A 112871-nucleotide genomic window follows, 5' to 3' on the forward strand; every position below is an offset into this window, starting at 1 on the left:
GCACCATCTGGGTGGACGTCGACGGCTGCGAGAGCACCCCGGACTGCGCCGCGATCATCACCACCGTGGTCAAGAACATCCCGGAGGCCGTCAAGGAGGCGGTGGTGAAGGCCGCCGGTGGCGAGAAGCTGCAGGCCAACCCGGGCTTCGTCGGCACCCTGGCCAACACCGGTGTCTCGATCGCCCCGTACCACGACTTCGACGGCAAGGTTCCGGCCGAGCTGAAGACCGAGGTCGACAAGATCAAGGCGGACATCGCCGCCGGCACCATCACCGTCACCTCGAAGGCCCAGCCGACCAAGTGACAACCGCCCGGCCCCTCCGGTGAGATCATCGCAGGAGCGGCGGGGTACAGGTACGACCGATCCGGCCGCTCCGGCCCGCGGGTGACCACCCGTGGGGCCGGAGCGGCCGATCGCGCGCCACGGTGACCGGCCTGGTCCGGCCCGGTCGACCGGCAGCTACGCTGCACCATCGCTCGCACTCCAGGAGGTTGCGCTGAGACTCGAACTGCGCGGCATCACCAAGCGGTTCGGTGATCTGGTCGCCAACGATCACATCGACCTGACGGTGGAGCCTGGAGAGATCCACGCCCTGCTCGGCGAGAACGGCGCGGGCAAGTCGACCCTGATGAACGTGCTCTACGGGCTCTACCAGCCCGACGAGGGCGAGATCCTGGTCGACGGCACGCCGCTGAAGCTGAAGGGCCCGTCCGATGCCATCGCGGCCGGGATCGGCATGGTGCACCAGCACTTCATGCTGGTGCCGGTCTTCACCGTGGCCGAGAACATCATGCTCGGCGCCGAGCAGGTCCGGGGCGGCATCGCCGGTTTCCTGGACCGGCGGCGGGCCCGGCGCGAGGTCACCGAGGTGTCCGAGCGCTACAACCTGCGGGTCGACCCGAATGCGGTGATCGAGGATCTGCCGGTCGGCATCCAGCAGCGTGTGGAGATCGTCAAGGCGCTCACCCGCGACGTCGACCTGCTCATCCTGGACGAGCCGACCGCGGTGCTCACCCCGCAGGAGACCGAGGACCTGCTGACGGTCATGCGGTCGCTGAAGGCGGCCGGCAAGTCGATCGTCTTCATCACCCACAAGCTGGGCGAGGTCAAGGCCATCGCCGACCGGATCACGGTGATCCGGCGCGGAAAGACCGTCGGCACGGCCTCGCCGGAGACGAGCCGGGACGAGCTGGCCGCGCTGATGGTCGGCCGCAGCGTGCGGCTGACCGTCGACAAGTCGCCGGCCGCACCGGGCGAGCCGGTGCTGGAGGTGGCCGGGCTGGTCGTTGACGACGACCGGCAGGTCCGGGCGGTCGACGGCGTGGACCTGACCGTCCGCGCGGGCGAGGTGCTCGGCGTGGCGGGCGTGCAGGGCAACGGCCAGACGGAGCTGATCGAGGCGATCATGGGCCTGCGCCCGGTGCTCGCCGGCACGGTCAGCCTGGGCGGCGACCGGATCGACGGCTGGACGACCAAGAAGGTGCTCCGCGCCGGCGTCGGTTACGTGCCCGAGGACCGCAGCGTGGACGGCCTGGTCAAGGAGTTCAGCGTCGCCGAGAACCTGGTGCTGGACATCTACGACCGGCCGCCGTTCGGTGCCGGGCTCGCCCTCAAGCCGGACGCCATCGCGTCGTCGGCGCGGGAGCGGATCGAGCAGTTCGACGTCCGTACCTCATCGGCGGACGCGGCGGTGGGCACCCTGTCCGGCGGCAACCAGCAGAAGGTGATCGTGGCGCGGGAGCTGTCCCGGCCGCTGAAGCTCTTCATCGCCGCCCAACCCACCCGTGGCGTGGACGTCGGGTCGATCGAGTTCATCCACAGCCAGATCATCCACGAGCGGGACATCGGCACCGCCGTCATGGTGGTGTCCAGCGAGCTTGACGAGGTGGTCGGGCTGGCCGACCGGATCGCGGTGATGTACCGCGGACGGATCATCGGCATCGTCGGCCCGCACACCCCGCGTGAGGAGATCGGTCTGTTGATGGCCGGCATCCACCCGGACGCGGCCGGCACGGCCGACGGGGGTCCGGCGCGCGCCGACGGCCCCGCGAGCGAGGACGAGGCATGACCACCAACCCCAATCCGCAGTCGGGCTCTCCGGACAAGGAGCCGGCGAGCGAGGCGCAGGCGGCGCAGAACGCGCTCGGCAACACCGAGCGGGCCGGCACGACCACGACGGAGAAGACGCCGGAGCCGAAGCCGTCCCTGGGCCGGCTCTTCCTGGACAACCTCTGGGCGGCCAACACCTTCACGGTGACCCTGTTGTCGCTGGTGCTGGCGATCGTCGTCGGCGCGGTGTTGATGATCGTCTCTGACCCGGACGTGCTGCACACCTACACCTACATCACCGCCCGTCCGGCCGACGCGCTCAACTCGAGTTGGACGCTGGTGAGCGAGGCGTACGCGAACCTGTTCAAGGGCTCGATCTTCGACCCCGAGGCGTTCTCCGGCTGGGTGAACGGCAGCAACGGTTGGCAGGCCGTGCTCGCGCCGATCTCCGAGACGCTGACGTACGCCGCGCCGCTGGTCTTCACCGGCCTGGCGGTGGCGCTGGCCTTCCGTGGCGGCCTGTTCAACATCGGCGCGCAGGGTCAGGCCACCATCGGCGTGATCCTGGCCGCGCTGGCCGGCTTCCTGCTGCCGCTGCCGCCCGGCCTGCACCTGCTGGTGGCGGTGCTGGCCGGCGCGCTGGGCGGGGCGATCTGGGGCTTCATCCCGGGCATCCTCAAGGCCCGCGCCGGGGCGCACGAGGTGATCAACACGATCATGCTCAACTACGTCGCCACGTACTTCCTGACCTGGCTCATCGTGCAGAACGGCGTGCAGGACCCGACCCGGACCGACGCGATCAGCAAGGCGGTGGACACCTCCGCCCAGCTGCCGCGCCTGCTCGGCGACAACCTGCGGGTGCACGCCGGCATCCTGCTCGCCGTGCTGGCCACCTGGGCGGTCGCCTGGTTGCTCAACCGGTCGACGCTCGGCTTCGAGCTGCGCGCGGTCGGCGCCAACCCGGACGCCGCGCGGACGGCCGGCATCAGCGTCACCCGGACGTACATCCTGATCATGGTCTTCTCCGGGGTCCTGGCCGGTCTCGGCGGCTCGAACATGGTGCTCGGTTCGACCGCCAGCGCGCTGACGCCGCTGGTGGTGGCGCAGATCGGCTTCGACGGCATCCTGGTGGCGCTGCTCGGCCGGGTGAAGCCGTGGGGGGTGTTGCTCGCCGCGCTGCTGTTCGGTGCGCTCCAGGCCGGCGGCAACCGGATGCAGTCGTACTCCGGCATCTCGCTGGAGCTGGTGACCGTGCTCCAGGCACTGATCGTCATCTTCATCGCCGCACCCGCCCTGGTAAAGGCGATCTTCCAGCTCCGGGCCGCACGGGCCGCCCGGTTGCAGACGAGCCTGGCGAAGGGCTGGTAACGCATGTCCACCATGGCTGTCCCCGACGTCGCGGTCGGCGTCGACGAGGGTTTCTGGACCCGTACCCGCAAGGTCGGCCTCACGCTGACGGCGCTCGGTCTGCTGGCGGCGGTGCTGTTCGGGGCGCTCGCCACCGACCAGGAGGCCCGGTTCACGTTGAGCGACGACGCGGCCGGTGCCGCGCTGGAGATCAACGGCACGATCGGCGCGATCCTGTTCGGGATCATCGCGATCGCCGCCGGCGCGGCCCTGCTCGCCGGCGTGCCGAAGCGCTGGTTCCTGCCGGTGCTCGGCGTCGGGCTGGTCGCCTTCGTGCTCTCCTTCCTCTGCTGGCAGGTCTCCGCCGCGCCCGCCGGGCAGAACTTCATGCCGCTGGTCAACATCATCCGGGGCACGTTCATCCTGGCCCTGCCGCTGATCTTCGGTGCGCTCGCCGGCGTGCTCTGCGAACGGTCCGGCGTGGTCAACGTGGCCATCGAGGGGCAGTTGCTGATGGGCGCGTTCAGCGGCGCGCTGTTCGGCAGCATCTCCGGCAGCGTCTGGGTGGGTCTGGTCGCCGCCGCCATCGGTGGCGCGTTCATCTCGCTGCTGCTGGCCGTCTTCGCCATCCGCTACCTGGTGGACCAGGTCGTCATGGGTATCGTGCTGAACCTGCTCGCGGTCGGCGTCACCGGCTTCCTCTACGAGCGGCTGATGCAGACCGACGCGGAGAAGTACAACAGCGCGCCGCGCTTCAGCAACTGGGAGATCCCCCTGCTCAAGGACATCCCGGTGCTCGGGCCGGCGCTGTTCCGCGGCAACATCTTCCTCTACGTCGGCCTGCTGCTGGTGCTGGTGATCCACATCGGGCTCTTCCGTACCCGGTGGGGGCTGCGGACCCGGTCGGTGGGCGAGCACCCGATCGCCGCCGACACGCTGGGCGTCAAGGTGCTCCGGTTGCGCTACCGCAACGTGCTGCTGGCCGGTGTGGTCGCCGGTATCGGTGGCGCGTCGTACACGCTGGCGCTCTACTCGTTCACCAAGAACATGATCGGCGGCAAGGGCTTCATCGCGCTGGCCGCGCTGATCTTCGGTCGGTGGAACCCGACCGGGGCGCTGCTCGCCGCGCTCTTCTTCGGCTTCGCCGACCAGCTCGCCACCTATCTCGGTGCCATCAACAGTGTGATCCCGAGCCAGTTCCTGGCCATGCTGCCCTACCTGGCGACGATCCTGGCGGTCGCCGGCCTGGTCGGCCGGGTCCGGGCACCCGCCGCCGACGGCAAGCCGTACATCAAGGGCTGACCCCCACCCACCCCTCTGGTGATCAAGAGGTTTGCGTCAGGATCGACGACTTTCCTGACGCAAACCTCTTGATCACCGCGCCAGGGCGGCGGGGTGGGCGGGGTTGCCGCCCTGCCTGCTTTTGACCTGGGCTGCTTCGGCAGAATGATGGGATGACCGACATTGACTGGGCGCGGTTGCGGGCCGCCGCCACCGAGGCGATGCGGCACGCGTACGCGCCGTACTCGACGTTCCCCGTCGGCGCGGCCGCGCTTGTCGACGACGGCCGCGTGGTGGTCGGCTGCAACGTGGAGAACGCCGCGTACGGGGTGACGCTCTGCGCCGAGTGCGGGGTCGTCTCCAGCCTGCACGCCACCGGTGGCGGGCGCCTCGTCGCGCTCTCCTGCGTCGACGCGACCGGTGAGCCGCTGATGCCGTGCGGCCGGTGCCGGCAGCTGCTCTGGGAGAACGGCGGGCCGGAGTGCCTGATCGAGACGAAGACCCGCCCGCTGCGGATGGCGGAACTGCTGCCGCACGCCTTCGGCGTGGAGGACCTGGAGGCGGTGACCGGCGAGACCCCGGTGCCGGTGGTCCCGGAGCGGCTGGCCGCCTGGCGTGGACGCGGCACCGTCTTCGTGCACCCGGACCTCTCGGACGGGCAGCAGGTCTGGACGGCGTACTGGGAGCGCTCGGCGGGAGACGACGCGAGCGCCGAGACCGGCGTGCTGGAGGAAGCCCCGAGCTGGGACGATCCGGCCGAGGCGATCACCTGGGGAATGGCCCGCACGCCCCGCGTTGTCGTGGTCGACGAGACCGGGACGATCTTCTGGGCCGGCGAGGGGGAGCCGCCGTTGGAGATCCCGGTGCGGTGGTCTGCTTCTTGAGGGTGGGGATTGGGCCGACCGTGCCCGGCTCCGGGCGGTCAGGCTTGATCCCTCCGCCGGGCACGGTCGGCCCAATCCCTCGGTGCGGGCTGTCCGTGGGTCGGGATCTGCAACAGACGAGGAAAGATCATTCTGATGAGTAGTGGGTTTGCTGCTGTTGACGTTATTCGGGTGAAGCGGGACGGGGGTGTGCTGTCGGACGCGCAGATCGACTGGGTGCTGGACGCGTACACCCGGGGGGTTGTCGCCGACGAGCAGATGTCGGCGCTGGCCATGGCGATCCTGCTCAACGGCATGACCGGGCCGGAGATCGCCCGGTGGACCGCCGCGATGATCGCCAGCGGTGAGCGCCTCGACCTCTCGGCGGTCCGTCGCCCGACCGTCGACAAGCACTCCACGGGCGGTGTCGGTGACAAGATCACCCTGCCGCTCACCCCGCTGGTGGCCGCGTGCGGTGCCGCCGTTCCGCAGCTCAGCGGGCGCGGCCTCGGGCACACCGGCGGCACGCTGGACAAGCTGGAGTCCATTCCGGGCTGGCGGGCCTCGCTGAGCAACGACGAGTTCATCGCCCAGCTCGGTGATGTCGGCGCGGTGATCTGCGCGGCCGGCGCCGGGCTCGCTCCGGCCGACCGCAAGCTGTACGCGCTGCGCGACGTGACCGGCACCGTGGAGGCGATCCCCCTGATCGCCAGTTCGATCATGAGCAAGAAGATCGCCGAGGGCACCGGGGCGTTGGTCCTCGACGTGAAGGTCGGCTCGGGCGCGTTCATGAAGTCCGTCGACCAGGCCCGCGAGCTGGCCCGCACGATGGTCGAGCTGGGCGGTGCGCACGGCGTGCGGACGGTCGCCCTGCTCACCGACATGTCCACCCCGCTCGGCCTGGCCATCGGCAACGCGGTCGAGGTGACCGAGTCGGTCGAGGTGCTGGCCGGGGGTGGGCCGGCCGACGTGGTGGAGCTGACGCTCGCCTTGGCCCGGGAGATGCTCGACGCCGCCGGCCTGCCGGACGCCGACCCCGAGGCGGCGCTGCGCGACGGGCGGGCGATGGACTCCTGGCGGGCGATGATCCGCGCGCAGGGCGGCGACCCGGACGCGCCGATGCCGACCGCGCCGGAGGTCGAGGTGGTCCGCGCCGAGCAGGACGGGTACGTCGCGGCCGTCGACGCGTACGCCATGGGGGTTGCGGCCTGGCGGCTCGGCGCGGGCCGGGCCCGCAAGGAGGACCCGGTCAGCGTGCCGGCCGGGGTGGTGTTGCACAAGCGGCCGGGCGATCCGGTGCGGGTCGGGGACGCCCTCTACGAACTGCGTGCCGAGGACCCGTCGCGGATTCCGGCGGCCCTGGCGGAGGCAAGTCGCGCGGTGCACATTGCACCGACCGCGCCAACCGCGACGCCCCTGGTCATCGAGCGGATCGGCTGACCGGGGCGGAGGTCGGGGCGGCGTGGTGCCCGTCACCTGGGAGCGCTATTCTCGCAGGCCAAAGGCGTGGCGTGCAGACAGGAAGTTCTCCCGTGACCGTACCTGCCCCCGACCCGCGCGAGGTGCGCGAGGCGAGCCTGGACGAGCTGTCCCGGCTCGGCCTGCCGCTGCCGCCGGCCCAGTTCCCGCTCGTGTGGGAGCCGGGTGATGCGATCGAGCTGCGACCCAGGGCGGAGATCGAGGCGCGCATCGCCGTGCTGCACCTCATCCTGGCGCGCTGCTTCGGGATGCCCCCGCAGGCGGCGATGAGCTGGCTGCTCGGCTCGCACCTGGTCGAGATGGTCACCCCGCCGGAGTGGCAGTTCGTGATGGGCGGCAAGGGCGACCACCGGTCGTTCGTGCTGCACCACGACGCGCTCTTCGCGCTGGCCTGGGTGCTGGGGCTGAGCAAACAGCTCGATCCCACCCTGGCGGTGGACGAACGGTTGGTCGAGCGGCTGCCGCACATCGCCGAGGGGGAGACCTTCGGCCGCTGGCAGTCCCGGATCCTCGCCGCGCCGCAGCACCCGGCCGACGCGGCGGCCCTGCTCGATCTGCACTACTGCCTGGACTGGGCTTACCTGGAGACCGAGCGGAGCGGCCGGCGGGCGCCGGGGCTGGTCGACGCCAACGCGATCGGGCAGCGACGCTGGGCGCTGGAGTGGGCGGTGATCCTGCGCGGGCCGTACCACGACGAGCCGCCGGGCTGGGAAGAGGTCGACCTCTCCACCTGAGCCTCAGCGGCGTCGGTAGGCGTCCAGCCGGACCGCCACGCGCACCCGGACCGGCTCGGGCAGCGCGGCCAGCCGTTCGGCGAGGGCGGTCGGGTTGGTGTGCCAGGCGCTCGGACCCATCCCGACCAGCGTGGCGACCTCCGGCCGGGTCAGCGCCAGCTCCGCGCGGTGCACCGTGGAGCTGACCGGCGTGAAGTGCCCGCCCAGGCTGGCGGCCACCCGGTCGGCCTTGTCCGGGTCGACCCGCAGCAGGTCGAGGGCCTCCACCAGTTCGGTGAGGTGGTCGGCGGCGGGCGTCACCACGAGCAGCGTGCCGGCCGGGTCGAGCACCCGGTGGAACTCCGCGCCGTTGCGCGGGGCGAACACGTTCAGCAGCACGGCCGTCGAGCCGTCCGCGAGGGGCAGTCGCTGCCAGGTGTCGGCGAGCGCCGCGGCCGCCCGGGGATGCACCCGGGCCGCGCGACGCAGCGCCGGCTTGGAGACGTCCAGGGCCAGACCCACGGCGTCCGGCAGCGCCGCCAGCACCGCGCCGAGGTATCGGCCGGTGCCCGCGCCGGCATCCACCACCAGGGGGTACGCGTCGAGCGACGACACCTCGCGCAGGTGCTGCACGGCCTGCGTCGCGGCGGCGGCCAGGGCGTCCGAGACCGGGTCGTAGTGCCCGGCGGTGAGGAAGTCGGCGCGGGCGGCCACCATCTCGGCGCTGTCCCCGGAGTGCGGTGCGCGGCCGGCGAGCAGGTTGACGTACCCCTGCCGGGCCACGTCGAAGCTGTGCCCGCGCGGACACCGCAGCGCCCGGGCGGTGCCGGCGGTCGTCTCGGCCAGCGGTTCGCCGCAGACCGGGCAGCGCAGCCGGGCCGCCACTGGTGCCAGCGGGGTGGGTGCGGGGTCTGCCACCGCCAGATCCTATGTCGGGCCGAGAGTCGGCGCGTGCTGCGTTGAGTGTCGGCCGCCCAACGGAGGTCGGTGAGCTGCGCGGTCAGCGCCGGACACGATGCCCGACATAACCAATCTGTCTATTAAATACTATTTCAACTTGATGAATAGCGAAATTACCGATGAGTCGTCATGGTCGAACGAGATCCAATTAGCTTGCTAGCCTCCGATCGTCATTACTTGAGACATGGGGTTGTACATGCGCATTGACCGCTCCTTAAGCCGAACGCTGCTCGCCGCATTTGTGGCTGGTGTCGCCGTGGTCGGCCTCTCCACCCCGGCATACGCCGAGGACGACGCCCACGCGACCGCCCTGGCGGCTGCCACCGCGGCTCTGCAGACGTCCGCGTCGAGCACGGGGCTGACCGTGGACTGGGCAATCCTAGCGACGCTGTCCACCGAGGAACTGCTTGCGATCCCGGAATCCGTCCCGACGGATCCGGACGGCATCGAGTTGCAGGATCCCGACCCGGTCGAGTCCGGCGCGCTCGGTCAGCCGCCGGCCGACTGGCCGACTCCGGACGGCGCGGGCTCCGCGTCCGGCGGCGATAGCTGCAAGACCAACGGCGCCACCCTCTATTTCAAGGGTGGGGTCACCAGGGCGAAGCTGTGGAGGTTCACCGAGTCCGTCTATTACTGCTACAACTACGGCAGGCGCACCATCACGCGCATCTCTACGCCGGACACCGCCGGTTACATCTACGGCCCGGGTCAGGTGCAGGGCTGGAAGTACCGTGGCGTCAGGAGCGGCCCCAACAACGTCAAGCACACCGATCTCTACGGGGTTTCCTACTACACCAGTTACGTGCAGGCGCAGTTCGAGCTCTGCACCGTGCGTCTGGCGTGCGTCGCCGAGAGTGACCCGTGGATCCGGCTCTACAGCTACCGCGACGGCTCGGTGCGGGCCGAGAAGGGCGGGGTGTGAGCGCGCTCCGGGATGCCTGACGCCGGACCGTCGTAGACTCGGAAAGACCGGGAAGAGGAGGGTGACGATGACCGCGGAACGCGTCGAGGTGCCGCCCCGATTGGATCGGCAGCGTCGGTTCACCGTGGTGGCCGTCTGCTGCGTCGTGCTCGCCACGTTGGTCGCCAGCGCACCCGGCGGTGCGGTCGTGTCCCTGGTCCTGTTCGTGCTGGCCGCTCGTCGGCAGGCACCGAGGGCGTTGCGGTGGAGCCTCGGCGTGAGCTCCGCCGTGCTGGCGGCGCTCAGCCTGCTCGTGCTGGCCGACGCCGGATTCGGCTTTACCGCTCTCGCATAGCGCGGCGGTGCGGGAGCCCGGCTGCCCGGGAGCCCGCACCGCTGGCGCGGGCGGCGGCAGCGGCACCACCGCCCGTATCCGGCTCAGGCATGACTAGGGTCGGAGCATGGCAATCCGGTACGAGGACATCGTCAAGGTCCCGAAGGCGCTGCTGCACGACCACCTCGACGGCGGGCTGCGGCCGGCGACGATCGTCGAGCTGGCCGCGGAGGTGGGGCACGAGCTGCCCACCACCGACCCGGAGGCGCTCGGACGCTGGTTCGTCGAAGCCGCCGACTCCGGGTCGCTGGAGCGTTACCTGGAGACGTTCGCGCACACCGTGGCGGTCATGCAGACCGGGCCGGCGCTGCGCCGGGTGGCGCGGGAGTGCGCGCTGGACCTGGCCGCCGACGGGGTCGTCTACGCCGAGGTGCGGTTCGCCCCCGAGCAGCACCTGGAACGGGACCTGAGCCTGGACGAGGTGGTCGAGGCCGTGCTGGCCGGGTTCGCCGAGGGCGCCGCCCAGGCCGTCGAGGCCGGCCTGACCATCCGGGTGGGCACCCTGCTCACCGCCATGCGGCACGCGGCGCGCTCACAGGAGATCGCCGAGTTGGCCGTGCGGCACCGCGACGCGGGGGTGGTCGGCTTCGACATCGCCGGCGCCGAGGCGGGCTTCCCGCCCACCCGGCACCTGGACGCCTTCGAATACCTGCAGCGCGAGAACTTCCACTTCACGATCCACGCCGGTGAGGCGTTCGGGCTTCCGTCGATCTGGCAGGCGATCCAGTGGTGCGGCGCGGACCGGCTCGGTCACGGCGTACGGATCGTGGACGACATCGCCCCCGACGGCGCGCTGGGCCGGCTGGCCGCGTACGTGCGGGACAAGCGGATCCCGTTGGAGCTCTGCCCCTCGTCGAACGTGCAGACCGGCGCGGTGGCCTCGATCGCCGACCATCCGATCGGGCTCCTGCGCGACCTGCGGTTCCGGGCCACCGTCAACACCGACAACCGGCTGATGAGCGGCACCTCCATGTCGCGGGAGATGTCGCTGCTGGTGGAGACGTTCGGCTACGGCTGGCGCGAGCTGCAGTGGTTCACCATCAACGCGATGAAGAGCGCCTTCATCCCGTTCGACGAGCGACTGCGGATCATCGACGAGGTGATCAAGCCGGCGTACGCCAAGCTGCTGCCCTGAGGGGGCCTCGGCCCTGCGGGTGGCCTCCTCGGCTCTGCGGGCGCCCTCAGCCCCGCGGGTGGCCTTCGCGGCCGTGCGGGTGGTGGCCGGCGAGCAGGCCGGCCACCCGGCGCAGCACCTCCCGGGCGCGGGCCGCCTCGGCGCCCAGCCCCATCTGCCGGCGCAGCACCGCGGGCTCCGCCCGCAGCAGGGCCACCCCGCGCCGGACCAGCACCCGGGGCGCCTTGCGCTGCTCGGACAGGTCGCGGGCCAGCCGGCGCAGGAAGGTCGCCCCGCGCGGACGGCGCAGCGCGTACGCCCCGGCGAGCAGCCCGCGGCGGCGGCACTCCTCGACGATCTCGGCGGCGAAAATCCCTTCGGCCACGAAAAGTGGCGATCCGTCGACATCAAATGGCCGGGTGGCCACCCGTCGATCCGCGCCGATCGCATAAACCGGCACATCGGCACGGCCCTCGCGGGCGAGTCGAGCAATCGTTTCGACGGCGGTCAGGGCGTCCCAGGACTGCGGTGATTCCCAATCGACCTGGCCGTTTCGGCGCGGCAACGTAGGGTCATCGCCGTCCTTGTAGAAGTCGTCCAAACACAGCACCGGCAACCCGGTTTGCTGCGCTATGTACGACTTTCCGGAGCCTGAGGGGCCGGCGAGCAGGACAACGCGGTGGGGATGTTCCATTACCTTCAGTTACTCCGGCCAGACGGACTGCTATCAAATCGCATCAACATCTCATCACACCTTCGGCCGGTGACAACCTGGGCTTTCTTCTTGCCGACCGGCGTGATGGAATCTCGGGGGTCCGACCCGCCGGGTCGGTCGCTGGGCGTTGCCCGGGGCAACGCGTTCAAGCTGTAATCGCGAGGGCGGTGACGTGAGCAAACGGCCAAAGACGGCGGGCTCCTTCCTGTCGCGGCTGCGCCGGCCGGCCAGTCGGCTTCGGGACATGCCGATCTGGTCCAAGCTCGGTCTCATCATGATCGTGCCGACCATCGCCACGGTCGTCGTGGGCACCAGTGGTCTCGTCGACCACCTGGACACGCTCAACAATGCCAACCGAGCCGGCGACCTGGCCAACCTGTCGAGCTATTCGGGTGACCTGGTCGACACGCTGCAGGACGAGCGGACCACCGCCGTGCTGCTGCTGCAGGCCACGGGGACGCAGCCGAAGGCGCAGTACCAGGAGGCCTACAACCGGGTCAACTCCCGGGTCGACCAGGCGACGGGCCCGTACCGGCAGCAACGGGGCGACGTCGAGGACCTGCCGGGCAGCCTCGAGGGTCTGCTCGACGGCATCGACCAGAACCTGCAGGAGCTGCCGGGCGTCCGCAGTCAGGTGTTCAACGGCAAGCTGAAGCTCGCCGAGGCCATCCAGGCGTACGAGGGTCTGATCAACGACCTGCTCGCCATCCGTGACTCGGCCACCCAGCTCGCCGGCGACAACGACCTGAGCGACCGGATGCGCGCCGCCGCGGCGGTCGCCCGGGAGAAGGAGTTCCTCGCCGTCCGCCGGGTCGTCGTCCACCGCGCGCTGGGCGTGCAGGGCGGCCAGCGGCTGACCCCGGCGCTGCGCACCGACTACATCGCCAGCGGCACCGGCCAGCAGCAGGCTCTGCAGAGCTTCAAGGCGGTCGCGAGCCCCGACGAGGCGAAGTACCACGACCAGACGGTCGCCGGCGGTGACCGCCGCGAGGCGCAGAACTACACCGGCTGGATCGACGGCAACACCACCGGCGACATGCGTGGCGCCCCGTTCGGCCCCGACCAGTGGGACTCGGCCATGACGGCCAACGCCAAGCTGATCCGCGCCGTCGAGACGAAGCTCGACGGGGACGTGGTCGCCGAGGCCGACAACCTGCGCTCGGACGTCCAGCGCCAGGTGTTCCTGGAGACCGGCCTGCTGCTCAGCATGCTGCTGCTGGCCATCCTCTTCGCGTACCTGGTCGCCCGCTCGATGGCCCGTTCGCTGCGTGAGCTGCGTCAGGGCGCCCTCTCCGTCGCCCAGTACGGGCTGCCGCAGGCGGTGGCCCGACTCCGTGACCCGCAGGTCGTCGGGCAGCTCTCCCCGGTGCAGCTGGCCAACCAGATCGCCGAGCCGCTGCCGGTCCGCAGCAAGGACGAGTTCGGCCAGGTGACCGAGGCGTTCAACGCCGTTCACCTGGAAGCCGTCCGGACGGCCGCCGAGCAGGCGGCCCTGCGCGCCTCCGTCGCGACCATGTTCGTCAACCTGGCCCGTCGTTCGCAGATCCTGGTCGACCGCCTCATCGGGCACCTCGACCGACTGGAGCGCGGCGAGGAGGACCCGGACCGGCTGGCCGAGCTGTTCCAGCTCGACCACCTGGCCACCCGGATGCGCCGCAACGACGAGAACCTGCTCGTTCTCGCGGGCGCCGACTCCACCCGCGTGCAGCGTGAGCCGGCCGCGCTCATCGACGTGCTGCGCGCGGCGCAGTCCGAGGTCGAGCACTACACCCGGATCGAGTTCGGGGTCATCGACCGCGACATCGAGGTCGCCGCGCACGCGGTCAACGATCTGGTGCACCTCATCGCCGAGCTGTTCGACAACGCCACCGCGTTCTCCCCTCCGGACTCGCAGGTCATGGTCGAGGCCCGCCGGGTCGGTGACCGCGCCTCGCTGTACGTGGAGGACCGCGGCATCGGCATCAGCCGCGAGCAGCTGCACGAGCTCAACGACAAGCTCGCGACGCCGCCGCAGGTGGACGTGGCTGTCTCCCGGATGATGGGCCTGGTCGTGGTCGCCCGCCTGGCGTCGCGGCACGGCGTCCGCGTCGAGCTGCGCCCCGGCGCCGACCGCGGCACGGTCGCCGACGTGACCCTGCCCACCTCGGTGCTGGTGCCCCGCGCGCTCGCCGGCCGGGTGCAGCAGCCGCCGGCCCTGCCCGCGGCCGGCCCGCAGCACGGTGGGCCCGCGCCGGTCCTCGGCGCGCTGCCCGCGCTGGGCAACGGACCCCGCCCCGGCGAGTCCGGCAACCAGGTCACGCTGGGCGGCCGGCCGTTCGACCCGGCCTCGCGCAACGGCGCCGGCACGCCCGCCAACACCGGTGCGTATCGTTCGATGCCCGCCTGGTCGGACCTGACCGGCGCGAGCGCGAGCAACGGGGTCAACGGCGGCGACGGGTTCGCGCCCCGGACGGCCAACGGCCAGCCCATCGACCCGCTGCCGCAGCGGCGGGCCGGCGACGAGCCGACGACCACCGGCCAGCAGCCGGCCATTCCCCGGCAGTTGCCCAGCAGCCCGGAGGTGCACCCGTACTCCGCGCCGCCGGTCTCCGCGCAGCCCTACTCCGGTGCGCCGGTCTCCGCCTCGCCGGCGTCCGGTCAGCCGTACTCCGGTCAGCCGTACTCCGGTCAGCCCTACTCGGGTGCGCCGTACGGCAGCCCGCCGGTGTCCGCCGCTCCGGCCTCCGGCCAGCCGTACGCCGGTCCGCCGGTGTCCGCGTCGCCGGTCTCGGCCTCCCCGGCGTCCGGTCAGCCGTACTCGGCGCCCCCGGCCTCCGGCCAGTCGTTCAGCGGCTTCACGCCCCGGTCCGCCCCGCCCGCTCCGGCGCCCAGCGCCCCGGCGCCGCCGGCCTGGCCGCCGGTGCCCGGCGGCGAGCGGGACACGCAGACCCCGCCGGTGCCCGAGCGGCTCGCCGCCGCCCTGGACATGACGACGGAGCTGCCCCGGGTGCCGCGCCCCGGCGACCAGCCGAGCACCGCGGCCCAGCCGCCGGCTCCGGCGCCCCAGGCTCAGCAGGTCCGCGCCCCGCAGGCTCCGGCTCAGCAGGCTCCGGCCCCGCAGGCCCAGGCTCAGCAGGCCCAGGCGTCGCGTCCGCCGGCGCAGACCCGCCCGGCACCGCAGCAGCCGCAGGCCCAGAACCGCCAGCGGTACGCGGACGAGACCATGGAGCTGCCGATCTTCCGGGAGCTCGAGTCCGCCTGGTTCCGTACCCGCCGTCCGGGTCCGGAGGAGGCCGCGGCCGGCGACAAGCCGGCGGCGAACGGCGGTGGCGGTGACGCGACCCAGCAGTTCGCGGCGGTCGAGGCCACCGGTCGGGCAGTCCACAAGACATCACCCGGGACGACAGGTAACACGCCGATGGCAGACACTCCGACGGCCGGAGGAGCGCCGCAGGACAACGGGTCGACAGCGAACGCGGGCGCACGCCCCGGCCTCACCGAGAGCCTGCCGAACCGCCGGCCCCAATCGCAGACCAACGGCTGGCAGACCGCCGCCGACGACGGCTGGCGTGCCGCCTCGGCAGCGGCCACGGCGGCGCCGGTCAACGAGACCACCACGACCGGTCTGCCGAAGCGCAAGCCGATGGCGCAGCTGGTGCCGGGCGCGGTGGAGAAGCCCACCACCTCGGTCCAGCGACGTTCCCCGGAGGCGGTCCGTGGCCTGCTCTCCGCCTACCACCGGGGCGTGCAGCGAGGGCGTAGCACCTCGGACAACCCGACCAGCCCGGAGGCGACTCCGGGAGGGCAGCAATCCTCGCAGTCTGGCTCAGGCCCAGCGGCCGGGAGCGGGCAGAAGGAGCAAGAAGGATGACAACTACGCAGGATCTTGGTTGGCTGCTGGCCAACTTCGCCGACCGGGTGCCCGGTGTCGCACATGCGGTCGCCGTCTCGGCGGACGGCCTGCTCCTCGCGTCGTCACGGGACCTGCCGCGGGACCGGGCAGACCAGCTCGCCGCGATCGCGTCCGGTCTGGTCAGCCTGACCCAGGGGGCAGCCCGCTGCTTCGAGGGAGGCGCGGTGCTCCAGACCGTCGTGGAGATGGACAATGGCTTCCTGTTCCTGATGTCCATCTCGGATGGTTCGTCCTTCGCCGTGCTGGCGGCCCGCAGCTCCGACGTCGGGCAGGTCGGCTACGAGATGGCACTACTGGTCGACCGGGTGGGCGACGCCCTGACCCCGCAGCCGCGTGCGGCCGCGGGCATGCTGGGCTGACGCCTCGCCGATCGTGTGGTCGGCGCAACTAAAACGACAAGAACGACGAGTTCCACCGGTGGGAGCCGGTACGGGGTGCGAAGGAGGTGAGCGGCGACATGGCCGATCGTGACGAACCGACCGGAGCGTTGGTCCGTCCATACGCCGTGACCCGTGGTCGAACCCGTCCCCGGCTCGACATCGCGCTGGAGGCGCTCGTCGAGACGACGGTGCGCGGTCGGGCCGCTGCCAATGGCAACGGCGGCCAGGGCCGCGAACACCAGTACATCGCCGCGCTGTGTGACGGACGCGTGCAATCGCTCGCCGAGATCGCGGCGCGGATGCAGCTCCCGCTCGGTGTGGCCCGGGTGCTCATCGCCGACATGGCGACGGACGGCCTGGTCGCGGTCCACGAGCCGACCATCCTGGACGACTCCGACGACGCGGTGGGCACTGAACTGCTGGAGAGGGTGCTGAGTGGACTTCGCAGGCTCTGACATGTCGCACCGCCCACCGAACCCGAGTGGGCGCGTGACGTCGGCGAAGATCGTTATCGCCGGTGGATTCGGCGTCGGTAAGACGACGCTGGTCGGCTCGGTCTCGGAGATCACGCCGCTGACCACCGAGGCCATCATGACCTCCGCTGGCGTGGGCGTCCACGACACCCGGCAGGTGCCGGGCAAGACGACGACCACGGTGGCCATGGACTTCGGCCGGATCTCGATCGACCGTGACCTGATCCTGTACCTGTTCGGTACGCCGGGTCAGACCCGATTCTGGTTCATGTGGGACGAACTGGTGCGGGGCGCGATCGGCGCGGTCGTGCTGGTGGACACCCGCCGGCTGGCCGACTGCTTCGCGGCGATCGACTTCTTCGAGCACCGGCGGCTGCCGTACCTGGTGGCCATCAACTGCTTCGACGGGATGCAGTACCACGACCCGCAGGACGTCCGGGACGCCTTGGCGATCTCGAGCGACGTGCCGGTCGTGGCCTGCGACGCCCGTAACCGGGAGTCGACGAAGCACGTGCTGATCTCGCTGGTCGAGTACGTGCTCACCATGCGCCGTACGCGCGCCGTCGCCCCGGCCTGATCGGGACGCTCTCGCGCCCGGTGGTGGCCCTGGCCGCCACCGGGCGCTGAATGCTGCCCGGGGCGGGTACGGCTCCGCCCAAGAGATCTTGGAAGGTGTCCGGCCCTTCGGGGCGGGTTCCTTCCAGGATCTCTTGCGTTGGCGCGCGGTCGTTCGGGCCGCCCTACCCGCGTGTGCGCGGGCCGGTCTGGTTGGCCCCTGAACGCACTTCCGCCCCCAGCCGGTGTACGGCTGAGGGCGGAAGGAACGCGTACGGGAGAGAGTCGCTCAGGACTGGTAGCCGGCGGAGCGGTACTCGTACTCCCGGTCGTCGTCGCGGTCCCCGTGGTCGCGGCTGAAGTCCCAGCCGCCGGCGGCCTCCCGGCCCGGTCGGCCGCCCACCGCGAACCCGCCGATCTCCTGCCCGCGACGCCAGCCGCGGAAGTAGCCGGTGGTGTTCTCCGCGAGGCTCGCCGCATCGCGCACTATCCGCAGTGGGCGCTCCTCGCGCAGCGGGGAACCCGGGACCAGATTGGCCTGCGGGACGCGCTTCGGCAGCCCGGCGTTGGTCTCGGCGCCCACCGCGGGGCGGGCTGCCTGCTCGGCGGCCTGCCACCCGGTGTCGGCCGTGGTCGACCAGTCCAGGTCGGACTCCTCCTCGGTGTGCCCGACGAACCACGCCGACTTGGCCTGCGCGAAGATCAGCAGATCACCGTCGCCCTCGTCGGCCACCGGCGGCGGTCGGTGCTCGACCGGCGGCGGTCGGTGCTCGACCGGGGGAGGCGGCCGGTGCTCGGCGGCCCGCTCGACGCGGGGCGCCTGACGGTTGTTGCGGGCGGCCTGCTCCCGGTCGACCAGCCGCAGCGGCGGCGTCTCCAGTCGGGGGTCACCGGGGGGCGGGTTGAGCCCCTCCCGCAGTGCCCGGTCCGCCAGCGGCGGTGGCTCGACCAGCCGCAGCATGGGCGGCTCCTGGGGCAGGTCGTCGGCCAGCCAGGGCGGCGTGACCCGACCATCGGCCCGACCCGGGTCGGTCGGGGCGTCGACGCGGTTGCCGCCGTACGAGTAGGCGACGGGGTTGTTCGGCGAACTGTCGGCCGGGTCTTCCGGGTTGTTGACCAGGGGCCAGTTCGCCCGGGAACCCGGGGGCGCCGCCGGCTCCTGACCCGGCCGGGGAGCGGGCACCGGGATGCTGAGGTCGGTGGCGCTGAACCCGCCGGTGGGCGGCTCCTCGACCGGCCGCTGCACGTGACTCTGCCGCTCGCCGTTGGTCTTCGGGCGGGGCGGAATGACCGTGCGCTGCCGCTCGGCCCGCGCGTGGTTGATCGCGGCGGTGGTGAGGGTCGGCCGGAACGGCTCGCCCGCCTCGGCCGGCGGCACGGTGCCCCGCTGAGCCGGCGCGATGGGGGTGATCCCCGGCGGCGGGGGCGGCGGCGAGGAGACCGGCCGGTTGGTCGGGCCGTCGATCCGGCTCGGGATGGGCTCGGCACGCCCGGGAGGCGCGGACACCGGCGGGCCGGCGACCGCAGCCGGTGCGATCGGCGCGGGTGCGATCGGCGGAGGGGTGACCGGAGCGGGGGCGACCGGCGGCGGCCCGAGTGGGCGCGGCGACGCCAGCGGGGCGCTGCCCGGTGCCGGCTCGGGTCGGCTGCGTCGGCCGGTGACGGGTGTGGGCTCGGCGGCGATCGGGTTCGGTCGGACGGAGCGCAGGCCGGCGCCGGTGCCGGCGAGGCCGGTCAGCTCGCCGACCGACTCGCCACGACGGGCGGCGGCCCGTCGGCCGGGGGCCGGGGCGGGCGTGCTGACCCGGGCGCTGAGCGCGCTGACGAGTGCCTCGCAGCCGGCGTCGCAGGCCCGTACGGAGGCGACGGCCTGCCGGACGGTCTCGGCCACGGCAGAGGTGAGCGCCCGGTTGACGGCGGCGCGGCGCGGCGTCTCCGAGATGGCGACCCGCAGCGCGGTGACCGCCTCGTTGATCTCTTCGGCGTCGGCGACCCCGTCCGCCGCGAGATGCGCGGCGATGGCGTCCGCGGCGACGGACACCTCGCGGCCACGGGCGATGGTGCCGCCGAGCATGCCCGGCTCGGGCAGCGCGTCCAGCACGGCCAGCGACACCGGCTCGGCCGGATCCGGATAGGCGCGCAGCGCCGCCGGGTAGAGCTCCCGCAGCACCTCGCGCAGCGCCACGGCGGCGGAGTGCCGGCCGCTGGCCAGGGCGGCGTGCGCGGCGAGCACCTGCTTGTAGCCGGCGAGGTCCCGGGGAGCCGGCAGTGTGACGGCGGAGAGCGCGCCGGCCTGCAACGCGCGGGCCAGACCGACGGCCCGGCGCTCGGCCGGCGGCGACTGCATCTCCTCAAGCGAGTCGTCGTCGGCGAACCGCTCGGCGAAGTCGTCCACCGAGTCGTCGTCGGCGATCGCCAGGGGACGACCCGCCGCGCTCAACAGCGAGGTGACCGTGTGGTCGTCGCTGTCGGCGGCGATGGCCGCACCGCTCGGTCCGCCCGACCGCTCCACGAGCAGGGCGACGAGCTGGGCGTAGCCAGCCGCGTCGTCGCCGATCTCGCTGACATGCAGCAGACGGCCTGCGTCGTCGACCACAGCGGACGTCAGCGTCGAACCGGCCGAGGCCGGTCGGTCAGCCGGATCCGCCGAGGCCAGACCGCAGTACACGCGCACGAGCGCCACGGCGTCGTCCTCCTCCCGGGACAGGTCTTCCTACTGCCAGCAACTGATGCTCCCCGGTACGGGTCAGTCGCGCCAGTCCACCACCGCAGAGATCTTGCCGACAATGGTGCGCCAACCCAAACTCGCGGTCTGTGCCCCGATCTTCTTCAACCGTCGCCGGCCCATGAAGGCGCCGATCCCGCCGTTGGCCGTGGCCCGCAGCGCCTCGTCCAGGTCGTCGAGGCTGGAGCCGGCGGAGAGCATGTCCAGAACCGCAGGCAGGCGCAACGCGTACGACAGGTCGCGGGCGACCTCGCCGGCCTCGATCAGCAGGGTCGAATCCCAGCTGTCGTGACCGCCGCGCAGGTTCTCCACGACGAGGTCGAGTTCGTAGGTGTCCTCGTCGAGCGGCGCGATGTCGGCCGGCTCCACCCGTTCGGCCAATTCATTCCAGCTGTCCAGTTGGGACAGATCGTTGGGTGCGCCGGAGCGGATGAAACTGACAAGCGATTCGGGGGTCTTGAACAGCAGCAGCTTGCCCCGGTGGCTGAGGAAGACCGGCACCTCCTCGTCGTCCGCCTCGTCGGCGACGTCCTCGGCTTCGGCCTCGTCGTCGTCCGCGGTCGCGTCGGCGTCCGTGGCGCTGTCGCGGCGACGGCGGGACGGCTCGTCCTCGTCGCTGTCGGCGAACTCCTCGGCCAGCTCCTCGTCGAGGATGACGACGCTCTCGTCGTCCTCCTCCTCGATCACCTGCCGGCGGGCGAGGAACGGGTCGTCCTGGTCGCGCTCGGTCACGTCGGTCGGGGTCAGTGACCCGGCCGGCCGGTACGCCCGCAGCGTGAAGCCGGTGCCGGCGGGCAGGGCGATCTCCACCGGGTCGATCCGCAGCTCGTCCCAGAGCGACCGGTCGGCCGACGCGCGGGTGGTGTCGTCGGCCTCGTCGGCCTCGTCTGGCTCGGCCGGGCCGGTGGTGTCGTCGAGCTCGGGCTCGTCGGCGTCGGGCCGTTGGGGCGACTGGCGGGCCACGCTGACCTCCGTGTGCTTCGGGTTGCCCACCCGCCGGCGTCTCCGGCCGGCGAGTGACTCTGGGCACATACCCTAGTCGGCGGCTCGGGAAGCCCGGAGCCCGCACCCCGGTGGCCGGCCGAGAAACGTCTCGGGCCTGCGCGGGCGCGACGGTGGCGATCGGGGCGTTCGACAAGTAGCGTAACTACACATGAAGGCCCAGGCGCTGCACGGCCATCTCGACGCCCTTCTGCTCGCCGTTCTCGAACAGGGCGCGCTGCACGGGTACGCCATCATCGAGTCCCTGCGGGCGCGCAGTGACGGCAATCTCGACCTGCCCACCGGCACGATCTATCCGGCGCTGCGCCGGCTGGAGCGCGCCGGTCACGTGGCGAGCACCTGGAGCACGGTCAACGGTCGGGAGCGGCGGACCTACCAGCTCACCGACTCCGGCCGCCGCGCGTTGGCGGGCGAGCGCGCCGGATGGCAGGAGTTCCGCGTGACGGTCGGCCGGTTCCTCGACCCCGGCAGCCCGCCCGGCACCCCCGCCTGAGCGCTGGACGCCCGCTCAGCGGGAAGCGGCGGCCCGCAGCCAGCCGCGCGCGGCCCGGGTCAGGGAGAAGTACGCCGCACCCACCACCACCATGCCGACGATCATCGGCGGCCACGTCAGCGCCGCGTCCCACAGATCGATCGACCAGACGAAGAGAGACCCGCCGGCCACGATGCCGAGGACCAGCGTGCCGGTCAGGGCGGCGCCCACCGCGCGCTGCGCCGCCGCCAGGCCCGGTCGCGACGACCGGGCGCTCGCCCAGACCACCAGCAGGCCGGTCACGGCCAGCAGCAGCGCGCCGAGCCAGATCCAGTCGACCGAGGCGGACAGCAGCCGGTAGAGCGCCGGCGGCTGCGGACCCGCACTCCAGCTCGACCCGCGCCACGTCAGGTCACCGGCGGCCACCAGAACCCCGGCCACGGCCAGCATCCGCAGGGACAGGCCGCGCAGGGCGGCCACCGCCAGCTCCGCCTGCCAGGAGGGCAGCAACTGCGCCGGTGAGCCGAACTCGGCCACCGCCCGCAGCTGCGCCTCCGTGGGCGGCACACCACTCTCGCGGTACGCGTCGACGGCGTCCAGCAGGTCGTGCCGCGCCTCGGTGAGCAGGTCGGACTTCAGCCGCGCCGGCCCCTGAAGCCGGGACTCCAGCGCCCGCAGGTGCTCCTCGACCAGGAAGTCCTCAGCATGCCGCATGGCACCACCCTGCCACGGACGCGAGCGCCCTCACGTCGGGGAGAACCCTGGTCCGTCCCCGAAGCGGGTCAGGGAGCGAGGGCCAGGTACCCGCGCTCGGCGGCTTCCTGGAGAAGCCACTGGTCCCGGTACCAGCCGGGGGTCGCGACCAACTCGGCGTGCCGGCCGCGCTGGATCACCCGGCCGCCGTCGAGGACGACGATCTCGTCGAGGTCGGCCAGCCCGCTGAGCCGGTGACTGATCAGCAGGACCGAGTGCCCGGCGGGGGTTCCCGCGAGGGCGGAGGCGAGCACCGCGTCGGCGGCGGCCGGGTCCAGCCCCTCGGTGGGCTCGTCGAGCACCAGCACCGGTGGCGCGGCGAGCAGGGCCCGAGCGAGCGCGAGCCGTTGCCGCTGGCCGCCGGAGAGCTGGCCGCCCTCCTCGCCGACCAGGGTGTCCCAGCCGGCCGGCTGGGCGCGTACCCAGTCCAGCAGGCCGGCGGCCGCCATCGCGGCGGTCAGCTCGTCCTCGTCGGCCCCAGCCCGCCCGAGCAGCAGGTTCTCCCGGACCGTGGCATGGAAGACGTACGCCTCGGCGAGCAGCCCGCCGACGCTGCGGGGCAGTTCCTCCTCGGCGTACGTCCCCAGGTCGCGGCCGGCCAGGGTGACCTGGCCGGAGGTGGGCCGGACCGCCCCGGTCAGCACGGCGGCCAGGGTGCTCTTGCCGGCGCCACTCGGGCCGACGACCGCGATGCGCCGGCCAGCGGGCAGGTCCAGGCTCACCCGGTCCAACGCGGGTGCGGCGCCGGTCCGGTACCGCACGCTCACCTCGTCGAAGCGCAGGTCGTGCGGCTCGGCCCGGTCGGTCACTCGGGGAGCGGGCGGGGCACTGGGCGTGTCGACGTCGAGGAGGGCGGCCACCCGGGCCAGGCCGGGCCGCAGCTGGGTCCACTGCCGGGCGGCCGAGACCAGGGCCAGGGCCACCTCCACGGCGGCCAGGGTGCCGACGGCCAGCACCCCGACCAGGACGCCCGGCACGTTGGAGGCCAGCGCGACCAGCACCACCGCGGCGGCGGTCAGTCCGGCGGTCAACACCCCTGCGGCGTCCACCGCGAAGCCGGTGGCGGCCAGCCGGCGTTCCAGGCGGGCGAGCCGGTCGGCCCGCTGCTCGGCGGCGCGCAGCGCGGCGTCGGTCGCCCCGAACGCGGCCAGGTCGGCGGCGCCGTGGGTGAGGTCGACGGCGTCGGTGGCCAGCGCGCCGCGCAGCGGTGCCACCTCGGCCGCGCTGCGCCGGGTGACCGCGGTGGCCAGCGCCGGCAGCGCCACACCGGCGACCACCAGCCCGAGCGCGAGCACACCGGCGGACGGCGGCGAGATCAGCGCCGCCCCGGCCACCGCCAGCACCCCGACCAGGGCCGCCGCCGAGCCGGGCACCAGCACCCGCAGCAGCAGATCCTGGACCGCCTCGACGTCGGACACCAGCCGGCTCAGGACGTCCCCCGAGCGGTGTCGCGTGTCGCGACGGGCCGTGAGGGTGGCGAAGACCCGGGCCCGTACGTCGGTGATCATGCGGAGGACCGCGTCGTGCCCGGCGAGCCGTTCGGTGTAGCGGAACACGCCCCGGCTGATCGCCAGCGCCCGGACCGCGACGATCGCCACGGTGAGCCGGTCCAGCGGAGGCCGCCCGGCGGCGCTCATCAGCAGCCACGTCGCGGTGGCCATCAGGGCGATCCCGGCGAACTCGGTGGCGGCGGCGAGCAGCCCGGCGCCGGTCAGTCGACCCAGGTACGGGCGGGCCAGCCGCAGCACGGCGCGCTCGGCGCCGGCCCGTCCGGCCGATGTCACCCCAGCCGCGACCTCCGGCCCGTGTTCCGTGCTCATCGGGCCGCCTTTCCGATCGGTTCGGGCGTCAGCTCGGTGACCCGGCCGTCCTCGATGCGCAGGACCCGGTCGGCGTCGGTCAGCAGCGCCGGCCGGTGCGCCACCAGCAGCGCCGTCCGTCCGGCGACGAGCCGGCGGGTGGCGTCGAGCACCACCGCCTCGGCGGCCGTGTCCAGCCGCGCCGTGGGCTCGTCGAGCAGCACCACCGGGGCGTCGCGCAGGAACGCCCGGGCCAGTGCGACCCGCTGCCGCTGGCCGCTGGACAGGCCGTGCCCGCGCTCGCCGAGCAGCGTGTCCAGCCCCTCGGGCAGGCCGGCCACCACGTCGTCGAGGGCCGCGGCGCGCACCGCGGCGGCGAGCGCCTCGGGCGGGGTGTCCGGTGCGCCGAGCCGGATGTTGTCGGCCAGCGAGGTAGCGAAGAGGTGGGCGCGCTGCGGCACCCAGGCGAGCTGCCGACGCCAGGCGTCCGGGTCGGCGGTGGCGAGGTCGACGCCGTCGACGGTGATCCGGCCGCTGGTCGGGGTCACGAAGCCGAGCAGCAGACCGAGCAGGGTGCTCTTGCCGGCGCCGCTGGGCCCGATGATGGCGATCCGTTCGCCGGGTCGGATGCTCAGGGTCACGTCGCGCAGCGCGGTGGTCCGCTCGTACGCCACGGTCACGGCCTCGAACCGGATCTCACCGCGACCGTCCGGGATGGTCGCGCCCTCGGCGGCGCGGGGGGTGGCGGGCGCGGTTGAGACGGTGAGCGCCTCGTCCAGCGCGGTGAGCCCCTCCATGCTGGCGTGGAAGCGGCTGCCGGCGGCCCGCAGCGGCAGGTACGCCTCGGGGGTGAGCAGCAGCACCAGCAGCGCGGTGTGCAGGGCCAGCCCGCCGCCGAGCAGCCGGATGCCGACCGGCACCGCGACCAGGGCCACCGAGAGAGTGGCGACCAGCTCCAGCGCCAGCGCCGAGAGGAACGCGATCCGCAGCGTCTTCATGGTGGCGACCCGGTGCCCGTCGGCCATCCGGCGGACCACCTCGGTCTGCGCCCGGGCCCGGCCGAACGCGCGCAGGGTGGGCAGCCCGGCCACCATGTCCAGGAAGTGTCCGCCCAGCAGGGCCAGCCGACGCCACTGCCGCTCGGTGGCGGCCTGCGCCTGCCAGCCGAGGAGCGCGCCGAAGACCGGGATCAGCGGCAGCGTCAACGCGATGATCAGCGCCGAGCTCCAGTCGGCGACGACGATCCGGGCCAGCACGGCCACGGGCACCGTCACGCTGAGCACCAACTGCGGCAGATACCCGGTGAAGTAGGCGTCCAGCGCGTCCAGCCCACGCCCGGCCAGGGTGGCCAGCTCGCCGGCCCGCTGCCCCGCCACCCAGCCCGGCCCGTGCCGCCCCACCGCGCCGAGCAGGTCGGCCCGCAGCGTGGCCTTGACCGTGGCGGCGACCCGCGCGGAGACCGTGCCCTGTGCCCAGACCAGCGCCGACCGGGCGGCGACCGCGACCACGAGACCCGCCAGCGCCGGCCGGTTGAGCCGCCCGTCAAAGGCGGTGGCCAGCACCGCCGCCAGCGCGGTGGCCTGCGCGACGATCAACGCGGCGGCGAGCACGCCGAGGAGCGCGAGCACGGCAAGATCGCGCCGGGCCGCGGGGACCCGACGCAGCAGACGCGGGTCGAAGGGACGGCGGTTCACCAGTACACCGGTGCCCTGCCGTCGGTCCGTCCCCGGAAAACCCACCAGCACATCGCCTGGAAGCCTAGTAGGGCCGGCAGCAGCGGCAGCGCCACCCAGCCAAGCAGCCGCAGCGTCGGCGCGCTGGCGGCCGCGTCGGCCACCGTCAGCGAGGCGCCCGGGTCGGTCGTGGACACCAGCACGTAGGGCCAGAGAGCCGCGCCGACCAGCGCCACCGGCAGCGCCATTGCCGCGCCGGTGGCGATCAGGGCCCACCCGGGCCGCCGCCGCGCCAGCGCCGCGCGGGCCGCCAGCAGCGCCGCCACCAGCAACACCGGCAGGAGTACGGCCACCGCCGGTCGCCCGACGGCGTCGCGTACCCGCCAGGAGAGCAGGCCCACGACGGTGGCCACGGCGACCGCGCAGAGCGCCACCGGCACCAGCCGGCGGGCCGTGCGCCCGGCCACGGCGGCGGCGTCGGCCGGCAGTCGCAGCGTGAGGAAGGTCGCACCGTGCACCGCGGCCAGGGCGACCATGGTCAGCCCGGCCGTCGCCGCGAACGGGGTGGCCAGGTGCGACACCCCGGCGACGTGCCCGTCGGCCTGGCGGGGCACGCCCTGCAACAGCGCGGCCAGCACCACGCCCCAGCCCAGCGCGGCGAGCGCGCTGCCGACCACGATGACCCGGTCCCAGCGGGCGCGGACCCGCTCGTCGCTCGGCCGGCTGCGCAGTTGCACCCCGGCGGTGACCAGGATGACGCCGACCAGCGCGCCGGCGAACGCCGGGTAGCAGCCGGCGAGCAGCTCACCCTCCAGCACCGGGAAGGCGCCGAACAGGATGCCCACGGCGGCGACCAGCCAGACCTCGTTGCCGAGGAAGAACGGGCCGAGGGCGGTGAGCGCGGCCCGCCGCCCGGCCGGGGCGCCGCCCCGGGCGAGCAGCAACCCGACGCCGTAGTCGTAACCGGCGAGCACGAGGTAGCAGGCGAAGAAGAGGCCGAGAAGGACGTACCAGGCGAGATCCACGGGTGAGTCTCCTCAGTCGCTCAGGCGAGGGCGGGTTCGGGGTGGGCCGGCTCGCCGAGCGCTGCCGGTGGACGGCCGAGAGCCGGGTCGGCCGCGCCTCGTCCCGCGTGCCGGGCGAGCAGCACCCAGTTGGTGACGGCGAGGGTGCCCAGCAGCATGCTGAAGCCGATCAGCGAGGCGAGCATCACCGGCGTGCCGACGGGGGAGACCGCCTGCTCGGTGGGGAGCAGGCCGTACGCCACCCAGGGCTGGCGGCCGACCTCGCGGGCGATCCAGCCGAGGATCACCGCGACGAACGGCAACGGCACGGCGAGCAGGATGAGCCAGAGCGGGAAACGCAGCCGGACGATCCAGTCCCGGTAGAGCAGGGGCAGCAGGAACCACACGCAGCCGAGGGTGAAGCCGACCAGGATCATGAAGCCCAGCCCGACGCTGGCCAGGACCGGCGGGGTGTAGTCGCCGGGCCCGAACCGCGTGGTCCACTCGCCGATCAGCGCCTGCGCCTCGGGGCTGTCCGCGCCGAACTTGGTCGGCTGCACCGCGCCGACCGGGCCGAACTGGGCGAAGCCGAAGCCCTGCACCATCGTGATCGCCAGTGCCGCCGTGACCAGGCCGATGCGCAGCGAGGTGCGGAAGAGCGCGAAGTCGGGCGTACGCCGGATCAGGTGCCAGGCGCTGACGGCCGCCATCAGCATCCCGCCGACCAGGAGCGCCGCGGAGACCACGTGCCCGAACGCCATGCCGAGGCTGGGGTTGGTGAGCAGCGCGCCGAAGTCGGTGAGGTGGGCGATCCCGTCGCGGACCTCGTACCCGACCGGGTGTTGCAGCCAGGAGTTGGCCACCATGATCCAGAAGGCCGAGGCGTACGCGGTGAGCGCCACGCCCCACAGCAGCGCGAGGTGGACGCCCTTGCCGAGCCGGTGCCAACCGAAGATCCACATCCCGAGGAACGTGGACTCCAGGAAGAAGGCCACCAGCGTCTCGATCGCCAGCGGCGCGCCGAAGACGTTGCCGACGTAGCGCGACAGGCCGCTCCAGTTCAGCCCGAACTGGAACTCCATCACGATGCCCGTGGCGATGCCGAGCACGTAGTTGATCACGTAGAGCTGGCCCCAGAACCGGGTCAGTCGCTCCCACTTCGGGTTGCCGGTGAGCACCCAGGCGGTCTGCATCCCGACCAGCATCCCGACCAGCCCGAGCGTGACGACCACGAACAGGAAGTGGATCGACGTGGTGGTGGCGAACTGCAGGCGGGCGAGGAGCAGCGTGTCCATGGCCGGCTCTCCCTAGCTGTTGGCTCCCTTGTCGTAGCAACCCTACACGTAGCATGGCTACATAAAACTACTACGCTTCGTCGTAGACAATTCTACGACGAGGCGTAGTAGGTGTGGTTGTCGGGAGGGGTGCGGCGACGCATCGCCAGACGGGGGCCACTCGCCCGCCCACCCTCGTTGCGGCGCCTTTGCTCTGCTTCAACCCACGCAACAGTTCTGCCGCAAAAGCGGTGCGTGGGTTGAAGCAGAGCAAAGGGAGACTCGACCAGCTGCCCACCCCGCCGGCGACACCACGCCGTCAGCCGAGTGGGGCGGGTTGGCGCGTCAGCTCAGGAAGAGCGTGATCGGGAGGGCGACCAGGGTGGTGGCCACCGCGAGGGCCGTGGCGCCGAGGGCCAGAGGCGGCCGGTCGGCAACCAGTAGGCGCTGTACGCGTACGTCCAGGTCGCGGTCGCCCAGGCCCAGGGCTCCGGCCGGGGTGACCCGGTGCCCGGCGGCGGCGAAACGACGAAGCGCGCCCGCCAGCGGAGCCTCGGCGTGCAGCTCGCGTGCCTTGTCGTCGGCGCGCATCTCGACCAGCAGGGCGACCCGCTCGTGCGCGTCGCGGACCCAGCCGAACCACGGCAGCGCCCGGCAGAGCGCGGTGAACGGCAGCAGCACCAGATCGTGTCGCTCATGGGCGTGCGCGCGCTCGTGGGAGAGCACGGCGGCCAGCTCGGCGCGGTCCAGCAGGCTCAGCGTGCCCGCGCTGACCACCACCTGCGGCTTCACCCCGGGCAGGCAGTACGCGGCGGCGCTCGGATGGTCCAGGACGAGCGCCCCGGGCGCGGCCGGGTCGTCCCGGGCCACCAGGGTGAGCAGGTCCCGGTGTCGGCGCTGGGCGCGGATGGTCCCGTGGATGCTGCGGACGGTCGTGGTGACGAGCACCGCTCCGATGCCGAAGCCCACCCCGACGCCGGCGAGGTGGAACGCGGTCACGCCGATCGGCAGGCTGCCGTGGGCGAGGTCGGTGGTCAGGGCGAGCAGTGCGCTGCCGGTCGGCAGGTCGTACGCGGTCAGCCCGAGGGCCATCGGCAGGCCCATCGCGGAGAGGCCCAACGCCAGCCCGACGGCCTGCCAGCAGACGATCGCCACCCGCGGGCTGCGCCAGGTCCAGGTGGAGCGGGCCAGCACCTGCGCGGTCAGATAGCAGGCGAGCATGGTGGCGGCGAAGTGCACGGCGTAGGCCATGGCGCGCGCCCTACCGCTCCGCTGCCTCGCCGGCCGGCCGCCGGCCCGCCGGCGGATCCACCCGGTCGGTCAGGGCGTCGGCCCCGCCCGTGGCGCCGTCGGCGGAACTCGGCCCGGCCAGCCCGGCCTCGCTGCCCAGGGCGGCCCGCAGCACCTCGGCCTCGGTGCCGGTCACCGAGCGGGCGAAGCGCACCAGCGCGGCGTCGCGGCTGCCGCCCAGGTCGAGGGCGTCGAGCATGAGCTGGGCGATGTGCGCCTCACGACTGGCCGCCGGCCGGTACCGCCAGGCGCGGCCCTCCCGTTCCCGCTGCACCATGCCCTTGCCGGCGAGCCGGTCGAGAACGGTCATCACCGTCGTGTACGCCAGTTCGCGGCCGTCGAGCGCGTCGGCCACCTCGCGCACGGTCACACCGTCCGACGTGCCCGGGACCACGTCCCACAGCACGTCCATCACCGCACGCTCAAGATCGCCCAACCGAGTCACCCCCCAATTCTACCCCCGGTAGTAGACCCCCCACCCACCCGACCAGCCCGATCACGAGTCACCCGGCCCGGAAGACCGATCCCTCGCGAACCCATGATCAAGACGGCCCCGGGACCGGGCAGGCTGGCGCAAGATCCGCACAAGAACAGGGATGTTGCTGCCTCCATCGCCCCGGAGGCAGCAACATCCCGGAAGTTGCGCAGATCCCGGCCGCCCCGCCGGCCCCGCCCGATCGCGCCGACCGCCCCGCCGGCCGCGCCCGATCGGCGCCGCCGGCCGTGCCCGATCGCGCCGGTCGCGACGCCTGCCCCGCCGATCGCGCCGCCGGCCCCGCTGGCCGCGCCGATCGCCCCGCTGACCGGCGACTCAACGTCGGGCAGAACCCGCAAGCTGACCCACCCGACGAACCCGGCCCGAGTCAGGTTTTCCGGGGGAGCCCGCCCACGCAGGGATCAAGCCTGACCGCCCGGAGTGGGCGGGCTCCCCCGGAAAACCCACCCCGAGCGCGCGGGCTCTCCCGGAAAACCCAAAGGCCGAGGACAGACGATCACACCCCCTTGGGGTGCCACACCGTCTTGGTCTCCAGCAGCGCAGTCATCCGGGTCACGCCCGGATCGGCGGACCAGTCCGCCTCGGCCGGTCGGAGCACCCGCTTGAGGTTCTCCGCGGCCTTGACCTCCAGCTCGGTGGCGAGCGACGCGTCGGTCACCCCGGTCAGGTCGATCGCGTTGACGTCCATGTGCGCCGCCAGCGCCGGCGCGGTCTCGGTGATCGCGCCGGTGAGGATGTTGACCACCCCGCCGGGCAGGTCGGAGGTCGCCAGCACCTCGGCCAGCGTCACCGCCGCCAGCGGCTCCGACGGCGAGGCCGCCACCACCACGGTGTTGCCGGTGACGATCGCCGGGGCGATCACGCTGACCAGGCCGAGCAGCGCCGGGCGTTCCGGGGCGACCACGGCGACCACGCCGGTCGGCTCCGGCGCGGAGATGTTGAAGTACGGGCCGGCGACCGGGTTGGCGCCGCCGTACACCTGGGCGAGCTTGTCGGCCCAGCCGGCGTACCAGACCCAGCGGTCCACCGCGGCGTCCACCTCGTCGCCGGGGATGCCCAGGGCGACGAACTGCTCGCGGCGGCCCTCCAGCATCTCGGCGGCCCGGTAGAGGATCTGACCCCGGTTGTACGCGGTCGCGCCGGCCCAGCCCTTGACGGCGGCGCGGGCGGCGACCACCGCGTCCCGGGCGTCCTTGCGGGAGGCCAGTGACACATTCGAGGACTGCACGAGATACGACCGTCCCGACTCGCTGCGCGGGAACTTCCCGCCGATGAAGAGCTTGTACGTCTTGCGTACCGCGACCCGCTCAGACATTGAGGTACCCCTCCAGCCCGTGCCGGCCGCCCTCGCGACCGTAGCCCGACTCCTTGTAACCGCCGAACGGCGAGGTGGGGTCGAACTTGTTGAACGTGTTGGCCCAGACGACGCCGGCGCGCAGCCGGTCGGCCATCCACAGGATGCGCGAGCCCTTGTCGGTCCAGATGCCCGCCGACAGCCCGTACGGCGTGTTGTTGGCCTTCTCGACGGCCTCGGCCGGCGTGCGGAAGGTGAGCACCGACAGCACCGGGCCGAAGATCTCCTCGCGGGCGATGCGGTGCGCCTGGGTGACGCCGGTGAAGATGGTGGGCGCGAACCAGAAGCCCCGGTCGGGCAGCTCACACGGCGGTGACCAGCGCTCGGCGCCCTCGGCGGAGCCGGCGTCGGACAGCTCGCGGATCCGCTCCAACTGGGCGGCGGAGTTGATCGCGCCGACGTCGGTGTTCTTGTCCAGCGGGTCGCCGACGCGGAGCTGAGCCATCCGCCGCTTCAGCGACTCCAGCACGCGGTCGGCCACGTTCTCCTGGACGAGCAGGCGGGAGCCGGCGCAGCAAACGTGCCCCTGGTTGAAGAAGATGCCGTTGACGATGCCCTCGACGGCCTGGTCGATCGGCGCGTCGTCGAAGACGATGTTGGCGGCCTTGCCGCCCAGCTCCAGGGTGAGCTTCTTGCGGGTGCCGGCGACGGATCGGGCGATGGCCCGGCCGACGTCGGTGGAGCCGGTGAAGGCGACCTTGTCCACGCCGGGGTGCTCGACCAGCGTCCGGCCGGTGTCGCCGGCGCCGGTGATGATGTTGACGACACCGGCCGGCAGGTCGGCCTGCTGGCAGATCTCGGCGAACAGCAGCGCGGTCAGCGGGGTGGTCTCGGCGGGCTTCAGCACCACCGTGTTGCCCGCGGCGAGCGCCGGGGCGATCTTCCACGCGAGCATGAGCAGCGGGAAGTTCCACGGGATGACCTGCGCGGCCACGCCGATCGGCTGCGGGTCGGGCCCGAAGCCGGCATGGCCCAGCTTGTCGGCCCAGCCGGCGTAGTAGAAGAAGTGCGCGGCGACCAGCGGCAGGTCGACATCGCGGGATTCGCGGATCGGCTTGCCGTTGTCCAGCGACTCCAGGACGGCCAGCTCGCGGGAGCGTTCCTGGATGAGCCGCGCGATCCGGTACAGGTACTTCGCCCGGTCGCGGCCCGGCATCGGACCCCAGACCTTGTCGTACGCCTGACGGGCGGCGCGGACCGCGCGCTCCACGTCCTGGGCGCCGGCCTCGGCGATCTCGGCCAGCACCTCCTCGGAGGCGGGGTTGATCGACTTGAAGCTGCCGCCGTCGGTCGGGTCGACGAACTTACCGTCGATGAACAGCCCGTACGAGGGCTTGAGGTCCACCACCGAGCGGGACTCGGGGGCGGGGGCGTATTCGAACATCGGCTATCAGTCCAGGGTGAAGTAGTCGGGACCGGAGTAGGTGCCGGTCGTCAGCTTGGTGCGCTGCATGAGCAGGTCGTTGAGCAGGCTGGACGCGCCGAAGCGGAACCAGTCCGGGTCGAGCCAGTCCGGGCCGACGGTCTCGTTGACCATCACCAGGTACTTGATGGCGTCCTTGGTGTTCTTGATGCCGCCGGCCGGCTTCACGCCGACCTGCCGCCCGGTGGCCTCGCGGAAGTCGCGGACCGCCTCCAGCATCACCAGGGTCACCGGCAGCGTCGCCGCGACCGGGACCTTGCCGGTGGAGGTCTTGATGAAGTCGCCGCCGGCCAGCATGGCCAGCCAGGAGGCCCGCCGCACGTTGTCGTAGGTGGCCAGCTCGCCGGTCTCCAGGATCACCTTGAGGTGGGCGTCCCCGGAAGCCTCCTTGGTGGCCACGATCTCGTCGTAGACCTCCTTGTAGCGCCCGGCCAGGAACGCGCCCCGGTTGATCACCATGTCGATCTCGTCGGCGCCGGCCGCGACGGCGGCCCGGGTGTCGGCCAGCTTGATCTCCAGCGGCGCCTGACCCGACGGGAACGCGGTCGCCACGCTGGCCAGGTGCACGTTCGACCCGCGCAGCACCTCGGCCACGTGGGGGACCATCGCCGGGTAGACGCAGACCGCGCCGACGTGCGGGCAGGACGGGTCGGCCGGGTCCGGGCGCAACGCCTTCGCGGCGAGCGCGCGCACCTTGCCGGGGGTGTCCGCCCCCTCCAGGGTGGTCAGGTCGACCATCCGGATCGCCAGGTCGATCGCCTGGGCCTTGGCGGTGGTCTTGATGGATCGGGTGCCGAGCTGTGCCGCCCGCTGCTCCGCGCCGACCTGGTCCACGCCGGGCAGGCCGTGCAGGAAGGTCCGCAGAGCGGTCTCGGATCGTCCCAGCTCGGAGAGGTCCGACCGGGCCGACGTCGTTGTCGCCGTCATGCCGAGAAGTCTACGCACGGAACCGCTGAGTGATCTTGGTCACGGTGGGCCCGACGTGAGCGGCGTCGCCGGTACGACCGCACCCGCACCAGCACGCCGAACGGCCCGGTAGGTTGAGCGATCGTGGACGTACACGTCATTGACCACCCGCTGGCCCAGTCCAGGTTGACCGCCATGCGGGACGCGCGCACCGATTCCTCGACGTTCCGGGCGGCGCTGCACGAACTGACCACCATGCTGGTGTACGAGGCGGCGCGCACCTTCCCCGTCGAGCGGTACCCGGTGCAGACGCCGGTCACCGCCACCGAGGGCACCCGGCTGGCGAACCCGCCGCTGCTGGTGCCGGTGCTGCGGGCCGGCCTGGGCATGGCGGACGCCGCGCTCGGCCTGCTGCCCGAGTCCTCGATGGGCTTCGTCGGCCTGGCCCGCGACGAGGAGACCTACGAGCCGCGCGCCTACATGGAGTCGCTGCCGCGCGACCTGACCGGCCTGCCGGTGCTGGTGCTCGACCCGATGCTGGCCACCGGCGGCTCGCTGGAGCACTGCTGCCGGCTGCTGGCCGATCGGGGCTGCACCGACATCACCGTGCTCTGCGTGCTCGCCGCGCCGGTCGGCATCGAGCGGCTGGAGCGCTCCGGCCTGCCGTTGCGCCTGGTCACCGCCGCGATCGACGAGGGCCTCAACGACCGCATGTTCATCGTTCCCGGGCTCGGTGACGCCGGTGACCGCCAGTTCGGCGGCATGCCCCGGTTCTGATCTTCCACCCGGTCCGTGCCGGGTAACGGCGGGTCCGCGCGCGGTGGTGCGCGGACCCGCTACCGTCTCGGGCCATGACTGGTGTTGCGCTCGCCGAGGAGCTGCTGCTCCTCGCCTACGACGACTCGACCGGTAAGGCGACCATGCCGCGGATCAGCCTGGACCTGGGCATGGCGGCCGCGGTGCTGGTCGAGCTGGCACTGGCCGGCCGGATCGCGTACGCCGACGGGAACCTGACCGTCGTCGACCCGACGCCCACCGGCGAGCCGGTCACCGACGAGGTGCTCGGGCGGATCGCCGCCGACACCCCGCACACCCCGGCCTCGTGGGTGCAGCGCCTGCGGCACGGCCTGCGCGACCGCATCCTCGGTGACCTGTGCGCCCAGGGCGTCGTGCAGGACGTCGACGAGACCGAGTTGGGCTTCATCCACGTACACCGGTATCCGGTGGTGGACACCTCCGTCGAGGCGGACACCCGCCAGCGGCTGACCGAGGCGCTGACCGGCGCGGCGGCCCCGGACGAGCGGACCGCCGCGCTGGCCACCCTGGTCGTGGTGCTGCGGATGGAGTCCGCGCTGGGCATGAGCGGCGAGGACGTCGCCGACGCCCGCCGCCGGCTTCAGGAGATCGCCACCGGCGCCGGCTTCTCCGGTGACGTCAGCATCGACGACTCGGTGGTCCGCCCGTCGGTGGGCCTGGTCGTCGCCGCGTTGGGCATCGCCGTCGACCAGGCCCTCGGCCCGCGCCGCTGACCCGCGAGCGGAGGTTCCCCGAGGTGCGACCGGGCGTCGGCCTGGCCCTCCTGCTGCGTGTCCTTTGCTCTGCTTCACCGGAGGCAACAGTCCGGGCCGGTTTTCGTAGCGTGGGTTGAAGCAGAGCAAAGGAAACAGGCAGGGGGCGGGCGGCCGGGTGGTCGGCCCCGGCGTGGCCCGTCGGTCAGAGCCCCAGAGCTGTGGCGATCTCGCCGCGCACGGCGGCCACCGCCTGCGCCGCCCGGCGGCGGGCGGTGGGGACGTCACCGTCCACGACCGGCTCCACCACCTCGAGGTACGCCTTGAGCTTCGGCTCGGTGCCGGAGGGCCGGATCACCACCCGGGCCCGTGCGGTGCGAAGGATCACCACGTCCGCCTCGGGCAGCAGGTCCCGGACGCTGTCGACCGGCTGTCCCAGCAGCGTGGTCGGGGTGGCCGCCCGGATCCGGGCCATCGCGTCGGCGATCTCCCGCAGGTCGTCCACCCGTGCGGAGAGCTGGTCGGTGTGGTGCACGCCGAACTCGGCGGCCAGCTCGTCCAGCCGGTCGGTCAGCGTACGACCCTGCGCCTTGAGGCCGGCGGCCAGCTCGGCCACGGTCAGCGCTGCGGTGATGCCGTCCTTGTCCCGGACGTGCTCCGGGGCGACGCAGTAGCCGAGCGCCTCCTCGTAGCCGAAGACCAGCGGCGCGCTCCCGCCGCCGGCCCGGACGATCCACTTGAACCCGGTGAGCGTCTCGTCGTAGGGCAGGCCCCGGGCCGCGCACATCGCCCGCAGCAGGGACGACGAGACGATGGTGGTGGCGTAGAGCCCGGTCACTCCGCGTCGCATCAGGTGGTCGGCGAGCAGCACGCCCACCTCGTCGCCGCGCAGCATCCGCCAGTCCTGCCCGTCTTCGCCTTCCCGGACGACCACCGCGCAGCGGTCCGCGTCCGGGTCGTTGGCGATGGCGAGGTCCGCGCCGGTGGCGTCGGCCAGCGCGATCAGCCGGTCCACCGCCCCCGGCTCCTCCGGGTTGGGGAACGAGACGGTGGGGAACTCCGGGTCCGGCTCGGCCTGGTCGGGCACCACGCCGGGGATCGGAAAACCGGCCCGGACGAACGCCGCCGTGAGCACCGCCGCACCCACCCCGTGCAGCGGGGTGTACGCCACCGACAGGTCCCGCGGCCCGTCCGGGTCGATCACGGCGGTGGCCCGCTCGACGTACGCGGCGACGAGGTCGTCCCCGAGCACCTCGCCGGGCCGGCCCAGCGGCACCTGGGTCAGCGGACCGACCGCCCGGATCGCGGCCTCGATGCCGGCGTCGGCCGGCGGCACGATCTGCGCCCCGGCGCCCAGCTCACCGCCCAGCTCCGCACCGAGGTAGACCTTGTAGCCGTTGTCCTGTGGCGGGTTGTGGCTGGCCGTGACCATGACACCGGCGACCGCGCCGAGCTGGCGCACCGCGTACGCCAGCACCGGGGTGGGCAGCGGGCGGGGCAGCAGCAGCGCCGGTCGGCCGGCGCCGGTGGCCACCTGGGCGGTGCGCTCGGCGAACTGGCGGGAGCCGTGCCGGGCGTCGTACCCGATCACCAGGGGGCCGGTGCCGCCCTGGGCGGCGAGCCAGCCGACCAGCCCGGCGGCGGCCTGGGTGACCACGGCGAGGTTCATGCCGTTCGGGCCGGCGCGCAGCGGGCCGCGCAGGCCGGCGGTGCCGAAGGTCAGGGGACCGGCGAACCGGTCGGCCAGCTCCGGTGCGCTCGCCGGCAGCCGGTCGAGCACCGCCGTCAGCTCGTCCCGGCTGGCGGGGTCGGGGTCGTCGGCCAGCCAACGTCGGGCTTGCTCGCGAATGTCGTTGATGTCAGTGGTGTCCGCCGCCATGCCCCTTGATAGCACGGCGGCGGATCACCGCTGTCGGTTCCCTCGGCTCAGCCGTCGCCGGTGAGCTGGAACGTGCGCACCATCTCGTCGAAGATCGGCTTGCTCTCGGCGAACTTGGCGTCGTTCGCGGTGAGGTAGAACGAGTACGCCTTGCCGTCCTGCGCCACGCCGCGCCAGATGCCGTGCCGCATGGCGTCGCCCGTGCCGCAGGTGTACTCGAATTCGGCGGCCGGCTTGTCGGCCAGCTTGGTCTCCGTCGACGCGACCTGCGCGTACGGCTTCACGCAGGAGGTGCTCCGGGTCTTCAGGCCGTTCTCGGCCGTCTCGGCCCACCGGGTGGAGCTGCTGGACCACTTCTCGGTGATGATGCGCACCTTGCGGCCGCTGTCCTCCGGGTCGATGTAGTCGGTGTACGAGCCGCCGGTGGCCTTCTTCCAGCCCTTGGGCACCATGACCTGGATGCCGCGGGCCGTGTGCTCCTGCATCTCGACGCCCGAGGCTGCGGGCGCGGACGGGGTGGGCTGCGCCTGCGGGGCGCTCGGGGCGGGGTCGTCGCCGCTGGAGAGCGCCACGATGCTGATCAGCAGCACCACGGCCAGGCCGCCGGCCGCGGCGAGCTGCACCTTGCGCGGCCAGCCCTTCACTGTGGTGACGAGCTGGCCCCCGGTGGCGCGGACCTTGTCCAGGGCGCCGCCGCCGGAAGCGGTGGACGGCGTCGTCCAGGGCTGGCCGGTGCCCGGCACCGACCACTGGTTGCCGCCGCCGTAGGTGCTGCCGCCGATGCGCTGGGTGGCCTCGGGCGCGCCGTAGCCGACCGGCTGTGTCGCGTCGGGCCGGTTGCCGTAGGTGACCCGCTGGGTGGCATCGGGGTGGGCGCCGGCATCCACCCGCTGGGTGGCGTCCGCGCTGCCGCCATAGGTGCGCCCGGCGGCGGGACGGCCGGCGGTGGGCATCGCGCCGGTCGGCGTGTGCAGCGGACCGGCGAGCGCGTCGGCGCTGGTCTCGTCCAGCGCGGCGGCAGCGGTGGCGGCTGCGCTTGCCGGTTGCGGACGTTCGCCCCGGCGCAGCGCGGCCAGTCGGTTGGTCAGCGACTCGCCCGGGGCCAGCATGGCCCGGCCGCCGATCTGGTCCTCCGGCTTCGGCTCCGGCTGGGCCGGCTGGTGGACGGGGGCCGGGCGCTGCTGCACGGGCACCACGGCGTACGGGTCGGTGACCGAGTGCACGGCGGTGGCGGTGCTGCCCAGCGGGCCGGCGAGCAGTTCGCGGAGCATGGCCCGGGAGGTGTGCACGTCCAGTCGGCGGGCCGGGTCCTTCTCCAGCAGACCCATCAGCACCCGGGTCAGGGCGCCGCTGCGCTGCGGCGGGGCCGGCGGGTCCTCGACGACGGCGTGCATGGTCTCGATCGGGTCGCCCTTGTCGAACGGCGGACGCCCCTCGACGGCCGTGTAGAGCGTCACACCCAGCGAGAAGAGGTCGCTCGGCGGGCCGAACTCCTGGCCCATGGCCCGCTCGGGCGAGATGAAGTGCGGTGAGCCGAGCACCATGCCGGGGGTGGTGAGCTGCACGTCGGTGGGCATCCGGGCGACACCGAAGTCGGTCAGCACGCAGCGCCCGTCGGAGCAGATCAGCACGTTGGCCGGCTTGACGTCGCGGTGCAGCACGCCGATGGCGTGCGCGACCTCCAGCGCGCCGAGCAGCGCGATGCCGATCTTGGCGACCGCGCGGGGCGCGACCGGACCGTCCTCGATGACCATGTCGGCGAGGCTGCGGGCGTCCAGCAGCTCCATGACGATCCAGGGCCGACCGGCCTCGGTGACCACGTCGTACACCTGCACCACGGCGGGGTGCTGGATGGCGGCGGCGGCGCGGGCCTCGCGCAGCGTCCGCTCGTACATGGCGTCGCGGTCGCTGGGCGCCAGGCCCGGGGGAAGGACGACCTCCTTCACCGCCACGTCGCGGCGCAGCAGGGTGTCTGTGGCACGCCACACCGTGCCCATGCCGCCGTTGCCCACCGCGGACCGCAGCGAGTACCGGCCACCGATGGTGGTGCCGGGCGCTGCTCGTCCGCTGGCGGGACTTACCTGTCCGCCGCTCCACGTCGGGATCTGAGTCACAGAAAAGCCACCGGGGGAAATCGAGGGGGGCTGGGACACAACCCCCCTATCTTGCTGGTTCCGACGCCCGATGCGAAAGCCGACGCGGCGGACGTTTACCGAAGTCCACAGATCGTGCCCAACCGTTCACCTCCCGTCGAGGTGTCGGGACGCACTGTGCGGTATCCCTCACCCGACCATGAGCCGGCGCGTCCTACCATCCGGGGATGAGCGAACGGCGGTCAAGCGAGTCCGGTTTCCCGATCAAGGGCGTCTACACGGCGGCCGACCTTCCGGAGGACCTGGACTCCCGGCTGGGCGGCCCGGGCGAGTTCCCGTACACCCGAGGGGTCTACCCCACGATGTACACCTCCCGCCCGTGGACCATGCGCCAGTACGCCGGCTTCGGCACCGCCACCGAGTCCAACGCTCGTTACCACCAGTTGTTGCGGGCCGGCACCATGGGTCTCTCGGTCGCCTTCGACCTGCCGACCCAGATGGGGTACGACTCCGACGACCCGATCGCGCACGGCGAGGTCGGCAAGGTCGGGGTGGCCATCGATTCCATCGAGGACATGCGGCTGCTCTTCGCCGACATCCCACTGGACAAGGTGTCCACCTCGATGACGATCAACGCTCCCGGCTCGGTGCTGCTGCTGCTCTACCAAATCGTCGCCGAGGAGAACGGGGTGCCGGGCTCGGCGCTCAACGGCACCATCCAGAACGACATCCTCAAGGAGTACATCGCCCGCGGGACGTACATCTTCCCGCCGAAGCCGTCGCTGCGCCTGGTGGCCGACACCTTCGCGTACTGCCGCAAGGAGGTGCCGAAGTGGAACACGATCTCCATCTCCGGCTACCACATGGCCGAGGCCGGCGCGACGCCCGCGCAGGAGATCGCGTTCACGCTGGCCAACGGCATGGAGTACGTCCGGGCCGCGCTGGCCGCCGGGCTCGCGGTGGACGACTTCGCGCCCCGGCTGTCGTTCTTCTTCGTGGCCCGTACGACGCTGCTGGAGGAGGTGGCGAAGTTCCGCGCCGCCCGGCGGATCTGGGCCCGGCTGATGCGTGACGACTTCGGCGCCAAGGATCCGAAGTCGATGATGCTGCGCTTCCACACCCAGACCGCCGGTGTGCAGCTCACCGCCCAGCAGCCGGAGGTGAACCTGGTCCGCGTCGCGGTGCAGGGCCTGGCCGCGGTGCTCGGCGGCACCCAGTCGCTGCACACCAACAGCTTCGACGAGGCGATCGCGCTGCCCACCGAGAAGGCCGCCCGGCTCGCGCTGCGCACCCAGCAGGTGCTGGCGTACGAGACGGACCTGACCGCCACCGTCGACCCGTTCGCCGGCTCGTACGTGGTGGAGGCGATGACCGCCGAGCTCGAGGCCGCCGCCGTGGAGCTGATGGAGCGGGTGGCCGACCACGGCTCGGCCGTCGACGCGATCGAGGCCGGGTTCCAGAAGCGGGAGATCGAGCAGTCCGCGTACCGGATCGCCCAGGAGATCGACTCCAGCGAGCGGGTGGTGGTGGGGCTCAACCGGTTCACGATCGACGAGGAGGAGCCGTACGAGCCGCTGCGGGTCGACCCGACGATCGAGGCCGCGCAGGCCGAGAAGTTGGCCCGGCTGCGCGCCGAGCGGGACGCCGACGCGGTGACGCGTGCCCTCGCCGAGCTGCGGGCCGCCGCCGAGGGCTCGGACAACGTGCTGTACCCGATGAAGGAGGCGCTGCGGGCCCGGGCCACGGTGGGCGAGGTCTGCGGGACGCTGCGCGAGGTGTGGGGGCTGTACCGCCCCACCGACCGGTTCTGACCGACCGGTTCTGACCGAGACGCCCCCGGGTGTGTCCGCCCGGCTTCGGGGGTACGCCGACGGGATGCGTGCCGCAACGCACACGGTGTGCGGTCGGGATGGGCGGACGTATGTGAGCGTCCTTGTCCGGCCCGTTGCGGAGCGTGGTCGTCTTATTGTCGGAGTGTCAGTTCATCACCCCGACTAATGCGACAATTCGCAGAGCGGGTCCAGGGGCCGTAGCGCGATTCGTGGCCGCCCGGTCTGGTTACGCGTTGTAGGAGGTGAGGGGGCAGATGACGGCGTTCGAACGCGATCTACCTGCGGTCCCGCACCTTGACGTGCGCCCTCAGCAGGGCATACGTGACGCTACGCGGTCCGATCATCACCGTAACGAGGTTGCGCAGCGTCACCGCCGGAGGTCTAGGCTGTCTGCTGTCCCCGATGATCCATCCATCTCTAGTGATCGAGAATTCGACGTGACGAGTGCGTTGACGCTGCCCACGGGCGGCCAGCTGGCGTCGTCCTGGCCGGAGACTCCGCCCGGGTCCCAGCCCCTGCCCCGCGACCTGGACCATCTCCTCGCCCTTCGGGTACCGGGGCTCATCGCCACGCGCCGTCACCTCCACTCGCACCCCGAGTTGTCCGGCACGGAGTTCGAGACGGCGGCCCTCATCGCCCGGGAGCTCTCCCTGGCCGGCCTGCACCCTCGGCTGCTGCCCAAGGGCAACGGCGTGATCTGCGACGTCAACGGCCGCCCCGACGGCCCGATCATCGCGCTGCGCGCCGACATCGACGCCCTGCCACTCGACGACCCGAAGGACGTGCCGTACCGCTCCACCGTCGAGGGCGTCTGCCACGCCTGCGGCCACGACGTGCACACCTCGATCCTGCTCGGCGTCGGCATGCTGCTGGCCCAGCTAGCCGACCTCGGCGAGCTGGACGGCCGGGTCCGGCTCATCTTCCAGCCGGCCGAGGAGATCCTGCCCTGCGGTTCGCTGGAGGTCATCGAGGCCGGCGGCCTGGACGACGTCGTGCAGATCTTCGCGCTGCACTGCGACCCGAACCTGCCGGTGGGCCAGGTCGGCCTGCGGGTCGGCCCGATCACGGCGGCTGCCGACAACGTCACCGTCCGGCTCTCCGGGCCGGGTGGGCACACCGCGCGCCCGCACCTGACCGTCGACCTGGTCGACGCCCTCGGCCGGCTGATCACCGAGGTGCCGGCCCTGGTCAGCCGCCGGGTGCCGGCCAACAGCGGGCTGCTGCTGGTGTTCGGCCACGCCTCGGCCGGCACCCGTTACAACGTCATCCCCTCCGAGGCGTCCGCCTCGGGCACGCTGCGCGTCATGGACCGCGACACCTGGGAGCAGGCTCCCAAGATCGTGGCTCAGGTGGTGCGGGACGTGATCGCCCCGACCGGCGCCACCGTCGACCTGGAGTACCTGCGCGGCCGGCCGCCGGTGAGCAACGACTCCCGGGCGATCCAGGTGCTGACCGCCGCCACCGGCGCCGCGCTCGGGCCGGAGGGGATCGCCGAGACGCCCCAGAGCATGGGCGGCGAGGACTTCTCCTGGTATCTGGAGTACGTCCCCGGCGCTCTCGCCCGCCTCGGTGTGGGTCGTACCGGGCCCAACGTCGACCTGCACCGCGCGTCCTTCGACGTGGACGAGCGGGCCATCCCGGCCGGCGTACGCGTCATGGTGCAGACCGCGCTGCGGGCACTGGCGGCGGCGCGCTGACTCCAGCGACGAGCGCTGGCGTCTTCCGTCGCCGGCTCAGCACCAGCAGCAGGACCGCCAGCGGTACGCCGAACGCCACCAGCCACGGCAGCAGCGCGCCCAGGACGGTGAGCAGGATCGTCATCGAGGAGACGAACGCCTCCCAGCCCCCCTTGAGCCCGACCAGGAAGCCGGTCTCGGCCTTCTCCTCGCTGGTCTTCGCCGCCGGCCCGGCCAGTGACACCGTGATCGTGGACAACGCGGTCAGGTCGGCCAGCCGCCGCTTCTTGGCCTCCAGCGAGGCCAGGTCCGCCTCCCGGCGACCCAACTCGTTCTCCAACGACACCAGGTCGGTGATCGAGTTGGCGCGGGCGAGCAGCCGCCGTGCGCTGTCCACGCGCGCCCGCTGAGTGATGATCCGGGCCTCCAGGTCGATGGTCTCCTCGGTGACGTCCTGGGTGTTGATCTCCCGGTTCTGCTGCCGGCCGAGCTTCGCGACCTCCTCCACGACCCCGGCGAACTTCGCCGCCGGGACTCGCAGCTGCAACTCCGCCACGGCGTCGGCCTCGGCGCTGCGCCGCTGGTCGCCGCCGATGAAACCACCGGCCCGGGTGACCACGGCGCTGACCTCACGGGCGGCGTCGTCCACATTGGCGACCTGCACCCGCATCGATCCGGTGTAGATGATCGCCCGCTGGTCGACCCGCAGGTCCGGAGCACCGGCGCCGGCGCCGGCCGCCCCCGCCGCGTCCGCGCCGCTGTCCTTGTCGGCCGCCCCGCCCGCCGCGGCGGGCGCCTCGGCCGCCGAACCCGCCGAGTCCGCCGAGCCGCTGTCGCCGGCGCCGCATCCCGCCAGGGCCAGCGCCGCCGCAAGTGTGACCGCCGCCAGTAGTGCGCCGCGGCGTCGTCCTTCTCGTCCGTCCATCCCCGCTCCCATCGTCGTCAGCTTCAGTGGCGATAGCTCGGACGCGACGCGCCCGCCGGCTGGTTCCGGCAGACTGCGCTGAGGACATCACGATTCGACAGCCGAGGAGTCACGATGCGGCTCACCAAGTACGCCCACTCCTGCCTCCGGGTGGAACACGACGGGGGAGTGCTCGTCGTCGACCCCGGGGTGTTCAGCGACCCCGCGACGGCGTTGGACGGTGTGGACGCGGTGCTGATCACCCACCAACACCCCGACCACCTCGACCTCGCCGCGCTGCGCCTGCAACTGGACCGGCAGCCGTTCGCGATCCACGGCCCCGCCTCGCTCGCCGAAGCCCTGGGCGACGCGGCCGAGGCGTTGCGCCCGGTCAGCCCCGGTGAGTCGTTCACCGCCGCCGGGGTCGCCATCCGCGCGTACGGCGGGCGGCACGCCGTGATCCACCCCGACATCCCGGTGGTGGACAACCTCGGCTACCTGATCAATGACGTGGTCTACCACCCCGGAGACTCCCTGGTGGTGCCCGACGAGACGCCCGTCGACACGCTGTTCGCGCCGATCCACGCCCCCTGGTCGAAGTTCTCCGAGGTGGTCGACTTCATCCGCGCGGTCGCGCCGCGGCGCGCGTACGCGCTGCACGACGCGTTGCTCAACGACAACGGGCTGGCCGTGCTCGACCGGCAGTACGCCGCGCTGTCCGGCACCGACTACCAGCGCCTGGAGCCCGGTAGCCGGGTGGACGTCTGACCGATGCCGGGCCCCTCCGCGGAGCTGGTGCAGCAGCTCTACCGCACTCCACCGGACCGGTTCGTGGCCGCCCGGGACGCCGCGGTGGCCGAGGCTCGCCGGGCCGGCGACCCGACCACCGCCCGGGAGCTGGCCCGGCTGCGTCGCCCCACGGTCGCCGCCTGGCTGGTGAACCTGCTCGCCATCCGACGCCCCGAGCTGGTCGCCGACCTGGTCCACCTCGCCGACGCCCTGCGAGCCGCCCAGCGGGAGCTGCGCGGGCCCCGACTGCGGGAGCTGTCCGCCCAACGCCGGGCGGTGGTCGGGGCCCTGGTCGCCGAGGTCCGCAAGCTCGCCGCGGCGGAGCCGGAGGCCCCTCCGGCCGGCCGACTGCCACTGGCCGAGGTGGAGGCGACCCTGAACGCGGCGCTCTCCGACGCCGAGGTCGCCGAGCAGGTCCGGACCGGGCGCCTGCTCCGCTCGGCCAGCTACGCCGGCTTCGGTGAGGTGCCCCGACCGCAGCTGCGGCTGGTCACCGGCGACGAGGAGGAGCCGGAGGCCCAGCGCCCTGCCCGCCGGCCGGGCGCCCAGCGCGAGGGTCGCGAGGCGGCCCCTGACCGGGCCGGGGAGCGGGCCGCGCAGGCCGAGCGTGCGGCGCAGCGGGCGGCTCGGGCCGAGCGAGCCCGACGCCGCCGGGCACTGGACCGCGAGTTGGACCGCGCCCGGGCCGACCAGCAGCGGGCCGATGACGAGTTGACCGAGGCGACCGGGCAGGAGCGCGACGGCGCCGCCGTACTCGACGGGATCGAGACCGAGCTGGCCGAGCTGGAGCGACGGCGGGCGGTCGCCGAGCAGGACCTCAGCCGGGCCAAGCTGGTCCGGCGGGCGGCCGAGCGGGCGGTGACGGTGGCCCGGCGGCGCTCGGGCGAGGTCGAGGCCGCCGTCGAGGCACTGGCGGCCGAAGAGGGGGATGCGGACGCGGGCGGTGGCGCGGCAGACTGACCATCGATGGACGACGACGAGCGGGCGGGCCGTCCGGGGCCGGCCGTCCCCGACCGGAGCGCCGCCGCCGTGCCGCGACCCCCGCAGGCGGCGCCTCGATGACGCCGGAGCAGATCGCCGCCGCCAGCAAACCCGTCATCCTCGATCTCGGCGACGGGTTCAGCAGGTGCCCGAGCACGCTGCGCCGGGCCCGGCAGCTCGGCATCTCCGGCTGGGCCTTCTACATCACCGGTCGGGCCGGCGCACTCGGTGACGTACGGGCGGAGACGGCCGCCGCGGCCATCGGCTTCGTCGCACCGGACGCCGTCGCCGACGGCTGGGACGCCGCCGCGCGGGTCCTGAGGCCGGCCGAGGTGGCCGCCGCGAGTCTCGTCGAGTGCTGCCGGTGGGGGACGCAGCAGCTGGCGGTGCTGCCGGAGGCCGAGCGCCTGGCCGGCCTCGTCGAGCGGGCGGTGGCCGCCGCGGACGCCAGCGGCATGCCGCTCTTCGCCGCGTGGCGAGCCATGCCGCTGCCAGATCTCTCCCCGGGCGCCCGCAGCGCCGCCGGGCTGCGACTGCTGCGGGAACACTTCACCGGCGCCTACCTGCTGGCGGTGCGCGCCGCCGGCATGACCCCGCTGGAGGCGGTGCTGGCCGGGCCGGAGGGGGAGGCCGGCGCGGTGGCGTGCGGTTGGCCGCCGCCGTACCCGCCGGTCGGGCCGTTGGTGCGTCGGCGGCTCTGGGCGGAGGCGGTGACCAACCGGCTGGCCGCACCGGCGTTCGCGGCGCTCGGCCCCGCCGACGGCGCCGAGCTGGTGGAGCTGCTGCACCGCACCCGCGCCGGCCTCGCCGGCTGAGCATCCCGGAGCAGAAATGGGCGGCGTCGTCGGCCGGCAGCTGCCAGGATGTTCTGCCGTGACTCTTCCCGCTGGCTGGACCACACGCCGCCCCACCCTCGACGACGTGCCGGCGATCCTCGCGGTGGTGCACGCGGCCGACACCTTCGCCATCGGCCACCCCGACTTCGACGCCGAGGACGTCGAGCAGTCGCTGACGGCCCCCAGCTTCGACCCGACCCGGGACTCCTGGCTGGCGCTCGACCCGGACGGCACCGTGGTCGCCTGGGCGACGGTGGACAACCCGACCGGGGTCGGCCGGGAGTTCGTGGAGGTCTACGTCGACCCGGAGCGGGCCGCCACCCTCCGCGCGCCACTGCTGGCCCGTCAGCTCGACCGGGTCGCCGAGCGCGCCGCCGAGCGGCGACTGCCGGCGCTCACCGTCCGGTGCGCGGTGTTCGCCCCGGAACGCGACTGGGCCCGGGACCTGCGCGCCGCCGGGTTCACCGTGGCCAAGCGGTACGTCCGGATGCGCCGCCCGCTGGCCGACCTGCCGACCGAGCCGTCGCCGCCGCCCGGGGTCACGGTGCGGCCGGTCCGCCCGGACGACGAGGCCGAGCTGCGGGAGTTCCACCGGATCCACGACGTCGCGTTCGGCGACACCCCGGATCACGAGCCGCTGTCGTACGAGCGGTGGCGGGCCCGGATCGGTGACGTGACCGCCTGGGACGAGTGGTTCGTCGCCGAGGTCGACGGGGCGCTCGCCGGCGCGTTGCAGTCCTCCGACCAGGCGCTCGACCAGCAGCAGGGCTGGGTGAAGAGTTTGTCGGTGCTGCCCGCGTACCGTCGGCGGGGTGTGGGTGCGGCGCTGTTGCGCCGCGCGTTCGCCCGCTACGCCCAGAAGGGGCGGGAGTCGGCCGGTCTGGGGGTGGACCTCACCAACCCGACCACCCCGCTGTCGCTGTACGAGTCGGTGGGCCTGCGGGAAACCCTGTGGACCGACATGTACGAACGGGTCGTCCCCGCCGCCGGTGTGTGATTGACGACGCCGGCCGGGCCCGACGGGCACTCGGGTCGGCGACGGTTGCAGACTGGGGGCGTGGGATACGCGCTACGGGGACGCGGTGGCGGTGGGACGGGACCGCAGCTCGGTGACGTAGTCGTCCGGCGCACCCGCCTTCTCGGCGGCGTTCGCGATCTCGGACAGGTACCAGGAGGTCGGCAATCCGCCCTCGTACCCGTCGAACACGTAGACCCACGCGGTCACGTCGCCGTCGAGGGTCGAGATCCGCACGTGCAGCTTGCGGTACGTGCCGGCGGTCACCCCCTCGATCTCGTCGAGCTGGGCGGCGTCGTACGGGTGGATGTCGTAGATCGCCACGAACACCCGGTCGCCGGGGGACTCGACGACGGTGCTCACCGCGCCCTCCCAGCCGATCACGTCCGCTCCGGCGAAGGTCAGCCGCCACCCCTCCAGCCAGCCGGTGCCCACCATGGGCGAGTGCGGGCAGTAGGCCCGCATCCGGGCCGGGTCGAGGTTTGAGCCGTAGGCGGCGTGATGACGCACGGCGATGACGATAGCCCGGCGGGCCGGTGGGGGAGAATACGACCGTGCGTGTCGGACGCGTTCGGGAAAAGAAAGTCACTGTGAGCATCAACGAAGGGCGAACGCTGTGAGCCGGATCGTGATCATCGGCGGTGGGCCGGCCGGGTACGAGGCGGCGTTGGTCGCCGCCCAACTGGACGCCGATGTCACCGTGGTCGAGGCCGACGGCGCGGGCGGGGCCTGCGTGCTCTCCGACTGCGTACCGTCGAAGACGTTCATCGCCAGCTCTCAGGTGGTCACCGGTTACCGGGACACCGAGGAGTTCGGGGTGCACTCGGACGGCCTGGAGGCGGTCACCGTCGACGCGCAGGCCGTGCACGACCGGGTCAAGCGTCTGGCGCTGGCGCAGTCCGCCGACATCCACGCCAAGCTGCTCAAGGCCGGGGTCACCTTCGTGGCCGGCACCGCCCGACTGGGCGAGGATGCCCTCGGGCACACCCACCGGGTCGTCGTCACCCCCGCCGACGGGGGCGAGGAGTACTCGATCGCCGCGTCCACCGTGCTGGTGGCCACCGGCTCGACACCCCGCCAGTTGCCCACCGCCGTGCCCGACGGCGAGCGCATCCTGACCTGGCGTCAGGTGTACGACCTGCCGGAGCTGCCCGAGCACCTGATCGTGGTCGGCTCCGGCGTGACCGGCGCCGAGTTCGCCAGCGCGTATTTGGCGATGGGGGTCGAGGTCACCCTGGTCTCCAGCCGGGACCGGGTGATGCCGCACGAGGACGCCGACGCGGCGTCGGCCATCGAGCGGGTGTTCCGCAACCGGGGCATGAACATCCTCAACAACTCCCGCGCCGATGCGGTCCGGCGTACCGCCGACGGGGTGGAGGTGGAGCTGTCCGACGGTCGCAAGGTCACCGGCTCGCACGCGCTGATCGCGGTCGGCTCGATCCCCAACACCGCGAACCTGGGCCTGGCCGAGTACGGCGTGGAGCTGGGCCGGGGCGGCTACGTCACGGTCGACCGGGTCTCCCGGACGAACGTGCCCGGCATCTACGCGGCGGGTGACTGCACCGGCGTGCTGCTGCTGGCGAGCGTGGCCGCCATGCAGGGCCGGATCGCGATGTGGCACGCCCTCGGCGAGGCCGTCCGTCCGCTGCGGTTGCGGACCGTCGCGGCGAACGTCTTCACCGACCCGGAGCTGGCCACCGTGGGCGTCTCGCAGGACGAGGTGGACGCGGGCAAGGTGCCGGCCCGGCAGGTGATGCTGCCGCTGTCCGGCAACGCGCGGGCCAAGATGGACGACCTCTCCGACGGCTTCGTGAAGCTGTTCTGCCGGCCGGCGAGCGGCCAGGTGGTGGGCGGCGTGGTGGTCGCCCCGAAGGCCAGCGAGCTGATCCTGCCGATCACCATGGCCGTGGAGAACAACCTGACGGTCAACGAGTTGGCGCAGACGATCACCATCTACCCGAGCCTGTCCGGCTCGATCACCGAGGCAGCCCGCCAGCTCATGCTCCACGAGCTGGAGTGATTCGCCGGGTCTGGATCACGGCGACGGTGCCGAGGACGGCGACCTCGGTGACGATGAGCAGGCGTTCGGCCAGGCCGATCAGCACGCGGTCACCGGGGTAGGCGGACCAGACCATCGCCGCCGCCAGGGTCAGGCTGAGCAGGGTCAGGGCGCGCAGCGTCCGGGCGGCGGCGTCCAGGTCGGGCCGGCGGGCCAGTAGCCAGCCGCCGACCGGCAGCGCCAGGAAGGCGACCACCGACGCGTACCGGTGGAGGTAGGCGGCGGTGGTCATGGCGGTGCCCGGCTCGTTCGTCGGCACCACGGCGGCCAGCAGCAGCCCCGCCACCCAGGCGCCGAGTAGCAGCTCGACCGCTCGACCGGGCGGCGGGCCGGTGCGGCGCAGCCCGTACATCACTGCCACGGTGGCGAGCGCCAGCACGACCATGGCGACGTCGATGACGCCGCCCCGGTCGGAGACCGCGAAGTCGCTGATGGTCAACGCCCACGGGTTGAGGTCGTCGTTGACTTCCAGATGACCGATGACGGTGAGCAGCGCCGCCACGGCGATCCCGCTGAGGGCCGCCACACCGGTGTTCCGGGTTCCAGGCATGCCTCAGCCTGTCGCCGCGAACACCCCAGCCAAATCCGGGACCGTCACTGACTTGGCCCCCAAACCCCACCCCTAGAGGCACCCCACGCGGTCGGTCCTCACGAGATCTTGGACAGTTTCCGTTCGCGCCGAACGGAAACTGTCCAAGATCTCCCCGCCGTGTTGTGCCGGTACCAGTGGTCGGGTCAACCTGGGTGGATGGGCCCTAGGCGACGTTCAGTTGGATGTTCCCGATGCGGGCGACGACGTCGAGGTGACCGCCCAGGCCGGTGACGTAGGCACGGAGCGTCTCCAGGCTGGTGTGCTCGCCATTTTCGATCTGGCTGATCCTCGCCTGGGTCAACCCCGCTGCCTCGGCCAACTGGGCCTGGGTCATGCCCAGGTGCTTGCGGATCTCTGCGAGCTGCGCGCCACTCACCGATGCCAACATCTGTTCACGCTGCTGGGTCCGTCGAGCGACCCGGTCTGGATGGTCCCAGGTTGGGTCGAGCTCTCGGGCTTTCGCCTTGACGTCCCGCCAGTCGGCTCCACCGGTCATCGTTGTGTTTCCTTCAGGCTGGTGAGGTGCTCCTGGAACCGCTCGTCCGCCAACCGGACGGCCGTCTCCGATGATCATGCGGACCTCCGTGGAGCCAGCGGATCCAGGCCGCAGCTCCTTCATGTGATGGAACAGGCTGCCCTTGAGTCGATCGACGAGGGGACGCCCAAGCGCCGGACCATGTTCGGCGAGGAGGTCGATGGCCTCGCTGATGAGGTCGGCGTTGCCGGGATCCGTTCTGGGGAGGCCGAGGAACCACTCCTCGACCTCGGGATGAAGTTTGACGTCCCACGTCGGGTCAATATAAGCGCAGCTTATATCAGAAGGTTTGACGACACTCAGTCGAGCGGGACTTCGGCGGCGGTGCGGGCGTGGCGGGCGCTGACCAGGGTCATCGCCCATCCGGCTGCGGCGAAGCCGGCCGCCGCGGCGGTGGCGATGATGGCCAGCCGCCAGGCCGACTCGGTCAGCGCGGTGCCGCCCAGGTGCCCGACCAGCGCCCCGTAGGTGGCCCAGCCCAGCGCGGCGATCGTCTCGTAGAGCGCGAACAGCCGGTACGGATACCGGCTGCGGCCGGCCGAGAAGCAGGCCGCCATGCGCCCGCCGGGCACGAACCGGCAGAGCAGAATGACCAGCGGGCCGGGTTGGCGTAATCCCTGCGTGACCCGGCTCGCCATCCGGCGGGCCCGGCTGGGTTCGGCGTGCCGGGGCGCCCGCCGGTCCGGTGCGCCACGGCCGAGCAGGTAGCAGGCGAGGTCTCCGGCGAACACGCCGAGCGCGCCGACGGCGATGGTGACCGGCAGGCTGAGGCCGCCATACACGGTCAGCGCGCCGCTGGTGATCATGACGATCTGGGTGGGGATCACCGGCACGAAGGCGTCCGCGATCAGCAGGCCGAGCAGCACCAGGTACGCCCACGTCGGCGACGCGACGTCAGTCAGTAGTTCGGGCACGCCTGCCACCTCGCCGGATGCGGCCGATTGGGTGTCTCGAGCCTGACGGCGTGTCCGGCGTCACCGTGGACAGCCCCGTCCCGTCGTGACCGTCGACACCACGGGGCCACCCCGTTCCAACGAGGCGAACCGCCCTCGGGTGACGGCTCGGCGGCTGTCCCACGGCGGCCCGAGGCGGTCGGCGGATCGGCGTCCCTCGGCGTACCGTGGTCGGCGCGGCCCAGCACGTCGGGTCCCCCGTTCCTGACGATTCGGGTCGCCCAGGGCCGCCGGCGGGTCCCGCGCCGGCGGCCCGTCCCCTCTCCCACCGCCGCAAATCCGGGTGCGTCCTCGACCGCCCGAGGAATAACGTCGCCAGATGCGCAGCGCGGTAGTGATGACGACGACGCCGGGTGTCCCCGGCGTGCCGCTCTGACGTAACCACCGTCGACCAGGCCCCGGGGCGATCCGCCCCCGAGGGCCGCGCGGCGTTCGGTGTCCAGGTCGCCTCCGGGTCGTCCCCGATCCAGGAGCCCGACATGATCGACCACCGCAAACTCGGCCGTGAGCTGGAGCTGTTCGTCTCCGATCCGCTGGCCGGCACCGGCCTGCCCATCTGGCTGCCGGCCGGCGCCACCGCCCGGCACGCCGTAGAGGAGTACGTCCGGGACCTGGAGCGTCGCTCCGGCCATCAGCACGTCTACTCGCCGCCGCTGGGCAAGCGCGAACTCTTCGAACTCTCCGGCCACCTGGGCTACTTCGCCGACGACATGTTCCCGCCGATGCGGCTGAGCGCCGACGACGAGTTCGTGCTCCGCCCGGCGCTCTGCCCGCACCACGCGCTGGTGTTCCGCGCCCGGGGCCGCTCCTACCGGGAGTTGCCGCTGCGGATCGCGGAGCTGGGCGGGATGTACCGCTCGGAGCGCTCCGGCGTGCTCGGCGGGCTGTCCCGGGTACGTGCCATCTCGCTCAACGACGCGCACACCTTCTGCGCCCCGGACCAGGTCGGCGCGGAGGTCGTCGAGATCCTCCGGCTGATGCGCGCCGCGCACGCCGCGCTCGGCGTCCGCCCGGCGGGGTTCCGGCTGTCGCTGCGCGGGCCGGGCGGGAAGTACGTCGGCGACGACGCCCAGTGGGCCCGCGCCCAGGACCTGCTCCGCGGCGCGTTGGCCGGGGTGGAGTACGTCGAGGCCCCCGGGGAGGCCGCCTTCTACGGCCCGAAGATCGACATTCAGATCGTCGACGCGGCCGGCCGCGAGTCGACCATCTCCACCATCCAGGTGGACTTCGACAAACCGGAGAAGTTCGACCTGTCGTACACCGATTCCGACGGCAGCAGGCGTCGGCCGGTCCTGCTGCACCGCAGCCTGGTCGGCAGCATGGAGCGGCTGTTCGCGTACCTCATCGAGGTGCACGAGGGCGCGTTCCCGGCCTGGTACGCGCCCGTCCAGTTGGTGTTGCTGCCGGTGGACGACGGGCAGGCCGACGCGGCGGCGGAACTGGCCCGGCGGGCCGTCGAGGCCGGCCTGCGGGTCGAGGTCGACACCGCCGGCTCGCTGGGCGCCCGGGTACGGGACGCGACCCGCCGCCGCGTCCCGTACCTCGGGGTGCTGGGTGCCCGGGAGGCGGCCGACGGCGCGCTCGCACTGCGCCTGCGCGACGGCCGCGCCCTGGCCCCGATGCCCGCCGCCGCCGTGCTCGCCCTGATCGGCCGGCAGGTCGCCGCCCGCGCCGCCGACCTGCTCCCGGCGGACTGAGCCGCCCACCGGGCTGAGGTGGACCGTCGATCGTGTGGCGCGCACGGCGGTCCGCCCTCAGACCGACGCCGGCTGGGCCCCGGCGGGCGCGGCTGGTTCCTCGTCGACCGCGGCGCCGGTGAACTGCGAGCGGTAGAGCCGGTGGTACGCGCCGTGGGCGGCGAGCAACTGCTCGTGGGTGCCCTGCTCGACGATGCGGCCGTTCTCCATCATCAGGATCAGGTCGGCGTCGCGGATGGTGGAGAGCCGGTGCGCGATGACGAAGCTGGTCCGGTCCGAGCGCAGCGCCGCCATCGCCCGCTGGAGCAGCACCTCGGTGCGGGTGTCCACCGAGCTGGTCGCCTCGTCCAGGATCAGCAGGGACGGCTCGGCGAGGAACGCCCGGGCGATGGTGATGAGCTGCTTCTCGCCGGCGCTGACATTGCTGCCCTCCTCGTCGATGACCGTGTCGTAGCCGTCCGGAAGGCTGCGCACGAACCGGTCCACGAAGGTGGCCCGGGCCGCGGCGATGATCTCCTCCTCGGTCGCGTCCGGCCGGCCGTACGCGATGTTGTCGCGGATGGTGCCGCCGAAGAGCCAGGTGTCCTGCAGCACCATGCCGATCCGTCCGCGCAGGTCGTCGCGGCGCATCGTGGTGATGTCCACCCCGTCGAGGGTGATCCGGCCGGCGTCCAGCTCGTAGAACCGCATGATCAGGTTGACCAGGGTGGTCTTGCCGGCGCCGGTCGGGCCGACGATGGCCACCGTGTGCCCGGGCTCGGCGACCAGCGACAGGTCGTCGATCAGCGGCTTGTCCGGCGTGTACCGGAAGGAGACGTGCTCGAACTCGACCCGGCCGTGCGGGTCGACGACCTGGGTCGGCTGGGCCGGGTCGGGGCTCTGCTCGTCGGCGTCGAGCACCGCGAAGACCCGCTCGGCCGACGCCACCCCGGACTGGAGCAGGTTCGCCATCGAGGCGAGCTGGGTCAGCGGTTGGGTGAACTGGCGGGAGTACTGGATGAACGCCTGCACGTCGCCCAGGCTCATCGTCCCGGAGGCCACCCGCAGTCCGCCGACCACGGCGATGGCCACGTAGCTCAGGTTCCCGATGAACATCATCGACGGCATGATGATCCCGGAGATGAACTGGGCGCCGAAGCTGGCTCGGAACAGCTCCTCGTTCTTCGCGTGGAACGCGGCCTCCACCTCGCGCTGCCGGCCGAAGACCTTCACCAGCTCGTGACCGGTGTACGCCTCCTCGATCTGGCCGTTCAGCTCGCCGGTGTGCTTCCACTGTGCGATGAACTGCTTCTGCGAGCGCTTGGCGATGCGCTGGGTGACCAGCACCGACAGCGGGACGGCGACCAGAGCCACCAGGGCCAGCAGCGGGGAGATCCAGAACATCACGGCCAGCACGCCGATGACGGTCAGCAGCGAGGTGAGCAGCTGGCTCAAGGTCTGCTGGAGGCTCGTCGAGATGTTGTCGATGTCGTTGGTGACCCGGCTGAGCAGCTCACCGCGGGGCTGCCGGTCGAAGTAGGGCAGCGGCAGCCGGTTGAGCTTCTCCTCCACCTCGGCGCGCAGCCGCAGCACGGTGCGCTGCACCACCCCGTTGAGCAGCCAGCCCTGCCACCACGACAGCACGCTCGCCGCCAGGTAGAGCCCGAGCGCCAACAGCAGCACCCGGCCCAGGGCGCCGAAGTCGATGCCCACTCCGGGCACCACGTCCATCCGGGCCAGCATGTCGGCGAAGCTCTCGTTGCCGCTGGCCCGCGCCGCCGCGACGGCCTGTTCGGTGGTCGTGCCCGGGGCCAGTCGCCGACCGATCACCCCACTGAAGATCAGGTCGGTGGCGTGGCCGAGGATCTTCGGGCCGGCCACGCTGAACCCGACGCTCACCACGGCGAGGGTGATGATCGCGGTCAGGTGCAGCCGGTGCGGGCGCAGCCGGCCGAGCAGGCGTCGGGCCGACGGCCCGAAGTTCATCGACTTCTCGGCGGGCATCCCCGCGCTCATCCAGGGCGGGCCGCCGGCCGGCCGGCCGGGCGGCAGCCGCTTCGGCGTCGCCGCGCCGCCGCCGGGTTGCTGCGTGTCACCGCCCGGCTTCTGACTGGGTACGGTCGCGGTCCGCGACTCGTCGGGCTCGCTCATGCCGCCACCTCCGCCGTCTGCTGGGAAGCCACGATCTCGGCGTACGTCGGGCAGGTCTGCACCAACTCCGCATGTCGTCCCACTCCGACGACCCCTCCGTTCTCGAGCACGATGATCTGGTCGGCGTCGACGATCGTGGACACCCGCTGGGCCACGATCACCACTGCCGACTGCGCGGTGACCGGGCGCAGTGCCGCCCGCAGCCGCGCGTCGGTGCCGAGGTCGAGCGCCGAGAACGAGTCGTCGAAGAGGTAGATCTCCGGCTGCCGGACCAGGGCCCGTGCGATGGCCAGGCGTTGCCGCTGCCCACCGGAGACGGTGCTGCCGCCCTGGGCGATCGGCGCGTCCAGGCCGCCGGGCATCTGGGCCACGAAGTCGCGGGCCTGTGCGATCTCCAGCGCCGCCCACAGTTCCTCGTCGGTGGCGTCCGGGTTGCCGTAGCGCAGGTTGCTGGCGACCGTGCCGGTGAACAGGTACGGCCGCTGCGGCACCAGGCCGATGCGTCGCCACAGCTCGTCCGGTTCCAATTCGCGGACGTCCACCCCGTCGACCAGCACCGCGCCGCCGGTGACGTCGACCAGGCGGGGTACGAGCGACAGCAGTGTCGTCTTGCCCGCGCCGGTGCTGCCGATGATCGCGGTGGTGGTGCCCGCGGTGGCCGTGAAGGAGATGTCGCGCAGCACCGGCTCGACCGCGCCCGGGTACTGGAAGCGCACCCCGCGCAGCTCCAGCTCGGCCCGGGTGGGCAGCTCGGTGACCGGCGCGGCGGCGGGGACCACCGAGGAGTCGGTGTCCAGCACCTCGACGATCCGCTCGGCGCAGACCGCGGCCCGGGGCACCATCATCAGCATGAACGTGGCCATCATCACGGCCATCAGGATCTGCATCAGGTACTGCTGGAACGCGGTGAGCGCGCCGATCTCGATCGCGCCCGAGTCGACCCGCTGCGCGCCGAACCAGAGCACCGCCACGCTGGACACGTTCAGCACCAGCATGACCACCGGGAAGATCAACGCCATCAGCCGTCCGGTACGCAGGGCGGTGGCGGTCAGGTCGGCGTTGGCGACACCGAAGCGGTCCGTCTCGTACGGCTCGCGGACGAAGGCGCGGACCACCCGGATGCCGGTGATCTGCTCACGTAGCACCCGGTTGACCGTGTCGATCCGGGTCTGCATCAGCCGGAAGCCCGGCACCATCCGCCGGATGATCGCGCTCAGCGCGACGGCCAGCACCGGCACGCTGACCAGCATCAGCCAGGAGAGCCCGATGTCCTCGCGCAGCGCCATGAAGACGCCGCCGACGCTCATGATCGGCGCGGCGACCAGCATGGTGCAGCTCATCAGCACGAGCATCTGCACCTGTTGCACGTCGTTGGTGTTGCGGGTGATCAGCGACGGTGCGCCGAACCGGGCCACCTCACGGGCGGAGAAGAGGTTGACGTGCGCGAACAGCCGGGCGCGGACGTCCCGGCCGAAGCCCATCGCGGTCCGGGCGCCGAGGTAGACGGCGGCGATCGAGCAGACGATCTGGACCAGGCTGACCAGCAGCATCCAGCCGCCGGTGTGCACGATGTAGTCGGTGTCGCCCCGGGCCACGCCCTTGTCGATGATGTCGGCGTTGAGGCTGGGCAGGTAGAGCGAGGCCATGGTGCCCACGAACTGGAGCAGCACCACCGCCAGCAGCGGTCTCTGGTACGGGCGCAGTTGACCGCGCAGCAGTCGGATCAGCATGACGGTTCCTCCACGTCGGTGGGTCGTCCGGTCCGCGGGTCGTGGCCGCCGCCGATGACTTCGAGTAGGAACTCCCGGATCACCTGGGCCTTCGCCGGATCGGCGTCGACCGAGGTGAGCGGGCGTCCGGAGTGCATGAGAGCGCCGAGGGCCGCGACCCGCTCCCGGCCGGCGGGGGTGAGGGCGAGTCGGATGCTGCGCCGGTCGCTGTCGTCGCGCTGCCGCTCGACCAGGCCGTCGCGTTCGAGGGTGTCGACGATGCCGGTCAGGGTGGCCGGGCGGACGAACCCCTTCTCGGCCACCTGGCGGTGGGGCAGCTCGCCGTGGCGGGCGAGCGTCATCAGGGTGATCATGCCGGCCTGGGTGAGGCCGTGCTCCTCGGCGAGGTAGCGGTTCCACCGTTGCCCGACGAGGTGCCCGGCCACCACCAGCAGCCGACCGAGCGGCACATCTTGAAGGGTGACGAGTTCCACGGGAGTAGATTAGCTACCTGATAGTCAGGGGCCAAACGAAATAGCCGCAGCGGTGGCGACGAACACGAGTTGCAGGACGGTGCGCTGCCCGAGCGGGGTGACCGGGCGTCCGGCGAGGGTCAGCCTCCGGCCCGCGGCCGAGACGTTGGCCGGGAACATCGCGAGCATGAGCAGGCCGAGCCCGGCTGCGGCCAGCCGGGCGGTCGCCGGGATCAGCAGCCCGGCGGCGCCGACCAGCTCCAGTGCGCCGGTGACGGTGACCAGCAGATCCGGCCGGGGAAGGCCGGGCGGGACCATCGCGATCAGGCCGGCGCGGCGCTGGCCGACGAAGTGCGCGAGGCCGGTCACCAGGAACAGCAGGGCCAGCCCGACCCGCAGCGCGGGATGCCAGCCGTCGAGTGCGGCGACGCCGGCCAGGCCGGCCAGTCGGGCCAGGGCGGTGCCGACCACGAGCGCGATCAGGGGTGCCATCGAAATCCTCCTCGGCGCAATCTTGTCGATGACAAGATTGCGCGACGGAGTGGCATCTTGTCAATGGCAAGATAGGATCCGGGCATGACCGAGACGCGCGGCTACCACCACGGCGACCTCCGTCGCACCCTGCTCGCGGCGGCGCTCGACGCGATCGAGGAGGTCGGGCCGGCCGCGTTGAGCCTGCGCGACCTGGCGCGTCGGGCCGGTGTCTCGCATGCCGCGCCCGCCCACCACTTCGGCGACAAGGCCGGCCTGCTCACCGCCCTCGCCGCTCAGGGCTTCGACCTGCTGGCCCAGACGTTGAGCGTGGCGGGAGACGACCTGTTGGCCGCCGGAGTCGCGTACGTCGACTTCGCCGTCGGGCACCGCGCGCACTTCGAGGTGATGTTCCGGCCCGAGCTGTACCGGGCCGACGACGCGGAGCTGATCGCCGCCCGGGAGCGCGCCGGCGCCGCCCTGCGTTCCGGAGTCGCCGCACTGCCAACCGGAGGCGACGCCGACCGGGACGCCCTCGCCGCCTGGTCGATCGCCCACGGCTTCGCAACCCTCTGGCTGGCCAACGCCCTCCCCGACCGGGTAGGCGACAACCCGAGCGAGGCGGCCCGCCAAGTCCTGAGCCGCCTAACCCCCTAACCCCAGCCCTCCGCCCCCCGGCCTCGCCGGCCTCCCTCTCCTGGGTTGATCATGAAGTTATTGCCTCCCGCGTCGGCGTGTCGGGGCAATAACTTCATGATCAACGGGGTGGGGCGTGGGGGTGGTGTGGGGGTGGGGGTGGGGTTACCAGCTTGTGGGGAGGGGCATTCCTTCGGTGAAGCCGGCGGCGCTCTGCACGCCGACGATCGCTCGTTCGTGGAACTGCGTCAGGTCCCGCGCTCCGGCGTAGGTGAAGGCGCTGCGTACCCCGGCGATGATCTCGTCGATCAGGTCCTCGACGCCGGGCCGGGTCGGGTCCAGATACATCCGCGCCGAGGAGATGCCCTCCTCGAACACCGCCTTGCGGGCCCGGTCGTACGGGCTGTCGTCGGCGGTACGGGCGCTTACCGCCCGCGCCGAGGCCATCCCGAAGCTCTCCTTGTACCGCCGACCGTCCGGCTCGGTGTAGAGGTCACCGGGGGACTCGTAGGTGCCGGCGAACCAGGAGCCGATCATCACGTTCGACGCGCCGGCGGCGAGCGCGAGCGCCACGTCGCGAGGGTGTCGCACCCCGCCGTCGGCCCAGACGTGCCGGCCGAGCTGACGGGCCGCCGTCGAGCAGTCCAGCACGGCGGAGAACTGCGGCCGGCCCACGCCGGTCATCATCCGGGTGGTGCACATCGCGCCCGGCCCGACACCCACCTTGATGATGTCCGCGCCGGCCTCGACCAGGTCGCGTACCCCCTCGGCGGTGACCACGTTGCCGGCCGCCACCGGAACGCCCGGGTCCAGCTTGCGCACCGCCCGCAACGCCGAGATCATCCGCTCCTGGTGGCCGTGCGCGGTGTCCACGACCAGCGTGTCCACACCTGCCTCCAGCAGCGCGGCGGCCTTGCCGGTCACGTCACCGTTGATCCCGACCGCCGCGGCGATACGCAGTCGCCCCCGGTCGTCCACCGCCGGTGTGTAGAGGGTGGCCCGCAGCGCGCCCTGCCGGGTCAGCACGCCGACCAGCCGACCGTCGGCGTCCACCACCGGGGCGAGCCGGCGCCGGCCGGCGGAGAGTAGATCGAAGCCGGTACGCGGGTCCGCGTCCGCCGGGACGGTGTGCAGCTCGGTGGACATCACGTGCCGCAGCTGGGCGAACCGGTCCACACCCGTGGTGTCCGCCTCGGTGACCACGCCCATCGGCCGACCGGCCTCGTCGACCACGATCACCGCGCCGTGCGACCGCTTCGGCAGGAGGTGGATGGCGTCCCCGACGGTCTCGGTGGGGCCCAGGGTGATGGGTGTGTCGTAGACCAGGTGCCGCTGCTTGACCCAGGCGACGACGTTCGCGACGACCTCGATCGGGATGTCCTGCGGGATCACGGCGATCGCGCCCCGCCGGGCCACCGTCTCGGCCATCCGCCGCCCGGCGACCGCCGTCATGTTCGACACCACCAGCGGGATGGTGGTGCCGGTGCCGTCACCGGTGGACAGGTCGACGTCCAGCCGGGAGCCGAGGTCGGAGCGGGCCGGCGCCATGAAGACGTCGGTATAGGTCAGGTCGTGCGCGGGAACCGCGCCGTGAAGGAAGCGCACCCGAACATCATTCCTGCTCGCGCCCACTCCCGCCGCCGCTGGTGGCCCAAACCACCCCCACCGCCCGGTCCTGTGCGGCGGGTCACCAGCCGACGGTGTCGGCCGTCGCGCGGCCGGCGCCGCCGTGGGCTGCGGTCCGTCGGGTACGCCGGCACCGTCGTGGGCCCGGCCCGCCGCTTACGCCGGCACCGCCGTAGGCCCGGTCCGCCGTAGGCCCGGTCCGTCGTGGGCCCGGCACCGTCGTGGGCCCGGCACCGTCGTGGGCCGGTCCGCCGTGGGCCGGTCCGTCGCGAAGCGGGCGGTCCCGGCGGATCGGGTCAGTCGCGGGTGGCTGCCTCGTAGGCCGAGCGAAGCTCGTCGACCGCTCGTCGGGCGTGCGGGTCGGGCCGGGGGACGCCGAGGTGCACCTCGCGCAGGTCGTCCATGAAGCGGGTGAGCAGTTCCGGGCCGCCGTCGCGGAGCAGTTCGGCGCGCACCCGCAGGCGACGGTCGCCACCGCGATGGGCCAGCCCCCACGAGCCGAGCGCTGCCATGATCGGCAGTGTCTGAATGCCCGCCTCGGTGAGTGAGTAGGCGGCTCGCTGCCCCCGTCGGGCGTCCTCACGGGTGAGCAGGCCCGCGTCGGTGAGGCGCCGCAGGCGGCTGCTGAGAATGTTCGGCGCGATGCCCTCCTCACTGCCGGCGAGCAGCTCGCGGAAGTGCCGCCGATTGCCGAACATGATGTCCCGAAGAACGAGCATCACCCACGGATCGCCCAGGACCTCGACCGCCTGATTGATCGGGCAACCCGAGCGTGGCGCCGAATCCATCAAGCCCTCCTCGCAAGTGATTGCATCTTGCTATTACCTCATCCTAGGGTAGGTCGAAGCAGTTACATATCGCTATCACTGAGGGAGGGTCCATGTCGGGGCGATTCGTGTACTGGATGAACGTGTCCGCCGATCTGTTGATCGAGCGTGCTCATGGCGAGCAGGGCGGCGGCACCTGGATGCGCATCGGGGAGTCACTGCACCACGAGTTCAACGCGCGGGCGCGGGCGCTGTCGCTCATGGTCCAGGGGCGCACGATCTACGAGACGATGGAGGGATTCTGGCCGGCAGCGCGCGACGACGACTCGTCGCCCGGCTACCTGCGCGAGTACGGCGAGATCTGGACCTCGAAGCCCAAGGTGCTGGTCTCCCGCACGCGTACCAGCGCCGAGCACAACACCGAGATCATCGGCGGCGACGATGCCGTCGGCGAGCTCGCGGAGCTACGGCGGCGCACCGACGGTGACATCGGCGTCGGTGGCGCCACACTGGCTACGGCGCTGCTCCGGGCAGGGCTGCTCGACGAGCTGCTGCTCTTCACGCACCCCGTCATCCTCGGTACCGGCCGCCCACTGTTCGACAGCCACGACGAGCCGCTGGAGCTGGACCTGCTGGAGCAGGCGCGCTTCGACGAGGGCGTCACTCTCCATCGATACGCCGTCCGGAACGTGCGCACGCCGCTGCCGCAGACCGCGTAACCGACTCCGCGCCGAGCCAGCCCCGCGGCTGCCTCGCCAGCAACAGGGGTCTCGCGCTCGCCCCTCAGGCGATGGTGCAGATGGCGGCGCCGGCGGTGATCACGGCACCGACCTCGGCGGTGAGCCCGCTGACCGTACCCGCCTTGTGGGCGTGCAACGGCTGCTCCATCTTCATCGCCTCGAGCACCACCACCAGGTCGCCTTCGGCCACCGTGTCGCCCTCGGCGACCGCGATCTTGACGATGGTGCCCTGCATGGGAGAGGTGAGCGCGTCGCCACCGACCGGGGCGCCCGCCTTGGCCCCGCCTCCGCGCCGGGTCGGCTTACGGGAGGCGGGTGCCGCGGTGGTCGTACTCCCGCCGAAGCCGGCGGGGAGGCTGACCTCGAGGCGCTTGCCGCCGACCTCGACCACGACGGTGTCGCGTTCGGCCGGCGCCTCGGCGGCGCCGGCGGCGGCGGCGAACGGCGGCACGGTGTTGTGGAACTCGGTCTCGATCCACCGGGTGTGCACGGTGAACGGTTCGGCGGTGAACGCCGCGTCCCGCACGACCAGGCGGTGGAACGGCAGCGCGGTGGCCATCCCGTCGAGGACCATCTCGTCCAGCGCGCGGCGGGCGCGCTCCAACGCCTCGGTCCGCGTCTCACCGACGATGATCACCTTGGCGAGCAGCGAGTCGAAGTTGCCGCCGATCACGTCGCCGGCCGAGATGCCGGTGTCCACCCGGACGCCCGGGCCGGTGGGCAGGCGCAGCGTGGTGACGCTGCCCGGCGCGGGCAGGAAGTTGCGGCCCGGGTCCTCGCCGTTGATCCGGAACTCGATGGCGTGCCCGCGCGGCGTCGGGTCCTCGGTGATCCGCAGCTTCTCGCCGTCGGCGATCCGGAACTGCTCCCGGACCAGGTCGATGCCGGCGGTCTCCTCGGTGACCGGGTGCTCGACCTGAAGTCGGGTGTTGACCTCCAGGAAGGAGATCGTGCCGTCCTTGCCGACCAGGTACTCCACCGTGCCGGCGCCGTGGTAGCCGGCCTCCCGGCAGATCGCCTTGGCGCTGTCGTGGATCTGGGCACGCTGGGCGTCGGTGAGGAACGGCGCGGGGGCCTCCTCCACGAGCTTCTGGTGCCGCCGCTGCAACGAGCAGTCCCGGGTGCCCACCACGATCACGTTGCCGTGCTGGTCGGCGAGGACCTGCGCCTCGACGTGCCGGGGCTGGTCCAGGTAGCGCTCGACGAAGCACTCGCCCCGGCCGAACGCCGCGACCGCCTCGCGGGTGGCCGACTCGAAGAGCTGGGGGATCTCCTCCATGGTCCGGGCGACCTTGAGGCCGCGCCCACCACCGCCGAACGCGGCCTTGATGGCGACCGGCAGCCCGTGGTCGACGGCGAACGCCATCACCTCGTCCGGGCTGCCCACCGGGTCCGGCGTGCCGGGGACCAGCGGAGCGCCGGCGCGCTGGGCGATGTGCCGGGCGGTCACCTTGTCGCCAAGGTCGCGAATCGCCTGCGGGGTGGGGCCGATCCAGGTCAACCCCGCGTCGATGACCGCCTGGGCGAAGTCGGCGTTCTCACTGAGGAAGCCGTAACCCGGGTGCACGGCGTCGGCGTCGGCGCGGGCGGCGACGTCGAGCAGCTTGTCGATGCGCAGGTACGTGTCGGTCGCGCTGTCCCCGCCGAGCGCGTACGCCTCGTCCGCGAGCGTGGCGTGCAGGGCGTCCCGGTCGGAGTCCGCGTACACGGCGACGCTGCCGAGGCCGGCGTCGCGGCAGGCGCGGATGACCCGGACGGCGATCTCGCCGCGGTTGGCGATGAGTACCTTGCGCACCTCGTGGCTCCTCCCGGGAAGTTACTGACCGGGAGTGTATCGGCCACCCGTGATGGCCCTAACGATCGCTCAGTGTGGGATGTGGCACTGACCTTAGTCAAACTTGGCTATTACGCTTGTGTGGTGTCTGCGACTCGGATGATGATTCTCGGCCTGGTGCGGTGGATGCAGCCCGTGCACGGCTACGACGTGCGCCGCGAGCTGCTGAGCTGGAGCGCCGACAAGTGGGCGAACGTGCAGCCCGGCTCGATCTACCACGCGCTGCGCAAGCTCACCGAGGAAGGGCTGCTCCGTGCCGTCGCCACCGAGCAGGTCGGCGCCCGTCCGGCCCGGACCACCTACGAGGTGACCCCCAAGGGCGAGGAAGAGTTCGAGACGCTGCTGCGCAACTTCTGGTGGAACCTCAGCGAGCCGTCCGACCCCTTCGCGGTGGCCTTCTCCTTCCTGCCCGCCATGCCGCGCGCCGAGGCCGCCGCGGCCCTGCGCAACCGGGCCAATCTGCTGCGCGCCGGTGTTGAGTCGATGCGTGCCTCCCCGGAGTCGGACTGGGTGCGAAACCGCAAGCCGGTGCACGTGGGGTGGATGTTCGAGCTGTGGGCGGTGCGGGCGGAGGCGGAGATGGGGTGGTGCGACCGGATCGCGGAGCGGATCGACTCCGGAGTGTCGTACCTGCCTGCTGAGCTGGAGAACGTCGAGGGCTGGTCGGGGTGGAAAGAGCGCCAGGAGTCGAGGCCGCCGACCGAGGCGGAATAATCAACGTTGACTAAAAGAGTTATATCGCGTTAGCCTGCTGGCGGCACAGCGGGGGAGTGCGCCGTCCGGCGTCGTCCCACTCGACGGCCGGCACGGCCGGCCCGACCGACCAGGAGCAGAAATGATCGAGACCAGGGGGCTGCGGAAGTCGTTCCGCTCCCGCGCGGGTCGAGAGACGAAGACGGTGGACGCCGTGCGGGGCGTCAACCTCCAGGTCGCCGAGGGCGAGATCTTCGGCTTCCTCGGCCCCAACGGCGCCGGCAAGACCACCACGCTGCGGATGCTCGCCACGCTGATCGAGCCCGACGGCGGCGAGGCCACCATCGCCGGGGCCGACCTGCGCAAGGATCCGGCCGAGGTCCGCCGCCGGATCGGGTACGTCCCGCAGGGCGGCAGCACGTGGGACGAGTCCACCGCCCGTGAGGAACTGGTCCTGCACGCCCGGATGTACGGCATCGGCAAGGCCGACGCGCAGCAGCGCGCCGCCCGCGCGCTGGACGCCTTCCAGCTCACCGAGTACGCCGACCGCAAGTGCAAGACCTACTCCGGCGGCCAGCGCCGGCGGGTCGAGATCGCGCTCGGCATCATCCACGAGCCGAAGATCGTCTTCCTGGACGAGCCGACCACCGGCCTCGACCCGCAGAGCCGCGCCCACATGTGGGACGAGATCCGGCGACTGCGCAGCGACGGAATGACGGTCTTCATCACCACGCACTACCTGGACGAGGCCGACGCGCTCTGCGACCGCATCGCGATCATGGACAACGGCGAAGTCGTCGCCGAGGGCACCCCCGCCGAACTCAAGCGGGAGATCTCCGGCGACGTCGTGCTCGTCGGTCTCGACCTGGCCGCCACCCCGCAGGCCGCCCAGGCGCTCGACGGCGAGCCGTACGTCAACAAGCTGGAGACCGCCGACGAGGGCGGCCTGCGGCTCTACGTCGACGAGGGCGCCACCGCCATTCCCCAGGTGCTGCGCCGACTCGACCACGCCGGGCTGGAACTGCGCTCGATCGAGCTGCACCGGCCCAGCCTGGACGACGTCTTCCTGACCAAGACCGGCCGCTCGCTGCGCGAGTCCTGACCACCGGAGAGACGACCCATGAAATTCGCCCGCGACACGTGGCTGATCTTCCAACGGCAGATCCAGCTCCTGCTGCGCAACCCGGTCTGGGTCTTCGTCGGCGTGTTCCAGCCGGTGATGTACCTGCTGCTCTTCGCCCCGCTGCTCAAGCCGGCCCTGAACGCGCCCACCCAGGCCGCCGCCTACAAGATCTTCGTGCCGGGTCTGCTGGTGCTGCTGGCCATCTTCGGCGGCCTGTTCCAGGGCTTCGGCCTGATCGCCGAGCTGCGCGCCGGCGTCATCGAACGGTCCCGGGTCACCCCGATCAGCCGGCTCGCCCTGCTGCTCGGCCGCTCGCTGCGCGACGTGGTCTCGCTCATCGTGCAGGCGGTCATCATCACCCTGCTGGCGCTCCTGTTCGACCTGCGGGTGTTCATCGGTGACCTGCTGCTGGCGTACCTCATGCTCGCCCTCATCGCACTCATGACCTCGGCCGTCTCGTACGGCGTCGCACTCAAGGTCAAGAGCGAGGACGCGCTGGCCCCACTGATGAACACCGTGGCGCAGCCGGTGCTGCTGCTCTCCGGCATCCTGCTGCCGCTGACCTTCGCACCGGGCTGGTTGCAGGGCATCGCCGACTGGAACCCGTTCTCCTGGGCGGTCGACGGCACCCGCGCGCTGTTCGCCGGCGACCTGGCCAGCGACAAGGTCTGGCAGGGCCTCACCATCACGGCGGTCCTCGCCGCGCTGGGGGTCTTCTGGGCCGCCCGCCAGTTCGCCCGCAGCGTCCGCTGACGCTGGCTTCGGGGTGCCCCCTCCTGAGGGGGCACCCCGAATTCGTGCTGTCGGTGCTGCGCGTTCGGTGGGCTGCCGGCGTTTCGTCGGCGTTCAGCGGTGGCGTCCTTCAGCGGTGGTGGCGCTGAGCGGTGGTGGCGCTGAGCGGTGGCGGCGGTCAGCGGTGGGGGCGGTCAGCGCACCCGGGCGAGGGTGAGGCCATCCGCGATCGGCAGCATCACCGGGTCGACCCGTACGTCGGCGAGCACCTCGTCGTTGAAGGCGGCGATCGCCCGGTCGTTGGCGTCCCGTGGGGCGATCACCCGCCCGCCGCGCAGCACGTTGTCGACGGCGATCACCCCGCCCGGCCGCATCCGGGGCACCAGCTCGGCCCAGTAGACCGGGTACCCGGTCTTGTCCGCGTCGATGAACGCGAAGTCCAGGTGACGCTCGTGCGGCAACTCCCGCAGCGTCTCGCCGGCCGGGCCGATCCGCAGGTCGATGCGGTCGTGCACGCCGGCGCGGGCCCAGTAACGCCGGGCGATGCCGGTGAACTCCTCGGAGATGTCGAAGCAGGTCAGCCTCCCGCCCTCGGGCAACCCCCGGGCGATGGCCAGCGCCGACAGGCCGGTGAACGTGCCAACCTCGACGGCCTGCCGTACGTCCAGCAGCCGGGTCAGGAACGTCAGGAACGCGGCCTGCTCCGGCGCCACCTGCATGGAGGCGTGCTCGGGCAGCACCGACCGGGTCTCCTCGGCCAGATCCTGGATGATCTCGTCCGGTGGGGCGCCGTGCGCGACCAGGTAGGCGTGCAACTCGTCGGTGAGCGGGATCGACTTCGTGGTCATGAGCGGACGTTACCCAGCGGCTCGACCGATTGGCCGCCCGGCGCGACCTTTGTCCACAGGTCCGTGATCTGCAGCCCCAGTTCGGCGAGGAGCCGACGCAGCAGCGGCATCGACAATCCGACCACGGTCCCCGGGTCGCCCTCGATCCGTTCCACGAATGGCCCGCCCAACCCGTCGATCGTGAACGCGCCGGCCACCGCCAGCGGCTCGCCGGTGGCGACGTACGCGGCGATCTCGTCGTCGCTGATGTCCGCAAAATGGACGGTCGTCGAGGCAACCGCCTCCGCGCGCCGCCCGCTGACACCGTCGATCAGACAGTGCCCGCTGTGCAGGACACCGCTGCGCCCCCGCATCCGCAGCCAACGCGCGGTGGCGTCCGCCGGATCCGCCGGCTTGCCGAGGATCTGCCCGTCGAACGCGAGCACCGAGTCACAGCCGATGATCAGGGTCCGCTGACTGGTGCCTGCTTCCGTGCTGGTGCCGGCTGGCGCGGTTGCCGTGGCGGCCGGACTCAGCCGGCTCAGCACTGCCTCTGCCTTGAGCCGAGCCAACTCCAGACACAGGTCCTCGGCCCGATCGGTCACCACCAGGGATTCGTCCACCCCGCTGACCAGCACGTCCGGCTCAATGCCGGCGGCCTGGAGAGACTTACGACGGGCAGGGCTGGCCGAGGCGAGCACGAGGCGGAGTGGCAGAGAATCAGACACCAGCCCGACGTTACCGGCTCACCACCCACCACACCGGTCCACCCGGCCGCGCCGCGCTCGACGCCGTGCTCTTCATGCCCACCTGGCCCCGCGCCCTTGATCCACTCCACATCACCGACATCGGCCTATCAATCAGCCACAAAAGCCCCACATCGCCGATATAAAGTCGATCAACCTGCCGGCACCACCGTGATCGACTCGACTTCATGGATATCGGGGTATCCCGCTCGCCCGGACACCCCGATATCAAGGATCCCGAGTCGATCAACGCGCCCCGGCTCGGTCAGCGACTGATTCTGGGCGGCGGATCATCACCGCGCCGCCGACGCCGCGCCACCAGCGCCCATCCGACCCCGACGGCCACGATCACGGCGAGAGTGGCCAGGCCGCGAGTTGTCGCGCCATCACCGCCCTCACCAGGTCGATCGCCGACCGCCGCGGTCGAGCCAGTCGCGGCCGGAGCGCTCACCGACTCAAACCCCAACGGGGGTACGTCTGCCGTCAGCGCTGCCACAAGATCGATCACGCCATACCCGTACTCGTCGTCCCGGCCTGGCGGACCCTTGTCGATGGCCGTGGCCGTAAGCCGATGGGCTACCTCCTGGGCCGGCAGGTAGGGATACTTCGACCTGATCAACGCCGCCGCCCCAGCGACAATCGCCGTCGCGTCGGAAGTGCCTGTGCCTTTGCGGTACTTGCCGTTAATGCTCGTGCTGTAAATGTCGACCGCAGGCGCAACCACATCGATCTCGGGCCCGGTTACGGAGATTTCGGCATGATTCCCGCCTCGATCAATGCCGCCAACGGCAATTACCCCTGGGTACGAGGCTGGGAAGCTGACATGGTGATCGCGTGGCCTATTGCCTGCCGCTGCAACAATTAGAATATCCGCTCTTGTTGCAGCCTCCACGGCTCGCTGCAAATTCGGACTTGGTCCAGAAACCGAAGCAACGCTAATTATATCTGCCCCTCTTGTAGAGGCATATTCTATAGCGGAGGCAAGATTGTCGCTGTCGCCTTGCTCGTCCAAGACTTGGATGCGGATAGGAAGGATGTGGGATGCTGGGGCAATCCCGAGTGCCCCCGAATCTCCGCCGCGCCCATGTGCCGCGATGAGGCCAGCCATGCCGGTGCCGTGGCTGCTCGTATCTACTCGTCCGTCGCCGGTGCCCCCCGAGGCGATGTCGCTTCCACTCAGCAAATTTCGTTGCAGATCCGGGTGTTTATCTACGCCCGTATCTGGCACGGCGACCGTAACTCCGCTTCCGCGGCTGATTTTCTGGGCATCCAGGGCACGGAGATAGGCCAGATGCCATTGATCATCGCGAATAAGATTAAGCCCGTCAGGTGTGGGCGCGGCCTGAGCAGGCGGCGAGGGCTGCAGCAGGCTGACCGTGATGCTTAAGCCAAATAAAATTCGGCAAGCAGCACGCGGCCTACCTGTCAAAGCCAATGGCCGGTCCGGGATCGATCGGGTTGTCCGTGTCGGGCGGCCGGACCACCGGGTCAACACCCTGGTCTGTCTCCCATGGATGATCGGGGTCCCAAGGGCGCGTTTCGCGGCGGTCTTCCCGAGGAAACTGACGAGGTGCGCCACCAGGTGCAGGATTGGAATTGGGTGCGCCGCCTAAGGGGGGAAATCCGTGTGGAAGGCCAAGAGTTCTTCCGGCACTTGGCCGAGAACCAGCTCCGCCTGTCGGCCCGGTGCCAGCGCCCCCGCCTCCTATCACCCCGCCGATCGGGTTAACGCGACGAGGTGAACTGCCGGCAGGTGGCTGTCCGATGCCGGCTGTGGGGCCTCCTCCGATCAAACCACCGGGTGGCATGGGACGTGGCTGCGCAGTCGAAGGCGTATGGGGCGGAGTGGCATTGCTTCCCGGGCGATTCAGCGGATAATTGCCGGAGTTAGGCACGGGCAAGCCGGGGATTGGCAGTGAGCCAGACCGTAGCGGTGGGATAGCAAGTCCAGGTGTCGGGCTTGGCTGCGTATGAGCCGTCGGTATCGGACCTGGACTAGTCATTCCCGGAAGGCTGGTTAGTGCAGTGCTCGCCGCCCCCAGCACTGGCCCAGCGACGGGAGTTGTTGATGTAACGACAGGATTTCGAGATGTGTGGGACACCGCCACAGAAGGCGCTGGCGCAGGCACTGCCACGATGGGGGGAATAACTGGGGCGGAAACTCCGCCGTACACATCTGAATTCGCCTGGTCGGCGACGGGCTTAGCTCTTGGCGGCGGCGGGGGTTTTTGGAGGGTGGCTTGGGCTTGTTGGAGTTCGCCGCTGAGGTTGAACATCATGGCCTGCGCCTGCACGTTCAGCCGTTCCAAGTCGCTGTCCGTCACCGGTGACTCGACAACCCGACTACCCATGATCGCTTTGGGGTCGGCGGCTGTGGCGTCGTACGCCTGCTTCTGCTGGAGCTTGGTCGCGTACTCCTCGTGGATTTTGCGAAGCTCGGCGCGGGTGGTGCCGATGGCCTGGGTGGCGGCGGACAGCGCGGTGTAGTTCGCGGCGGCCGCGTCGTGTGTGTGCCGCACCTTGGCGATCAGGTCGTCGAGTTGGGCGAGGTACGTGCCGGAGGCGGCGCTGGTTTCCGGGGGCCACGCTTCGGCGAGCCCGCGCCGGTACTCCTGGAGCCGGCCGAGGTGGATCTGGGCCAGGTCGCAGACCTTGCGCCACCCAGCGACCTGTTTCCAGTGGTTGGTGGTGTCGTGGTCCTGGAGGCACGCCCACATGTTGTTGACGTCCATCAGGTGCCAGTCGGTCTGGCCGGAGGTGCGGCCCCCACCTCGTTCGATCATGGCAGGACCACCGGCCTCTGGCTCTCGGGACCGGTGGGGTCGGTCAGCGTCGGCGTCCGGCCGCCGGGCAGAACGGTGCCGGGGTCGGCGAGGGCCCGCTGAACGTCCACGGCGCGGGCGGCGGAGAAGGCGTCGCTGTCGGCGTACTGGGTGGCGACCCGGTCGGCGACGGCGGCGAGGTGGCCGGTTGCGCCCCGAACGGCGTACACCATGTCGGCGGTGGCCTGCTGCGTCTCGTGGTGGGCGTGCAGGAAGGTGACCAGCTCGATGAACGCGTCGCAGGGGTTGGGCACCTTCGCGGACATGTCGTCGGCGATGTACGACAGGTGGGGCGCGTAGTTGCGTTCGACCTCGGCGGCGAGCCGGTCGGCGAACTCGCGGAGCTGGCGGATGTCGGCCTCGATGCCGCCGTAGCTGTGCAGCCAGGGCGCCGGCTGGTCCTCTTCGGGGATCATCGATCCTCCCTATCCGTCACGGCACCGTTTCCCTGAGTGAGGTTAACGGCTGGACGCCCACTCTGGCAGCCCCCGCGTGGCGGGTCGGTCAGCGGGGAAGGCCGGAGGCGCGCCAGGTGTCGGGGCGGGCCGGTCGGCCGCTGCGGGCCCACGCGGACGCCGTCTGTGGCGCGGGGGCGGCGGCCGGGCGGGACCGCATGATGACCGCACCGACCAAAGCGGCCAACTCCTCGGCGGTGGGCACGCCGCGAACGACCCGGAACAGCGGCTCTTCGGCAGACATGCCGCCAGGGTACGCGGCTCGAAGTCACGGGAAGCGAACAGTGGCGTGCCGGCGGTGTGAGCGTCGGCGGCTCCGGGTACCGTCTCAGCGATGTCGAACGCGCTCCCCCAACTCGTCGCTGACCGATACCGGCTTCTGTCGCCGCTCGGCCAGGGCGGCATGGGTCGGGTGTGGAAGGCGCGCGACGAGGTGTTGCACCGCGACGTCGCCATCAAGGAGTTGGTGCCGCCCCCCGGCCTCACCGACGAGGAACGCCGCGAGATGCGGGAGCGTTCGCTGCGCGAGGCGCGGGCCATCGCCCGGCTCAACAACGTCAACGTGGTACGCATCTTCGACGTTCTGCGCACCGATGGCGACCCGTGGATCGTCATGGAGTACGTGGCGTCGAAGTCGTTGCAGGACACCCTCGCCGAGGACGGGCCGGTGTCGGTGGCCCGCACGATCGAGATCGGCCTGGGCGTGCTGGGCGCGCTGAACGCCGCCCACAAGGCGGGCGTCATGCACCGCGACGTCAAGCCGGGCAACGTGCTGCTGGGCGACGACGGCCGGGTCGTGTTGACCGATTTCGGTCTCGCCACGATCCCCGGCGACCCGAACGTCACCCGCACCGGCATGGTGCTCGGTTCGCCCGCGTACATCTCGCCGGAGCGGGCCCGGGAGGGCACCGCCGGGCCGGAGGCCGACCTGTGGTCGCTGGGCGCGACGCTCTACGCGGCGGTCGAGGGCAAGTCGCCGTACGCGCGGCCGTCCGCGATCGCCACGCTTGCCGCGCTGGCCACCGAGCCGATGCCGCCGCCGAAGAACGCCGGCCCGCTCAAGCCGGTGCTCAACGGGCTGCTTCAGAAGGACCCGAACGAGCGGATCACCGCCGAGGTGGCCGAGCGGCTGCTGCGCCGCGCCGGAGGCAAGCGGGCGCGGGGGATCTCACTGCTCGATGGCGTACGCCGGCCGGGGCCGAACGGTCCACGCGAGCCGCGCCCGCCGCTCGTGCCGGCGCCGCGCCCCGCCGAGGAGAGCGCCGCCCGCCCGGTGTCGCCGCCTGCTCCGCGTACCCCGCCGCCGGTCGCCGCGGCTGCCGCGCCCGCCGCCGCCGACGCCTCGCCGACGGAGGTCGTACCGGCCGACGCCGACCCGACGGCGGCGGTGCCGGCCGAGCCGACCGCGACTATCGACCGTCCGGCCACGTCCGACGCCGACCCGACCGCGACGGTGGCGGCCGCCGACGACAACCCCGACGACGGTACGACGGAGCCCGACGACGAGTCGACGGCCGTCGACGAGCCGACGGCCGTCGACGGGCCGCCGGTGGCGCCGGAGCAGCGCAAACCGTCGGCCCCGACGTCGGTCATGCCGCCGGTGAGTCCGGCCGGGCGCGCGGCGGTGCCGCCCTTCGACGGTACGAAGCCGACCAATACCCGGCGTAACGTGCTGATCGGGGCGCTGGTGGCCCTGCTGCTGGTCGGCCTCGTGGTGATCGTGCCGATGCTGACCAAGGGCGACGACAACGAGAGCCCGCAGGCCGACGCGACGACCGGGGCGGCCGCGTCGTCGGCCCCGGCGCAGTCCTCCGCTCCGGCAGCGCCTCCACCCACCACGGGCGCACCGAGTGCGACGCCCTCGGCCACGCCGTCGGCCGACCCGAACGCGCTGCCGGCGGGCTGGAAGCTGTACGAGGGGCCGACCTTCTCCATCCCGCTCCCACCCGGCTGGAGCGGCCGTCAGACCGGCTCGGACACGGCCGTCTTCAACCAGTCCGGCGGGCCCGGCAAGATGCTGGTCCAGTGGACCCCCAGCCCGCTGAAGGACGCGGTCGCCGACTGGAAGGAAAAGGAACCGTACCGCCGGAATCTGGTCAGCAACTACCAGTTGGTGGGCAGCATCAAGGCCTGCGACTGGTATCGGACCTGCGCCGACTGGGAGTGGTTGGAGAGCCGGGACAACACCCGCATCCACGTGCGCAACCGGGGCTTCGTAACCGCCAGCAACCGGGGCTACGCCATCCGGTGGGAGATCGCGGAGAAGGACTGGCAGGCCAACCTCGCCAACTTCGACCAGATCGTCAAGGGCTTCAAGCCCGACCGGGTCAACTGACCCGCGTTCCGCACCTACGCGAACCTCTCTCGCATGTTCTTGCGTCGTTCGGGGTATCTGATCTCCAACGACGGAGGGAGGTGCGACATGGGTTACCGATACAGGAACGCCCGGCCCCGGCTGGCACTGTGGATGCTCGTCGCACTCGGCGATGTGGCACTGCTGCTGATCAGCGTTGGGCTTCCGGTACTCGTCGCGCTGTTGGGCGTCGTCGCCATCACCGTTGGCGCGGTGGGCGTCCGTCGGCTCAGCCGGCGGGACGCGGTCGTCCGCGAGGACGCTCCGGTGATGGTTCCGGCGATGAGCCGACGGCGGGCCTGACCCGTACGCGGTGGCGTGGCGGCAGCCGGACCGATTGTCGACCGTGAGGTGACCGTCGATCCCGCTGCCGCCAACCGCCCGATCAGGTGTTGTTGGCCAGCGCGATCAGTCGGCTCCGGTCACCGTTCCAGTAGTTGCGGTCCACGTTGCCGCTGATCCCGGAGACGGCGCCGCTGCTGGTGTACTGCCAGAAGCTCCACACCGGTGCGCCGGCCGGCAGGGCGCCCGGCGTGCTCGACCAGCGGGCCAGCCAGAGCGGGTGGTTGGCCCACGGGCCGGTCCAGCTGCCCGTGCACTGGTTCCACCAGCTGGTGGTGGTGTAGATGACCGCGTACCGGCCGGTGCGGGAGCGGTAGGTGTTCAGGAAGTCCTGCACCCAGTTGCGCATCCCGGTGGTGCTCAACCCGTAGCAGTAGCCCCCGCTGTACGGGTTGGCCTCGATGTCGAGCGCGGCCGGGAGGGTGCGGCTGTCGGCCGACCAGGCGCCCCCGTTGGACGCCAGGTAGTTGGCCTGGGTCGAGCCGGCGGAGATGTTGGGCCGGGCGAAGTGGTACGCCCCGCGGATCACCCCGGCGTTGTACGCGTTGACGTAGTTCGCGTTGAAGCTCGGGTCCTTGTAGCTGGTGCCCTCGGTTGCCTTGATGAAGGCGAACTCGATGCCCGCGTTGCGGACGCTGGTCCAGTTGATGCTGCCCTGGTAGTTGGACACGTCGACGCCGGCGGTGGTGGCTGCCGCCGCCGGGCCGGAGGTCGCGACCAGGGTCGCCGCCGCGGCGGCGAGGACGGTGAGGCCGGCCGCGAGCGCGCGGCGCAGCGATGATCGGGTACGGGCCATGAGTGCCTCCAGGGACGCTGGTCTATTGACGCCCATCTTTGGAGGTAAGTGCCCTTGATCGCAAGAGCTGTCGAGGAAACTTTCATCGACGACTGTCGGTGGCTCCCGAGGATTGCGGTGCGGAAACGATCAGCGCAGGGCGGCCGGGTCGAGCTGCCAACGGAACGGCTCAACGATGCTCAACGTTTCGCCGGCCTTGGCCACCTGCTCCTCGACGTAGTGCTCGCCGTCCAGCCGGTAGAGCCGCAGCGAGTGACCGTCGCCGTCCTGCTCGACCAGCAGGTACCAGGGGATTCCCGCGATGGCGTAGAGCTGCATCTTGAGCAGGCGATCGGCAGCCGCATTGCCGGGCGGCAGGACCTCGCCGACGAGGACCACCTCAACGGCCTCCACCGCGGTGCCCTCGTCGTCGGTGTCGGCGACGACCAGGTCCGGGATGGCGATCCGGTCCACCCCGAGCCTGACGTTGACCGCTCTGAAAACCGCGAGGCCAGCGGCAGCACGCTCGACGTGGTTCGCCAGTCGACGTGAGACCAACTGATGCCGCTTGCTCGGGACCGGGCTCACCAGCAGGCTCCCGTCGAGCAGTTCGATCCGGTCCGGGGTCTCACCGAGGGCAAAATAATCGTCCTCGGTCCAGGGGCCGAGGTGGTGCTCCAAGGACACCAATCCTCCGGCTTCGCTTGTCATCCGATCAGTTTCGAGCGTGACGGGCCGGTGCCTCGGGAACGACACGGAACGCCGCCGGTAGGCTCGCGCCCCATGATGTCGATCGACGGGCTGGGCGAGAAGTGGGACACGCTGTTCGGCGCGCAGCCGGACCCGCCCCCGCTGCTGGTGCTGATAACCGCCGCTGTCGCGCTGGTGGTGGTGTCCACCCGGCTGCCGTGGCGGATCGCCCGCAACGCCATCACCATCGCGCACGAGGGCGGGCACGCGCTGGTCGCCCTGCTCACCGGCCGCAAGCTGCGCGGCATCCGGCTGCACTCGGACACCTCCGGCCTGACGCTCTCCGCCGGTCGGCCCACCGGGCCAGGCATGATCCTCACGCTGCTCGCCGGCTATGTCGCCCCGCCGCTGGTCGGGTTGGCCGGCGCCTGGCTGCTCGGCGGCAACCGGATCACGCTGCTGCTCTGGGTGGCGGTGGCGCTGCTGCTCGCCATGCTGGTCATGATCCGCAACGCCTTCGGCGTGGTGTCGCTGCTGGTCACCGGGGCGCTGGTGCTCGCCGTCTCGTGGTACGCCACGCCGCAGGTGCAGGCCGCGTTCGCGTACACCGGGGTGTGGTTCCTGCTGCTGGGCGGGGTGCGGCCGGTGGTGGAGCTGCAACGGCTGCGCTCCCGCGGCCGGATGCCCGCCTCCGACGCCGACCAGCTCGCCGGGCTGACCCCGTTCCCGGCGTTCTTCTGGGTGGTCCTCTTCGCCCTGGTCAACCTGGCCGCCCTGGTCGCCGGCGCGCTTCTGCTCACCGGCTCCATCCTCACCGACGCCGGCCTGACGCTCTGACCCTGCCGGGGCAGAATGAGGCCATGCGATACGTGATCATCGGGGCGGGCGCGGTCGGCGGGACCATCGGCGTACGGCTGGCACAGGCCGACCGGGACGTGACCCTGGTGGCGCGCGGCGCGCACCTGGACGCGATCCGGGAGCGCGGTCTGACGCTGCGGCAGCCCGACGGCGACGTGACCGCCCGGCTGGCTGCCGTCGACGGCCCGGGCGACCGACCGTTGCCGGCCGACACGGTGCTGGTGCTCACCGTCAAGTCGCAGGACACCGAGGCCGCGCTGGCGACGTGGGTGGACGCGCCGGTCGCCGGTGGCGGCACGGCCGGCGAGCGGCTGCCACTGGTCACCGCGCAGAACGGGGTGGCGAACGAGCGGGCCGCCCTGCGGCTCTTCGCCGACGTGCACCCGATCTGCGTCTGGCTGCCGGCCACCCACCTCGACCCGGGCGTGGTGGTGGCCAACGGGCACCCGCACCCCGGGATGCTCCACATCGGCCGGTACCCGGGCGGCGCCGACGACGCCGACCGGGCGATCGCCGCCGACCTGACCGCCGCCGGCTTCGTCGCGCCGGTGCGCGAGGACGTGCTGCGCTGGAAGTACGGCAAGCTGCTCAGCAACCTCGGCAACGGCCTCCAGGCGTTGCTCGGGCAGGACATCCCGGACGCGTTGGCCGAGCGGGTACGCGCCGAGGGCGTCGCCGCGCTCGCCGCCGCGCGCATCCCGCACACCTCCCCGGACGAGGAGAAGGCCGAACGCGGCGATCTGGTCCAGCAGCGCCCGGTCGACGGCGCGGGCCGCTCCGGTGGATCCACCTGGCAGAGCCTCGCCCGGGGCGCCGGCTCGACCGAGGTCGACCACCTCAACGGAGAGATCGCGCTGCTCGGCCGGCTGCACGGCGTACCGACGCCGGCCAACGTGGCCGTGCAGCGGGCAGTACGGCGGGCCACCCGGGAGCGGATCGCGGCCGGCGCGTTCCCGCTCGCCGAGCTGGAGAAGATGATCGCCTGACCCGGGCAACCGACGGCCGTGCCCGGCGCGTGTTCCCTGCGACCGACACGGGGAGGTAGCGGGTGCCGGACGTCGACGGGTTCGACGAGTTCTACCGGGGGAGTCGACAACGGCTGCTCGGTTTCGTCTACGCCCTCACCGGCGACCGGGTCGAGGCCCAGGACGCGGTGCAGGAGGCGTACATCCGGGCGTGGCAGCGCTGGTCGACGATCAGCGGGTACGACGACCCGGAGGCGTGGGTGCGGGTGGTGGCCAGCCGTATCGCGGTCAGCCGCTGGCGCAGCCTGCGCAGTCGCGCCCGCGCGTACCTGCGCCACGGGGCGACCGAGACCGTGCCCGGGCCGGGCACCGACACGGTCGAGGTGGTCGCCGCGCTGCGTCGACTGCCCGAGGAGCAGCGCACCGCCATCGCCCTGTACTACCTGATGGGCATGCCGGTCGCCGAGGTGGCGCGGGAGACCGCCGCCCCGGTGGGCACGGTCAAAGCCCGACTCTCCCGGGGGCGTACCGCGCTCGCCGGTCTGCTCGCCGTCTCTGATCTGGAGGAGGCAACCGATGCGTGACGACGACCTGGCATTCGTCGAACAGATCCACCGGGAGTTGCAGGGCGTGCGCTGGGCATCCTCGGAGGAGATCCGCGCCCGGGCCCGTCGTCGCAGCCAACGCCGGATCGTGGTGGCCACCGTCGTGCTGGCTCTCACCGGTGCCTCCGCCGCGGCGGTCGCCGCCCCGGGAAAGTCCCCCGCACCGGGTCTACCGGCGGCCGCGCCGACCCGGCACGAGATTCCCCTCGACGCACTCCTGCAGCCGGCAGATCTCCGGCAGCAGGTCTATACGCAGCTCAGCCAGTCAGGGCTGGGTGAGCCGGTCCGGCTGGAGGAGACGCTCGGCGACTGCCGGACGAGCCAGGGACTGTCCGACGGATGGCAGACGTCGAACCTGTCCCGATCGCAGACCCTCATGCGTAAGCACTCCCCGGACAACCTGGTGGAGGGCGACGTCCTGCTCACGCAGGATCTCTTCCGGCTGGCACCCGAGACGGCCAGACAACTCGTCGCCGGCCTGGACGACGTGGTCGCCCCGTGCGCCCGGTGGCGGACCGTCGGGCAGGCGGAGGTGAACGGGACCACCCAAACGACAGAGGTGATCCACCGGTGGTCGGTGGCCCGGCGGGGTTTCGCCGGGGATGACGCCGCGATCCTGCGGGATTCGCTCACCGCCGCCCGGGACGTGCAGACCGGGCAAGCGCTGAGCGGCGAGCCGACGCCCCTCCTCCTGGCCGTCGTCCGGGTCGGCGACACCGTCTCGGTGCTTCGCCCCGGGTACGACGGCACCGAATCGGATCTCGTCCAGCTCGCGGAGGCGGCGGCGGCCCGAATGTGTGCCGCCGCGAACCCGGCCTGCTGACCCTTCTTGACCCGCACAACATCAGGGATGTCGCTGCCTCCCGGGGCCGGGAGGCACTTTCCCCGAAGTTGCGCGGATCAAGCCGAGCAGAGCAGAAGCGCCTCAGAGCGGGATGTTGCCGTGCTTCTTCGGCGGCAGGGTCTCGCGCTTCGTGCGCAGGACCCGTAGCGCCCGGACGATCTGGGTGCGCGTCTCGTGCGGCGGGATCACCGAGTCGACGTACCCGCGCTCGGCGGCCACGTACGGGTTGGCCAGGGTGTCCTCGTACTCGGCGATCTTCTCGGCCCGGACCGCCGCCGGGTCCTCGGCGCCGGCCAGCTCCGAGCGGTAGAGGATGTTGACCGCGCCCTGCGCGCCCATCACGGCGATCTGCGCGGTCGGCCAGGCGAAGTTCAGGTCCGCGCCGAGGTGCTTGGAACCCATCACGTCGTACGCCCCGCCGTACGCCTTGCGGGTGATCACGGTGACCTTCGGGACGGTCGCCTCGGCGTACGCGTAGATGAGCTTGGCGCCCCGGCGGATGATGCCGTCCCACTCCTGGCCGGTGCCGGGCAGGAAGCCGGGAACGTCCACGAAGGTCAGCACCGGGATGTTGAACGCGTCGCAGGTGCGCACGAACCGGGCGGCCTTCTCGCTGGCGGCGATGTCCAGGGTGCCGGCGAAGTGCATGGGCTGGTTGGCCACCACGCCGACCGGGCGTCCCTCCACCCGCCCGTAGCCGACCACGATGTTCTGCGCGTAGAGCGGCTGGACCTCCAGGAACTCCCCGTCATCGAGGACGTGCTCGATGACGGTGTGGATGTCGTACGGCTGGTTCGCCGAGTCCGGGACGAGCGTGTCCAGCTCGCGGTCCTCGTCGGTGATCGTCAGGTCGGCGGGGGCCTCGAAGACGACCGGCTCGTCGAGGTTGTTCGACGGCAGGTACGACAGCAGGGCCTTGACGTAGTCGACCGCGTCGTCCTCGTCGGTGGCGAGGTAGTGCGCGTTGCCGCTGCGGGTGTTGTGCGTGCGGGCTCCGCCCAGCTCCTCCATGCCGACGTCCTCGCCGGTCACCGTCTTGATCACATCGGGGCCGGTGATGAACATGTGCGAGGTCTGGTCGACCATCACGGTGAAGTCGGTGACGGCCGGGGAGTAGACCGCGCCGCCAGCGCAGGGCCCCATCACCAGCGAGATCTGCGGGATGACCCCGGACGCGCGGACGTTGCGGAAGAAGATCTCCCCGTACAGGCCGAGCGACACCACGCCCTCCTGGATGCGGGCGCCGCCGGAGTCGTTGATGCCGACGACCGGGCAGCCGATCTTCATGGCGAGGTCCATCACCTTGACGATCTTTTCGCCGAAGACCTCGCCGAGGGAGCCGCCGAAGACCGTGAAGTCCTGGGCGAAGACGCACACCTGCCGGCCGTCCACCGTGCCGTAGCCGGTCACCACGCCATCGCCGTACGGGCGGTTGCGCTCCAGCCCGAAGGCCGTGGACCGGTGCCGGGCCAGTTCGTCCAGCTCGACGAAGGAGCCCTCGTCGAGCAGCATCTCGATCCGCTCGCGGGCGGTCTTCTTGCCCCGGGCGTGCTGCTTCTCGACCGCACGCGCCGACCCGGCGTGCACCGCCTCGTCGACCCGGCGCTCCAGGTCCGCCAGCTTGCCCGCGGTGCTGTGGATGTTGGTCCCGGTCTCGGTAGTCACCCAGGGAATATAACGATGGTTCAGGTCGGTGCTGCTGTGCAGTACGCCTCAATACCTCCCGTGGCCACCGCCGTAGGCTGACGGGATGCCGGGCTCCCCGTACACCGATCTGGACCGACCGCCGCTGTCGGCGGCCCGGCTGCGGCGCGCGCTGGTCGCGCCGAACGGGCCGTGGGCCCGCCTGGAGCTGTACGCCGAGACCGGTTCCACCAACGCGGACGTGGCCGAGGCCGCTGCGGCGGGCGAGCCGGAGGGCCTGGTGGTGGTCGCCGAGCGGCAGACCGCCGGCCGCGGTCGGCGCGGTCGGGTCTGGCAGTCACCGCCGCGCGCGGGAATCGCCACCAGCGTGCTGCTGCGGCCCGGCGAGGCCGTGCCGGACCGAGGCTGGGCCGCGGTGCCCTCCACGGGGTACGGGTGGCTGCCGCTGCTCGCCGGCGTCGCGCTGGTCGAGGCGGTGGCCCGGTTGGCCGAGTTGGAGGCCACCCTCAAGTGGCCCAACGACCTGCTCATCGGCGACGCGAAGTGCGCCGGTGTGCTGGCCGAGGCGGTGCCGGGGCGCTCCTCGGCCCAACCGCCGGCCATCGTCCTCGGCGTCGGCCTCAACGTGACCCTGCGCGCCGACGAGTTGCCGGTGAACCCGACCGGGCTGCCGGCCACCTCGCTGCAACTGGCCGGTGCGGCGGCCACCGACCGGGATCCGCTGCTGCGGGCTCTGCTGCGGGCACTGGCCGACTGGTACGACCGCTGGCGTGCCGCCGGTGGGGACGCCGTGGCCAGCGGCCTGCGCGACGCCTACCTGGCGGCCTGCGCGACGATCGGCCGCGAGGTACGCGTCCTGCTTCCCGGCGGCGACGACCTGACCGGCACCGCCACCGGTGTGGACAACGACGGCCAGCTCCAGCTCACCACCCCCACCGGAACCCGCGTCGTCGCCGCAGGAGACGTGCTCCACCTGCGCTAACCCGCCCCGCGCCCTCCGCCCCCGCGATCGTGCGGTCTCTGTCGTGGCGTGACGGGCTCAGGCCGTGTGACGGCGACCGAAAGTGCAAGATCGCGCAAGGTGGAGTGGGGCCGCGTGGCGGATGTTGTGGCGGGGCTTGGGGGGTTTACGGTCGGCGCGTCGAGTAAAAGGCGTTGGAGGTTGTCGTGGCGTTTCCCGAAGACGTGCTCACGAAGGACGAGCACGTCGTGCTGCACCTGCACCCGCACTGGAAGGCGCTGATCCGGCCGATCGCGGTGCTGGTGCTGGCCATCGCCGCGGTGGTGGTCGGCGTGCTCCTGCTGCCCGAGAGCAGCGGTGGTTCGATCGCGCTGGCCGTGATCGGGGTGATCGCCCTGGTCGCGGTCCTCTGGCTCGGTCTGTGGCCGTTCCTGGTCTGGCGTACCACCCACTACCTGTTCACCAACGAGCGTGTGCTGTTGCAGCAGGGTGTCTTCTCCCGGGACCGGCGGGACCTTCCGCTCACCCGGATCAACGACCACTCGATGAACCAGCACTTCTTCGAGCGGCTGCTCGGCTGCGGCACCCTCACGATCGAGTCAGCTGGTGAACGCGGCCAGTCGGTGCTCGCCGACGTGCCGGGTGTCAGCCGGGTGCAGACCACCCTCTACGAGCTGGTCGAGGCGCAGCACGACAAGCACTCGCTGGGCGACGGGGAGATGCGCGACATCCTCGCCGACATGCGTGAGGGCAAGCCGCTGCGCGACACCACGACCTGATCGCGATCCGCGCTGACCGTCCCGGCCCGAGCGCCGGGGCGGTCAGGCGCGTTGTTCGACCACGGGCCCTGCGGCCGCCGACGGCCGTCCGGCCTCGGACGGCCCGCCCTTCGACGACGCGGCCTCGGCTGGCCCGCTCTCCGACGGTCCGGCCTCCGCCGCTCCGGCCTCGGCTGGTCCGCTTTCCGGCGGGCCGGTCTCGCCTGGTGTGGCCTCGGGGTTCGTCTCGACCGGGCGTAGCGCGAACCAGCCACGGAAGCGGGTCCGCAGCACCTCCTGATCGGGCCGGTTGTCCGGGCCGAGGCGGAGCATGGTGCCGGTGAGGATGACGGTGCCGAGCCCGGGGCGGGCGTCCGACGGGCGGGCGCCCATCACGTCGACCCGGACGGCGAGACGGTCCCCGGCGCGTACCGGGGCGAGCCACCGCAACTCCTCCAGACCGGGGGAGGCGTCCGCCGCCGCGCGGGACAGCAGGTGATCGACGTACGCCCGCATGAACAGGCTGACCGTGTAGAAGCCGCTGGCGATCACACCGCCGTGCCGACTGGCCTCGGCCAGCTGTGGGTCGACGTGGTACCACTGCGGGTCGAAGCGACGAGCGAAGGCCAGCATCTCGTCGCCGTCCACGGTGACCGTCCCGAGATCGACGGTGAGCCCCGGGACGAGATCCTCGAAGAACAGCTCGGCGGGCGCCCCGGTGCCGGAGCGGATGGCGGGAGGCGTCACCGGCGGGGCGCGCGACGGGTGCCGGCGTGCAGCTCCGCGGCGAGTTCCGCGTCCAGGTCAGCGGGGAGGCCGGCGGTCATCGGTGTGGGCCGTTGCTGGGCGGGAGCCGCGCCGGTCGGGCCGGGCGTCGCGTCGGGGCGATCGCTGGACTCCGCCTCTTCCAGCTCGGAGACGGATTCGGCCAGCTCGGCGACCGGGTCCATCTCGGCCATGGTGTCCCACTCGTCGCGCGGGATGTCATGCCAGGTGGGGTCGGCCTTCGTCTCGTCCTCGGCCGGCGAGACGGGCTGGAAGACGAAGGACCGGTACGACCAGAACCGGAACAGCGTGGCCAGCAGAACGCCGGCGGTCTTCGCCACGTTCAGCCCCAGCAGACCGTGCACGCCGAGCCCGTACTTGGCCGCGGCCACGGCACCCAGTTCGATGAGCAGGCCGGCCCCGTTGAACAGGAAAAACAGTACGTACTCCCGACGAAGCGCCGATTTCGGGCGATCCCGGTACGTCCAGTGGCGATTCATCAGATACGACGTGATCGTTGCGACGACGGTCGCGATCACGGTCGCCTTCAACTGACCGTTGACGAAAACGGTAAGTGCAAGGACATTGAACACCGCGTAATTGATGACGGTGTTGATGCCGCCGACGATGCCGAATTTGAGCGCCTCGTGGATGAACTTCTGCCAACGCTCAGGCAGCAGACGGACAAGACGCATGCGAAACACCTTAGGGCAGTCGGTGAAGCCGGCGATCACCGGCCGGACGAGGTGGGCGGCAGGTCACGCACCGTGGTCTCGGTCGTGCTCCGCCTGCGGAACGGTCGGAGTTCCCGCTTCGACGAAGACGAACCGCCGGTAGGACCAGAATCGGAACAGTGTCCCGAGGCCCGTGCCGACGACGAAGCTGGCGATGTTGTCGGCCAGTTGCGTCTGGAACACGCCCGGCCAGATGCTGCCGAGCCCGTACCGGCTGATCGCGAGGCAGGCCACCGCGATGCCGAGGCCGACGGCGTTGAAGAAGAAGAACAGCGCGTACTCCCGCGCAGGGTTGCTGCGCTGGCGGTGCCGCCAGGTCCAGAACCGGTTGCCGAGGAAGGCGAAGGTCGCCGCGAGCACGGTCGAGATCGTCTTCGCCGTCAGCTGCTCCATGCCGCGCGCGGTGGTCAGGTAGTTGAAGAGCGCGAAGTCGATGAGGAAGGCGATCCCGCCCACGGTGGCGAACTTGCTCAGCTCGCGCACGAGGTGACCGAAACGGTCGAGCAGCCCGCGGACCAGACCCGGTCGGGTCTGCCGGGGACCCGGTTGCTCCCCGGTCATCGTGGCGGCCACGGGACGAGCCTACCGGCTGTCGGCCAGTCGGCGGGGTAGCAACGGCGACCGGACATCGTCGCTCGTGCCGGCCCTTTCGCCCGGTACGCCGCAGTTGAACGCAGCGTGACCAGAGGGGAGGACTGACGCGCCCCGGAACGGGAATCCCCGCACCGGTCGGCCGGGCGGGTTGGCGGCCCGACCGCCAAGCGCGTCGACCGGGGGTGCACGACAAGATTTGCGTGAAACTGCGCAGGAAAGCGGGTATCAGATCGTGATGCCGCAGCGTGGCCGTACCTTGTGCAGTTCTTCACAACCAGTCCCACTGACTCGGAAGGCTGCCCGGTTTACGCTGAGGCCAATCCCAGGTTTCCACGAAGGCGGCGCATGGCGTCGCTGACACTCGTGCATCCCATAGATCGGTCAGCGTCGACCACAAGGAGATGTGTCATGGTTGCTCCGGCTGTAGTGCGGGGTATCGATCAGGCCCCGACGTCCCATCCGAAACTGCTTGCCTGGGTCCGTGAGGTCGCGGAACTGACCACCCCCGACCGGGTCGTGTGGGTGGACGGGTCGGACGAGGAGTGGCGTCGCCTCACCGACGAGCTGGTCGAGGCCGGCACCCTCATCCGGCTGAACCCGGAGAAGAAGCCGAACTCGTTCTACGCGCGCACCGACCCGACGGACGTCGCCCGGGTCGAGGAGCGCACCTACATCTGCTCTGTCGACGAGGCGGACGCCGGCCCCACCAACAACTGGATGGCGCCGGCCGAGATGAAGCGGACGATGAACGAGTTGTACCGCGGCTCGATGCGCGGGCGCACCATGTACGTCATCCCCTTCGTGATGGGCCCGGTCGAGGCCGAGAGCCCGATGTTCGGCGTCGAGATCACCGACAGCCCGTACGTGGTCGCGTCCATGCGCATCATGACCCGGATGGGCGCGAAGGTCCTCGACGCGATGGGGGACGACGCGGACTTCGTGCACGCGTTGCACTCGATCGGCGCGCCGCTCGCCCCCGGTCAGCAGGACGTGGCGTGGCCGTGCAACGAGACCAAGTACATCTCGCACTTCCCGGAGACCCGGGAGATCTGGTCCTTCGGCTCCGGCTACGGCGGCAACTCGCTGCTCGGCAAGAAGTGCTACTCGCTGCGGATCGCCAGCGTGATGGGCCGGGACGAGGGCTGGCTCGCCGAGCACATGCTCATCCTCAAGATCACCTCCCCCGAGGGCAGGGTCCACCACATCGCCGGCGCCTTCCCGTCCGCGTGCGGCAAGACCAACCTGGCCATGGTGGAGCCGACCATCCCGGGTTGGAAGGTCGAGACGATCGGCGACGACATCGCCTGGATGCGGTTCGGCCCGGATGGCCGGCTCTACGCGGTCAACCCGGAGTACGGCCTCTTCGGCGTCGCGCCCGGCACCGACTGGAAGACCAACGCCAACGCCATGCGCACCCTGGACCGGGGCAACTCCGTCTTCACGAACGTCGGCCTCACCGACGACGGTGACGTCTGGTGGGAGGGCATGGGTGAGCCGCCCGCGCACCTGATCGACTGGAAGGGCAACGACTGGACGCCGGAGAGCGACAGCCTGTCCTCGCACGCGAACAGCCGGTTCTGCACCCCGATCACCCAGTGCCCGATCCTCGCCGACGAGTACTTCGACCCGAACGGCGTGCCGATCGACGCGATCCTCTTCGGCGGACGCCGCAAGGACACCATCCCGCTGGTGACCGAGGCCCGCGACTGGGTGCACGGCGTCTACATGGGCGCCACGCTCTCCTCGGAGACGACCGCGGCCGCGTCCGGCGCGGTTGGCGTGGTCCGCCGGGACCCGATGGCGATGCTGCCGTTCATCGGCTACCACGCCGGTGACTACTTCCGGCACTGGATCGAGATGGGCAAGGGCGCCGACGGCGACGAGGCGAAGCTGCCGAAGATCTACTACGTCAACTGGTTCCGCAAGGACCCGGACGGTTCGTTCCTCTGGCCGGGCTTCGGGGAGAACTCCCGGGTGCTCAAGTGGGTCGTCGAGCGGATCGAGGGCACGGCCGACGCGGTGGAGACCCCGGTGGGCATGGTGCCGACCGCCGACGCGCTCGACGTCGAGGGCCTGGACATGACCCCGGAGGACGTCCGGATCGCGCTGAAGGTCGACCCGGAGGAGTGGCGCAACGAGCTGCCCCTGATCACCGAGTGGTTCGAGAAGTTCGGTGACAAGCTGCCCGGTGTGCTCTGGGCCGAGTTGGACGCGCTGCGCGCCCGCCTGGATGCCGTACAGCCGCAGCGCTAGGTGTGAACATCGCCCGCCGCGGGCAACAAGGAATCCCATGAGGACGGCCGCCGAGACCGAGGTCCGGCGGCCGTCCGCCGTCCGGGTGCTCACCTTCCTGCTCGCGACGACGGCGGCGGCCACCGTCGTGGTCGAGCTGCTCAACTGGTGGTACGCCCCGGAGCAGGGCTTCGGCCTGGCCGTGCGCACCGGTTGGGCGATGCTGCGCTCGTTCGGTTTCCTGCTGCTGATCGGGCACGTCCGCCGGGGCCGCACGGTGGCCCGTCCCTTCGGGCTGATCCTCGGGGTCACTACGATCTTCGCCGTCGGCCGGCTGATCGTGCCCCGGCAGGGGGTGCCGCCGCTGCCCGGGCTGCTCGGCTTCGGCGTGCTCACCGCGCTCTGTGTGGCGGTGGTGTGGATGCTCTACCGCTCGTCGGCGCTCGCTGGGCATCTCGTCCGGCACCGGCCGCGGCTCGTCATCGACAAGGCCGGCATCTCCTGGCGGGAGACCCCGCCGCGTCGGCCGCAGGCCAGCGGTTGGCTGCTGACCAGCCGAGTCGCGGCGTTCACCTACAGCCCGCTGATGCTGGTGCCGGCGCTGGTGGCCGGAGGCGCGATCCTGGACGACCGTCTGTCCGCCGTACCGGCCGTGCTGTTCTGGTTCGGCGCCGGCATCGCGGCCAGCTACGCGGTGCTGTTCTGCACCGCGTTCCTGATGCGCGGCAAGGACTGGGCACGCGGCCTGCTCGTCGTCGTCACGCTGGCCGTCCTGGCCGTGGACCTGCCACTGTGCTGGTGGCTGCTGGGCGTGGACGGCCTGATCCGCGACGGCGCCCCGCTGCTCGCCGCCGCCGCGCTGGCCCTGTACGGCCTGCGCCGGGCGGCCCGCGCCCCAGACGCCGCCGCCCCGGTCTGAGAGCCCGGCAGACTAAGCCCCGGTTCGAGCGGTGCGCGACCTGAGAGGGGGTTGGCAGGCACTGTCGAGCTGCCCCGGATATGGACCGGCTATATCCGTACCCCGTGCATGCCGATCCGGCAGTGGCGGGGATCTGGCGCCTGGGTGGGCGGCGGGCGTGGCTCCGGCCGTGATCGACTCGGGATCGCCGAAGTCGGGGTGATCGGGCGACGTGGACACCCCGATATCGGCGATCCCGAGTCGATCAATGCTGACGGCAGCCATCGGAGCCACTCTGCCCCACCAACGGGGCAGCTCGACAGGCAACGCAGCAGGCGGCGAGGGGTGGCACTCCGGACTCGCCGCTCCAGGCGTCCGCTTCGTCGCCACCGGTCTGGGTCCGCTGGTCTGGGGCCGCCGGGTCGTGGCCGCGCGACCGTGACCGCCGGTTCGTGGCTGCCTTCGGGGCTTGGGGTGTTCGGCTCGGCGAGGTCGTTCGGCTTCGGTGCGGCCCGGCCGTGCGGCAGCGGTGCGGGCGGCCGGGCAGGGGGCAGGATGGCGGGTGATGTCGGTCACCGTGGCCGGTGTCGACGGCCCAGGTGATCGCCGGGCGGGACGGGTACGAGCCGCGCCGCCCCGGTCAGAGGGAGGCGCGCGATGAGCGACGAGTTCGACGTGGTGGTGGTGGGGGCGGGGCCGGCCGGGGCGGCCGCGGCGCTGACGGCGCGCCGGGCGGGCGCCAGTGTCTTGCTGCTGGACCGGGCCGACTTTCCCCGGGACAAGGCCTGTGGCGACGGGATCGCCGCGCACTCGGTGGACGTGCTCGCCGAGCTGGGCGTGACCGAGGCGGTGGCCGGCTACGCCGCGCTGCCCGCGCTGCGGATGGTCTCCCCGGGCGGCCAGGCGGTCGCTCGGGCGCTGCCCCGGCCGGCGTACACCGTGCCTCGGGAGGTCTTCGACGCGCGGCTGGTGGCGGCTGCGGTGGCTGCCGGCGCGCAACTGCGCCGGCACAGCGTCCGCCGGGTCCAGCCACGCTCCGACCGGGTGGTGCTCGACGGGGAGCTGTCCGGCCGGGTGGTGGTGGGAGCGGACGGCGCCGGGTCGGTGGTGCGCCGGGCCCTCGGCCACCCGGTGAACCCCGACCGGCACCTGGCACTGGCCATCCGGGGTTACGCCCCGGCGTTGCCCGGCCCACCCGAGCAGCTCATCGTCACCTCGAAGGCACGCTGGCCGGCGTACGCCTGGTCGTTCCCGATCGGCGACGGGCGGGCGAACGTCGGGTACGGGGAGGTGCTGCGCGGCGAGCCTCTGAGCCGGGCGTACCTGCTGGACCGGCTGGCCGCGCTGCTGCCCGGCACCGACCTGTCGACGGTGACCGCGCTGCGCGCCCATCACCTGCCGCTGTCCACGCACCGGCCGGCACCGGGCCGGGACCGCACCCTGCTGGCCGGCGACGCCCTGTCGCTGATCAACCCGTTCACCGGTGAGGGCATCTTCTACGCGCTGCTCTCCGGTGCGCTGGCCGGTGCCGCGGCGGCCCGTGCGCCCGAGGCGGCGGCGCGTCGCTACGCCGTTGGCCTGCGTCGTCGCCTCGGCACCCATCTGCGGCACAGCTCGGTCGCCGCATGGCTGGCACGACGGCGGCGGGTGGTCGACGCGGCGGTCCGGGCGGCCCGCCGGGACGACCGCGTGTTCGACGATGTGGTCGAGCTGGGACTCGGCGACGGGCGGCTCACCGCCCGTACGCTGGGCATGATCGGCATCGAACTGTCCGGCGGGGATCGGCCTCCGAAGGGGTGATCCCGCTGGCGGGTCGCTACGCTGCTAGGTGATGACGCTGCGGAACCTTATCTACTCCGTGTACGAGCGCCGGCTCACGGCGAAGCTCGCGGGCAAGCCGGTGCCCCGACACGTCGGGGTGATGTGCGACGGCAACCGCCGGTGGGCGAGGGAGATGGGCTTCGTCGACCCCAACGACGGGCACCGGGTCGGCGCGGCGAAGATCAAGCATGTCCTCGGCTGGTGTGACCAGGCCGGCATCGGGCACGTGACCCTCTACCTGCTGGCCACCGACAATCTGCGCCGCCCGGCCAGCGAGCTGGACCCGCTGCTGCAGATCATCGAGGACCTGGTGGTGGAGCTGGCCGAGGAGGGCAACCCCTGGCGGCTGCGCATCGTCGGCGCGCTGGACCTGCTGCCCGCCCAGACGGCGGCGGCGCTCAAGGGCGCCGAGGAGCGCACCCGGGACCGCAGCGGCGGCGCGGAGGTCAACATCGCCGTCGGCTACGGCGGCCGGCGGGAGATCACCGACGCGGTCCGTTCGCTGCTGCTGGAGCACGCCGCCTCGGGCGGCACGATCGAGGAACTGGCCGAGGTGCTGGACGTCGAGCACATCGCCGAGCACCTCTACACCCGCGGCCAGCCCGACCCCGACCTGGTCATTCGCACCAGCGGGGAGCAGCGGCTGTCTGGTTTCATGCTCTGGCAGTCCGCGCACTCGGAGTTCTATTTCTGCGAGCTCAACTGGCCGGATTTCCGGCACATCGACTTCCTGCGCGCGCTGCGCTCGTACGCCACCCGCCAGCGCCGGTACGGCGCCTGACCCTGCTGCGGGCGCAGGAGAGCCCGGTCAGGGCAGCCGGGTCAGGGCCCGGGTGAGGAAGTCGCCCAGTGCGGCCGGGGACTCGATGGTCAGGTCGGCGGCGTTGGCCACCTCCTGACCCGTCTCCGGGTTGGCGACGGCCACGCAGACGCCGAAGAAGTCCGGGTCCGCCTCGGCGCGGGCGCGTAGCGCCGCGAACGCCTTGATGTCCGAGACGTCGTCGCCGAAGTACCAGGCGCCGGTGGCACCCTGGACCACCTCGCCGATCACCATGCCCTTGTCCCGGTCGACGGGTGGCTTGAGCTCCAGCACCATCCGCCCGGCCTGCACCCGCAGCCCCAGCCGGTCGGCCTGCGCCTGCCCCCACTGCTGCACGGTCGGGCCGAGCTGCGGCGCGGTACGCCAGTGCAGCGCGACCGAGAGCCGCTTGAACTCGACGAGCGTGCCGGGTGGCAGCTCCGCCCGGGCCAGGTCGGCCAGCTCGGCCATGGTCGGCACCCACGGCAGGGCGGTGGGCTCGGTGACGGTCTCGCCACCGGAGTGGCTGTGCTCCAGCCCGTAGAGACCGTAGAGGTCGACGCCGCTCAGCTCGCCGAGGCGGTCCCGCAGGAACTCCACGGGCCGCGCGGAGACTATCGCGATCCGCTGCACCACCGGGGCCAGCGCCTCGATCGCGGCGAGGGCGTTGGGCGCGGGGCGGACCGCCGTCGGGTCGTCGTCGACGGGCGCGAGTGTGCCGTCGAAGTCGAAGAAGAGCACGGTCCCCGCCGCCCGGCCGGCAGTGACCTGCCATGCCTGATCGGCGTTCAACGGGGTCCTCGGCTGGTGGTTGCCCAGATTCAACGGCGGCACGCGCGTCAGCGTACCCCGGCGTTGAGGGCTCATTCCTGGCCGAGCACCACCGCTCGGCGGCGCGCGATCAGCGTTCGGCGGCTCCTCGTCCGCGGCGTCCGAACGGCACCACCGCCGCATCCTGCCCGTGGCTGAGCAGGTAGCCCTCCACGAAGCCGGTGTTGCGGTCCCCGGTGCGGGTCTCGATCTCGGTGAGCCGTGCCACCAGGAACTCGGTGAGTGCGCTGATCCGGTCGTTGAGCCGTTCGTGCAGCTCCGCGACGACGGCCAGGATGACCGCCGTGCCGGCGCTGATGAGCGCGAGAAGGTTGACGAGCAGCGGCAGCTGCCCACCGTTGACCGCGAGGGTCACCACGTTGCCGGTCGCCCACAGTGTCATCGACACCGTGGCGACCACGACTGCCCACCACTTCAGGGTCATGGACAGACCCCTCCTTATGTCCCGCAGGGCTGGGTTCGGCCTTGTCCCGTCCCCCCGCCGATGACGAGCCCAAGCAGTACGAGTACGGACGCTAGCGTGCCCGTTCCGACCCCGGAGCGAAACGAATGAACCTGACCAGGCGTTCTTTCGCCATCTGAGGAACTAGCCTGCCTGATTGCCCCTATTTCGGACATCGACCGGCAACGTTGGGCGGTATGCGAGGTATCTAATGGTTTCGCGGATGTGGAACTTCTCCGCGTCCGACACGTTCGGGTCGACGAGGCGGCGCAGCAGGGCCTCCACGTCCGGGTCCATCGGTGGGGCCGGCTGACCGGCGCGGGGGCCGGTCGCGGTGCGGTCCCAGCCGAGCGCGGCGAAGGCGGCGGCCGGGTTCAGGCCCAGGCCCTCGCAGAAGGCGACGACGCGTTCGGCCTCGGGGTCGCTGGCCCAGTCCCCACGGACCCACCGGTTGATGGTCTGCCGGGAGACGCCGGTACGTCGGGACACCTCGGTGCCGCTCCAGGCCCGCGTCGCCCGCGCCTCGTCGAGGGCGCGCCGGACGAAGGTGGCGAAGGCGATCTTTCGCGCATTGGCCGTCTCGGTCACCCCGTGACGGTACGGCCAGCCTGGCTCGGGCGTACGCCCAGGCACGCTGCTGTCACGCAGACGTGACGGTTCTCTCGGATTCGCGGTAAACGATCCAGCGTCGCTCTGGAGGGGTGTCACCCGGGCAGAATAGATGCCCGTAGTGGCGAATGTAAGCGGACGAAAAGCTGATACTGTCACGCTCATGGGACAATCTACGGTGTGTCACGTGCATGAGACGACTGGTGCTCGCATGCGTCACGCCCCCGGCGCCAAGGGGGTGTGGTGACCGAGCTCGCCACCCGAGCCCAGGCCTTCGGGCTGATCGCCGAGGGAGTGACCGCGGGGCTGAGTGCCCCGTGGCGCCTCTATCTCGCCCGAGGCTGCCGATACCTGTCGCTGAGCGTGGGCGACCGCACCGAGTGGAACGCCTGGCGTACCCACCTCGGCTGCCCCGAGTTGAGCGTCCGGGTCTACGACGCCGGCGGGGAGATTCGCCGCTCCTCCGTCGCGGAGGTCGTGGTGGACGGCTGCCGGATCAGCGTCGAACTGGTCGAGGAGGTCAGTACGGACGACCTGGACCGGCTGCTGGTCGCGGATCCCACCATCGACCCCACCGCGGTCGAGCCGGAGGAACGATGATGCGGCGTCCGGGCCGGGTCGGGGCCGCCCGATGAGCCCGTTCCTCGTGGTCTTCCTCGTCCTGGTGCTCGGTGCCACCAGCTACGCGGCCGGCCGGCTGCACGGGCAGCTCAGCTACCGCATCGGCTACCGCTTCGGCTACCGGCAGGGCTACTTCGACGGTGACCGGGGCGCCTGGAACCGGCGTCGACGCGACGCCCAGGCGGCGATCGCCTCGGCCCTGTCGGTCTCCTCGGCGGGGGCCGTCCGCTCCGCCGGCACGGTGGCCCGCCCCGGCACCACGTACACCGGCTCGTCGTTCACCGCGCCGGCCGCCCCCATCACCGGGCGGCACCCGACCGGCACGCTCGTCCGACGGACCGGCTGAGCCGGCCGGCGGGCCGCCGCGAGCGGTCCCGCCGACCGGCGCCGAGGAACGCGGTGCGTCGTCCGCGGCGGACACGCACCGTCGGGGCCACGTCAGACCGGTGACGGTGGCCCCGCCGGCCGGGATGCGCGCAGGGGGCATGCATCCCGGCCGGCTCGCCGCGCCGCGCCGCCGGCTCCGCGGGTCGCCGTTGCCGGAGATCCACGATCGCCCCTAGCCGGGACGGTCCGCCGCCGCTAGCGTCTAGGCATGGCACGGGGTTCCCCCGAGCCAGCCGGTCCGCCCGGATCTGCGACCTCGCGCACGGGGTTCCGCATCCGACCCCGTGTCCCCGGGCACCGGACGAGGCGGAACACGGGTGGCCGGGTGCCCATCCGTCGGAGCAGGCCTGTGACGACTCGCCGTACCACCGCCGGTGCCGACCAGACCCCGGCCGCGACTGCCACGACCCGCCGTGCCCCCCGGAGCCGCCGCAGCGCGGCAACCGCGCCGGCCGACCCCAAGGAGCCGCGACCAGCGGGCCAGGCGTTCGTTCTGGACACGTCCGTGCTGTTGTCCGATCCGGCGGCGTTCCACCGCTTCGCCGAGCACGAGGTGGTGCTGCCGCTGGTGGTCATCACCGAGCTGGAGGGCAAGCGGCACCACCCGGAGCTGGGCTGGTTCGCCCGGCAGTCGCTGCGCATGCTGGACGAGCTGCGGATCCGGCACGGCCGGCTGGACACGCCGGTACCCGCCAACGACGCCGGCGGCACGCTGCGGGTGGAGCTGAACCACACCGACGACGGCGTGCTGCCTCCCGGGTTCCGCACCGAGAGCAACGACGCCCGGATCCTCTCCGTGGCGCTCAACCTCGCCGCCGAGGGCCGGCACGTCACGCTTGTCAGCAAGGACATGCCGCTGCGGGTCAAGGCCGCCTCGGTGGGTCTGCGCGCCGACGAGTACCGCCACGGCCAGGCCAGCGACCCGACCTGGACCGGCATGTCCGAGCTGGAGTTGGGCGAGGAGCAGATCTCCGCGCTGTACGCCGGCGACACGCTCGACGTCGACGAGGCGGCGGGTCTGCCCTGCCACACCGGTCTGGTGCTGCACTCGTCGCGCGGCTCCGCGCTGGGCCGGGTGCTGCCGGACAAGTCCGTCCGGTTGGTTCGGGGCGACCGGGAGGCGTTCGGCCTGCACGGCCGCTCGGCCGAGCAGCGCGTCGCCCTCGACCTGCTGCTCGACGAGACGATCGGGATCGTCTCGCTGGGTGGGCGGGCCGGCACCGGCAAGTCGGCGTTGGCGCTCTGCGCCGGGCTGGAGGCGGTGATGGAGCGTCGCCGACACAAGAAGGTGATCGTCTTCCGCCCGCTGTACGCCGTCGGCGGCCAGGAGCTGGGCTATCTGCCCGGGTCGGAGTCGGAGAAGATGTCGCCGTGGGCGCAGGCGGTCTTCGACACGCTCGGCGCGGTGGTGCACGAGAACGTGCTGGAGGAGGTCACTTCGCGGGGCATCCTCGAGGTGCTGCCGCTGACCCACATCCGGGGGCGCAGCCTGCACGACGCCTTCGTGATCGTGGACGAGGCCCAGTCGTTGGAGCGCGGCGTGCTGCTGACCGTGCTGTCCCGGATCGGGCAGGGCTCCCGGGTGGTGCTCACCCACGACGTCGCCCAGCGGGACAATCTGCGGGTCGGCCGACATGACGGCGTGACGGCGGTGATCGAGGCGTTGAAGGGTCACCCCCTCTTCGCCCACGTCACGCTCAGCCGGTCGGAGCGCTCGCCGATCGCCGCGATGGTGACTGACCTCCTGGAGGACATCCCGTTGTGATGGGAGCTTTATAGGCTTTCGTCCGGATTTTAGATGTGGCGCAGATCACAAACGTGCCGGTTGGTTTCCCATCAGTCTCACTGTGCGCGATGGTGTCCCACGAGCGCCCACGCACCACAGGCATCGTTGGTGATCGTTCGTCCAGCTCTGGGCGGCATCGGTGACGGTCGGTGCGTCGGCGCGACCGGCTCACCGGTCGGGGCGCTCACGGCACGGTTGAGGGCCACCTGGCCTGGTGCCGCGTCGTGTCCTTGCCCCCAACGAAGGGACCACTTCGTGAGTCGGCTGTGGAGCCGGTTGGGCGCCCGTACGGCCGCTGTCGCGCTGCTCTCCGTGGGCGTAGCCGGTGGCTTCTATCTGGGCCAAGACCGGGAAACCCAGCAACAGGGACTGGCCGCGCAGGAGAGCGTCGAGGTCGACCGGATCGACTTCGCCTACCAGCGCGAGCGCCAGGCCAGCCACCAGATCGCGTTCGCCCGGCAGCGGGCCGCCGAGTACCAGGCCAAGCTGCGGGCGGCTCAGGCCGCCAAGGAGGCCGCCGAGCGGGCCCGCCGCGCCGAGGCCGCCGCGGCGTCGCGCAAGCGCGAGCGCGAGGCCGCCGCCAACGAGGTCGCCAAGCCGTACGAGGGGCGGATCCCGGCGTCCTGCGAGGAGTACAGCGGCAACCGCAAGATCGGCTGTGCGCTGATGATCGAGGCGGGCTTCGGCATCGCCGAGTTCCCCTGCCTGGAGAAGCTCTGGACCAAGGAGAGCGGCTGGAACCACAAGGCCAGCAACTCCTCCTCCGGCGCGTACGGCATCCCGCAGTCGTTGCCGGGCAGCAAGATGGGCGCGATCGCGGACGACTGGCGGACGAACCCGGCGACCCAGATCAAGTGGGGGCTGGGCTACATCAAGGGCAAGTACAAGACGCCCTGTGGCGCCTGGAGCAACTTCCAGAACAACGGCAACTACTGACGTCGCCGAACGGCGGGGCGGGTGGGCGACCACCCGCCCCGCCGTCGTGCGTACGCCCGGTGCGTGGGCGGGACGCGAGTGGCGGTCGGCCCCTTTTGCTGATAGCAGTTGGGGGGTGACCCTGCACCCGCCCAACGGCGACCCCTACCGGTTCGGCACCGAGGCGTTCTACGCCGCGCTCGGCCGGGCCTTCGTCGCCATGTGCGCGGTGGTCCCGTTCCTCTTCCTCATCGAAGCCGTCGACCAGGGGCTCGCGTTCGGCCTGGACGCGACCGCCGGCATCATCCCGCACCGTATCGACGGCCTGGACGGGGTCTTCTTCTCCCCGTTCCTGCACCACGGCTTCGACCACCTCTACAGCAACAGCATCCCGCTGATCCTGCTGGGCACCTTCGTGCTGGCCGCCGGTGCCCGCCGGTTCCTCTGGTCGACCCTGATCATCATCCTGGTCAGCGGGCTCGGGGTCTGGTTCACCGGCTCGCCCAACTCGGTGGTGGTCGGCGCCAGCGGGGTGATCTTCGGTTACCTGGGCATCCTGCTCACCCGCGGCATCGTCGAGCGCAGTTGGTGGAATTTCGCCGTCTTCCTGCTCGTCGGTCTGCTCTACGGCTGGCAACTGGTCGGCATCCTCCCCACCGACGAGCGGATCTCCTGGCAGGGCCACCTGTTCGGGCTGCTCGGTGGCGTGGTGGCGGCGATCCTGTTCCGCCGTCGTCGGCCGGCCGTGGACGGCCCGGACTACTCGGGGTCCACCCTCAGCCTGCCCTGACCTGCTCCTCGGCGCGCCCCTGGGACATGCTTGCCGGACCGCTGCGCCCCGCCTACCGTCGAGATCAGCAAGCGTTGATCCGTGAGCGGAAAGCGACGGTACGCCATGCGCGAGGTCGATGTCGCCGTGATCGGGGCCGGTCCAGCCGGCCTCTTCGCCGCGTACTACGCCGGGTTCCGAGGGTTGTCCGTGGCGGTGATCGACGCGCTTCCGGAGCCGGGCGGCCAGGTCACCGCCATGTACCCGGAGAAGCTGATCCTCGACGTGGCCGGCTTCCCCGCCGTGAAGGGCCGCGACCTGGTCGCCAACCTGGTCGCCCAGGCGGCGCCCTTCGGCCCGCAGTACCTGCTCGGCACGAGGGCCGAGAAGCTGTCGTACGCCGATGACCGGCCGGTGCTCGGCCTGGCCGGCGGCGAGCAGCTCGGCTGCGGCGCGGTCGTGGTCACCGGCGGGCTCGGCAGCTTCAGCCCACGGCCACTGCCCTGCGCCGACGGCGCTCCCGGCGCCGGCATCGTCTACTTCGTCACCGACCCGGCCGAGCTGACCGACCGGGACGTGCTCATCGTCGGCGGCGGCGACTCCGCCTTCGACTGGGCGCTGGCCCTGCAACCGCTGGCCCGCTCGGTGACCCTGGTGCACCGGCGGGAGAAGTTCCGGGCACACGCCTCGACTGTCGCCCGGGTGCTGTCGCTGCCGGTGCGGGTGGTGGTCAACGCCGAGGTCACCCGCCTGATCGGGGACGCCACGGTGACCGGAGCCGAGGTGACCGTACGCGGTGGCGCGACCGAGACCCTTCCGGTGGACACGGTGGTCGCCGCCCTCGGCTTCACCGCCGACCTGGGCCCGCTCGCCGAGTGGGGCCTTCAGCTGGACCGCCGGCACATCCTGGTGGACAGCGCCATGGCGACGAACCTGCCCCGGGTCTTCGCGGCCGGCGACATCACCGAGTACCCGGGCAAGGTGCGGCTCATCGCCACCGGCTTCGGCGAGGCCGCGACGGCGGTCAACAACGCGGCGGTGGCCATCGACCCGGACGCCCACCTGTTCCCCGGGCACTCCTCCGACGCTGGCTGACCGTCGGTATCGGACACACACCGGCGCGTGTCCGGACCGAGACGCGCCGGGTCCATCCTGAGGGCATGACGGGGCCCGAGACATCGCGTGACGGCGCACCCACGACGCTGGCGTGGCTCTGCCACCCGGCCACACTCCTGGCCCTGGTCGTGCTGCTGGTCAACGACCACGTGTTGAAGGCGGCGTTTCCCGGCCTGCTCACCGGCAAGCTGAGCGACGTCGCGGGCCTGGTGCTCGCTCCGCCGCTGGTGGCGGTGCTGTTGACGCTGCTGATGCCGCGGCTGCCGGCCCGGGCGGCCGCGTGGGTCGGCCTGGTCGCGGTGGGTGCCGGGTTCGCGATGGTGAAATCCAGTGGGTACGCCGCTGAGCTCGCCTCCTCGGTCTGGACCGCACTGGCGGGGCCGTCCCTGGTCCGGGCCGACTGGACCGATCTGCTCACGCTGCCGGCGCTCGGGGTGACGTGGTGGAGCTGGACCCGGTCCCGGGTCCGGCCGGTGCGTCACCGGACGGCTCGGCTGGTCCGGCTGCTGGTCGTGCTGCCGCCAGCGGTGCTGGCGGTGGCCGCCACCAGCGCGGTCGACTACCCCTACGCGCTCGGCACCACGACGCTCGACGGCCGCCCGGCGATCTCGGTCGGCGACGGCTTCGGCACGAGCTGGCCGGACGAACCGGCCGACGGCCAGTGGTCGGTCAGCGACGATGGGGCGACCACCTGGCGGCTCGCCACCGACGGCGAGACGGAACGACTGGACGCCCAGGACCCATCGCGCCGGCAGGCGTGCGCACCGGACGAGCCCCGGCGCTGCTACCGGGTGGCCAGCGGGCATCTACGGGTGGAGCAGAGCGACGACGCCGGCGTGACCTGGCAGGTGGCCTGGGAGGTGTCGGACGGGCAGCGCGAGGAGCTGGCCCGCCGGTACCCGAGCCCCGGCGACGTCCGCCAGCACTTCTCCTCACGGGAGTTGACCGTCTATCCGCATGCCGGCGGCGGCCACGAGGTGCTGGTCGCCAACGGTCGGGACGGATTCCTGCGCCGTCTGGCGGACGGCGGGTGGCGGCGGGACGGCTTCCTCGGCGAGCACAGCGGACTGATCGGCGCGGACGAACTGCCTCCGCTGGACGACGGCGGACCGGTGCAACGCGAGACGGATCTGCTGCTCGCCATCGTGCTCGCGCTGCTGCTCGGCTGCGTGGTCGCCGTGGTCGCCGGTCACCTGGCGATCCGCCGTGGCGGCGGTCGTCGCTGGTGGGGGATCGCCGGTGCGCTGACGATACTGCTGGCGGGGATGGTGCTGGAGGCCACCTGGTCCCGCCACGACGACATGAGCACCGTGTTGGCGGTGCTGGTCGGCGTCGTGCCGTTGGCCGCGCTGGCGGTGGCGGTGCTGCTCCTCGTCCCGTGGCTCGGCAGCGCGCCGGGCCGTTGGGTCGGGTGGACCGCGGGCGACCTCCTGCTCACCGCGATCCTGGCCGGACTGCCGTTGGCCGGCTGGCTGAACGGCAACCCGGCACAGATCCGGGTGGCGGTCGCGCTGGCCCTGCTGGCCACCGTGCCGGGACTCGTGCTGGCCGTCCGGCTCGCCAAGCTGGCCGACCCGGCTCGTGAAAAGAACCGGCGTGGCACGCCGGCCTATCCGCCCCATCAACCCCTGCCGCCGCGGGTTCCGCTCCGCTGACGCCTGATGCGGCCCTGGACGTATCGGCGGGCGGGTTGTGTCAGGGCGGGAGGCAGTTGACCGGGTAGATCTTGGACACTTTCCGTTAGCAGCTAACGGAAAGTGTCCAAGATCGCCAGCGATGGCGGGTGAAGCGGCCCGAGGTCGGTGCCGCCCGGGAGCATCCGGTCCCTGTGGTCAGCGGAGGTCAACTCGCCGCGAACAGGTCCCCGATCAACGGGCGTTCGACGGTCAGGCCCTTGGAATCGATCACTTATGTGAACGGTGTGCGCCTGGTCCACCCGACGAACCGAGTGAACAACGCCTCTGGTCCGGGCATCTCGTCGGGGTTGAGCCGCACCAGGTCCCCGGTCGCGTCGAACAGGTAACCCGCCATCTCGACGGCCAGCCCGACCGGGTCGTCGTCGTACACCGCTCGCAGGGTCAGCCGGGCGGCCGGGCACGGCCAGGTTCCGCAGCCGCGCCGACAGACCCAGATCGGGCGGACGGGCGCGTGCCCAGCGGCGATCGGAAGGCGATGAGCAGGCGTTGCGGTGCGCGACGACATGCTCACCATAGTCTCGCGGCAGTTGTCGCGAGTCAACGACCCGAGCCGACTACTCGAAACGTTGGTCGAGCGATAACACAGGCAGTTGCCTACCGTCAAGGTATGGACCTCGTTGGGCTTGCGGAGATACGGGCGATGCTCGGTGGTATCTCCCGTCAGCGAGCGAACATCATCGCTAACAAGAAGGGCTTCCCTGATCCCGTTGCGCAGTTGGTCATGGGGAAGGTGTGGCGTCGGCGTGACGTAGAGAAGTGGATCGCCGCCAACCGGCCAGACCTCGTGGAGTGACAACCGGTCAGCGGCGGGCGGGTGGTGCCAGCGCGGCGATCAGCACGGCCACCATGGTCAGCGCGGCCCCGAGCAGGGTGTTCACGCCGGGGTGCGAGGCGGCGGTGGGCAGCACCAGGTCCAGCAGGACCGCCCCCACGATCTGACCGGCGATGGTGGCCAGGCCGAGCAGCAGCACACCCGTGAACCGCACGATCGCCGCGGCGATCGCGATGAACACGATGCCGATCGGGCCGCCCAGATAGAGCCACGGCTCGCTCGGCAGGTGTCCGGTCGGCCAGCCTCGTACCGCGAGGTCGATGGCGAACGCGACGAGCAGGGTGGCCGTACCCACGGCGAAGTTGACGAGCGTGGCGGTCAGCGTGTGGTCGGCCGCCGCCCGGACCCGGCCGTTGACCGCCTGCTGCCAGGCGGTGCCCACCCCCGCCAGCAGCGGCAGCAGGGCCAGCGCCAGCGCGCCCGGCGCGCTCAGCCGGTCACCGACCGCCAGGCCGACCGCCAGGACGGTGAGGACCGCGCCGGCCAGCCGTTGCCGGGTGATCGGCTGCCGGCCGGTCGGACCGATGCCGGCCCGGTCCACGGCGAGGCTGCTGCCGGACTGGCCGGCGACCACGGCCACGGTGAAGACCGCCACGCCCAACGTGCCGATGGTGAGCCCCTGCGAGGCCACCAGGACCGCGCCGCACATCCCGCCCAGGCACTGCCACGGCCGCAGCGCGCCCGCCGCGAGGGCACGCCGCAGCGTGACCAGCCCCCGTCGCCCGCCGGGAGTGGCGGGTACCAGCACGAGCAGCACCAGCAGGCCCAACCCGAACGAGACCACCGCGGCGGCGAAGCCGTCGGCCAGGCGTACGCCCAACTCGCCGTTGATGCGGGACTGCACCGCCACCGCGACCCCGGAGACCGACGCCAGCGCGACACCGGCGGTCCGACGGGTCGCGGAGAGGGTCTGCGGTGTCGCGGTGCCGGTGGTGGTCACTCCTGCTCGGCCAGCGGTCGACCGTCGAAGTCGATGGCGGAGTAGAGCGCCAGCTTCTCCAGCCGGTGGTACGAATCGATCACCCGGATGGTGCCGCTCTTCGAGCGCATCACGATCGACTGGGTGTACGCGCCGCCGGCCCGGTACCGCACCCCGCGCAGCAGGTCCCCGGACGTGACCCCGGTCGCCACGAAGAAGCAGTTGTCCCCGGTGACCAGATCGTCGGTGCTGAGCACCCGGTCCAGGTCGTGCCCGGCGGCGAGCGCCTTCTCCCGCTCCTCGTCGTCGCGCGGCCAGAGCTTGGCCTGCATCGCCCCGCCCATGCACTTCAACGCGCAGGCCGAGATGATGCCCTCCGGCGTGCCGCCGATGCCCATCAGCACGTCGACGTCCGACTCGCCCCGGGCCGCCGCGATGGAGCCGGCGATGTCGCCGTCGGAGATGAACCGGATGCCCGCCCCGGTCCGGCGGATCTGGGTGACCAGGTCGTCGTGGCGGCTGCGGTCCAGCACGCAGACCGTCACCTCGGACACGTCGGTGCCCTTGACCTTGGCGATCCGGCGCACGTTCTCGGCCACCCCGGCGTTGATGTCGATCACGTCGGCGTACGCGGGACCGACGGCGAGCTTCTCCATGTAGAAGACCGCGCTCGGGTCGAACATGGCACCCCGCTCGGAGACGGCGAGCACCGCGAGGGCGTTCGGCATGCCCTTGCTCATCAGGGTGGTGCCGTCGACCGGGTCGACCGCGACGTCCACCTCGGGGCCGGTGCCGTCGCCGACGTGTTCGCCGTTGAAGAGCATCGGGGCGTTGTCCTTCTCGCCCTCGCCGATCACCACGACGCCACGCATCTGAATGGAGTTGATCAGCTTGCGCATGGCGTCGACGGCGGCTCCGTCGCCGCCCTCCTTGTCGCCCCGGCCGACCCAGCGGCCGGCTGCCATCGCCGCGGCCTCGGTGACCCGGACCAGGTCGAGGGCCAGGTTACGGTCGAGATCCTGTGGGATCCGCGTCCTGGTGTTCGTCATGACGGCTGCTCCTCCTCGCGACGGTGCGGGGACGGCCGGCGGCGGAGCGGTCCCGCTGCCGGCTTTGTCGCTGATCCTCACACGATGGCCGACCGGGCGTCGGCGCGGGGCGGTGATGGGCCGGATACCGCCGGTCGGGCGGCTGCGAAGATGGCAGGGTGGAACCCGCACAGCCTGCCGACCGCGTACCCGCCGACCGCACGCCGCCCGGTGGCCAGCCGCCGGTCGACCAACCCGCCGGCGCCGAGCCCGCCGCGACCGGCCCGACGGCGCTGGCCACCGGCGAGCCGGCCCTTGTCGCCGGTGAGCCTGCCCCGGCTGCCGATGAGCCGGCCCTCGTCGCCGGTGAGCCGGCCCAGGCTGGCGGTGAGCCAGCGCCGGACCCGTCCGTGCAGCCTTCGGTGGCCCGGCCGGTGCCGGGTGACGCCGCCGGTGGGCCCGACGACGCCACCGGGACCGGTGAGCGGTCCGCGCCGCCGCCACGGGTGGCAGCGGCGGCGACCAAGGCCGAGCGGTCGCCCAAGGACATGGCGATCTCGCTGTTGGTGCTGCTGATCCCGATCGCGCTGCTGCTGGCGTTCTACCGGGGTTTCCTCGGCGGCGATCAGGCCACCACTGTCGATCCGGCCCCGGCGATCGAGCAGGCACGGTCGGCGAACATTTTCCCGGTGAGCGAGCCGCAGGGGCTCGGCTCCGGCTGGCGTACGGTCAGCGCCCGCTACCAGACCGTCGAGGGCGGCGCGAACCTGCGGATCGGCTACCTCACGCCGGAGGGGCGGGGTGTCCAGCTGCTACAGAGCAACGTGCCCGCGGAGCAGCTGCTCCCCGCCGAGCTGACCGACCAGAGCCAGCCACAGGGCCCGACGGAGCTGGCCGGGCGCACCTGGCAGCGCTACACGGCCCGGGGGAACCAGCAGGCGCTGGTGCTGCTGGAACCGACCCGCACGGTGCTCGTCGTCGGTGACGCCCGGGACAACGAGCTGCGCGACCTCGCCGGCGCGTTGCGCTGACAGTCCGACATCGATACGCCCCCCGCATCGCTGGTGGGCGTATCCGTTAGGCTCCCTCGGCTCGGTCCGGTCCGCACGCTGCGGCCGGGCCATGTCCATCTCTGTGAAGTGAGACCTCAGTGAACATTCGACGGTGGAGCTTCGGCTTCCTCGCCGCAACCCTGCTCGTCCCCGGCCTGGCCGCGTGCAAGTCCGACGCTGCCGAGCCGGCAGCTGCGCCCAGCCCGTCCGCCCCGGCCGTACCGGCCGACCCGAAGGAGGCGCTGCTCGCCTCCACGAAGGAGGCGGCCAAGGGCGACTTCACCTTCACCCTGACCGGCGCCGACCTGACCGGCGGCGGCCTGGTGCACAAGCCCAGCAACAGCGCGCAGCTGACCATGAAGCTGGGTGACGCCTCCCAGGACGTGTCGATGGAGATGGACCTCATCTACATCGACTCGGAGAGCTGGGTGAAGATGGACATCGGCGGTGCCATGGCCGCCATGGTGCCCGAGATGGCGAAGAACAAGGGCAAGTACCAGCACCTCGACAAGACCAAGGTCAAGGGCATCAAGGACCTCCAGCTCGACCCGGAGACGCTCGACCCGGTCGACAGCGAGACGCTGGTCAAGGGCGTGACTGACGTGCAGAAGACCGGCGAGGGCACCTACGCCGGCAAGATCGACATCAGCGCCTCCACCGAGTCGGTCGCCCTCGACGAGGACGTGGTCAAGGCGCTGGGCGCGCAGGCCAAGGCGCTGCCCTTCACGGCCAAGCTGGACCCGCAGGGCCGCCTCACCGAGCTGGTCATCTCGGTGCCGGCCGCTGGCGAGACCGCCGCGCACGACATCAAGATCGGGTACGCGGGCTACGGCACCGGCACCGGCGCGAAGAAGCCGCCGGCGGACCAGGTCATCGAGGCCTCGGCCGAGACGTACGAGCTGTTCAAGTAGGTCGGCACGACGGATCGGGGCGGCCCAGGGGCCGCCCCGATCCGGCTTTTCCGCACCGGTCACCGCGAACAACCGGACGTCAAGGGCGATTGTCGGACGCGTCGACAGGGAACAAAGAGGGAGTGATCCGGGCGAGCTGCTCGGCCCGGATCGCGCGGCGTGGCCGAAGGGCTGCCGCGTCGCCCGGTTTCCGGCGCCGACCAGGCCGTCGGGTGACCCCCTTGGGAGACACGTATGACTGTTCGACGACTCGGTGCCGGCCTGGTAGCCGCCGCCCTGTTCACGCCCGCCCTGGCCGCCTGCGCCGGCGGTACGACCGGCACCGCTGGATCGACCGCGTCCCCCACGGTGAGCGCGTCCGGCGTACCCAGCGCGTCCGCCGGTACGCCCGTGCCGGGCGACGCCAAGCAGGCGCTGCTGGACTCCACCAAGGAGATCAGCAACGGCAACTTCCGGTTCACCCTCTCCGGCGCCGGCTCGACCGCCGAGGGGCAGGTGCACCAGCCGAGTCAGAGTGCCGCGATGAAGTTCTCCATCGGCGGCCCCTCCTCCGACCTGGCGATGAAGCTCGACGTGATCCACGCCAAGCCGGACAGCTGGGTGAAGCTGGAGCTGACCGGCCCCACGGCCGACAGCCTGCCCGCCATCAAGCAGCTCAACCTCGGCAAGTACCAGCACCTCGACCAGGCCCGCATCAAGGGCAACAAGAACCTCGGCTTCGACTTCGAGAAGGTCGACCCGGCCGGCAGCGCGGTGCTGACCCAGGGCATCACCGAGGTCCGCAGCACCGGCACCGGCACGTACGCCGGCACCATCGACGTCACCAAGGCCGCTGAGGCCGGCTCGCTGAACGCCGCCACGATCGCCGCGCTGGGCACCCAGGCGAAGACGGTCCCGTTCACCGCGAAGGTCGACCCGCAGGGCCGGCTCAGCGAGCTGGTGCTGCAGCTCCCGGCCGCTGGGCAGACCGCCGCCCAGGAGATCAAGATGACGTACTCCGACTACGGTTCCGCCACCGCCGCGCAGAAGCCGCCGGCGGACCAGGTCGTCGAGGCGCCGGCCGAGCTCTACAGCCTGTTCAACTGACCGTCGTACGCCGGTGGGGTGGCTCCGGCCGCCCCACCGGCGGTTCCGGCCACCCCGTCCGCGGTCAGGACGCGGGGTCCTGCCGGGCAGCGTCGATCCGCGCCCGAGCGCCGTCCAACCAGCGCTGGCAGATCACCGCCAGTGCCTCGCCGCGCTCCCAGAGCGCCAGCGACTCCTCCAGGGATGTGCCGCCGGCCTCCAGCCGCTCCACCACCGAGGCGAGTTCGCCGCGGGCCTGCTCGTAGCTGAGCCGCTCGTCCGGCCCGGCCTTCGTGTCGTCAGTCATCGCGTCCATCTCAGCACACCCCCGTCCGGGTCACCGCGTCGCCACGTCGCCGTCGACCGTCGCGGCCAGCTCACCGTCGGCGAGGCGGACCCGCAGCGGGTCGCCCTTGCCGACCTCGGCCGCCGCCCGTACGACGTGCCCGTCGGCGCGTTGCACGATCGCGTACCCCCGGTCCAGGGTGGCGGCGGGGGAGAGGGCGCGCAGCCGGGCCAGGGTGTGCCGCAGATCGTCGTCGGCGCCGGCGAGCCGGTGGTCCAGGCAACGGCCGGCGCGCTGACGCAGCCCGGCCAGCTCCGTCGCGCGGTGCTCCACCATCACCTGGGGCCGGGCTAGCACCGGCCGGGACCGCAGGCCGTCGAGGCGGTGGGACTCCCGGTCGACCAGGTTGCGGACCGCCCGCTCGAGTCGGTGCCGGGCCTGACCGATGAGGCGTACCTCCTCGGTGAGGTCGGGGACCACCCGCTTGGCCGCATCGGTCGGGGTGGAGGCCCGCAGGTCGGCGACGTAGTCGACGAGCGGCGCGTCCGTCTCGTGGCCGATCGCGCTGACCACCGGCGTACGGCAGCCGAACACGGCCCGGCAGAGCGCCTCGTCGGAGAAGGGGAGCAGGTCCTCGATGCCGCCACCGCCCCGGGCGATGATGATCACGTCGATGCTCGGGTCGGCGTCCAGCACCTTGAGCGCGTCGACGATCTGCGGCACGGCGGACGGGCCCTGCACGGCCACGTTGATCGTCCGGAACTCCACGGCCGGCCAGCGCCGCCGGGCATTGGTCAGCACGTCCCGCTCGGCGGCCGACGCGCGGCCGGTGATCAGTCCGATCCGGCCGGGCAGGAACGGCAGCCGGCGCTTGCGCGCCCGGTCGAACAGCCCCTCGGCGGCGAGCAGCTTCTTGAGCTTCTCCAGCCGGGCCAGCAGCTCACCGAGCCCCACCTGCCGGATCTCGTCGGCCCGCAGGCTCAGCGTGCCCCGCGCGGCGTAGAACTCCGGCTTGGCGTGCAGCACCACGCGGGCACCCTCGCGCAGTTCCGGAGCGCCGGCGTCCAGCACGTCGCGGTTGGTGGTGACGGTCAGGCTCAGGTCGGCCGACGGATCACGCAGGGTGAGGAAGACAGTCGTGGCCCCGGGACGGCGGCTGATCTGCGCCACCTGCCCGTCCACCCACACCCAGCCGAGCTTGGCGATCCACGCCCCGACCTTCTGCGAGACGACCCGAACCGGCCAAGGCTCCTCCGCGCTGCTCCGCGCAGCGTCCCCACCAACCCCACTCACCCGCCCACCCTACGACCACCCCCGCTGGACCCCGTTGATCATGAAGTTATTGCGCTGGGTGGCGGCGTGTCGTGGCAATAACTTCATGATCAACGGGATGCAGCCCGGGGTTGTGGGCCGTGGTGGGTTGTCGGCGGGCACGTACGATGGGGGGGTGACTGATCTCCGGACCGGCAAGCGCGTGCTCCTGGCCAAGCCCCGCGGCTACTGCGCGGGTGTTGATCGCGCCGTGCAGACCGTCGAGGAGGCGCTGAAGCTCTACGGCGCCCCGATCTACGTGCGCAAGCAGATCGTCCACAACAAGCACGTCGTGCAGACCCTGGAGGCCCAGGGCGCGATCTTCGTGGAAGAGAACGAGGAGGTGCCCGAGGGCGCCACAGTCATCTTCTCGGCGCACGGCGTGGCGCCCGAGGTCTACGAGCAGGCCCGGGAGCGCTCGCTGAAGGCCATCGACGCGACCTGCCCGCTGGTCACCAAGGTGCACCAGGAGGCGAAGCGCTTCGCCGCCGAGGACTACGACATTCTGCTGATCGGCCACGAGGGGCACGAGGAGGTCATCGGCACCGCCGGTGAGGCTCCCGCGCACATCCAGCTCGTGGACGGCCCGGACGGCGTCGACAAGGTCACCGTTCGCGACCCGGAGAAGGTCGTCTGGCTCTCCCAGACCACGCTCTCGGTGGACGAGACGCTGGAGACGGTCGCCCGGCTCAAGTCCCGGCTGCCGCTGCTCCAGTCCCCGCCCAGCGACGACATCTGCTACGCCACGTCCAACCGGCAGCACGTCGTCAAGGAGATCGCCCCCGAGTGCGACGTGGTGATCGTCGTCGGCTCGACGAACTCCTCAAACTCCGTCCGGCTGGTCGAGGTCGCCCTGGACGCCGGCGCCCGCGCCGGTCACCTGGTCGACTTCGCCCACGAGATCGACGACGCCTGGCTGACCGACGCCCGCACGGTCGGGGTGTCCTCCGGCGCGAGCGTCCCGGAGGACCTGGTCAACGACGTGCTGGCGCATCTGGCCGCACGCGGGTTCGCCGACGTCGAGGAGATCACCACCGCCAACGAGCGGCTGACCTTCTCGCTTCCGCAGGAGCTGAAGCGGGACATGAAGGCCGCCGCGACCCGCGGCTGAGCACGTTCGGGTGCCGGATCACGGCGGGCAGGCCGTGCCGCCGGTGGTCCAGCGCGCGGATCACTGTGGGAACGCCGCGTCGTCCCGGTGCGTCGAAGGCGGCATGAGGACCTTTCGGCTCGTCGTCCCCGCCCTGGTCGTCTGCGCGGCGCTGAGCGCCTGCGGGGGGACGGACGGCTCCACCACCCCCGGAGCGCCGTCGGCAACGGCTGGGCAACCCACCCCGGCGTCACCCAGCAGCCCCGCCCCGGCGATCACGCCCTCCCCGCCGCTCAAGTCGCCGGGCGGGCCCAGCGTCCCGCCACCGGTCGGCGCCACCGAACTCACCGGCACGATCACCGCCGGGGTCGAGCCGAACTGCCTGCTGCTCGACGGCTACCTGCTGGTGGGCGGCCCGCGGGACGTGCTGGCCGCCGGTGCCCGGGTCACCGTCACCGGCCGGGTGGAGACCGGCATGATGACCACCTGCCAGCAGGGCACGCCGTTCGTCGTCGAGAACGCCAACCGCAGCTAGCGACCTCGGCGCCCGCTCAGCGGTCAGCGGTCGGCGTCGTCCAGCAGCTCCGGCGCCTGCGGCTGGCGGGGGGTCAGCTCGACCTGGGCGGGGGCCGCCAGCTCGTCGTCCGAGACGCCCAGCTCGGCGAGCTTGCGGGCGCTGACCAGCACCCGCGCCTCCAGCGAACCGACCGCCCTGTTGTACGCGGTCACCGCGCCGGCCAGCGACGAGCCGAGCTTGCCCACGTGGTCACCGAGGGTGGAGAGCCGGCCGTACAGCTCCCGGGCGAGGGTGTGCACCGCCACCGCGTTGCGGGCCAGCGCCTCCTGCCGCCACGAGTAGGCCACCGTGCGGAGCAGGGCGACCAGGGTGGCCGGCGTGGCCAGCACCACGTTGCGGGCGAACGCGTGCTCCAACAGCGTCGGGTCGCGTTGGAGCGCGACGTCGAGGAACGGGTCGGCGGGCACGAACAGGACCACGAACTCGGGCGAGCTGTCGAACGCCGTCCAGTACGACTTGGCGGCCAGGGCGTCGACGTGCCCCCGCAGGTGTCGGGCGTGCGCGTCGAGGTGGGTGTCCCGGCCGCGCTCGTCGCGGGCCTCCATCGCGGTGAGGTACGCGTCGAACGGCGCCTTCGCGTCCACCACCACCGACCGGCCGCCGTGCAGGCGGACCACCAGATCCGGGCGGACGACCTGGTCGTCGGTGGCGGCGGTGACCTGCTCGGAGAAGTCGCAGTGCTCCAGCATGCCGGCCGCCTCGACGATCCGGCGCAGTTGGTGCTCGCCCCAGCGGCCCCGCACCTGCGGCGCGCGCAGCGCGGCGACCAGCTGCTTGGTCTCGGTGCGCAGCTCCCCGGAGACCGCGTTCATCGAGCGGACCTGCTCGCGCAGCTCGGCGTAGGCGTCGACCCGGTCGTGCTCCAGCTCGGCGACCCGCTGCTCGTAGCGGCGCAGGCTGTCGTGCAGCGGCGCCACGGCACGGGCCACCGCCTCCTGCGACTGCGCGGTGGCCTCGTAGCTCAACGCCCGCATGGACTGCTCCAGCCGCCCCTCGCCCTCGCGGGTCGCCGTCAGGGTGGCATCCAGCCTGGCGATGTCGGCCGCTGACCGGGACCGGGCCGCGAGCCAGCCCACCGCCCCGCCGGCACCGAGGCACACGATCACCACCAGCAGCGTCGAGACGTCCATCACCGGAGCTTGCCAGACGGGTACGACGTGACACCCGGGGGTACGTTCGATGACATGGAACTTGTGCTGTGCCTCGCGATCGTGCTGGTCGGCGCGCTCGGTGCCGCGGCGCTCATCCGCGCTCAGGGCACCGCCCGTCGGCGTACGGAGCTGGGCGACGCCCGCGCCGAGGCGCACCGCTGGTACGAGCGCCTCGGTGGTCAGCTGTTGACCCTCCAGGGCGACGAGCCGGCGGTCCGTCAGGCGTTGGCCGACGCCGGTGAGCGGTACAACGCGGCGGGTTCGCAGTTGGAGCAGGCGCGTACGCCGCACCAGTTCGCGCTCGCCCGGGAGACCGCGCTGGAGGGACTGGCGTACATCCGGGCGGCGCGGACCGCGCTGGGGATCGACCCCGGCCCCGAGGTGCCGGCGCTGGCCGCCGCGCGGGGCGTCGGGCAGCTCACCAAGGAGCGCGAGGTCGATGTGCAGGGGCAGACCTTCCGGGCCGGCCCGCAGCCCGGTCGGCAGACGCCCTACTACTACCCCGGTGGCCGCTACCAGGGTCGGCCGGTGCCGGCGGGCTGGTATTCGACGCCGTGGTGGAAGACCGCGTTGGGCGCGGGGGCCGGTGTGCTCGGCGGCATGTTGATCGCCGACGCGCTGTTCTCGCCGGCCTTCGCCGACCCGGGATACGGGTACGACGAGGGCTACCAGGAGGGCTTCGGCGACGGCGCCGACTACGCCGACGGCCAGGGCGGCGACGCCGACGGCCAGGGCGGCGACGCCGGCGACCAGGGTGGCGACTACGGCGACCAGGGCGGCGACTTCGGTGGCGCCGACCAGGCGGGCGACTTCGGCGGCGGTGACTATGCCGCCGGTGACTTCGGCGGCGGTGACTTCGGCGGCGGTGACTTCGGCGGCGGTGACTTCGGTGGTGGCGACTTCGGCGGCGGCGACTTCGGCGGCGGCGACTGGTGAGCGCCGAGGGCGCTGACTGGGTGCGGCGCGAAGCTGACTCATGAAAACTGCTGACGGACATGCGCAACGGGCCCCGGTCGTGGCGACCGGGGCCCGTTGCCGTGCTGCCTGATCAGCCGGTGTTGCGCATGCCGGCGGCGATGCCGTTCACCGTGGTGAGCAGCGCCCGCTCCAGGGCCGTGCCGTCGCTCGGGGCGCGTCGGCCACCCGGGGCGGTGGCCACCGCACGGCCGGCCGCGCCGGATTCCCGGTACTGCCGCAGCAGCGCCACCTGAAGGTGGTGCAGCGGCTCCAGGTAGGTGTCCCGGACGGCCAGGGTGCGCTGGAGCACCGGCGAGTTCTCCAGCAGGGCGGGGGAGGCGGTCACCGCCAGCACCTCGCGCTTGGTCAGCTCGTACTCCCGCTCGATCTGCTCGAAGATCGGGTGCAGCTTCTTCGGCACGAGGGTCTCGACGTACCGGCGGGCGATGCTGAGGTCGGTCTTGGTCAGCATCATCTCGACGTTCGACAGGAACGTGCGGAAGAAGTGCCAGTTACGGTGCATCTCGGCGAGCACGTCCGCCAGACCGGCCTCCCGGGCGGCGGCCAGGCCGGAGCCGACGCCGAACCAGCCCGGCACGATCTGCCGGGTCTGCGTCCAGCCGAACACCCACGGGATGGCCCGCAGCCCGGACAGCCCGGCGCCGGTGTTGGGGCGCTTCGCCGGCCGGGAGCCGATGTTCAACGCGCCGAGCAGCTCGGTGGGGGTGGACGCCCAGAAGTACGCCGGCAGGTCCGGGTCCTCGACGAGCGACCGGTACGACCGGAACGCCGACTCGGAGACCACGTCCATTGTCGCGTCCCAGCGTTCCAGCATCTCGGCCGGCTGCCGGGGCGCGGTGTGCAGGAGCGTCGCCTGGAGCACCGCGGCGAGGGTCAGCTCCAGGTTCTCCCGCGCCAGCGAGGGCAGGGTGTACTTGTCGGAGATCACCTCGCCCTGCTCGGTCACCTTGATCGCGCCGTCCAGCGTGCCGTACGGCTGCGCCAGGATCGCCTCGTGCGTCGGGCCGCCACCGCGTCCGACCGTGCCGCCGCGACCGTGGAACAGCCGCAGGCGTACGCCGTGCCGGGCGGCCACGTCGCGCAGCGCGCGCTGGGCCCGGTGGATCGACCACTGGCTGGTGGTGATCCCGGCCTCCTTGTTGGAGTCGGAGTAGCCGAGCATGACCTCCTGCACGTCGCCCCGGGCCGCGACGAGCGCCCGGTACGCGGGCAGCGACAGCAGCTCGTCGAGGATCTCGCCGCCGGCGTTCAGCTCGCCCGGGGTCTCCAGCAGCGGCACGAAACCGATCCGGGCCCGGCCGCTGTGCACGTCGACCAGCCCGGCCTCGCGGGCGAGCACCACGGCGGCGAGCACGTCGTCCACGCCGAGGGTCATCGAGATGATGTACGACTCGATCACCTCGGTGCCGAACCGGTCCTGCGCCTCGCGGATCGTGCTGAACACATCGAACGTCTTGCGGGCCGGCTCGGTCAGCGGGGTGTCCAGGGTGGACAGCGGCCGGCGGCCGGTCAGCTCGTCGGCGAGCAGCTTGGTGCGCTCCAACCGGCTCAACGCCGGGTAGTCGGACACCTCGCCGACGGCCTCGTACAGCTGGGCGAGCACCGCGTGGTGCGCCTCGGCGTGCTCCCGGACGTCCATGGTCGCGAGGTGCAGGCCGAACGCGGAGACCGTCCGGATGGTGGAGGCCAGCCGGCCGACGGCGGTGAGCTGCCCGGAGTTGCGGGCCAGCGAGGCGCGCAGCAGGTCCAGGTCGGCGATCAGCTCGGCGGAGCCGCGGTAGTCGCGGCCCGGGACGTGGGCGGTGCCCTGGCGGAGCCGCTGCCGGGTGTTGGCCAGCTTCGCCTTCACGCAGCGTGCCTTGAGCCGGTACGGCTCCTCGGCGTTGACCCGACGGAACCGGGGGGCCACCTCGGGCAGCGCGTCGAGGTCGGCGGCGAGGCTGGCGGAGAGGTCAAGCGACACCCCACGCAGTCGGCGGGACACCGAGACCTCGTTGATCAGGTGGTCCATCGCCTTCTCGGTGGCCGCGATTCCGTGCTCGTGCTGAATGGTCAGCACCTCGCGGGTGACCGCCGGGGTGACGAACGGGTTGCCGTCCCGGTCGCCGCCGATCCAGGTGCCGAAGCTCAGCGGGCGGGCCGTCGGCGACGTCTCCACGCCGAGGGTGCGCAGCGTGTCGGCCAGGTCGTCGAGCACCTGCGGGGCGGCCTCGGCGTACAGGTCGCGCAGGTAGTAGATGGCGTTGCGGGCCTCGTCGGTCGGGTCGGGCCGGTCGAGCCGCAGCTCGTCGGTCTGCCACATCAGGTCCAGCAACTCGGCCAGCCGGCGGTTGGCCGGGCCCTCGTCGCTGGCGCCGTAGAGGATCGCGTTGGCGGTCTCGGTGTCCAGCTCGTCGGCGATGGCCCGCAGCTTGGACAGGATCGAGCGGCGGGCCGCCTCGGTCGGGTGGGCGGTGAAGACCGGCCGGACCGCCAGCCGGCGGGCCGCGGCGGCGATCTCCTCGGCCGGCACCCCCCGCTCGGCGATCATCTTCGCCGCCTGGTCCAGCCAACCGCCCTGCACGGCGCGGCGGCGACGCAGGTCCCGAGCGCGGTGCACCTGTTCGGTGATGTTGGCCAGGTGGAAGTAGGTGGAGAAGGCGCGGGCCAGCTTGGTGCCGGTGGTCACGTCGAGCCCGCCGAGCCGCTGGGCGGCGGCCGGGACGTCGGAGCGGACCTGGGCGCGGATCTCCTCGACGAGGTCGAGCAGCGGGCGGCCCTCCTGGCGGGCCAGGGTCTGGCCGAGGAGGGTGCCGAGTCGGCGGATGTCAGCGCGCAGCGCGGCGTCCGGGCCGTCGTGGTCGTGCTGGTCGGTCACGATGCGCTCCTTACGTGAGTACGAAGGACAGCGCTGTCCGACTCCCTGGATGGTATCCGCGTCGGGCCGGCTGGCAGGAGGGGCTCTCCGCATGCCGTGCCGTGACACGGAACACCTCGGAGATCACTTCAGGGCCTTGCGCGGTCGGTCGCCCGGCGGCCCCGCACCCGGGTCGCGCCGAGCAGGGCGGCCAGCGCGAGCACCGCCCAGAGCACCAGACCGGTCACCGGCCAGCCGATCGAGCGTCGGTCGAAGTACACGGCCGATTTGATCAGGTCGGTGGCCAGGCCGGGCACGTTCCACCGGTGCATTCCGCGCAGCCAGGTGGGCAGGAACTCGGGGGCGTAGATGCCACCGGAGCCCGGGTTGCCGAGCACCACCAGCAACAGGATGACCAGCCCGGTGCCGAGCACGCCCAGCCAGCCCTGGACCGCGGCGGCGACCATCGCGGCGGCGAAGGCGGCCAGCATGCCGACACCGGCGACGGCCGGCAGGTCGTGGTGCCAGACGTCCAGCACCGGGCCGACGATCACCGCCCCGACGATGCCGAGCGCCACGCTGTAGACGGCGAGCGCCCCGAT

105 protein-coding genes and 1 pseudogene (2 of these 106 running past the window's edge) are annotated in these 112871 nt (G+C 71.9%); 56 read left to right on the forward strand and 50 right to left on the reverse strand.

What is annotated here, in order from left to right; all coding sequences use genetic code 11:
- The 7 genes from ACFYPH_RS02625 to ACFYPH_RS02655 form a co-directional block, all read left to right on the forward strand.
- Nucleotides 1-305, forward strand: the 3' portion of a protein-coding gene (locus tag ACFYPH_RS02625) for a BMP family ABC transporter substrate-binding protein (RefSeq protein ID WP_354860524.1). It extends 763 nt beyond the left edge of the window; the window shows 305 of its 1068 coding nt (coding positions 764-1068); its start codon lies beyond the left edge, outside the window; its stop codon occupies nt 303-305.
- A gap of 91 nt (nt 306-396) precedes the next feature.
- Nucleotides 397-2070 carry an ABC transporter ATP-binding protein gene (locus ACFYPH_RS02630; protein ID WP_387178369.1) on the forward strand — a complete coding sequence of 558 codons (1674 nt, stop codon included), beginning with the start codon at nt 397-399 and terminating at the stop codon, nt 2068-2070.
- Complete coding sequence (locus ACFYPH_RS02635; protein ID WP_355132724.1) at nt 2067-3419, forward strand: ABC transporter permease; 1353 nt, start codon at nt 2067-2069, stop codon at nt 3417-3419. The genes ACFYPH_RS02630 and ACFYPH_RS02635 overlap by 4 nt, the downstream gene beginning before the upstream one ends.
- A 3-nt stretch (nt 3420-3422) precedes the next feature.
- The gene (locus tag ACFYPH_RS02640) at nt 3423-4700 is read left to right on the forward strand and encodes an ABC transporter permease (protein WP_363941383.1); all 1278 of its coding nucleotides are present in this window, start codon (nt 3423-3425) and stop codon (nt 4698-4700) included.
- A 152-nt stretch (nt 4701-4852) separates the two neighbouring features.
- Nucleotides 4853-5563: a cytidine deaminase gene (locus ACFYPH_RS02645; RefSeq protein WP_355068413.1), complete on the forward strand. Its 711-nt coding sequence runs from the start codon at nt 4853-4855 to the stop codon at nt 5561-5563.
- Between the two features lie 135 nt (nt 5564-5698).
- Nucleotides 5699-6982, forward strand: a complete 1284-nt coding sequence (locus tag ACFYPH_RS02650; RefSeq protein WP_354863210.1) for a thymidine phosphorylase — start codon at nt 5699-5701, stop codon at nt 6980-6982.
- Nucleotides 6983-7074: 92 nt separating this feature from the next.
- Nucleotides 7075-7755: a DUF4272 domain-containing protein gene (locus ACFYPH_RS02655; RefSeq protein ID WP_354863209.1), complete on the forward strand. Its 681-nt coding sequence runs from the start codon at nt 7075-7077 to the stop codon at nt 7753-7755.
- 3 nt (nt 7756-7758) lie between these two features.
- On the opposite strand, the gene ACFYPH_RS02660 is transcribed toward ACFYPH_RS02655, so the two are convergent.
- On the reverse strand, nt 7759-8628 hold the full coding sequence (locus tag ACFYPH_RS02660) for a putative RNA methyltransferase (protein WP_387179322.1): 870 nt from the start codon (nt 8626-8628) through the stop codon (nt 7759-7761).
- A gap of 262 nt (nt 8629-8890) precedes the next feature.
- Here ACFYPH_RS02660 and ACFYPH_RS02665 point away from each other — a divergent pair, with 262 nt between their 5' ends.
- The 3 genes from ACFYPH_RS02665 (at nt 8891) to ACFYPH_RS02675 (ending at nt 11124) form a co-directional block, all read left to right on the forward strand.
- Nucleotides 8891-9616 carry a hypothetical protein gene (locus tag ACFYPH_RS02665; RefSeq protein ID WP_387178375.1) on the forward strand — a complete coding sequence of 242 codons (726 nt, stop codon included), beginning with the start codon at nt 8891-8893 and terminating at the stop codon, nt 9614-9616.
- Between the two features lie 67 nt (nt 9617-9683).
- Nucleotides 9684-9950 (forward strand): hypothetical protein, encoded by a 267-nt coding sequence (locus ACFYPH_RS02670; RefSeq protein ID WP_354863207.1) that lies wholly within the window; start codon nt 9684-9686, stop codon nt 9948-9950.
- A 106-nt stretch (nt 9951-10056) separates the two neighbouring features.
- A complete protein-coding gene (locus ACFYPH_RS02675; protein WP_354863206.1) occupies nt 10057-11124 on the forward strand; it encodes an adenosine deaminase in 1068 nt (355 codons plus the stop codon).
- 46 nt (nt 11125-11170) lie between these two features.
- Here ACFYPH_RS02675 and ACFYPH_RS02680 read toward each other — a convergent pair whose 3' ends face one another.
- Nucleotides 11171-11488, reverse strand: coding sequence for a hypothetical protein (locus tag ACFYPH_RS02680; protein ID WP_355068405.1), 318 nt, complete (start codon nt 11486-11488; stop codon nt 11171-11173).
- Nucleotides 11489-11990: 502 nt separating this feature from the next.
- Here ACFYPH_RS02680 and ACFYPH_RS02685 point away from each other — a divergent pair.
- From ACFYPH_RS02685 to ACFYPH_RS02700, 4 genes are all read left to right on the forward strand, one after another.
- Nucleotides 11991-15668 carry a nitrate- and nitrite sensing domain-containing protein gene (locus ACFYPH_RS02685; RefSeq protein ID WP_387178379.1) on the forward strand — a complete coding sequence of 1226 codons (3678 nt, stop codon included), beginning with the start codon at nt 11991-11993 and terminating at the stop codon, nt 15666-15668.
- Nucleotides 15665-16069, forward strand: coding sequence for a roadblock/LC7 domain-containing protein (locus ACFYPH_RS02690; protein WP_007455462.1), 405 nt, complete (start codon nt 15665-15667; stop codon nt 16067-16069). Before ACFYPH_RS02685 ends, ACFYPH_RS02690 begins: the two co-directional genes overlap by 4 nt.
- A gap of 98 nt (nt 16070-16167) precedes the next feature.
- Nucleotides 16168-16545 carry a DUF742 domain-containing protein gene (locus ACFYPH_RS02695; protein ID WP_030329021.1) on the forward strand — a complete coding sequence of 126 codons (378 nt, stop codon included), beginning with the start codon at nt 16168-16170 and terminating at the stop codon, nt 16543-16545.
- A gap of 1 nt (nt 16546) precedes the next feature.
- Complete coding sequence (locus tag ACFYPH_RS02700; protein WP_112725982.1) at nt 16547-17140, forward strand: ATP/GTP-binding protein; 594 nt, start codon at nt 16547-16549, stop codon at nt 17138-17140.
- A 267-nt stretch (nt 17141-17407) separates the two neighbouring features.
- On the opposite strand, the gene ACFYPH_RS02705 is transcribed toward ACFYPH_RS02700, so the two are convergent.
- Together ACFYPH_RS02705 and ACFYPH_RS02710 are read right to left on the reverse strand one after the other, a co-directional pair.
- Entirely contained in the window at nt 17408-19825 is a 2418-nt protein-coding gene (locus ACFYPH_RS02705) for a transposase (protein WP_387179325.1), read from the reverse strand.
- Between the two features lie 39 nt (nt 19826-19864).
- Nucleotides 19865-20836: a DNA primase gene (locus ACFYPH_RS02710; protein WP_354861590.1), complete on the reverse strand. Its 972-nt coding sequence runs from the start codon at nt 20834-20836 to the stop codon at nt 19865-19867.
- A 160-nt stretch (nt 20837-20996) separates the two neighbouring features.
- On the opposite strand from ACFYPH_RS02710, the gene ACFYPH_RS02715 reads away from it, so the two are divergent.
- Entirely contained in the window at nt 20997-21338 is a 342-nt protein-coding gene (locus ACFYPH_RS02715) for a helix-turn-helix transcriptional regulator (protein ID WP_363938007.1), read from the forward strand.
- A gap of 15 nt (nt 21339-21353) precedes the next feature.
- On the opposite strand, the gene ACFYPH_RS02720 is transcribed toward ACFYPH_RS02715, so the two are convergent.
- The 10 genes and pseudogenes from ACFYPH_RS02720 to deoC form a co-directional block, all read right to left on the reverse strand.
- Nucleotides 21354-22031, reverse strand: coding sequence for a permease prefix domain 1-containing protein (locus ACFYPH_RS02720; RefSeq protein WP_363938009.1), 678 nt, complete (start codon nt 22029-22031; stop codon nt 21354-21356).
- Nucleotides 22032-22099: 68 nt separating this feature from the next.
- A pseudogene (gene cydC, locus ACFYPH_RS02725) lies at nt 22100-23839 on the reverse strand (thiol reductant ABC exporter subunit CydC); the annotation flags it as partial.
- A 47-nt stretch (nt 23840-23886) separates the two neighbouring features.
- Nucleotides 23887-25563, reverse strand: a complete 1677-nt coding sequence (gene cydD, locus ACFYPH_RS02730) for a thiol reductant ABC exporter subunit CydD (protein ID WP_387178384.1) — start codon at nt 25561-25563, stop codon at nt 23887-23889.
- The gene (locus ACFYPH_RS02735; protein ID WP_354861582.1) at nt 25560-26567 is read right to left on the reverse strand and encodes a cytochrome d ubiquinol oxidase subunit II; all 1008 of its coding nucleotides are present in this window, start codon (nt 26565-26567) and stop codon (nt 25560-25562) included. Before ACFYPH_RS02735 ends, cydD begins: the two co-directional genes overlap by 4 nt.
- A gap of 20 nt (nt 26568-26587) precedes the next feature.
- Nucleotides 26588-27841 (reverse strand): cytochrome ubiquinol oxidase subunit I, encoded by a 1254-nt coding sequence (locus ACFYPH_RS02740; protein WP_387178388.1) that lies wholly within the window; start codon nt 27839-27841, stop codon nt 26588-26590.
- A gap of 324 nt (nt 27842-28165) precedes the next feature.
- Entirely contained in the window at nt 28166-29071 is a 906-nt protein-coding gene (locus ACFYPH_RS02745; protein WP_354861579.1) for a M56 family metallopeptidase, read from the reverse strand.
- A 10-nt stretch (nt 29072-29081) separates the two neighbouring features.
- A complete protein-coding gene (locus tag ACFYPH_RS02750; protein ID WP_354861578.1) occupies nt 29082-29555 on the reverse strand; it encodes a BlaI/MecI/CopY family transcriptional regulator in 474 nt (157 codons plus the stop codon).
- Nucleotides 29556-30102: 547 nt separating this feature from the next.
- Nucleotides 30103-30921 carry an aldehyde dehydrogenase family protein gene (locus ACFYPH_RS02755; RefSeq protein WP_354853953.1) on the reverse strand — a complete coding sequence of 273 codons (819 nt, stop codon included), beginning with the start codon at nt 30919-30921 and terminating at the stop codon, nt 30103-30105.
- On the reverse strand, nt 30914-32344 hold the full coding sequence (locus ACFYPH_RS02760; RefSeq protein ID WP_387178393.1) for an aldehyde dehydrogenase family protein: 1431 nt from the start codon (nt 32342-32344) through the stop codon (nt 30914-30916). Before ACFYPH_RS02760 ends, ACFYPH_RS02755 begins: the two co-directional genes overlap by 8 nt.
- Before the next feature lie 6 nt (nt 32345-32350).
- Nucleotides 32351-33310 carry a deoxyribose-phosphate aldolase gene (gene deoC / locus ACFYPH_RS02765; RefSeq protein WP_387178395.1) on the reverse strand — a complete coding sequence of 320 codons (960 nt, stop codon included), beginning with the start codon at nt 33308-33310 and terminating at the stop codon, nt 32351-32353.
- Nucleotides 33311-33433: 123 nt separating this feature from the next.
- Between deoC and upp the strand changes: the two genes are divergently transcribed.
- On the forward strand, nt 33434-34066 hold the full coding sequence (gene upp / locus ACFYPH_RS02770) for a uracil phosphoribosyltransferase (protein WP_354853962.1): 633 nt from the start codon (nt 33434-33436) through the stop codon (nt 34064-34066).
- Between the two features lie 74 nt (nt 34067-34140).
- Nucleotides 34141-34818 (forward strand): GPP34 family phosphoprotein, encoded by a 678-nt coding sequence (locus ACFYPH_RS02775; protein WP_354853964.1) that lies wholly within the window; start codon nt 34141-34143, stop codon nt 34816-34818.
- Between the two features lie 184 nt (nt 34819-35002).
- Here the strand turns inward: ACFYPH_RS02775 and ACFYPH_RS02780 are convergent, their stop codons facing one another.
- Together ACFYPH_RS02780 and ACFYPH_RS02785 are read right to left on the reverse strand one after the other, a co-directional pair.
- The gene (locus ACFYPH_RS02780) at nt 35003-36676 is read right to left on the reverse strand and encodes a phospho-sugar mutase (protein ID WP_354853966.1); all 1674 of its coding nucleotides are present in this window, start codon (nt 36674-36676) and stop codon (nt 35003-35005) included.
- Between the two features lie 47 nt (nt 36677-36723).
- Nucleotides 36724-38790, reverse strand: a complete 2067-nt coding sequence (locus ACFYPH_RS02785; RefSeq protein ID WP_354853969.1) for a serine/threonine-protein kinase — start codon at nt 38788-38790, stop codon at nt 36724-36726.
- A 206-nt stretch (nt 38791-38996) separates the two neighbouring features.
- On the opposite strand from ACFYPH_RS02785, the gene ACFYPH_RS02790 reads away from it, so the two are divergent.
- Both ACFYPH_RS02790 and ACFYPH_RS02795 read left to right on the forward strand, forming a co-directional pair.
- A complete protein-coding gene (locus ACFYPH_RS02790) occupies nt 38997-40580 on the forward strand; it encodes a methylmalonyl-CoA mutase family protein (RefSeq protein WP_354853972.1) in 1584 nt (527 codons plus the stop codon).
- A gap of 458 nt (nt 40581-41038) precedes the next feature.
- Nucleotides 41039-42298, forward strand: coding sequence for an amidohydrolase (locus tag ACFYPH_RS02795; RefSeq protein WP_354853975.1), 1260 nt, complete (start codon nt 41039-41041; stop codon nt 42296-42298).
- Here ACFYPH_RS02795 and ACFYPH_RS02800 read toward each other — a convergent pair.
- Nucleotides 42255-43223: a DUF4349 domain-containing protein gene (locus ACFYPH_RS02800; protein WP_387179328.1), complete on the reverse strand. Its 969-nt coding sequence runs from the start codon at nt 43221-43223 to the stop codon at nt 42255-42257. The two genes, ACFYPH_RS02795 and ACFYPH_RS02800, sit on opposite strands and share 44 nt — an antisense overlap.
- 93 nt (nt 43224-43316) lie before the next feature.
- Here ACFYPH_RS02800 and ACFYPH_RS02805 point away from each other — a divergent pair, with 93 nt between their 5' ends.
- From ACFYPH_RS02805 to ACFYPH_RS02820, 4 genes are all read left to right on the forward strand, one after another.
- On the forward strand, nt 43317-43949 hold the full coding sequence (locus ACFYPH_RS02805) for an MBL fold metallo-hydrolase (protein ID WP_355062890.1): 633 nt from the start codon (nt 43317-43319) through the stop codon (nt 43947-43949).
- Nucleotides 43950-43952: 3 nt separating this feature from the next.
- Nucleotides 43953-44930: a hypothetical protein gene (locus tag ACFYPH_RS02810; protein ID WP_387178401.1), complete on the forward strand. Its 978-nt coding sequence runs from the start codon at nt 43953-43955 to the stop codon at nt 44928-44930.
- Nucleotides 44931-45028: 98 nt separating this feature from the next.
- Complete coding sequence (locus ACFYPH_RS02815; RefSeq protein ID WP_354853984.1) at nt 45029-45766, forward strand: hypothetical protein; 738 nt, start codon at nt 45029-45031, stop codon at nt 45764-45766.
- A 58-nt stretch (nt 45767-45824) separates the two neighbouring features.
- Entirely contained in the window at nt 45825-46784 is a 960-nt protein-coding gene (locus ACFYPH_RS02820; RefSeq protein ID WP_387178405.1) for a GNAT family N-acetyltransferase, read from the forward strand.
- A 72-nt stretch (nt 46785-46856) separates the two neighbouring features.
- Here the strand turns inward: ACFYPH_RS02820 and ACFYPH_RS02825 are convergent, their stop codons facing one another.
- Nucleotides 46857-47312: a gamma-glutamylcyclotransferase gene (locus ACFYPH_RS02825; protein ID WP_354853990.1), complete on the reverse strand. Its 456-nt coding sequence runs from the start codon at nt 47310-47312 to the stop codon at nt 46857-46859.
- 106 nt (nt 47313-47418) lie between these two features.
- On the opposite strand from ACFYPH_RS02825, the gene ACFYPH_RS02830 reads away from it, so the two are divergent.
- Nucleotides 47419-48822 carry an NAD(P)H-quinone dehydrogenase gene (locus ACFYPH_RS02830; protein ID WP_354853992.1) on the forward strand — a complete coding sequence of 468 codons (1404 nt, stop codon included), beginning with the start codon at nt 47419-47421 and terminating at the stop codon, nt 48820-48822.
- Here ACFYPH_RS02830 and ACFYPH_RS02835 read toward each other — a convergent pair.
- From ACFYPH_RS02835 to ACFYPH_RS02845, 3 genes are all read right to left on the reverse strand, one after another.
- Complete coding sequence (locus ACFYPH_RS02835) at nt 48800-49411, reverse strand: DUF998 domain-containing protein (RefSeq protein WP_363938533.1); 612 nt, start codon at nt 49409-49411, stop codon at nt 48800-48802. The two genes, ACFYPH_RS02830 and ACFYPH_RS02835, sit on opposite strands and share 23 nt — an antisense overlap.
- 205 nt (nt 49412-49616) lie before the next feature.
- Nucleotides 49617-49841: a helix-turn-helix domain-containing protein gene (locus tag ACFYPH_RS02840; protein WP_387178409.1), complete on the reverse strand. Its 225-nt coding sequence runs from the start codon at nt 49839-49841 to the stop codon at nt 49617-49619.
- A gap of 446 nt (nt 49842-50287) precedes the next feature.
- Nucleotides 50288-50902 (reverse strand): DedA family protein, encoded by a 615-nt coding sequence (locus tag ACFYPH_RS02845; RefSeq protein WP_354854003.1) that lies wholly within the window; start codon nt 50900-50902, stop codon nt 50288-50290.
- 518 nt (nt 50903-51420) lie between these two features.
- Between ACFYPH_RS02845 and thrS the strand changes: the two genes are divergently transcribed.
- A complete protein-coding gene (gene thrS, locus ACFYPH_RS02850; RefSeq protein ID WP_387178413.1) occupies nt 51421-52638 on the forward strand; it encodes a threonine--tRNA ligase in 1218 nt (405 codons plus the stop codon).
- 57 nt (nt 52639-52695) lie between these two features.
- Here thrS and ACFYPH_RS02855 read toward each other — a convergent pair whose 3' ends face one another.
- Genes ACFYPH_RS02855 through ACFYPH_RS02870 form a run of 4 tightly spaced genes read right to left on the reverse strand, consistent with a single transcriptional unit; the run spans nt 52696 to nt 57442 of the window.
- Nucleotides 52696-54768 (reverse strand): ABC transporter ATP-binding protein, encoded by a 2073-nt coding sequence (locus tag ACFYPH_RS02855; protein ID WP_387178416.1) that lies wholly within the window; start codon nt 54766-54768, stop codon nt 52696-52698.
- Nucleotides 54765-56498 carry an ABC transporter ATP-binding protein gene (locus ACFYPH_RS02860; RefSeq protein WP_387178419.1) on the reverse strand — a complete coding sequence of 578 codons (1734 nt, stop codon included), beginning with the start codon at nt 56496-56498 and terminating at the stop codon, nt 54765-54767. Before ACFYPH_RS02860 ends, ACFYPH_RS02855 begins: the two co-directional genes overlap by 4 nt.
- On the reverse strand, nt 56492-56971 hold the full coding sequence (locus ACFYPH_RS02865; RefSeq protein ID WP_355062903.1) for a MarR family transcriptional regulator: 480 nt from the start codon (nt 56969-56971) through the stop codon (nt 56492-56494). Before ACFYPH_RS02865 ends, ACFYPH_RS02860 begins: the two co-directional genes overlap by 7 nt.
- A 24-nt stretch (nt 56972-56995) precedes the next feature.
- On the reverse strand, nt 56996-57442 hold the full coding sequence (locus ACFYPH_RS02870; RefSeq protein ID WP_354854013.1) for a DoxX family membrane protein: 447 nt from the start codon (nt 57440-57442) through the stop codon (nt 56996-56998).
- Between the two features lie 84 nt (nt 57443-57526).
- Between ACFYPH_RS02870 and ACFYPH_RS02875 the strand changes: the two genes are divergently transcribed.
- A complete protein-coding gene (locus ACFYPH_RS02875; RefSeq protein WP_354854016.1) occupies nt 57527-58078 on the forward strand; it encodes a TetR/AcrR family transcriptional regulator in 552 nt (183 codons plus the stop codon).
- A 144-nt stretch (nt 58079-58222) separates the two neighbouring features.
- On the opposite strand, the gene ACFYPH_RS02880 is transcribed toward ACFYPH_RS02875, so the two are convergent.
- Together ACFYPH_RS02880 and ACFYPH_RS02885 are read right to left on the reverse strand one after the other, a co-directional pair.
- Nucleotides 58223-59662, reverse strand: a complete 1440-nt coding sequence (locus ACFYPH_RS02880) for a GuaB1 family IMP dehydrogenase-related protein (RefSeq protein WP_354854018.1) — start codon at nt 59660-59662, stop codon at nt 58223-58225.
- Between the two features lie 317 nt (nt 59663-59979).
- Nucleotides 59980-60471 carry a helix-turn-helix domain-containing protein gene (locus tag ACFYPH_RS02885; protein ID WP_355132785.1) on the reverse strand — a complete coding sequence of 164 codons (492 nt, stop codon included), beginning with the start codon at nt 60469-60471 and terminating at the stop codon, nt 59980-59982.
- Nucleotides 60472-60563: 92 nt separating this feature from the next.
- Between ACFYPH_RS02885 and ACFYPH_RS02890 the strand changes: the two genes are divergently transcribed.
- Nucleotides 60564-61169 carry a dihydrofolate reductase family protein gene (locus ACFYPH_RS02890; protein ID WP_354854023.1) on the forward strand — a complete coding sequence of 202 codons (606 nt, stop codon included), beginning with the start codon at nt 60564-60566 and terminating at the stop codon, nt 61167-61169.
- A gap of 64 nt (nt 61170-61233) precedes the next feature.
- On the opposite strand, the gene ACFYPH_RS02895 is transcribed toward ACFYPH_RS02890, so the two are convergent.
- Entirely contained in the window at nt 61234-62985 is a 1752-nt protein-coding gene (locus tag ACFYPH_RS02895) for an acetyl/propionyl/methylcrotonyl-CoA carboxylase subunit alpha (RefSeq protein WP_387178424.1), read from the reverse strand.
- Between the two features lie 138 nt (nt 62986-63123).
- Between ACFYPH_RS02895 and ACFYPH_RS02900 the strand changes: the two genes are divergently transcribed.
- The 3 genes from ACFYPH_RS02900 to ACFYPH_RS02910 all read left to right on the forward strand — a co-directional run bounded on the left by ACFYPH_RS02900 (nt 63124) and on the right by ACFYPH_RS02910 (nt 65593).
- Entirely contained in the window at nt 63124-63738 is a 615-nt protein-coding gene (locus tag ACFYPH_RS02900) for a PadR family transcriptional regulator (protein ID WP_387179332.1), read from the forward strand.
- A gap of 121 nt (nt 63739-63859) precedes the next feature.
- Nucleotides 63860-64819 (forward strand): ATP-binding cassette domain-containing protein, encoded by a 960-nt coding sequence (locus ACFYPH_RS02905; RefSeq protein WP_355062909.1) that lies wholly within the window; start codon nt 63860-63862, stop codon nt 64817-64819.
- An 18-nt stretch (nt 64820-64837) separates the two neighbouring features.
- Nucleotides 64838-65593: an ABC transporter permease gene (locus tag ACFYPH_RS02910; RefSeq protein WP_354854032.1), complete on the forward strand. Its 756-nt coding sequence runs from the start codon at nt 64838-64840 to the stop codon at nt 65591-65593.
- Nucleotides 65594-65766: 173 nt separating this feature from the next.
- Here the strand turns inward: ACFYPH_RS02910 and ACFYPH_RS02915 are convergent, their stop codons facing one another.
- From ACFYPH_RS02915 to ACFYPH_RS02935, 5 genes are all read right to left on the reverse strand, one after another.
- Nucleotides 65767-66420 (reverse strand): O-methyltransferase, encoded by a 654-nt coding sequence (locus ACFYPH_RS02915; protein ID WP_355132791.1) that lies wholly within the window; start codon nt 66418-66420, stop codon nt 65767-65769.
- Entirely contained in the window at nt 66417-67127 is a 711-nt protein-coding gene (locus tag ACFYPH_RS02920; RefSeq protein ID WP_387178429.1) for a Maf family protein, read from the reverse strand. The genes ACFYPH_RS02915 and ACFYPH_RS02920 overlap by 4 nt, the downstream gene beginning before the upstream one ends.
- Before the next feature lie 283 nt (nt 67128-67410).
- The gene (locus ACFYPH_RS02925; RefSeq protein ID WP_387179335.1) at nt 67411-68574 is read right to left on the reverse strand and encodes a S8 family serine peptidase; all 1164 of its coding nucleotides are present in this window, start codon (nt 68572-68574) and stop codon (nt 67411-67413) included.
- Nucleotides 68575-69924: 1350 nt separating this feature from the next.
- A complete protein-coding gene (locus ACFYPH_RS02930) occupies nt 69925-70383 on the reverse strand; it encodes a hypothetical protein (protein WP_354854047.1) in 459 nt (152 codons plus the stop codon).
- A gap of 88 nt (nt 70384-70471) precedes the next feature.
- Nucleotides 70472-70666 (reverse strand): acyl-CoA carboxylase subunit epsilon, encoded by a 195-nt coding sequence (locus ACFYPH_RS02935; RefSeq protein WP_387178433.1) that lies wholly within the window; start codon nt 70664-70666, stop codon nt 70472-70474.
- Between the two features lie 90 nt (nt 70667-70756).
- Between ACFYPH_RS02935 and ACFYPH_RS02940 the strand changes: the two genes are divergently transcribed.
- Together ACFYPH_RS02940 and ACFYPH_RS02945 are read left to right on the forward strand one after the other, a co-directional pair.
- Nucleotides 70757-72757: a protein kinase gene (locus tag ACFYPH_RS02940; RefSeq protein ID WP_387178436.1), complete on the forward strand. Its 2001-nt coding sequence runs from the start codon at nt 70757-70759 to the stop codon at nt 72755-72757.
- Nucleotides 72758-72844: 87 nt separating this feature from the next.
- A complete protein-coding gene (locus ACFYPH_RS02945) occupies nt 72845-73078 on the forward strand; it encodes a hypothetical protein (protein ID WP_387178439.1) in 234 nt (77 codons plus the stop codon).
- Between the two features lie 82 nt (nt 73079-73160).
- Here ACFYPH_RS02945 and ACFYPH_RS02950 read toward each other — a convergent pair whose 3' ends face one another.
- Nucleotides 73161-73913, reverse strand: coding sequence for a GH25 family lysozyme (locus ACFYPH_RS02950; protein ID WP_355063211.1), 753 nt, complete (start codon nt 73911-73913; stop codon nt 73161-73163).
- A 129-nt stretch (nt 73914-74042) separates the two neighbouring features.
- Nucleotides 74043-74579, reverse strand: coding sequence for a Uma2 family endonuclease (locus tag ACFYPH_RS02955; RefSeq protein WP_387178443.1), 537 nt, complete (start codon nt 74577-74579; stop codon nt 74043-74045).
- A gap of 96 nt (nt 74580-74675) precedes the next feature.
- On the opposite strand from ACFYPH_RS02955, the gene ACFYPH_RS02960 reads away from it, so the two are divergent.
- The 4 genes from ACFYPH_RS02960 to ACFYPH_RS02975 all read left to right on the forward strand — a co-directional run bounded on the left by ACFYPH_RS02960 (nt 74676) and on the right by ACFYPH_RS02975 (nt 77833).
- The gene (locus ACFYPH_RS02960; protein WP_354854061.1) at nt 74676-75419 is read left to right on the forward strand and encodes a M50 family metallopeptidase; all 744 of its coding nucleotides are present in this window, start codon (nt 74676-74678) and stop codon (nt 75417-75419) included.
- Nucleotides 75420-75442: 23 nt separating this feature from the next.
- Nucleotides 75443-76426 (forward strand): 2-dehydropantoate 2-reductase N-terminal domain-containing protein, encoded by a 984-nt coding sequence (locus tag ACFYPH_RS02965; protein ID WP_354854064.1) that lies wholly within the window; start codon nt 75443-75445, stop codon nt 76424-76426.
- A gap of 62 nt (nt 76427-76488) precedes the next feature.
- The gene (locus tag ACFYPH_RS02970) at nt 76489-76989 is read left to right on the forward strand and encodes a SigE family RNA polymerase sigma factor (RefSeq protein WP_266248870.1); all 501 of its coding nucleotides are present in this window, start codon (nt 76489-76491) and stop codon (nt 76987-76989) included.
- Nucleotides 76982-77833 (forward strand): hypothetical protein, encoded by an 852-nt coding sequence (locus ACFYPH_RS02975; protein WP_387178448.1) that lies wholly within the window; start codon nt 76982-76984, stop codon nt 77831-77833. The genes ACFYPH_RS02970 and ACFYPH_RS02975 overlap by 8 nt, the downstream gene beginning before the upstream one ends.
- 102 nt (nt 77834-77935) lie before the next feature.
- Here the strand turns inward: ACFYPH_RS02975 and ACFYPH_RS02980 are convergent, their stop codons facing one another.
- Complete coding sequence (locus ACFYPH_RS02980) at nt 77936-79519, reverse strand: acyl-CoA carboxylase subunit beta (RefSeq protein WP_234589112.1); 1584 nt, start codon at nt 79517-79519, stop codon at nt 77936-77938.
- Nucleotides 79520-79604: 85 nt separating this feature from the next.
- Between ACFYPH_RS02980 and ACFYPH_RS02985 the strand changes: the two genes are divergently transcribed.
- Together ACFYPH_RS02985 and ACFYPH_RS02990 are read left to right on the forward strand one after the other, a co-directional pair.
- Nucleotides 79605-80480 (forward strand): biotin--[acetyl-CoA-carboxylase] ligase, encoded by an 876-nt coding sequence (locus tag ACFYPH_RS02985; RefSeq protein ID WP_355132805.1) that lies wholly within the window; start codon nt 79605-79607, stop codon nt 80478-80480.
- A 185-nt stretch (nt 80481-80665) separates the two neighbouring features.
- Nucleotides 80666-81238, forward strand: a complete 573-nt coding sequence (locus tag ACFYPH_RS02990; protein ID WP_354854073.1) for a PH domain-containing protein — start codon at nt 80666-80668, stop codon at nt 81236-81238.
- Nucleotides 81239-81280: 42 nt separating this feature from the next.
- On the opposite strand, the gene ACFYPH_RS02995 is transcribed toward ACFYPH_RS02990, so the two are convergent.
- From ACFYPH_RS02995 to ACFYPH_RS03005, 3 genes are all read right to left on the reverse strand, one after another.
- Nucleotides 81281-81964 carry a MaoC/PaaZ C-terminal domain-containing protein gene (locus ACFYPH_RS02995; RefSeq protein ID WP_354854076.1) on the reverse strand — a complete coding sequence of 228 codons (684 nt, stop codon included), beginning with the start codon at nt 81962-81964 and terminating at the stop codon, nt 81281-81283.
- Nucleotides 81961-82677: a GtrA family protein gene (locus ACFYPH_RS03000; RefSeq protein WP_354854302.1), complete on the reverse strand. Its 717-nt coding sequence runs from the start codon at nt 82675-82677 to the stop codon at nt 81961-81963. The genes ACFYPH_RS02995 and ACFYPH_RS03000 overlap by 4 nt, the downstream gene beginning before the upstream one ends.
- A gap of 63 nt (nt 82678-82740) precedes the next feature.
- A complete protein-coding gene (locus ACFYPH_RS03005) occupies nt 82741-83277 on the reverse strand; it encodes a GtrA family protein (RefSeq protein ID WP_387179338.1) in 537 nt (178 codons plus the stop codon).
- Nucleotides 83278-83718: 441 nt separating this feature from the next.
- Here ACFYPH_RS03005 and ACFYPH_RS03010 point away from each other — a divergent pair, with 441 nt between their 5' ends.
- From ACFYPH_RS03010 to ACFYPH_RS03025, 4 genes are all read left to right on the forward strand, one after another.
- Complete coding sequence (locus tag ACFYPH_RS03010; protein ID WP_387178452.1) at nt 83719-85563, forward strand: phosphoenolpyruvate carboxykinase (GTP); 1845 nt, start codon at nt 83719-83721, stop codon at nt 85561-85563.
- 37 nt (nt 85564-85600) lie between these two features.
- Nucleotides 85601-86461, forward strand: a complete 861-nt coding sequence (locus tag ACFYPH_RS03015; protein ID WP_354854082.1) for a hypothetical protein — start codon at nt 85601-85603, stop codon at nt 86459-86461.
- 636 nt (nt 86462-87097) lie between these two features.
- Nucleotides 87098-88240: a geranylgeranyl reductase family protein gene (locus ACFYPH_RS03020; RefSeq protein WP_354854085.1), complete on the forward strand. Its 1143-nt coding sequence runs from the start codon at nt 87098-87100 to the stop codon at nt 88238-88240.
- Between the two features lie 31 nt (nt 88241-88271).
- Nucleotides 88272-89042, forward strand: coding sequence for an isoprenyl transferase (locus ACFYPH_RS03025; RefSeq protein ID WP_234589120.1), 771 nt, complete (start codon nt 88272-88274; stop codon nt 89040-89042).
- 27 nt (nt 89043-89069) lie between these two features.
- On the opposite strand, the gene otsB is transcribed toward ACFYPH_RS03025, so the two are convergent.
- The 3 genes from otsB to ACFYPH_RS03040 all read right to left on the reverse strand — a co-directional run bounded on the left by otsB (nt 89070) and on the right by ACFYPH_RS03040 (nt 90921).
- A complete protein-coding gene (gene otsB, locus ACFYPH_RS03030; RefSeq protein ID WP_354854088.1) occupies nt 89070-89894 on the reverse strand; it encodes a trehalose-phosphatase in 825 nt (274 codons plus the stop codon).
- A 67-nt stretch (nt 89895-89961) separates the two neighbouring features.
- Nucleotides 89962-90315, reverse strand: a complete 354-nt coding sequence (locus ACFYPH_RS03035) for a hypothetical protein (protein WP_354854091.1) — start codon at nt 90313-90315, stop codon at nt 89962-89964.
- Nucleotides 90316-90477: 162 nt separating this feature from the next.
- Nucleotides 90478-90921: an XRE family transcriptional regulator gene (locus ACFYPH_RS03040; protein WP_204943358.1), complete on the reverse strand. Its 444-nt coding sequence runs from the start codon at nt 90919-90921 to the stop codon at nt 90478-90480.
- A gap of 264 nt (nt 90922-91185) precedes the next feature.
- Between ACFYPH_RS03040 and ACFYPH_RS03045 the strand changes: the two genes are divergently transcribed.
- From ACFYPH_RS03045 to ACFYPH_RS03075, 7 genes are all read left to right on the forward strand, one after another.
- The gene (locus tag ACFYPH_RS03045; protein WP_387178459.1) at nt 91186-91542 is read left to right on the forward strand and encodes a hypothetical protein; all 357 of its coding nucleotides are present in this window, start codon (nt 91186-91188) and stop codon (nt 91540-91542) included.
- Between the two features lie 31 nt (nt 91543-91573).
- Entirely contained in the window at nt 91574-91909 is a 336-nt protein-coding gene (locus ACFYPH_RS03050) for a hypothetical protein (RefSeq protein WP_007455629.1), read from the forward strand.
- Nucleotides 91910-92299: 390 nt separating this feature from the next.
- The gene (locus ACFYPH_RS03055) at nt 92300-93715 is read left to right on the forward strand and encodes a PhoH family protein (RefSeq protein WP_355062929.1); all 1416 of its coding nucleotides are present in this window, start codon (nt 92300-92302) and stop codon (nt 93713-93715) included.
- A 276-nt stretch (nt 93716-93991) separates the two neighbouring features.
- Complete coding sequence (locus ACFYPH_RS03060) at nt 93992-94672, forward strand: lytic transglycosylase domain-containing protein (RefSeq protein ID WP_354854098.1); 681 nt, start codon at nt 93992-93994, stop codon at nt 94670-94672.
- Nucleotides 94673-94787: 115 nt separating this feature from the next.
- Nucleotides 94788-95441: a rhomboid family intramembrane serine protease gene (locus ACFYPH_RS03065; protein WP_355132813.1), complete on the forward strand. Its 654-nt coding sequence runs from the start codon at nt 94788-94790 to the stop codon at nt 95439-95441.
- A gap of 105 nt (nt 95442-95546) precedes the next feature.
- On the forward strand, nt 95547-96515 hold the full coding sequence (locus tag ACFYPH_RS03070) for an NAD(P)/FAD-dependent oxidoreductase (protein WP_387179341.1): 969 nt from the start codon (nt 95547-95549) through the stop codon (nt 96513-96515).
- Between the two features lie 65 nt (nt 96516-96580).
- Nucleotides 96581-98191 carry a hypothetical protein gene (locus tag ACFYPH_RS03075; protein WP_387178464.1) on the forward strand — a complete coding sequence of 537 codons (1611 nt, stop codon included), beginning with the start codon at nt 96581-96583 and terminating at the stop codon, nt 98189-98191.
- A gap of 253 nt (nt 98192-98444) precedes the next feature.
- Here the strand turns inward: ACFYPH_RS03075 and ACFYPH_RS03080 are convergent, their stop codons facing one another.
- Nucleotides 98445-98603 (reverse strand): hypothetical protein, encoded by a 159-nt coding sequence (locus ACFYPH_RS03080; RefSeq protein WP_355062933.1) that lies wholly within the window; start codon nt 98601-98603, stop codon nt 98445-98447.
- Between the two features lie 237 nt (nt 98604-98840).
- Between ACFYPH_RS03080 and ACFYPH_RS03085 the strand changes: the two genes are divergently transcribed.
- Nucleotides 98841-99026, forward strand: a complete 186-nt coding sequence (locus ACFYPH_RS03085) for a hypothetical protein (RefSeq protein ID WP_355062935.1) — start codon at nt 98841-98843, stop codon at nt 99024-99026.
- A gap of 7 nt (nt 99027-99033) precedes the next feature.
- Here the strand turns inward: ACFYPH_RS03085 and ACFYPH_RS03090 are convergent, their stop codons facing one another.
- Both ACFYPH_RS03090 and glpX read right to left on the reverse strand, forming a co-directional pair.
- Nucleotides 99034-100005 carry a DMT family transporter gene (locus tag ACFYPH_RS03090; RefSeq protein ID WP_387178467.1) on the reverse strand — a complete coding sequence of 324 codons (972 nt, stop codon included), beginning with the start codon at nt 100003-100005 and terminating at the stop codon, nt 99034-99036.
- Complete coding sequence (gene glpX, locus ACFYPH_RS03095; protein ID WP_354854110.1) at nt 100002-101033, reverse strand: class II fructose-bisphosphatase; 1032 nt, start codon at nt 101031-101033, stop codon at nt 100002-100004. Before glpX ends, ACFYPH_RS03090 begins: the two co-directional genes overlap by 4 nt.
- A gap of 158 nt (nt 101034-101191) precedes the next feature.
- Here glpX and ACFYPH_RS03100 point away from each other — a divergent pair, with 158 nt between their 5' ends.
- The 3 genes from ACFYPH_RS03100 (at nt 101192) to ACFYPH_RS03110 (ending at nt 104061) form a co-directional block, all read left to right on the forward strand.
- On the forward strand, nt 101192-102043 hold the full coding sequence (locus ACFYPH_RS03100; RefSeq protein ID WP_363938963.1) for a DUF4245 family protein: 852 nt from the start codon (nt 101192-101194) through the stop codon (nt 102041-102043).
- Between the two features lie 119 nt (nt 102044-102162).
- A complete protein-coding gene (locus ACFYPH_RS03105) occupies nt 102163-102975 on the forward strand; it encodes a hypothetical protein (protein WP_354854116.1) in 813 nt (270 codons plus the stop codon).
- A gap of 234 nt (nt 102976-103209) precedes the next feature.
- Entirely contained in the window at nt 103210-104061 is an 852-nt protein-coding gene (locus ACFYPH_RS03110; RefSeq protein ID WP_354854118.1) for a hypothetical protein, read from the forward strand.
- A 64-nt stretch (nt 104062-104125) separates the two neighbouring features.
- Here the strand turns inward: ACFYPH_RS03110 and ACFYPH_RS03115 are convergent, their stop codons facing one another.
- Both ACFYPH_RS03115 and xseA read right to left on the reverse strand, forming a co-directional pair.
- Nucleotides 104126-104347, reverse strand: coding sequence for an exodeoxyribonuclease VII small subunit (locus ACFYPH_RS03115; protein WP_354854120.1), 222 nt, complete (start codon nt 104345-104347; stop codon nt 104126-104128).
- 30 nt (nt 104348-104377) lie between these two features.
- Nucleotides 104378-105619, reverse strand: coding sequence for an exodeoxyribonuclease VII large subunit (gene xseA / locus ACFYPH_RS03120; RefSeq protein ID WP_355062940.1), 1242 nt, complete (start codon nt 105617-105619; stop codon nt 104378-104380).
- Nucleotides 105620-105716: 97 nt separating this feature from the next.
- On the opposite strand from xseA, the gene ACFYPH_RS03125 reads away from it, so the two are divergent.
- Complete coding sequence (locus tag ACFYPH_RS03125) at nt 105717-106748, forward strand: 4-hydroxy-3-methylbut-2-enyl diphosphate reductase (RefSeq protein WP_387178473.1); 1032 nt, start codon at nt 105717-105719, stop codon at nt 106746-106748.
- Between the two features lie 103 nt (nt 106749-106851).
- Complete coding sequence (locus ACFYPH_RS03130; protein WP_387178476.1) at nt 106852-107262, forward strand: hypothetical protein; 411 nt, start codon at nt 106852-106854, stop codon at nt 107260-107262.
- 23 nt (nt 107263-107285) lie between these two features.
- Here ACFYPH_RS03130 and ACFYPH_RS03135 read toward each other — a convergent pair whose 3' ends face one another.
- A complete protein-coding gene (locus ACFYPH_RS03135) occupies nt 107286-108434 on the reverse strand; it encodes a DNA recombination protein RmuC (protein ID WP_355062944.1) in 1149 nt (382 codons plus the stop codon).
- A 54-nt stretch (nt 108435-108488) separates the two neighbouring features.
- Between ACFYPH_RS03135 and ACFYPH_RS03140 the strand changes: the two genes are divergently transcribed.
- Entirely contained in the window at nt 108489-109391 is a 903-nt protein-coding gene (locus tag ACFYPH_RS03140) for a hypothetical protein (protein ID WP_387178479.1), read from the forward strand.
- 112 nt (nt 109392-109503) lie between these two features.
- Here the strand turns inward: ACFYPH_RS03140 and ppc are convergent, their stop codons facing one another.
- Together ppc and ACFYPH_RS03150 are read right to left on the reverse strand one after the other, a co-directional pair.
- On the reverse strand, nt 109504-112290 hold the full coding sequence (gene ppc, locus ACFYPH_RS03145; protein ID WP_354854130.1) for a phosphoenolpyruvate carboxylase: 2787 nt from the start codon (nt 112288-112290) through the stop codon (nt 109504-109506).
- Nucleotides 112291-112418: 128 nt separating this feature from the next.
- Nucleotides 112419-112871: the 3' end of a hypothetical protein gene (locus ACFYPH_RS03150; protein ID WP_355062948.1), read on the reverse strand. Its footprint extends 561 nt past the window's final position; 453 of the gene's 1014 nt are visible here — the last part of the coding sequence; its start codon lies off the right edge, out of view; its stop codon occupies nt 112419-112421.

Origin of the sequence: Micromonospora sp. NPDC005252, from assembly GCF_042872475.1 — a bacterium.
GTDB lineage: Bacteria > Actinomycetota > Actinomycetes > Mycobacteriales > Micromonosporaceae > Micromonospora.

What these genes read in the sequence shown, in the direction of transcription:
- ACFYPH_RS02635 (WP_355132724.1), top strand. Translation starts at nt 2,067, where the DNA reads ATGACCACCAACCCCAATCCGCAGTCGGGCTCTCCGGACAAGGAGCCG.
- ACFYPH_RS02640 (WP_363941383.1), top strand. Translation starts at nt 3,423, where the DNA reads ATGTCCACCATGGCTGTCCCCGACGTCGCGGTCGGCGTCGACGAGGGT.
- ACFYPH_RS02645 (WP_355068413.1), top strand. Translation starts at nt 4,853, where the DNA reads ATGACCGACATTGACTGGGCGCGGTTGCGGGCCGCCGCCACCGAGGCG.
- ACFYPH_RS02650 (WP_354863210.1), top strand. Translation starts at nt 5,699, where the DNA reads ATGAGTAGTGGGTTTGCTGCTGTTGACGTTATTCGGGTGAAGCGGGAC.
- ACFYPH_RS02665 (WP_387178375.1), top strand. Translation starts at nt 8,891, where the DNA reads ATGCGCATTGACCGCTCCTTAAGCCGAACGCTGCTCGCCGCATTTGTG.
- ACFYPH_RS02670 (WP_354863207.1), top strand. Translation starts at nt 9,684, where the DNA reads ATGACCGCGGAACGCGTCGAGGTGCCGCCCCGATTGGATCGGCAGCGT.
- ACFYPH_RS02675 (WP_354863206.1), top strand. Translation starts at nt 10,057, where the DNA reads ATGGCAATCCGGTACGAGGACATCGTCAAGGTCCCGAAGGCGCTGCTG.
- ACFYPH_RS02690 (WP_007455462.1), top strand. Translation starts at nt 15,665, where the DNA reads ATGACAACTACGCAGGATCTTGGTTGGCTGCTGGCCAACTTCGCCGAC.
- ACFYPH_RS02695 (WP_030329021.1), top strand. Translation starts at nt 16,168, where the DNA reads ATGGCCGATCGTGACGAACCGACCGGAGCGTTGGTCCGTCCATACGCC.
- ACFYPH_RS02700 (WP_112725982.1), top strand. Translation starts at nt 16,547, where the DNA reads ATGTCGCACCGCCCACCGAACCCGAGTGGGCGCGTGACGTCGGCGAAG.
- ACFYPH_RS02715 (WP_363938007.1), top strand. Translation starts at nt 20,997, where the DNA reads ATGAAGGCCCAGGCGCTGCACGGCCATCTCGACGCCCTTCTGCTCGCC.
- ACFYPH_RS02720 (WP_363938009.1), bottom strand. Translation starts at nt 22,031, where the DNA reads ATGCGGCATGCTGAGGACTTCCTGGTCGAGGAGCACCTGCGGGCGCTG.
- ACFYPH_RS02740 (WP_387178388.1), bottom strand. Translation starts at nt 27,841, where the DNA reads ATGGACACGCTGCTCCTCGCCCGCCTGCAGTTCGCCACCACCACGTCG.
- ACFYPH_RS02745 (WP_354861579.1), bottom strand. Translation starts at nt 29,071, where the DNA reads ATGGCCTACGCCGTGCACTTCGCCGCCACCATGCTCGCCTGCTATCTG.
- ACFYPH_RS02755 (WP_354853953.1), bottom strand. Translation starts at nt 30,921, where the DNA reads ATGTCTGAGCGGGTCGCGGTACGCAAGACGTACAAGCTCTTCATCGGC.
- ACFYPH_RS02760 (WP_387178393.1), bottom strand. Translation starts at nt 32,344, where the DNA reads ATGTTCGAATACGCCCCCGCCCCCGAGTCCCGCTCGGTGGTGGACCTC.
- deoC (WP_387178395.1), bottom strand. Translation starts at nt 33,310, where the DNA reads ATGACGGCGACAACGACGTCGGCCCGGTCGGACCTCTCCGAGCTGGGA.
- ACFYPH_RS02775 (WP_354853964.1), top strand. Translation starts at nt 34,141, where the DNA reads ATGACTGGTGTTGCGCTCGCCGAGGAGCTGCTGCTCCTCGCCTACGAC.
- ACFYPH_RS02780 (WP_354853966.1), bottom strand. Translation starts at nt 36,676, where the DNA reads ATGGCGGCGGACACCACTGACATCAACGACATTCGCGAGCAAGCCCGA.
- ACFYPH_RS02790 (WP_354853972.1), top strand. Translation starts at nt 38,997, where the DNA reads ATGAGCGAACGGCGGTCAAGCGAGTCCGGTTTCCCGATCAAGGGCGTC.
- ACFYPH_RS02805 (WP_355062890.1), top strand. Translation starts at nt 43,317, where the DNA reads ATGCGGCTCACCAAGTACGCCCACTCCTGCCTCCGGGTGGAACACGAC.
- ACFYPH_RS02810 (WP_387178401.1), top strand. Translation starts at nt 43,953, where the DNA reads ATGCCGGGCCCCTCCGCGGAGCTGGTGCAGCAGCTCTACCGCACTCCA.
- ACFYPH_RS02815 (WP_354853984.1), top strand. Translation starts at nt 45,029, where the DNA reads ATGACGCCGGAGCAGATCGCCGCCGCCAGCAAACCCGTCATCCTCGAT.
- ACFYPH_RS02835 (WP_363938533.1), bottom strand. Translation starts at nt 49,411, where the DNA reads ATGCCTGGAACCCGGAACACCGGTGTGGCGGCCCTCAGCGGGATCGCC.
- ACFYPH_RS02840 (WP_387178409.1), bottom strand. Translation starts at nt 49,841, where the DNA reads ATGTTGGCATCGGTGAGTGGCGCGCAGCTCGCAGAGATCCGCAAGCAC.
- thrS (WP_387178413.1), top strand. Translation starts at nt 51,421, where the DNA reads ATGATCGACCACCGCAAACTCGGCCGTGAGCTGGAGCTGTTCGTCTCC.
- ACFYPH_RS02855 (WP_387178416.1), bottom strand. Translation starts at nt 54,768, where the DNA reads ATGAGCGAGCCCGACGAGTCGCGGACCGCGACCGTACCCAGTCAGAAG.
- ACFYPH_RS02860 (WP_387178419.1), bottom strand. Translation starts at nt 56,498, where the DNA reads ATGCTGATCCGACTGCTGCGCGGTCAACTGCGCCCGTACCAGAGACCG.
- ACFYPH_RS02870 (WP_354854013.1), bottom strand. Translation starts at nt 57,442, where the DNA reads ATGGCACCCCTGATCGCGCTCGTGGTCGGCACCGCCCTGGCCCGACTG.
- ACFYPH_RS02875 (WP_354854016.1), top strand. Translation starts at nt 57,527, where the DNA reads ATGACCGAGACGCGCGGCTACCACCACGGCGACCTCCGTCGCACCCTG.
- ACFYPH_RS02885 (WP_355132785.1), bottom strand. Translation starts at nt 60,471, where the DNA reads ATGGATTCGGCGCCACGCTCGGGTTGCCCGATCAATCAGGCGGTCGAG.
- ACFYPH_RS02890 (WP_354854023.1), top strand. Translation starts at nt 60,564, where the DNA reads ATGTCGGGGCGATTCGTGTACTGGATGAACGTGTCCGCCGATCTGTTG.
- ACFYPH_RS02900 (WP_387179332.1), top strand. Translation starts at nt 63,124, where the DNA reads ATGATGATTCTCGGCCTGGTGCGGTGGATGCAGCCCGTGCACGGCTAC.
- ACFYPH_RS02905 (WP_355062909.1), top strand. Translation starts at nt 63,860, where the DNA reads ATGATCGAGACCAGGGGGCTGCGGAAGTCGTTCCGCTCCCGCGCGGGT.
- ACFYPH_RS02910 (WP_354854032.1), top strand. Translation starts at nt 64,838, where the DNA reads ATGAAATTCGCCCGCGACACGTGGCTGATCTTCCAACGGCAGATCCAG.
- ACFYPH_RS02915 (WP_355132791.1), bottom strand. Translation starts at nt 66,420, where the DNA reads ATGACCACGAAGTCGATCCCGCTCACCGACGAGTTGCACGCCTACCTG.
- ACFYPH_RS02930 (WP_354854047.1), bottom strand. Translation starts at nt 70,383, where the DNA reads ATGATCCCCGAAGAGGACCAGCCGGCGCCCTGGCTGCACAGCTACGGC.
- ACFYPH_RS02935 (WP_387178433.1), bottom strand. Translation starts at nt 70,666, where the DNA reads ATGTCTGCCGAAGAGCCGCTGTTCCGGGTCGTTCGCGGCGTGCCCACC.
- ACFYPH_RS02940 (WP_387178436.1), top strand. Translation starts at nt 70,757, where the DNA reads ATGTCGAACGCGCTCCCCCAACTCGTCGCTGACCGATACCGGCTTCTG.
- ACFYPH_RS02945 (WP_387178439.1), top strand. Translation starts at nt 72,845, where the DNA reads ATGGGTTACCGATACAGGAACGCCCGGCCCCGGCTGGCACTGTGGATG.
- ACFYPH_RS02950 (WP_355063211.1), bottom strand. Translation starts at nt 73,913, where the DNA reads ATGGCCCGTACCCGATCATCGCTGCGCCGCGCGCTCGCGGCCGGCCTC.
- ACFYPH_RS02960 (WP_354854061.1), top strand. Translation starts at nt 74,676, where the DNA reads ATGATGTCGATCGACGGGCTGGGCGAGAAGTGGGACACGCTGTTCGGC.
- ACFYPH_RS02965 (WP_354854064.1), top strand. Translation starts at nt 75,443, where the DNA reads ATGCGATACGTGATCATCGGGGCGGGCGCGGTCGGCGGGACCATCGGC.
- ACFYPH_RS02975 (WP_387178448.1), top strand. Translation starts at nt 76,982, where the DNA reads ATGCGTGACGACGACCTGGCATTCGTCGAACAGATCCACCGGGAGTTG.
- ACFYPH_RS02985 (WP_355132805.1), top strand. Translation starts at nt 79,605, where the DNA reads ATGCCGGGCTCCCCGTACACCGATCTGGACCGACCGCCGCTGTCGGCG.
- ACFYPH_RS03000 (WP_354854302.1), bottom strand. Translation starts at nt 82,677, where the DNA reads ATGCGTCTTGTCCGTCTGCTGCCTGAGCGTTGGCAGAAGTTCATCCAC.
- ACFYPH_RS03005 (WP_387179338.1), bottom strand. Translation starts at nt 83,277, where the DNA reads ATGACCGGGGAGCAACCGGGTCCCCGGCAGACCCGACCGGGTCTGGTC.
- ACFYPH_RS03010 (WP_387178452.1), top strand. Translation starts at nt 83,719, where the DNA reads ATGGTTGCTCCGGCTGTAGTGCGGGGTATCGATCAGGCCCCGACGTCC.
- ACFYPH_RS03015 (WP_354854082.1), top strand. Translation starts at nt 85,601, where the DNA reads ATGAGGACGGCCGCCGAGACCGAGGTCCGGCGGCCGTCCGCCGTCCGG.
- ACFYPH_RS03020 (WP_354854085.1), top strand. Translation starts at nt 87,098, where the DNA reads ATGAGCGACGAGTTCGACGTGGTGGTGGTGGGGGCGGGGCCGGCCGGG.
- ACFYPH_RS03025 (WP_234589120.1), top strand. Translation starts at nt 88,272, where the DNA reads ATGACGCTGCGGAACCTTATCTACTCCGTGTACGAGCGCCGGCTCACG.
- ACFYPH_RS03035 (WP_354854091.1), bottom strand. Translation starts at nt 90,315, where the DNA reads ATGACCCTGAAGTGGTGGGCAGTCGTGGTCGCCACGGTGTCGATGACA.
- ACFYPH_RS03050 (WP_007455629.1), top strand. Translation starts at nt 91,574, where the DNA reads ATGAGCCCGTTCCTCGTGGTCTTCCTCGTCCTGGTGCTCGGTGCCACC.
- ACFYPH_RS03070 (WP_387179341.1), top strand. Translation starts at nt 95,547, where the DNA reads ATGCGCGAGGTCGATGTCGCCGTGATCGGGGCCGGTCCAGCCGGCCTC.
- ACFYPH_RS03075 (WP_387178464.1), top strand. Translation starts at nt 96,581, where the DNA reads ATGACGGGGCCCGAGACATCGCGTGACGGCGCACCCACGACGCTGGCG.
- ACFYPH_RS03085 (WP_355062935.1), top strand. Translation starts at nt 98,841, where the DNA reads ATGGACCTCGTTGGGCTTGCGGAGATACGGGCGATGCTCGGTGGTATC.
- glpX (WP_354854110.1), bottom strand. Translation starts at nt 101,033, where the DNA reads ATGACGAACACCAGGACGCGGATCCCACAGGATCTCGACCGTAACCTG.
- ACFYPH_RS03110 (WP_354854118.1), top strand. Translation starts at nt 103,210, where the DNA reads ATGACTGTTCGACGACTCGGTGCCGGCCTGGTAGCCGCCGCCCTGTTC.
- ACFYPH_RS03115 (WP_354854120.1), bottom strand. Translation starts at nt 104,347, where the DNA reads ATGACTGACGACACGAAGGCCGGGCCGGACGAGCGGCTCAGCTACGAG.
- ACFYPH_RS03125 (WP_387178473.1), top strand. Translation starts at nt 105,717, where the DNA reads ATGCAGCCCGGGGTTGTGGGCCGTGGTGGGTTGTCGGCGGGCACGTAC.
- ACFYPH_RS03130 (WP_387178476.1), top strand. Translation starts at nt 106,852, where the DNA reads ATGAGGACCTTTCGGCTCGTCGTCCCCGCCCTGGTCGTCTGCGCGGCG.
- ACFYPH_RS03135 (WP_355062944.1), bottom strand. Translation starts at nt 108,434, where the DNA reads ATGGACGTCTCGACGCTGCTGGTGGTGATCGTGTGCCTCGGTGCCGGC.
- ACFYPH_RS03140 (WP_387178479.1), top strand. Translation starts at nt 108,489, where the DNA reads ATGGAACTTGTGCTGTGCCTCGCGATCGTGCTGGTCGGCGCGCTCGGT.